The sequence below is a fragment of the Vibrio sp. 1F279 genome, from assembly GCF_041439815.1.
In the GTDB taxonomy this organism is placed as follows: Bacteria; Pseudomonadota; Gammaproteobacteria; order Enterobacterales; family Vibrionaceae; genus Vibrio; species Vibrio tasmaniensis_A.
The window spans coordinates 1-115,343 of record NZ_JBGOOU010000002.1; the positions used below are offsets into that span (position 1 = coordinate 1).

94 protein-coding genes and 4 pseudogenes (1 of these 98 running past the window's edge) are annotated in these 115,343 nt (G+C 43.6%); 44 read left to right on the forward strand and 54 right to left on the reverse strand.

Annotated features, from left to right (window positions below; all coding sequences use genetic code 11):
• Nucleotides 1-42: 42 nt before the first annotated feature.
• Nucleotides 43-771, reverse strand: coding sequence for a serine/threonine protein kinase (locus ACED60_RS01795; protein WP_371726787.1), 729 nt, complete (start codon nucleotides 769-771; stop codon nucleotides 43-45).
• Nucleotides 772-1,123: 352 nt separating this feature from the next.
• Between ACED60_RS01795 and ACED60_RS01800 the strand changes: the two genes are divergently transcribed.
• From ACED60_RS01800 to ACED60_RS01815, 4 genes are all read left to right on the forward strand, one after another.
• Nucleotides 1,124-2,080 carry an integron integrase gene (locus ACED60_RS01800; protein WP_102453917.1) on the forward strand — a complete coding sequence of 319 codons (957 nt, stop codon included), beginning with the start codon at nucleotides 1,124-1,126 and terminating at the stop codon, nucleotides 2,078-2,080.
• Between the two features lie 107 nt (nucleotides 2,081-2,187).
• A complete protein-coding gene (locus tag ACED60_RS01805) occupies nucleotides 2,188-3,087 on the forward strand; it encodes a homocysteine S-methyltransferase family protein (RefSeq protein ID WP_371726788.1) in 900 nt (299 codons plus the stop codon).
• Nucleotides 3,088-3,200: 113 nt separating this feature from the next.
• Complete coding sequence (locus ACED60_RS01810) at nucleotides 3,201-4,211, forward strand: Gfo/Idh/MocA family protein (RefSeq protein ID WP_371726789.1); 1,011 nt, start codon at nucleotides 3,201-3,203, stop codon at nucleotides 4,209-4,211.
• Nucleotides 4,212-4,221: 10 nt separating this feature from the next.
• Nucleotides 4,222-5,730: an SgrR family transcriptional regulator gene (locus tag ACED60_RS01815; RefSeq protein ID WP_371726790.1), complete on the forward strand. Its 1,509-nt coding sequence runs from the start codon at nucleotides 4,222-4,224 to the stop codon at nucleotides 5,728-5,730.
• A 189-nt stretch (nucleotides 5,731-5,919) separates the two neighbouring features.
• Here the strand turns inward: ACED60_RS01815 and ACED60_RS01820 are convergent, their stop codons facing one another.
• Complete coding sequence (locus ACED60_RS01820; protein WP_371726791.1) at nucleotides 5,920-7,371, reverse strand: glutathione synthase; 1,452 nt, start codon at nucleotides 7,369-7,371, stop codon at nucleotides 5,920-5,922.
• Between the two features lie 136 nt (nucleotides 7,372-7,507).
• Nucleotides 7,508-8,443 carry a LysR substrate-binding domain-containing protein gene (locus ACED60_RS01825; protein WP_102556068.1) on the reverse strand — a complete coding sequence of 312 codons (936 nt, stop codon included), beginning with the start codon at nucleotides 8,441-8,443 and terminating at the stop codon, nucleotides 7,508-7,510.
• A 120-nt stretch (nucleotides 8,444-8,563) separates the two neighbouring features.
• Between ACED60_RS01825 and add the strand changes: the two genes are divergently transcribed.
• Nucleotides 8,564-9,562, forward strand: a complete 999-nt coding sequence (gene add / locus ACED60_RS01830) for an adenosine deaminase (RefSeq protein ID WP_371726792.1) — start codon at nucleotides 8,564-8,566, stop codon at nucleotides 9,560-9,562.
• Nucleotides 9,563-9,729: 167 nt separating this feature from the next.
• Nucleotides 9,730-10,305, forward strand: a complete 576-nt coding sequence (locus ACED60_RS01835) for a sugar O-acetyltransferase (RefSeq protein ID WP_371726793.1) — start codon at nucleotides 9,730-9,732, stop codon at nucleotides 10,303-10,305.
• Between the two features lie 93 nt (nucleotides 10,306-10,398).
• On the opposite strand, the gene ACED60_RS01840 is transcribed toward ACED60_RS01835, so the two are convergent.
• The 22 genes from ACED60_RS01840 to ACED60_RS01945 form a co-directional block, all read right to left on the reverse strand.
• Complete coding sequence (locus tag ACED60_RS01840) at nucleotides 10,399-11,238, reverse strand: hypothetical protein (RefSeq protein WP_135442171.1); 840 nt, start codon at nucleotides 11,236-11,238, stop codon at nucleotides 10,399-10,401.
• A gap of 56 nt (nucleotides 11,239-11,294) precedes the next feature.
• Nucleotides 11,295-11,918: an HAD family hydrolase gene (locus ACED60_RS01845; protein WP_371694825.1), complete on the reverse strand. Its 624-nt coding sequence runs from the start codon at nucleotides 11,916-11,918 to the stop codon at nucleotides 11,295-11,297.
• A 229-nt stretch (nucleotides 11,919-12,147) separates the two neighbouring features.
• Nucleotides 12,148-13,572, reverse strand: coding sequence for an aspartate kinase (locus tag ACED60_RS01850; RefSeq protein ID WP_102582569.1), 1,425 nt, complete (start codon nucleotides 13,570-13,572; stop codon nucleotides 12,148-12,150).
• A gap of 79 nt (nucleotides 13,573-13,651) precedes the next feature.
• Nucleotides 13,652-14,038 (reverse strand): ectoine synthase, encoded by a 387-nt coding sequence (locus ACED60_RS01855; protein WP_009845969.1) that lies wholly within the window; start codon nucleotides 14,036-14,038, stop codon nucleotides 13,652-13,654.
• 13 nt (nucleotides 14,039-14,051) lie between these two features.
• Nucleotides 14,052-15,317: a diaminobutyrate--2-oxoglutarate transaminase gene (gene ectB / locus ACED60_RS01860; RefSeq protein ID WP_009845970.1), complete on the reverse strand. Its 1,266-nt coding sequence runs from the start codon at nucleotides 15,315-15,317 to the stop codon at nucleotides 14,052-14,054.
• 35 nt (nucleotides 15,318-15,352) lie between these two features.
• A complete protein-coding gene (ectA, locus tag ACED60_RS01865) occupies nucleotides 15,353-15,886 on the reverse strand; it encodes a diaminobutyrate acetyltransferase (protein WP_009845971.1) in 534 nt (177 codons plus the stop codon).
• A 468-nt stretch (nucleotides 15,887-16,354) separates the two neighbouring features.
• Nucleotides 16,355-16,615, reverse strand: a complete 261-nt coding sequence (locus ACED60_RS01870) for a DUF5062 family protein (protein ID WP_009845972.1) — start codon at nucleotides 16,613-16,615, stop codon at nucleotides 16,355-16,357.
• Nucleotides 16,616-16,845: 230 nt separating this feature from the next.
• The gene (locus ACED60_RS01875) at nucleotides 16,846-17,502 is read right to left on the reverse strand and encodes a Qnr family pentapeptide repeat protein (RefSeq protein ID WP_371726794.1); all 657 of its coding nucleotides are present in this window, start codon (nucleotides 17,500-17,502) and stop codon (nucleotides 16,846-16,848) included.
• Between the two features lie 441 nt (nucleotides 17,503-17,943).
• A complete protein-coding gene (locus tag ACED60_RS01880; protein ID WP_009845974.1) occupies nucleotides 17,944-18,426 on the reverse strand; it encodes a MarR family winged helix-turn-helix transcriptional regulator in 483 nt (160 codons plus the stop codon).
• A 362-nt stretch (nucleotides 18,427-18,788) separates the two neighbouring features.
• Entirely contained in the window at nucleotides 18,789-20,003 is a 1,215-nt protein-coding gene (gene choV, locus ACED60_RS01885; RefSeq protein ID WP_371726795.1) for a choline ABC transporter ATP-binding protein, read from the reverse strand.
• 2 nt (nucleotides 20,004-20,005) lie between these two features.
• Nucleotides 20,006-20,848 carry a choline ABC transporter permease subunit gene (gene choW / locus ACED60_RS01890; RefSeq protein WP_009845976.1) on the reverse strand — a complete coding sequence of 281 codons (843 nt, stop codon included), beginning with the start codon at nucleotides 20,846-20,848 and terminating at the stop codon, nucleotides 20,006-20,008.
• 107 nt (nucleotides 20,849-20,955) lie between these two features.
• Nucleotides 20,956-21,927 (reverse strand): choline ABC transporter substrate-binding protein, encoded by a 972-nt coding sequence (locus tag ACED60_RS01895; protein ID WP_371726796.1) that lies wholly within the window; start codon nucleotides 21,925-21,927, stop codon nucleotides 20,956-20,958.
• A 12-nt stretch (nucleotides 21,928-21,939) separates the two neighbouring features.
• A complete protein-coding gene (locus ACED60_RS01900; RefSeq protein ID WP_371701232.1) occupies nucleotides 21,940-22,074 on the reverse strand; it encodes a hypothetical protein in 135 nt (44 codons plus the stop codon).
• A gap of 10 nt (nucleotides 22,075-22,084) precedes the next feature.
• A complete protein-coding gene (gene betA, locus ACED60_RS01905) occupies nucleotides 22,085-23,797 on the reverse strand; it encodes a choline dehydrogenase (protein WP_371726797.1) in 1,713 nt (570 codons plus the stop codon).
• A gap of 72 nt (nucleotides 23,798-23,869) precedes the next feature.
• Nucleotides 23,870-25,330, reverse strand: coding sequence for a betaine-aldehyde dehydrogenase (gene betB, locus ACED60_RS01910; protein ID WP_371726798.1), 1,461 nt, complete (start codon nucleotides 25,328-25,330; stop codon nucleotides 23,870-23,872).
• Between the two features lie 116 nt (nucleotides 25,331-25,446).
• Nucleotides 25,447-26,049, reverse strand: a complete 603-nt coding sequence (gene betI, locus ACED60_RS01915; protein ID WP_065105898.1) for a transcriptional regulator BetI — start codon at nucleotides 26,047-26,049, stop codon at nucleotides 25,447-25,449.
• 435 nt (nucleotides 26,050-26,484) lie between these two features.
• Nucleotides 26,485-27,666 carry a M24 family metallopeptidase gene (locus ACED60_RS01920; protein ID WP_371726799.1) on the reverse strand — a complete coding sequence of 394 codons (1,182 nt, stop codon included), beginning with the start codon at nucleotides 27,664-27,666 and terminating at the stop codon, nucleotides 26,485-26,487.
• Between the two features lie 37 nt (nucleotides 27,667-27,703).
• Complete coding sequence (locus ACED60_RS01925) at nucleotides 27,704-29,047, reverse strand: TRAP transporter large permease (protein WP_017111212.1); 1,344 nt, start codon at nucleotides 29,045-29,047, stop codon at nucleotides 27,704-27,706.
• Nucleotides 29,044-29,586 carry a TRAP transporter small permease gene (locus ACED60_RS01930; RefSeq protein ID WP_371726800.1) on the reverse strand — a complete coding sequence of 181 codons (543 nt, stop codon included), beginning with the start codon at nucleotides 29,584-29,586 and terminating at the stop codon, nucleotides 29,044-29,046. The genes ACED60_RS01925 and ACED60_RS01930 overlap by 4 nt, the downstream gene beginning before the upstream one ends.
• 120 nt (nucleotides 29,587-29,706) lie before the next feature.
• A complete protein-coding gene (gene dctP / locus ACED60_RS01935; RefSeq protein WP_017105430.1) occupies nucleotides 29,707-30,750 on the reverse strand; it encodes a TRAP transporter substrate-binding protein DctP in 1,044 nt (347 codons plus the stop codon).
• 217 nt (nucleotides 30,751-30,967) lie between these two features.
• The gene (locus tag ACED60_RS01940) at nucleotides 30,968-32,179 is read right to left on the reverse strand and encodes a M20 aminoacylase family protein (protein ID WP_135383548.1); all 1,212 of its coding nucleotides are present in this window, start codon (nucleotides 32,177-32,179) and stop codon (nucleotides 30,968-30,970) included.
• Nucleotides 32,180-32,280: 101 nt separating this feature from the next.
• Nucleotides 32,281-33,075 carry an Asp/Glu racemase gene (locus tag ACED60_RS01945; protein ID WP_135383547.1) on the reverse strand — a complete coding sequence of 265 codons (795 nt, stop codon included), beginning with the start codon at nucleotides 33,073-33,075 and terminating at the stop codon, nucleotides 32,281-32,283.
• Nucleotides 33,076-33,385: 310 nt separating this feature from the next.
• Between ACED60_RS01945 and ACED60_RS01950 the strand changes: the two genes are divergently transcribed.
• The gene (locus ACED60_RS01950; protein WP_371726802.1) at nucleotides 33,386-33,877 is read left to right on the forward strand and encodes an Lrp/AsnC family transcriptional regulator; all 492 of its coding nucleotides are present in this window, start codon (nucleotides 33,386-33,388) and stop codon (nucleotides 33,875-33,877) included.
• A gap of 184 nt (nucleotides 33,878-34,061) precedes the next feature.
• Here ACED60_RS01950 and ACED60_RS01955 read toward each other — a convergent pair whose 3' ends face one another.
• Together ACED60_RS01955 and ACED60_RS01960 are read right to left on the reverse strand one after the other, a co-directional pair.
• The gene (locus ACED60_RS01955; protein WP_122046096.1) at nucleotides 34,062-35,261 is read right to left on the reverse strand and encodes a diaminopropionate ammonia-lyase; all 1,200 of its coding nucleotides are present in this window, start codon (nucleotides 35,259-35,261) and stop codon (nucleotides 34,062-34,064) included.
• A 360-nt stretch (nucleotides 35,262-35,621) separates the two neighbouring features.
• Nucleotides 35,622-36,725: an alpha/beta hydrolase gene (locus ACED60_RS01960; protein ID WP_371726803.1), complete on the reverse strand. Its 1,104-nt coding sequence runs from the start codon at nucleotides 36,723-36,725 to the stop codon at nucleotides 35,622-35,624.
• Between the two features lie 279 nt (nucleotides 36,726-37,004).
• On the opposite strand from ACED60_RS01960, the gene ACED60_RS01965 reads away from it, so the two are divergent.
• From ACED60_RS01965 to ACED60_RS01980, 4 genes are all read left to right on the forward strand, one after another.
• Nucleotides 37,005-39,200 carry an EAL domain-containing protein gene (locus tag ACED60_RS01965; protein WP_371726804.1) on the forward strand — a complete coding sequence of 732 codons (2,196 nt, stop codon included), beginning with the start codon at nucleotides 37,005-37,007 and terminating at the stop codon, nucleotides 39,198-39,200.
• A gap of 359 nt (nucleotides 39,201-39,559) precedes the next feature.
• A complete protein-coding gene (locus ACED60_RS01970) occupies nucleotides 39,560-40,264 on the forward strand; it encodes a response regulator (RefSeq protein WP_065679160.1) in 705 nt (234 codons plus the stop codon).
• Nucleotides 40,265-40,300: 36 nt separating this feature from the next.
• Nucleotides 40,301-41,620: a sensor histidine kinase gene (locus ACED60_RS01975; RefSeq protein ID WP_371726805.1), complete on the forward strand. Its 1,320-nt coding sequence runs from the start codon at nucleotides 40,301-40,303 to the stop codon at nucleotides 41,618-41,620.
• A 123-nt stretch (nucleotides 41,621-41,743) separates the two neighbouring features.
• Nucleotides 41,744-42,040: a Bor family protein gene (locus ACED60_RS01980; protein WP_017097222.1), complete on the forward strand. Its 297-nt coding sequence runs from the start codon at nucleotides 41,744-41,746 to the stop codon at nucleotides 42,038-42,040.
• Nucleotides 42,041-42,264: 224 nt separating this feature from the next.
• Here the strand turns inward: ACED60_RS01980 and ACED60_RS01985 are convergent, their stop codons facing one another.
• The 6 genes and pseudogenes from ACED60_RS01985 to ACED60_RS02010 form a co-directional block, all read right to left on the reverse strand.
• On the reverse strand, nucleotides 42,265-44,715 hold the full coding sequence (locus ACED60_RS01985) for a family 20 glycosylhydrolase (RefSeq protein WP_371726806.1): 2,451 nt from the start codon (nucleotides 44,713-44,715) through the stop codon (nucleotides 42,265-42,267).
• Between the two features lie 127 nt (nucleotides 44,716-44,842).
• The gene (locus ACED60_RS01990) at nucleotides 44,843-45,478 is read right to left on the reverse strand and encodes a bifunctional 4-hydroxy-2-oxoglutarate aldolase/2-dehydro-3-deoxy-phosphogluconate aldolase (RefSeq protein WP_017084927.1); all 636 of its coding nucleotides are present in this window, start codon (nucleotides 45,476-45,478) and stop codon (nucleotides 44,843-44,845) included.
• An 18-nt stretch (nucleotides 45,479-45,496) separates the two neighbouring features.
• Nucleotides 45,497-46,443 (reverse strand): annotated as a pseudogene (locus tag ACED60_RS01995) (sugar kinase).
• Nucleotides 46,444-46,573: 130 nt separating this feature from the next.
• Nucleotides 46,574-48,088 carry a sodium:solute symporter family protein gene (locus ACED60_RS02000; RefSeq protein WP_102447303.1) on the reverse strand — a complete coding sequence of 505 codons (1,515 nt, stop codon included), beginning with the start codon at nucleotides 48,086-48,088 and terminating at the stop codon, nucleotides 46,574-46,576.
• A 205-nt stretch (nucleotides 48,089-48,293) separates the two neighbouring features.
• On the reverse strand, nucleotides 48,294-48,686 hold the full coding sequence (locus ACED60_RS02005) for a RidA family protein (RefSeq protein WP_004732497.1): 393 nt from the start codon (nucleotides 48,684-48,686) through the stop codon (nucleotides 48,294-48,296).
• 139 nt (nucleotides 48,687-48,825) lie between these two features.
• Nucleotides 48,826-50,259 (reverse strand): amidohydrolase family protein, encoded by a 1,434-nt coding sequence (locus ACED60_RS02010; RefSeq protein ID WP_371726807.1) that lies wholly within the window; start codon nucleotides 50,257-50,259, stop codon nucleotides 48,826-48,828.
• Nucleotides 50,260-50,436: 177 nt separating this feature from the next.
• Here ACED60_RS02010 and ACED60_RS02015 point away from each other — a divergent pair, with 177 nt between their 5' ends.
• Nucleotides 50,437-51,711: an amino acid deaminase gene (locus tag ACED60_RS02015; RefSeq protein WP_371726808.1), complete on the forward strand. Its 1,275-nt coding sequence runs from the start codon at nucleotides 50,437-50,439 to the stop codon at nucleotides 51,709-51,711.
• Nucleotides 51,712-51,828: 117 nt separating this feature from the next.
• Entirely contained in the window at nucleotides 51,829-52,692 is an 864-nt protein-coding gene (locus tag ACED60_RS02020) for a MurR/RpiR family transcriptional regulator (protein WP_371726809.1), read from the forward strand.
• Here the strand turns inward: ACED60_RS02020 and ACED60_RS02025 are convergent.
• Complete coding sequence (locus ACED60_RS02025; RefSeq protein ID WP_371726810.1) at nucleotides 52,689-53,228, reverse strand: hydrolase; 540 nt, start codon at nucleotides 53,226-53,228, stop codon at nucleotides 52,689-52,691. The genes ACED60_RS02020 and ACED60_RS02025 overlap by 4 nt on opposite strands.
• Before the next feature lie 364 nt (nucleotides 53,229-53,592).
• On the opposite strand from ACED60_RS02025, the gene ACED60_RS02030 reads away from it, so the two are divergent.
• The 7 genes and pseudogenes from ACED60_RS02030 to ACED60_RS02060 all read left to right on the forward strand — a co-directional run bounded on the left by ACED60_RS02030 (nucleotide 53,593) and on the right by ACED60_RS02060 (nucleotide 59,466).
• On the forward strand, nucleotides 53,593-54,162 hold the full coding sequence (locus tag ACED60_RS02030) for a porin family protein (protein ID WP_369809720.1): 570 nt from the start codon (nucleotides 53,593-53,595) through the stop codon (nucleotides 54,160-54,162).
• A gap of 228 nt (nucleotides 54,163-54,390) precedes the next feature.
• The gene (locus ACED60_RS02035) at nucleotides 54,391-54,960 is read left to right on the forward strand and encodes a porin family protein (protein ID WP_371726811.1); all 570 of its coding nucleotides are present in this window, start codon (nucleotides 54,391-54,393) and stop codon (nucleotides 54,958-54,960) included.
• A 233-nt stretch (nucleotides 54,961-55,193) separates the two neighbouring features.
• On the forward strand, nucleotides 55,194-56,816 hold the full coding sequence (locus tag ACED60_RS02040) for a phosphoethanolamine transferase (protein ID WP_371726812.1): 1,623 nt from the start codon (nucleotides 55,194-55,196) through the stop codon (nucleotides 56,814-56,816).
• 326 nt (nucleotides 56,817-57,142) lie between these two features.
• On the forward strand, nucleotides 57,143-58,078 hold the full coding sequence (locus ACED60_RS02045) for a CorA family divalent cation transporter (protein WP_009845989.1): 936 nt from the start codon (nucleotides 57,143-57,145) through the stop codon (nucleotides 58,076-58,078).
• Entirely contained in the window at nucleotides 58,078-58,623 is a 546-nt protein-coding gene (locus ACED60_RS02050) for a mechanosensitive ion channel domain-containing protein (RefSeq protein WP_371726813.1), read from the forward strand. The genes ACED60_RS02045 and ACED60_RS02050 overlap by 1 nt, the downstream gene beginning before the upstream one ends.
• Nucleotides 58,617-58,700: pseudogene (locus ACED60_RS02055) on the forward strand (AraC family transcriptional regulator); the annotation flags it as partial. The gene ACED60_RS02050 and the pseudogene ACED60_RS02055, both read left to right, overlap by 7 nt.
• Before the next feature lie 133 nt (nucleotides 58,701-58,833).
• On the forward strand, nucleotides 58,834-59,466 hold the full coding sequence (locus ACED60_RS02060; RefSeq protein WP_009845991.1) for a triacylglycerol lipase: 633 nt from the start codon (nucleotides 58,834-58,836) through the stop codon (nucleotides 59,464-59,466).
• Between the two features lie 156 nt (nucleotides 59,467-59,622).
• Here the strand turns inward: ACED60_RS02060 and ACED60_RS02065 are convergent, their stop codons facing one another.
• Nucleotides 59,623-60,597 carry an arginine deiminase-related protein gene (locus ACED60_RS02065; RefSeq protein WP_009845992.1) on the reverse strand — a complete coding sequence of 325 codons (975 nt, stop codon included), beginning with the start codon at nucleotides 60,595-60,597 and terminating at the stop codon, nucleotides 59,623-59,625.
• 566 nt (nucleotides 60,598-61,163) lie between these two features.
• On the opposite strand from ACED60_RS02065, the gene ACED60_RS02070 reads away from it, so the two are divergent.
• On the forward strand, nucleotides 61,164-63,017 hold the full coding sequence (locus tag ACED60_RS02070) for an ABC transporter ATP-binding protein (protein ID WP_371726814.1): 1,854 nt from the start codon (nucleotides 61,164-61,166) through the stop codon (nucleotides 63,015-63,017).
• A gap of 31 nt (nucleotides 63,018-63,048) precedes the next feature.
• Here the strand turns inward: ACED60_RS02070 and ACED60_RS02075 are convergent, their stop codons facing one another.
• Together ACED60_RS02075 and ACED60_RS02080 are read right to left on the reverse strand one after the other, a co-directional pair.
• Complete coding sequence (locus tag ACED60_RS02075) at nucleotides 63,049-63,201, reverse strand: hypothetical protein (protein ID WP_157936312.1); 153 nt, start codon at nucleotides 63,199-63,201, stop codon at nucleotides 63,049-63,051.
• Nucleotides 63,202-63,311: 110 nt separating this feature from the next.
• Nucleotides 63,312-63,524: a hypothetical protein gene (locus ACED60_RS02080; RefSeq protein WP_102248741.1), complete on the reverse strand. Its 213-nt coding sequence runs from the start codon at nucleotides 63,522-63,524 to the stop codon at nucleotides 63,312-63,314.
• A 166-nt stretch (nucleotides 63,525-63,690) separates the two neighbouring features.
• Between ACED60_RS02080 and ACED60_RS02085 the strand changes: the two genes are divergently transcribed.
• From ACED60_RS02085 to ACED60_RS02100, 4 genes are all read left to right on the forward strand, one after another.
• A complete protein-coding gene (locus ACED60_RS02085) occupies nucleotides 63,691-64,350 on the forward strand; it encodes a helix-turn-helix domain-containing protein (RefSeq protein ID WP_371726815.1) in 660 nt (219 codons plus the stop codon).
• The gene (locus tag ACED60_RS02090) at nucleotides 64,350-65,900 is read left to right on the forward strand and encodes a hypothetical protein (protein WP_371726816.1); all 1,551 of its coding nucleotides are present in this window, start codon (nucleotides 64,350-64,352) and stop codon (nucleotides 65,898-65,900) included. Before ACED60_RS02085 ends, ACED60_RS02090 begins: the two co-directional genes overlap by 1 nt.
• Before the next feature lie 76 nt (nucleotides 65,901-65,976).
• Nucleotides 65,977-66,351 carry a PH domain-containing protein gene (locus ACED60_RS02095; protein ID WP_371726817.1) on the forward strand — a complete coding sequence of 125 codons (375 nt, stop codon included), beginning with the start codon at nucleotides 65,977-65,979 and terminating at the stop codon, nucleotides 66,349-66,351.
• Between the two features lie 52 nt (nucleotides 66,352-66,403).
• Nucleotides 66,404-68,476: an RNA-binding domain-containing protein gene (locus ACED60_RS02100; RefSeq protein WP_371726818.1), complete on the forward strand. Its 2,073-nt coding sequence runs from the start codon at nucleotides 66,404-66,406 to the stop codon at nucleotides 68,474-68,476.
• A 53-nt stretch (nucleotides 68,477-68,529) separates the two neighbouring features.
• On the opposite strand, the gene ACED60_RS02105 is transcribed toward ACED60_RS02100, so the two are convergent.
• Nucleotides 68,530-68,790: a hypothetical protein gene (locus ACED60_RS02105; RefSeq protein WP_371726819.1), complete on the reverse strand. Its 261-nt coding sequence runs from the start codon at nucleotides 68,788-68,790 to the stop codon at nucleotides 68,530-68,532.
• A gap of 48 nt (nucleotides 68,791-68,838) precedes the next feature.
• On the opposite strand from ACED60_RS02105, the pseudogene ACED60_RS02110 reads away from it, so the two are divergent.
• A pseudogene (locus tag ACED60_RS02110) lies at nucleotides 68,839-69,860 on the forward strand (tyrosine-type recombinase/integrase).
• A 362-nt stretch (nucleotides 69,861-70,222) separates the two neighbouring features.
• On the forward strand, nucleotides 70,223-70,927 hold the full coding sequence (locus ACED60_RS02115; protein ID WP_371726820.1) for a DUF445 domain-containing protein: 705 nt from the start codon (nucleotides 70,223-70,225) through the stop codon (nucleotides 70,925-70,927).
• Between the two features lie 109 nt (nucleotides 70,928-71,036).
• On the opposite strand, the gene ACED60_RS02120 is transcribed toward ACED60_RS02115, so the two are convergent.
• Nucleotides 71,037-71,525 (reverse strand): Lrp/AsnC family transcriptional regulator, encoded by a 489-nt coding sequence (locus ACED60_RS02120; protein ID WP_009845995.1) that lies wholly within the window; start codon nucleotides 71,523-71,525, stop codon nucleotides 71,037-71,039.
• A 279-nt stretch (nucleotides 71,526-71,804) separates the two neighbouring features.
• Between ACED60_RS02120 and ACED60_RS02125 the strand changes: the two genes are divergently transcribed.
• Nucleotides 71,805-71,975, forward strand: coding sequence for a hypothetical protein (locus ACED60_RS02125; RefSeq protein ID WP_009845996.1), 171 nt, complete (start codon nucleotides 71,805-71,807; stop codon nucleotides 71,973-71,975).
• Between the two features lie 62 nt (nucleotides 71,976-72,037).
• Here ACED60_RS02125 and ACED60_RS02130 read toward each other — a convergent pair whose 3' ends face one another.
• The 5 genes from ACED60_RS02130 to ACED60_RS02150 all read right to left on the reverse strand — a co-directional run bounded on the left by ACED60_RS02130 (nucleotide 72,038) and on the right by ACED60_RS02150 (nucleotide 79,204).
• Nucleotides 72,038-72,208, reverse strand: a complete 171-nt coding sequence (locus tag ACED60_RS02130; protein ID WP_017097212.1) for a hypothetical protein — start codon at nucleotides 72,206-72,208, stop codon at nucleotides 72,038-72,040.
• 440 nt (nucleotides 72,209-72,648) lie between these two features.
• Nucleotides 72,649-74,139, reverse strand: coding sequence for a sodium/proline symporter PutP (putP, locus tag ACED60_RS02135; protein ID WP_029222791.1), 1,491 nt, complete (start codon nucleotides 74,137-74,139; stop codon nucleotides 72,649-72,651).
• A 187-nt stretch (nucleotides 74,140-74,326) separates the two neighbouring features.
• Complete coding sequence (locus tag ACED60_RS02140) at nucleotides 74,327-75,031, reverse strand: 1-pyrroline-5-carboxylate dehydrogenase (protein ID WP_371726821.1); 705 nt, start codon at nucleotides 75,029-75,031, stop codon at nucleotides 74,327-74,329.
• Between the two features lie 11 nt (nucleotides 75,032-75,042).
• The gene (gene putA / locus ACED60_RS02145; RefSeq protein ID WP_371726822.1) at nucleotides 75,043-78,198 is read right to left on the reverse strand and encodes a bifunctional proline dehydrogenase/L-glutamate gamma-semialdehyde dehydrogenase PutA; all 3,156 of its coding nucleotides are present in this window, start codon (nucleotides 78,196-78,198) and stop codon (nucleotides 75,043-75,045) included.
• 181 nt (nucleotides 78,199-78,379) lie between these two features.
• Entirely contained in the window at nucleotides 78,380-79,204 is an 825-nt protein-coding gene (locus ACED60_RS02150) for an AraC family transcriptional regulator (protein WP_012600035.1), read from the reverse strand.
• A gap of 498 nt (nucleotides 79,205-79,702) precedes the next feature.
• On the opposite strand from ACED60_RS02150, the gene ACED60_RS02155 reads away from it, so the two are divergent.
• From ACED60_RS02155 to ACED60_RS02165, 3 genes are all read left to right on the forward strand, one after another.
• Nucleotides 79,703-80,812: a PEGA domain-containing protein gene (locus ACED60_RS02155; protein WP_009846003.1), complete on the forward strand. Its 1,110-nt coding sequence runs from the start codon at nucleotides 79,703-79,705 to the stop codon at nucleotides 80,810-80,812.
• A 157-nt stretch (nucleotides 80,813-80,969) separates the two neighbouring features.
• Entirely contained in the window at nucleotides 80,970-82,799 is a 1,830-nt protein-coding gene (locus tag ACED60_RS02160; protein ID WP_009846004.1) for a formylglycine-generating enzyme family protein, read from the forward strand.
• 376 nt (nucleotides 82,800-83,175) lie between these two features.
• Entirely contained in the window at nucleotides 83,176-83,958 is a 783-nt protein-coding gene (locus tag ACED60_RS02165; RefSeq protein ID WP_371726823.1) for a PAS domain-containing protein, read from the forward strand.
• A 94-nt stretch (nucleotides 83,959-84,052) separates the two neighbouring features.
• Here ACED60_RS02165 and pdxH read toward each other — a convergent pair whose 3' ends face one another.
• Nucleotides 84,053-84,688 carry a pyridoxamine 5'-phosphate oxidase gene (gene pdxH / locus ACED60_RS02170; RefSeq protein ID WP_009846006.1) on the reverse strand — a complete coding sequence of 212 codons (636 nt, stop codon included), beginning with the start codon at nucleotides 84,686-84,688 and terminating at the stop codon, nucleotides 84,053-84,055.
• 190 nt (nucleotides 84,689-84,878) lie between these two features.
• On the opposite strand from pdxH, the gene ACED60_RS02175 reads away from it, so the two are divergent.
• The 6 genes from ACED60_RS02175 to ACED60_RS02200 all read left to right on the forward strand — a co-directional run bounded on the left by ACED60_RS02175 (nucleotide 84,879) and on the right by ACED60_RS02200 (nucleotide 94,462).
• Entirely contained in the window at nucleotides 84,879-86,777 is a 1,899-nt protein-coding gene (locus ACED60_RS02175; protein ID WP_371726919.1) for an ATP-binding protein, read from the forward strand.
• 100 nt (nucleotides 86,778-86,877) lie between these two features.
• Nucleotides 86,878-88,182 carry a sigma-54-dependent transcriptional regulator gene (locus ACED60_RS02180; protein WP_371726920.1) on the forward strand — a complete coding sequence of 435 codons (1,305 nt, stop codon included), beginning with the start codon at nucleotides 86,878-86,880 and terminating at the stop codon, nucleotides 88,180-88,182.
• Nucleotides 88,183-88,294: 112 nt separating this feature from the next.
• Entirely contained in the window at nucleotides 88,295-89,686 is a 1,392-nt protein-coding gene (locus ACED60_RS02185; protein WP_009846009.1) for an HlyD family type I secretion periplasmic adaptor subunit, read from the forward strand.
• 59 nt (nucleotides 89,687-89,745) lie between these two features.
• Nucleotides 89,746-90,414 carry a transglutaminase-like cysteine peptidase gene (locus tag ACED60_RS02190; protein WP_012600028.1) on the forward strand — a complete coding sequence of 223 codons (669 nt, stop codon included), beginning with the start codon at nucleotides 89,746-89,748 and terminating at the stop codon, nucleotides 90,412-90,414.
• A 5-nt stretch (nucleotides 90,415-90,419) separates the two neighbouring features.
• Nucleotides 90,420-92,330, forward strand: a complete 1,911-nt coding sequence (locus ACED60_RS02195) for a LapD/MoxY N-terminal periplasmic domain-containing protein (RefSeq protein WP_371726825.1) — start codon at nucleotides 90,420-90,422, stop codon at nucleotides 92,328-92,330.
• A gap of 17 nt (nucleotides 92,331-92,347) precedes the next feature.
• Nucleotides 92,348-94,462 (forward strand): type I secretion system permease/ATPase, encoded by a 2,115-nt coding sequence (locus ACED60_RS02200; protein WP_009846012.1) that lies wholly within the window; start codon nucleotides 92,348-92,350, stop codon nucleotides 94,460-94,462.
• 148 nt (nucleotides 94,463-94,610) lie between these two features.
• On the opposite strand, the gene ACED60_RS02205 is transcribed toward ACED60_RS02200, so the two are convergent.
• From ACED60_RS02205 to ACED60_RS02220, 4 genes are all read right to left on the reverse strand, one after another.
• Nucleotides 94,611-96,281, reverse strand: a complete 1,671-nt coding sequence (locus ACED60_RS02205) for a FapA family protein (RefSeq protein WP_371726826.1) — start codon at nucleotides 96,279-96,281, stop codon at nucleotides 94,611-94,613.
• A 531-nt stretch (nucleotides 96,282-96,812) separates the two neighbouring features.
• Nucleotides 96,813-98,945: a GNAT family N-acetyltransferase gene (locus tag ACED60_RS02210; protein ID WP_371726827.1), complete on the reverse strand. Its 2,133-nt coding sequence runs from the start codon at nucleotides 98,943-98,945 to the stop codon at nucleotides 96,813-96,815.
• A gap of 92 nt (nucleotides 98,946-99,037) precedes the next feature.
• Complete coding sequence (locus ACED60_RS02215; protein WP_371726828.1) at nucleotides 99,038-100,012, reverse strand: ParB/RepB/Spo0J family partition protein; 975 nt, start codon at nucleotides 100,010-100,012, stop codon at nucleotides 99,038-99,040.
• Between the two features lie 5 nt (nucleotides 100,013-100,017).
• Entirely contained in the window at nucleotides 100,018-101,235 is a 1,218-nt protein-coding gene (locus tag ACED60_RS02220) for a ParA family protein (RefSeq protein WP_009846016.1), read from the reverse strand.
• A 1,260-nt stretch (nucleotides 101,236-102,495) separates the two neighbouring features.
• Here ACED60_RS02220 and ACED60_RS02225 point away from each other — a divergent pair.
• Nucleotides 102,496-104,475: a replication initiator protein RctB domain-containing protein gene (locus ACED60_RS02225; protein WP_009846017.1), complete on the forward strand. Its 1,980-nt coding sequence runs from the start codon at nucleotides 102,496-102,498 to the stop codon at nucleotides 104,473-104,475.
• A 464-nt stretch (nucleotides 104,476-104,939) separates the two neighbouring features.
• Nucleotides 104,940-106,496 (forward strand): alpha/beta hydrolase, encoded by a 1,557-nt coding sequence (locus ACED60_RS02230; RefSeq protein ID WP_371726829.1) that lies wholly within the window; start codon nucleotides 104,940-104,942, stop codon nucleotides 106,494-106,496.
• Nucleotides 106,497-106,564: 68 nt separating this feature from the next.
• On the opposite strand, the gene ACED60_RS02235 is transcribed toward ACED60_RS02230, so the two are convergent.
• The 3 genes from ACED60_RS02235 to ACED60_RS02245 are packed head-to-tail and all read right to left on the reverse strand — an operon-like array spanning nucleotide 106,565 to nucleotide 108,870.
• The gene (locus ACED60_RS02235; protein WP_009846019.1) at nucleotides 106,565-107,107 is read right to left on the reverse strand and encodes a hypothetical protein; all 543 of its coding nucleotides are present in this window, start codon (nucleotides 107,105-107,107) and stop codon (nucleotides 106,565-106,567) included.
• Nucleotides 107,104-108,036 (reverse strand): ATP-binding cassette domain-containing protein, encoded by a 933-nt coding sequence (locus ACED60_RS02240; RefSeq protein ID WP_371726830.1) that lies wholly within the window; start codon nucleotides 108,034-108,036, stop codon nucleotides 107,104-107,106. The genes ACED60_RS02235 and ACED60_RS02240 overlap by 4 nt, the downstream gene beginning before the upstream one ends.
• 9 nt (nucleotides 108,037-108,045) lie before the next feature.
• Entirely contained in the window at nucleotides 108,046-108,870 is an 825-nt protein-coding gene (locus tag ACED60_RS02245; protein ID WP_009846021.1) for an ABC transporter ATP-binding protein, read from the reverse strand.
• 361 nt (nucleotides 108,871-109,231) lie between these two features.
• On the opposite strand from ACED60_RS02245, the gene ACED60_RS02250 reads away from it, so the two are divergent.
• Nucleotides 109,232-109,426, forward strand: a complete 195-nt coding sequence (locus ACED60_RS02250) for a PA3496 family putative envelope integrity protein (protein ID WP_004732575.1) — start codon at nucleotides 109,232-109,234, stop codon at nucleotides 109,424-109,426.
• A gap of 190 nt (nucleotides 109,427-109,616) precedes the next feature.
• The gene (locus tag ACED60_RS02255) at nucleotides 109,617-110,177 is read left to right on the forward strand and encodes an NADAR family protein (RefSeq protein WP_371726831.1); all 561 of its coding nucleotides are present in this window, start codon (nucleotides 109,617-109,619) and stop codon (nucleotides 110,175-110,177) included.
• Between the two features lie 209 nt (nucleotides 110,178-110,386).
• On the opposite strand, the pseudogene ACED60_RS02260 reads toward ACED60_RS02255, so the two are convergent.
• Nucleotides 110,387-111,144 (reverse strand): annotated as a pseudogene (locus tag ACED60_RS02260) (substrate-binding periplasmic protein).
• Nucleotides 111,145-111,232: 88 nt separating this feature from the next.
• Between ACED60_RS02260 and ACED60_RS02265 the strand changes: the two are divergent.
• On the forward strand, nucleotides 111,233-113,659 hold the full coding sequence (locus ACED60_RS02265; RefSeq protein ID WP_371726832.1) for a response regulator: 2,427 nt from the start codon (nucleotides 111,233-111,235) through the stop codon (nucleotides 113,657-113,659).
• Nucleotides 113,660-113,984: 325 nt separating this feature from the next.
• Nucleotides 113,985-114,644 (forward strand): HAD family phosphatase, encoded by a 660-nt coding sequence (locus tag ACED60_RS02270; protein WP_009846025.1) that lies wholly within the window; start codon nucleotides 113,985-113,987, stop codon nucleotides 114,642-114,644.
• Between the two features lie 94 nt (nucleotides 114,645-114,738).
• Here the strand turns inward: ACED60_RS02270 and ACED60_RS02275 are convergent, their stop codons facing one another.
• Nucleotides 114,739-114,921 carry a hypothetical protein gene (locus ACED60_RS02275; protein ID WP_371726833.1) on the reverse strand — a complete coding sequence of 61 codons (183 nt, stop codon included), beginning with the start codon at nucleotides 114,919-114,921 and terminating at the stop codon, nucleotides 114,739-114,741.
• Between the two features lie 88 nt (nucleotides 114,922-115,009).
• Between ACED60_RS02275 and hppD the strand changes: the two genes are divergently transcribed.
• Nucleotides 115,010-115,343 carry the beginning of a 4-hydroxyphenylpyruvate dioxygenase gene (gene hppD, locus ACED60_RS02280; protein ID WP_371726834.1) on the forward strand. 740 nt of this gene lie beyond the right edge of the window, so 334 of the gene's 1,074 nt are visible here — the first part of the coding sequence; the start codon lies at nucleotides 115,010-115,012; the stop codon falls past the right edge of the window.

Below are 115,343 nucleotides of genomic sequence, written 5' to 3' on the forward strand. Positions count from 1 at the left end.
AATAAATGATAATTTTCAGGTGCTCAACTGCGCATCTTCAAGTTAACTGGGTATATAGAGATCATCGCAGTAGTTTTTTACAGATAAGATAGAAGAAGGGTTATATTGACCATCAAACCCTTTTTCTTGTTTTGTTAGTGCAATCCAAAGTGATTTGGCTAACGAAAATACATCTGCCGGCATACCATCAGCTAACGATGCTTCTCGTCTCATTTCAGGTGCCATTGTAAACTTAGCACCCACATCACGTTTTTCTGGAGTGATATTCTCTTTGCCCGGATATTTAACTAGACCAAAGTCTGCAAAACAAAGTCGATCATTATAAAAGAGAACATTTGCAGGCTTAATATCTCTGTGAGCAATACCTTTTGAATGCAAGTTTTCTAAGGTTTTACCTAATAATACAAATTGCTTTGCTAATTCCATTGATGATTTTTCTTCTGCATATTGCGCAAAAGGAATTGCTTTTGGCATTACAAACCATGGAACACCCTCTTTAAGATCCTCTGGTAAGTTTGATTCGACCAATGGGATCATACCTTCGATAGAATGAGTAGATAAAACGTGAGTTTCAGCTTTAAAACGTTCATAAGTTATTGCATCCGCGTTTTTTAAAAGCTTAATTGCATGATTTTCAAGCCCTTCTCTCGACACTTCCCAAACTTCACCGTTTCCACCATGCCCAAGGGTATCAACCAACTTCCATGGACCAATCATCATATCTTTCTGACGCTTATGATTATTTCTGCGCCTTCTTCTTTTTCCAGCCATTTACTACCTACTTAAATTTTTCGATAAGAGCCTAACATTTTAATATCGTGCAATCACGAATCCATCCGCTTAACATATCAAAAAGGTCGCTCATAACCAACTGAATGCTATGCATTTAATATAAAAGTGGGTTTAAACATTAAGTGTGAAAACGTGCAAGCACACATTGCCGCCTATATAACGCTCGTTTTCATTCTTAACCACTCACCAATCTATATATTAATCAATAACTTAAAATAAAACTCTCGTTAAATTCGTGCTCAATCAGAGTTAAAAACCACTCTTTTTTAAGTCATTAATTATTCAACAAGCAATAAACTGTCTGTATGTACAGATTTTGTGAGGGGGATATATGGCGAGTCAATTCATGCAGGCAATTTGCGAACATATGACGATGCGGGGCTATAGTCGCAGGACAATCAAAGCCTACTGTTATTGGATTAAGTACTACATTCATTTTCATAAAATGAAACACCCTGAACAGATGCATGCCGCTGAAGTTGTCTCCTTTCTTTCTCATTTAGCTAATCATCAAAAAGTCGCCATCAATACTCAGAAGGTAGCGCTCAATGCTCTAGCCTATTTATACAATCAATTTATTAAGCAACCTCTAGGAGACTTAGGGTTTAGCTATGCGACTCGGTCTCGAAAAATTCCTAGCGTACTCAATCATTCGGAAGCTATCTCGGTGATCAATGAAATAGATCCTAAATATCAACTGTTTTTTCGCTTGTTGTATGGTTCAGGTTTGAGAGTATCGGAATGCCTGAGGCTTCGAGTACAAGATATAGACCTAAAACAAGGGTCTCTCACTGTTCACGATGGGAAAGGAAATAAAGACCGAGTGACAATTTTAAGTTTTTCACTCACTGAAGCTATACAAGACAAAATTGCACAAGTTGCAGTTCTGCTTGCTAAAGATAACTTGAATGGGTTTGGGCCATCTTTACCTCACCGATTAGGCAAAAAATACCCGAGTGCCTATCGACAACTTGCTTGGATGTACCTATTCCCATCAAAATCCGTCACTCAACACCCAGAGTCGGGGATAGTATGCCGACACCACCTACATGATTCGGCACTCCGAAAAACGCTGAAGAAGGCGACTAACTCTAACAAATTGCGCCACAAGCGAATTAGTTGTCATACTTTCAGGCACAGTTTTGCTACGCAACTTCTAAAGTCAGGCTCCGATATCAGAACGGTTCAAGAGCTACTGGGGCACAGTGATGTTAAGACAACTCAGATATACACTCACGTTATTGGGCAACACTTTAGCGGCACGACTAGCCCGCTAGACCACCTATAACGAAACTCCCTCATCGATAGTTGAACCTGGCTTGATGGCTTCTGTCTGACAAGGTTGTCTGATATGGTGGCGGCAGAACTTCAGCAATTGTTTAGATAGTATTGAATATGAAAACACTAACCATACTTGATGGCGGCATGGGCCGAGAACTCAAAGAAATTGGCGCGCCATTTTCTCAACCGCTTTGGAGTGCTCAAGCGCTGATTGAAGCACCCGAATTTGTTAGCCAAGCGCATCAAAACTTTGTCAATGCAGGTGCTGAAATCTTGATCACCAACAGCTACGCCTGTGTGCCTTTTCATTTGGGTGAAGAGCTGTTCGAGCAACGAGGCTTTGAACTAGCCGCACTATCTGGCGAGCTGGCTAAAGCAGTTGCTGACAATGCTCCCCACACAGTGAAAGTAGCAGGCGCGATTCCACCACCATTTGGCAGCTACCGACCAGACTTATTTAAGGTCGAAGAAGCCGCGCCAATCATTCAAACCCTTTACGATGCTCAAGCCCCGAACATCGATCTTTGGATAGCAGAAACCATCTGTAGCCTGCAAGAATTCGATTCCATCCATTCGGTTCTTAAGCAGTCAGATAAGCCGTGTTACTACGCATTCAGTTTGGAAGATACCAAGGGCGATTCTGCCAATATTCGTTCTGGCGAGAGCGTCACAGACGCGATCAAACTTGCCTGCCAATCAAACGCGACAGGCATTATGTTTAATTGCTCAGTGCCTGAAGTGATGGATCAAGCCATTATCGATGCCAAGAAAGTAATCGATGAACTAGGCCGTAATTTAGAAATTGGTGTCTACGCCAACAATTTTGCGCCTATCAGCAACGAACATGAAGCGAATGATATGTTTCAGGAGATGCGTGAACTGGATGGCCAAGGTTACTTAACTTACGCTAAACGTTGGCACGCACTGGGCGCGAATATCGTCGGTGGCTGTTGTGGCATCGGGCCAAAGCACATTAAAGCCCTAGCCGATTGGAAACACTCAATACAGAGCTGATCCTGAGCTTCAACTAGAATAAAATAAATAGAGAACAGGTTGAGAAATCTGTTCTCTATTTGTATGTGGCGTCTCTGAGTACACTGAGACAAAACAACGATTTGGAGCAATTGATGAGCGACACGCAACGCAAAATTAAATGGGGTATCGCAGGGCTAGGCAATATCGCTAATCGATTCGCAACCGCAGTCACAGAGCACTCTCTGCATGGTGAATTGTATGCCGTTGCCGCAAGAGATCACTCACGCGCAGCCACGTTCGCCAACAAGTTTGGTTGCGACAAGGCTTATGACTCTTATGAAGAGATGGCGAATGACCCAAGTGTTGAAGCGGTTTACATCGCTACGGTTCACCCATACCACCAGCCACTCGCCGAACTGTTTCTAAAGAATAAAAAGCATGTATTGGTTGAGAAGCCGGCTTTTACCAATCTTGCTGATTGGTTTGAGATGAAAGCCCTCGCGAAACAAAATGGCGTGATGCTGTTAGAAGCGATGAAAACTGTGGTGTTTCCCGCGTATCGTGAGCTCCAATCATTCTTGGTCGATAACCACATTCAAATAGATTCAATCGAAGCTAGCTTTGGTAACCATCACGACTATGATCCCGATTTGTTTATCTTCAATCCGGATTTGTCAGGCGGAGCAACACTCGATGTTGGGGTCTATGGGCTTTGGTTCTTCTACGACCTGTGTCGAACGCTGGGTGTGAAACCTTCAAAACCTCAGGTAAAGATGTCGTGTCTTTATGAGGGGGCAAATGTTGATACCGATGCGTGCTTTACTTTCTCTGGTGATATGAACGGTAAGATATCGGCATCAACCGTGCAAAATCTTCCCCGGTCAGCACATTTGAGTGGGCCCGAAACCAAAATCACCATTCACGAAAAATGGTGGAATCCGGCCTTTATTGAAATTAAACATCAAGGCAACAAGTCGACCATCAACAAACGAGTGACGGGCAATGGGTTCGAATTTGAAATCGACCATTTTTCAGATTTGCTGCTTCAAGGCAAAACTGAGTCGGATATCCTAAGCTCAGAGATAACCTCTCGAGTTCTCGACACGATGGAAAAAGCACTGATTGACTCTGGCTATCCACACTTAACTCAACCTCGTCGTTAGGAAAAGCAAATTGGGCAACCTTAAGCGCAAGCTTGAACTGTATGAAAAGATATTTCAGGCTTTTGGGCCTGGAGTATCACATTGTCAGGTTAACCAACTGGCCACACTGCTGCACGTGAGTGAACGTCACGTTCAGACCTTACTCAAAGCAATGACAGCGCAAGGCTGGATTGAGTGGCAAGCTAGCTCTGGCCGAAGCAAGAAAGCACAACTCACGTGTCTGGTTGAGCCCATTGAGGCGTGTTACCAATACGCACAAACCCAAGCCGACGCAGGTAACATAGAACAAGTTTTTAACACCTTGAGCTTCAATGGCCGCAATGCTGGCGCTGAGTTACAAGCCTTTCTAAGCAATACCAATCCGTCGGCGCAGAATATCGCGTACATCCCCTTTCACCGAGAACTCGAAGCGCTTCACCCTCAACGAGTACTTAGACGCACCGAACGTTTCTTAGTGATGCAAATTTGCCAACGCCTAACCTCAGTTAAGCACGGTAAACTCAGCGGCGATCTAGCTTATCATTGGCAGCCTAATGAAGATGCGACACAGTGGCACTTTCAAATACGCAATGGCGTTCTCTTTCATAACGGTCGAACACTCGAACCTCAAGACATAGCGCGTAACCTTAACTCACTCTGCCAAAGCAAAATATGGCGTCGCTGTTATCAGCATATTGATGAGGTCTCTGCCTCGGCAGGTAATGTGGTTGTCGTGAAATTGAATAAACCTGATTGGCATTTACCGCGCTTACTTTCCAGAGTTGAAGCCTCCGTATTTGATCCCTCATCACCGACTGATAGGTTGATTGGTTCTGGCGCGTTCTCATTAGACATCTTCTCAAGCAAGATGTTGAGATTAAGCCGTAATAGCACGTATTCACATAGCACTCCGATTCTCAATCGAATCGAGTTGTGGGTCTATCCAGAATGGGCACAGGGTAAAGCCTGCGCTCAAAATCAGGTGTGCGTGAAACTGCCCGAAAAGACGACCACCGTGCGTGGCGATTACCATTCTTCTCAACCGGATTCTTGCTCGACGTTTTTCAAGATTCAAAACCCAGCATTAACTAAGTCACTTCGTGAATTTACTGTTGAAGACACCTCTGAATGCCAAACCCTTTTCGAGCAGTTGTCTGCGTCTGGCGACCACAAAACCAGCGTGGAATATGGAAACTACCTAACTACCAAAGACGTGGTGCTATGCAGCATTATTGATGAGAACGACACCTTTTTCTCATGGTTAAGCTTCTTCACTCGCTTCCCCTTTGAGGACTTAGCGCTGTCTACTGAGATGCTAGAGACAATCGAACAAGGCTTAGCCTCGATAAGAAGCCAGCCAAACTTTGAGTTAGCGATGAATGCACTGTTAGCACTCAAGCATTGGTTGAATGACTCTGGAGTTGTGATTGAGCTAAAGCAAAAGGCGTTCAACTTAGAGGTTTCTGAAAAGATACACGGCGCGCAAGTGAATGGTTTCGGTTGGTGCGATCTCGACCAATTATGGATCAACCATTTGTAATTTATGGCTAGACAAGTTTGCTAGCCTTACCGACTTTTACATAATGGAGCGAGTCTAGTGTCGCGTACCGTTACTTTATCTCTGAGCCACTTCCAATACGCTCTGCAGATACAGATTGTTTACTGCGGTAATATGATCTTTTCTGGAGAAAACCAGAATATGAGTTATGGATTTTTTTGAGATACTCAACTAATCAATCAACACCAACGAATCTAGAATGCCTTTGCCGCTGTGGATCCCACCTTCATTTTCGCTGGCGGGTTTGCTGCGGATCAAGTATCCCGCATAACCATCAAGTTGAGTGACTGGCTTACCTTGGTAATAGGCGGTGAACAAACCCACTTCGCTGACTAAGTCTGTCACTAGCGTTTGTTGAGTGTCACGCACCGCAATGGTTGGTACGTCACGTTCGTGTGGGTACAAGCGCTGCATCAATGCCCATGCGTCGTACTCTTCTGGCTTAAGTTGGCGCAGTTGTTCGCTGATGTCGTCACCAAAGACACAATGGCCACCGCCCTCACCTTGGTTTTTTAACACCCACTCTTGTCTAATCGCCACGTTATTGAACCACTCGATAGTATCGGTATTAATTGGCTTCATATCAGCCAGTACACTCTTAACTAGATCTGCTTCTTCTAGCGTTAAACCCCAACGTGCGTATTCAGATGCTGGCATCATGGTCAGCCGCATTTGCATGGTTTTACTGGTCGCTAATTGCTGGCTGATGGTCGCGTTCATTGCAACATGGTGTTGCTCCATAAACACGCGCGTTTGGCTTAGTGTATGACAACAAACCGATTCGTTGAGTTCTGGTGCCCAGTAGTCTGAATATTGATAGCCAGCTCTTAAATACACCACATCGACAGCGCCGACATCTTTCAATAACAAGCGTTGGTTATCACCCGATGAAAGCTGACAGCTCAATTGTTCAAAGGTACGACGAACCGTACGTACACCCTGCTTTTGCAGTTCAATTTCGAGTAGGTGTTGATCGTAAACATTGTCTTCATTCTTTTGCACTACCATCAAGAATGTTGGCTTATCTGAATCATTAAAGTCAGCTCGCACTTTTCTTGCTGAAGTCGCAATACCATAAGCCAGTTGCTTTAAGCCTTGGTTTTCAGCAGGTGTCGCAGATTTATCTTCAAGCCAGCTCTGATAAGTCTCAGGCCATTGATTTTGCATGTAATCATGGAACTCTGTGGCCTTTTGCCCAAACGGAGCCATACCTGCAGCAATGCCATTAAACTCGATCACTTTCGCGCCATGTTGGCGATCGTCCATGAAGTCAGTACGCATTAATAACAACGGTTGGCGAGCAGGATTCAAGCGTTCATCCGCACTGCCATGCGCTTGTTGATGCAACTCCATCAAACGGCCAAAAAACGGATCAGCTTTGGCCATATCACTCAGTGATGACTGCAAGAAATCATGATCTTCGGAAACATTGCTGATTAACTTGGTGATAAGCGGTGTTACCTTCAACAAGTGTTCATACACCTCACGCTCCATAGTCATAGGAGCAATGCTGAAAGGGCAATGCCTAGCGGTATTATCTGACTGGCGAAACGCAACACCGTGCATGATCGCCCACTCACACGCGTCTTCAATAATTTGTTGTGGCAACCGTGGAATTGTCATCTCTCATCTTCCAAATAAAAATAGCACCCAGAATAAGACGAAGCTTAATTCCAAAAGACGAAATAAAACTGGATTATTTATCAAACAACTACGTTTGTCTTATTTTTCAATATCTTGAATAAATTATATATCTCAACTATCGAGTCTGCTCGATGATCAGGTCGCGCAACCATTTGTGGCTAGGTTCTGAATCGAAGTATTTATGCCACAACAGGAACAAGCCTCCCGGCACCAAATCAACCGGGACAGGCTTCATCACCAACTCTCCGCTATCAATGTAATCGCGTACCGAGTTGTATGGGTAACACATAAGTAAATCACTCTGCTTACACAGCTTAATGGCACTGGTGATGTCTGAAACATTAGCGGCTTTGTTGATTTCAAGCTGCTTTGAGTTAAGCACTTCCATCAATAACCAGTCACCCGCTCCACCCGTCACCAACTGTATGTGTCGATACTTCAAGAAAGTGTCGAGGTTCCACTCTTCCAGCAAGGCCGGGTGGTCATTTCGCATCAAACACACCGAGTAATCCAAGCACAGTTCCACGTAATCCAACTCGTCAGGGATACACTGGACATGGGTAGAAGCGCGCTCATCTAGCTCAAAGATACCGATACCAAAATCCACCTCACGTTTCAGTAAGCGCTTGAAGCTGTCGCTGCTCCACGTTGAACTGTTGATGGTGATATGAGGCGCATCTGCAAGTGCTGTCGGCATAAAATGCGGGTAAATCGCCGTGTACGCCGTTTCGACAAGGTCTATAGTAAAGGTACGCTCACTGTCTTTGGGGTCGAAGACTTCGGGAACAGTCAGCTTTTCGATCTGCAGTAGAATTTGGTGGATCTTAGGCGCTAACGCGAGTGCTTTGGGTGTTGGGAATAGACCCTTTGATTCACGCTCAAACAGCGGATCATCAAACAAAGCTCTGAGCTTAGTGAGCTGTTTACTTACCGCAGACTGGCTCAAAAAGAGTCGATCAGCCGCTTTGCTCACACTTCGTTCTTCAATCAGAACGTGCAAGCAAAGCAGCAAATTCATATCGCATTTAAGTAAGCTTTTAACATCTACCATGATATTCCCTAAATTCAGGTTAATGATGATTAATTGTCACTTTAAATCATATCATTGTCTTGGTAAATTTAGCGCATGTGAGTTAAAACACTCAAAGAATAATAGAATTAAGGAATACTCATGGATTTTCTAGCACTACCAAAGATTGATTTACACTGCCACCTAGACGGAAGTGTTCGCCCAGATACGATTATTGACCTAGCAAAACAGTACAATATCGAACTACCTGAAGATCGCGACGCGGTTGTTCAATCTCTAACTGTGCCAGAAGATTGCAAAAACCTAGATGAGTACCTGGCTTGTTTCAGCCTGCCACTACAAATAATGCAGACTGAAGAAGCAATTGAACGTATCTCTTTTGAGCTTTACGAAGACGCTGCACTAGAGAACGTTAAATACCTAGAAGTTCGCTTCGCACCAATCCTGCACGTAAACAAAGGCCTGTCTCTTGATACGATCATTGCAAGTGCAGTAAAAGGCATGAAGCGTGCTGAAGAGAAATACGACATCAGAGGCAACTACATCATGTCTGTGCTTCGTATGTTCCCTAAAGATTCGATCAAAGACGTAATCGACGCAGGCCAACCCTACCTAGGTAAAGGTGTTGTGGCGTTTGATATCGCAGGCGGCGAAAAGCCAGGCTTCTGTGCTGAATTCCCTGAATACACACAATACGCTCTTGAAAAAGGCTACCGCATTACCGTGCACGCTGGCGAGCAATGGCATGGTCAAAACGTTTACGATGCAGTGACAATGCTTGACGCTGAACGCATCGGCCACGGTGTTCACATCCAAGGTAACGAAGACGCATACAACATCGTTAAAGAGAAGCAAGTTGCGCTTGAAACTTGCCCAACAAGTAACGTTCAAACTAAATGTATTCACAAATTCAGCGACCACCCAATTGCTGAATTCAAGAAAGACGGCATCGTTGTTACGATCAACACAGACAACCGTACTGTGTCGAACACAACCATGACCAACGAAGTGAAGCGTGTGTGTGAAACATTCGGCCTAACAAAAGAAGACTACGTAGAAATCTACAAATACTCAGTCGACAGCGCTTTTGCTTCAGACGAAGTGAAACAGCACCTAATGGGTTTCGTTGAGCAAATCTAATTTGGCAAAGCGCGCCTTTTGCTGAATAGCAGGGCTCACTTAGCATTAGTGCTTAAAGCACAAAACAGGAAGAGAAAGGCTGACGCTTTTCTCTTTTTTTATGTCTAAAAGTCGCTAATCTTGCAGTATTCGTCATTTAGACCGAGACTCTCGTAAAGTGGATAAGCATGAGTAATAAAAACAATAAAACTGAACTAGAAAAAATGCTATCTGGACAAGTGTATGATGGTGCAGATCAAGAAATTGATACCATGCGTGCCAATGCCAGAAAGTCGCTAATGGCTTTCAACCACCACCAAGACCCAAACCAGCAACACACATTGCAAGAGCAGCTATTTGGTAAGGTTGGTAATAGCAGCTTAATCCAGCCCCCTTTTCATTGTGAGTTTGGCAAAACCATAGAGATTGGCGACGACACCTTCATTAATATGAACGCAGTAATGCTAGATGGTGCGAACATCAAGATCGGTAACAATGTTTTAATTGGACCAAGTGCCCAATTCTATACGCCATCACACTCCCTTGATTATCGTAGCCGCCGTAAATGGGAAACCTTCTGTTTACCAATAACAATCGAAGATGATGTGTGGGTTGGCGGTAATTCAGTGATCAACCAAGGCGTGACTATTGGGGCTCGTTCAGTGATTGCAGCGAACTCTGTGGTCAACAGCGATGTACCACCAGATTGCCTATACGGCGGCACACCTGCAAAATTGATTAGATATTTGAATACTGAACAATAAAGCTAAGTAGAAGAATAGAGCTCACCAGTAGAATAAAGCTACTTAGAACAACGAATAGAAAAAGAGGCGATGTACATATCACCTCTTTTTTGATTAGTTAGACGTGTCTCTTCTATCGAATGGATTTCGTTCCATGGCCTTTTCATACTCACTTTTCGGGCTACTCAAGTACGTGGTTTTGACGAACTTTTCCCAATCAGAAAACAGCGATTCTATTGGTTGCTCTGTAAGTTGTGATGGATCACCATTGCTTTTAATGAGATCAACAAACGCCTCCTCCCCCCATGAACGTTCAATAAACTCACCGACCGTATAGCCAAGCTCATAAACAGCTGAGCTACTGTTCGGCTTATGGTATAAATCCTGAACTAGCCCATCGAAACGGCGACTGATGGCAGTCCTGTTATTGACGTGAAACCAATAATCTTCAGATTTGTAGATAGCGATAGCTTCCCACAACCAACGCGGATTATTCGCAAAGTTCGGATTCACTTGCAAAGTCAGTAAATGTACGAACTCATGCAGTGCGGTTTTATGGATCTCACCACCAAAATAGAGCAGCCTAATTTCATTGCTTTTAGGGTCAATATACCCCGTAGAGAAAGCATATCGATACCCTATGCTCCGCTCCTGCTCATCCAAATAGGCTTTTTGGTTTCGCCATACTCTCACCGTTATGACCGGTATTGAATCAAGGCCGAAGCTTTTCATCAAAGGAGCCTGTTTGAGCAATAGCTCGTTGTGAATACTTGGAATTATCGAAGGTGAGGTTCCATCGTAAAGGACATACTTAAACTGCCCTTTATCTGATTCATAGCAATTGTGACAGGGTTCTTCACCTTGCATCTGCAGCATTGCTGCCACAATAAGAACCAATCCAGATAAAGCGAGAACCAAAAAAGTGATCATTGATCTTACTGAGTATTTTTTCATCTTGTTAAACCCTTAAAAAGAAGAGTTAAATCGTTAACCCGAAATCATCAAATCCGTTAACGATTCAAATCAATACCCAGTGCAAGCAATTCTCTTTCACACTGAGACACATCACTAAACTGGATACCGGTAATACCTACAGCCTTAGCCCCTTCAACGTTATAGGGCATATCATCAATGAAGACGGTTTCTGAAGCTTCAAGCCCATTATTAGACAGCAGCGCTTGGTAAATCTCAGGCTGCGGTTTAAGCATGCCCAATTCAGCGGATACCGCCGCGCCATCAAACAGCGGCCAAAATTGGTAGGTTGATTTTAGGTATTCAACAATCTCGACTACGTTGTCGGTAAGCGCGTACACACCATAACCAGATCGCTTTACACGCTCGATGAGTTCAACTGAACCGTACAGTAAGATCTGCGTTTGCTTTACGTAGTAGAACAGGCGATCGCACTCTAATGAAGATAAATCTAACTCTTGTTGGTAGCGAAGTTTGGCTTCATTTTCGGTTAAGAACCCTTTGTTCAAATCCAACCAAATCGTACTTTGGAAAATTGAACGCGCTTGGGTTTCCAGATCATCAAGTTCCCCGAAAGTCAGGCGAGTAATTTCTAGCGGTGACCAACGTACAATCACATTGCCGACGTCAAATACCACATTTTTTATTTGATGAGTACTCATACCTTGCTCCTGAATTATTCGCGTGAAATAACAACAACACCGACATTAAATGCCGCACCTTAAAGTTCATAACCTTGTTTTACAAAATAAGGACTGAAATCACAATATGTCATCGAGCAGGTACGAAAAAGGCCATCATAAAAATGGCCTTTACACAGAATTTTTTGCAGTCTCAACCCTACAGATCAAACGTTCAGTTAGTCGATGGGATGGGCTCACCGCTCTAGATTTAAGCAGCATTCACTGATGATGTGACCTTTTGCTTTTGTTCAAAAAACTCTTCATGTAATGCACAAATGGCCTCTTGATACTTATCGTCGCTCACAACAAATTGTACATTCACGTTTCTCATCGACGAATGTAACGCAATAGGCGTAACACTATTGCTCATCAAAGCCAATACGCCATTCGCTAGCGTTTTATTGGTGTCAATTTGAGAGCCGATCGCCGAAATGATAGCGACCATACGTCCCGAAATAGATGCTTTCGGATATCGCTTCTCTGCCTTATAAAACACCTTATTTAAACTTTCTGAACTACCGCCTAGATAATACGTAATAGAGTTAGCATTCATCTCTTTTCCGATAAGATTAACTCTCGCATCCGCGATAATTTCCATTAGTTCATAACTGACGTTATCAGCCTTACCGACCATCCCCTGATCAAATACATGCAACGCATATACTTTCTGTTTTCCGGCAATAATCTCTATCTGATTGGTGTCTGGGCGGTAATCTGAAGAAATCAGTGTACCTTCATGCTCTGGCTCAAAAGTGTTCTTTATTTGTAGTTCGATTCCACTCTCGCGCAACCCTGCTGCGGCATTAGAATGAATAGCTTCCATACCAAGGTTTGCTAACTGATCGGCAACATCATAATTAGTCGCTCCAATTGGTTTAACTGAGCTAACCCCAACCACTTTTGGATCGGCCGAACTAAAGTGATACTCCTTATGAATAATAGCCAGTGATGCCTTAGTCATAGTCGCGACACGGCTAAACGTCATCTCACTGTAACCACGGTCATAAGTATGCATCAAACCTTCTTTGCAATAGGCATAACCCGTCACTATAGGTAGCTCTTCAGCCACATTTATATCTGAAAAAGCGTCTCTGATGGTATCGTCCAAACTCTGAGGAGTCTTGTTATCCCAACCCGAAAGGTCAACAAAGGTTGAATTAATACCAATATTTTTCAATTTAAGAGCCGTATTATACGCACTATGTGACTCGCCAATTGAAGAAAGAAACTCGCGGATCTGAGGCAAGTAATGCCTCAATGAAAACTGACCGTATTGACACGTTTCAAGGATATTTGTAATACAGTTCTTCGCTTCTGAAATACGCGAACGGATGAACTTATCAGCACGTGCACGATTCATCGGATCTGCAAAAATATGCTCATTGATCAACAACATACGGCTTTCAATGTAAGATAACGCTTCTTCCCAAGAATCATCACGCATTGCGATCAATTGATAAACACCTGGCTTGCCTGTTTTTTTGCACTCCAAAAGTGCATCTGTCATCCCGCTATAAGCAGACACAACAAAAATTCGATTGTACGGATTTTTCGGGCGGAGAATAATATTGTCGAGCACAGCATCAAATGCTGTCATGGATGTACCGCCGATTTTTTCTACGGTAAATGTCATAAAAGACCTTAGTTATAGAGAAGCAATAAAGACTAGATAAATGGAAATTGGGGTGAGATTTCACCCCAGAAAAAGTCGGTTAATCAACCAGAGGATAAACGCCGTTTTCATCGTGAACTTCAGCGCCAGTAATTGGCGGATTGAATACACACGCCATAACCATTTCTTTGTTTTTATACGCACGTAAATAGTGTTCATCGTGCTTATCAAGGATATAAAGCGTCCCAGGTTTGATGGGATAAGTCTCACCACCAACCACTTCAATTTCGCCTTCACCACTCATGCAATATACTGATTCTAAATGGTTTTGATAATGAATATGTGTTTCCGTCGCTTCATAAATTGTCGTGATATGAAATGAAAAACCCATGTTGTCATCTTTCAACAACATGCGAGTACTTTCCCAATTATCCGAAACAATACGTCTTTCGCTATTGCGACATTCATCAAGTGTTCTAACAATCATTTTGCTGTCCCTATTACGATACTTTTTTGAAATACTTAGTTGCTACAATTTCTACTGAATCTTCGAAGATGGTTAAACCTTGCATCAGTTCCGATTCAGATATCGTCAGTGGGCAAAAGAACTTAACTATTTCATCGTTAGGGCCAGCTGTTTCAATGACCATACCGTTTTCAAAACACGTTTTGGCAATTTCGTCAGCCGTGTTTCCATCTTTACATTCAATGCCAATCATCATTCCACGTCCCTTGCGTTGAACGAATAGCTCTGGGAAACGCTTGATATTGCGTTGAATGACATCATCGACCATGCTTGAGCTACGTTGAATATGATTTTCAAAATCATCATTTGACCAATACATTTCTAACGCTTTCGTAGCGGTAACGAACGCATGGTTATTACCACGGAAGGTGCCGTTGTGTTCTCCCGGCTGCCATTTGTCTAATTCAGGCTTTAATAAAACGACGGCCATCGGTAAGCCATAACCACTTATCGACTTAGACAGCGTGACTATATCTGGCTTGATACCTGATGGTTCAAAGCTAAAGAACGTACCCGTTCGACCACAACCCGCTTGGATATCATCGACAATGACTAAGATATCGTGAGCTTTACAAATTTTACTCAAACGCTGTAGCCACTCATTTGAAGCGACATTCAATCCACCTTCACCTTGAACCGTTTCCAATAAGACGGCTGCTGGCTTATCCATACCGGCAGAATTATCAGCTAACATCGTTTCGAACAATTTTAATCCATCAATGCCAGCGTAACCCTCAAATGGCAAACGCGTAACGTTGTTTAGGTTTGAACCCGCGCCTTGTCTATGATGTTGGTTACCCGTAGCAGCCAGTGCACCTGCAGTACAACCATGAAAACCATTGGTAAACGCTACAATGCTGCTTCGGCCTTTCACTTTTTTAGCCAATTTAATCGCGGCTTCAACGGCATTGGTTCCTGTTGGGCCTGTAAATTGAACTTTATAATTGAGATCTCTTGGTTCTAGAATTAAGCGAGTAAGCGCTTCTAAGAATTCAGCTTTGGCTTCTGAATGCATATCTAAACCGTGCGTAATCCCATCCATTTCAATGTAATCAAGCAAGGCTTGCTTAAGTATTGGATTGTTGTGACCGTAATTGAGAGATCCTGCTCCAGCAAGAAAATCGATGTAACGATCACCTTGTTTCGTTTCAAGCCAGCAACCTTTTGATTTACTAAAAGTAACTGGAAAACTATTCGAGTATGAACGTACGTTAGATTCCTGCTTTTTAAAAATATCCATGATAATGCCGTTATTTAATTCCTATAAGTGTTTGATTATTTAAGGAGGATTCGATAGAGGTATTCGGTATCGTGCTGCCCGTTAAAGTGAAGATTTTCATCTAAGAAAGTAGTCACTTTCCCGGTGTTACCGTTTTTTTCGTCCAGCTTTTTGAACAATGCCCAAGACGCTTGGTTTGATTCAGTGATAGTCGTTTCTATCGCTTCAATGCTCTTTAGGCCCTCTCGTTTAAGTAAGGTGTTCAGCATCTTGTAGGCTAAAGCATTGCCTCTAAACTTAGGCGCCACCGCCACTTGCCAAATAAAGAGAACATTGGGCTCACTGGGTTTTTGGTAACTAGAAATAAAGCCAGCAAGGTCACCTTCATGCTCCACTAAAATACAAGTTTTACTAAAGTGAGTAGACTGCAAGAAATTGCAATATGAAGAGTTAGTATCTAATGGGGGGCACTCTGAAATTAATTGATAAATGTTGTTGCCATCCGAAACTTCTGGCTCACGAAAATTCCATTTTTCAATCATCTTTTCTACAACCTCTGGATACAATATCCAAGGCGCTGACGTAATCATACCGAGACATTTCCTTTGAACTCTAATTAAATTCCTTTTAATTATGAGCATTTCCCATACACAAAGATCAACACATTAGCGCTAAAAATCAAATTTTAGCGACACAGATCACACTTGCGTAAGTATTATATGTATTAAATAATACTTTGAGTTCTAATGTATTTATTGGGTCGGTATAAATTTGAGAGTCTTGAAGGGAATAGACGAAAGGAAATCGTTAGTGCAATTCATAAAATACAGCGTTCAAGTGCCTGAGTAGGAAGGATAGGAATCAGCAAAAATATCGACGACTCCAATACTGAATAAGGTAAACAGTGACGCTCTAAAAAGAGATGACTTAGGCTCTAATATTGAAACGCAGATACCTAAAACAAAAAAACCTAGCGTGGGATAGCTAGGCTTTTCAAGTAAACATAAATTGGCAATCAATCAAAAGAAACAAATTCGAATCACTGAGTTAATCGCGAATTACTTCAGGGGATCATTATCAGGCAGAGCCTTGTGTATCCATAATGCTAAACGCTTCTTAATATTCGCGCCATCAAGCTTACTTTCAGGTAAAGGCGTGATCTGATTAACTCCAACAAGAAACAAGTACACAGCCTTAACTTTTATAGGTTGAGATGAGTGTGGCAAATCAAAGCCTTGTAACTTTGCCATTTTAGAACCGACTTCCAGAGCTTTCTTGAGCAATTTATCTTCATTAATGATCTTCGCGGTTTTCGACATATCATCTCCATCATCTTAATCGAATGAACACTGAGTATATCAAACCGAAAGACTCACAAGATTACTTCGCTCTCAGTTTGAGGAGTCGCTTTGATAAATTGCAGGTTACGGACTCCAAATACGGAAAGCCCAAAGTTATTAGCTTTGAGCTTTTCTTCTAACTGCTGTGGTTGATTACACCGAGTGATACGACAACCGAGTTTTACAGCGTGATATGCAGAATTGGAAAATCAATCAGGCATCACAACAATACCCATGGTTTCAAGCAACTGCTCTTGTTGCCAAACAACAATCTTAATCCCTGTCGTATCCACTTTGCGAGGGTCTAACCCTTCTAATTCCGCATGACACAAGTTAGCCCCTTGCATACTGAATTGCCCCCATACATCTTCGGAGAACACGCCTCGGCTGAGATCAGACTCTTTCAGTGACGCACCGCCAAGGTAAGTCCCTATCCAGCGGTTTTCAAACAACTCACACTTTTCCAAGCAGGCCTGCTCCAAGTTGGCGTATGACAGGTTACAGCCCGTAATATACGCAGAGCAAAAGTACATCCTATTACTTACTTGATTGGCAAAGTTAGCACGAGTAAAATTCGCTCCTTTTAAGTCGCATTCACGCAGCTCAATCCCATAGCAATTCGCATTACTAAAGTTCGCCATCGCCAACTGGCAATTCTGGAAACTTGCGTCTCGTAAATCGGCAATATCAAAGTGGCATCCCTCAATATCGCCTTGTTCAATAAACTTACAGTTAATAAACGTTGCATCACGTAAGTTCGAACGTCTGAAATCACAACGGATAAACGTACAGGCCGTAAATGTAAGCTCTGATAGATCTTGCTGAGCAAAACTGTGCTGATGATAAGTACTGTTATTGGTGTCCATTTAGCCCCCTAAAGAAATCAAGCTAAGACTACCATTGTGATCTTAAGAAAACATCAAATTAAAAACCAACAAAAACAGCAACTTAAAACACCCTAGTTTGGCCATTTTAAGGCACCAAACGAGCCATTTAAGGTTGTTGTTTTCGTTTTATGGCATGCGCTTATCTTGAAAAAAGTTTTGTCGTTTAGAAGTGGGGAGATTAGACACAACGAGAAGATCATCATATGTCAGCACAAACTTGATACAATAGCCTATATAGATACCTTCGCTTGATACTTAGTCTTTCGAAAACCTTAGCTTATATCGATAGGCTACAACTAAAAGATGATTTTTATTAGTAAAGTCAGAAAAATTGGGAGGCCAAGATCAAAAAATGGCCGCTTGATGCGACCATTTTATAACTCTTTAAACTTTTTCTTAGCTAGACAATTTAAAACTACGTTAACTCTTGACGACGTTTGCAATGCCTTCAAGCTGTAGAACTGGAGCTGCGTCGATGTCTTCGGCGTTCATCATTGCAGACACACGTTGCATCGAAGAAAGTAGTAGGCTTTGCTCCCATGCTTCTAAATTTTGGAATTTTTTAACGAAGTTATCTTGTAGCGGTGGTGGCGCATTGTTAAGTAGCTCTTGACCTTTTTCAGTCAGATTTGCGTGTACTTTTCGGCGATCTGACGAGCTGCGAACACGTTGTACATAGCCGTTCAATTCCAAGCGATCGATGATCGTCGTTGTCGTCGCTTGACTCACATTAGTTTGATTAGACAATTCTTTGATCGTCACATTACCCATCTCTTGGATTGCGCGCATTAAAATCAATTGAGGGCCCGTCAAACCATACTCTTTACTCAGCTTTTTCGAGTGTAAATCGATAGCGCGAATAATTTGGCGAATAGCGACCAAGATTTCGTCATGTTTATCCAAGATGCAGACCTTTGTACTAATATACTGTGAGTGACTTTACAGTGCCGTGGCGATGAGATTTCCAAACTGAACAGCTTAGGATCGCTCGAATTACACTGTAAATTGATAATTTACTTCATTGATTTTTCCGCATTGTACTGATGTTAATACTATTCTCAATCTTTTCTATACCACTAAACTTGCGTGGTACGGCACTTTTGCCTAATGAAGGGGGAATCAAAGCTTCAATGAAGACAAAAATAATGAGTCAGAGAATACAAACTCAAAGAATAATATATTTTAATAATCATAGAGGTAGAGAGATTTAACCCTCTCCACCCAATAAAAAACCAGCCTTAATAGCTAAGCTGAAAAACGAAATTTTACGCAGCGGTATTCATCTGAAAGTTACCAGTAAGCGCATTATAAAATTCACTGTTATCCAAAATACCGACCAGTTTATTGTCTTCCACCAGCAAAATCGGGTGATTACTTAGCTGTTTCAGTTTAATCGCATCGCGCATGCCAATCTCTGGACTTGCCACTACAACACTCGACGCGCTGATTGCCGTTAAATCGTCGGATTCGTTCCACTCAACAAGCGCTAAAGTCGATTCACCTTTTACAGACAAAGTACCTTCACTCTGCTCAATCCATAAGTCTTTAGAGTCACAGATCTTCCAACTTTCATCTTCTTGTTTCAAAGAATCCAGTGGCTGCATCAACGAACGACCTTTGAGTACGTTCAACGGGTTAGTATGTGCGACAAAATCTTTCACGTATTCTGTTTTTGGCGTGAGTACGATCTCTTCAGGCTTACCGTGTTGAATCAATTTACCTGATTCCATGATCGCAATGTTATTACCAATCTTCAGTGCTTCATCCAAATCATGGCTCACGAACAGAATCGTTTTGTTAAGCTTGTTTTGTAATAGGATTAGCTCATCTTGCAACTGCGCACGAATCAACGGATCAAGCGCTGAAAACGGTTCATCCATAAGAAGAATGTCAGTATCCATCGCAAATGCACGTGCCAAACCAACACGTTGCTGCATACCGCCCGATAGTTCATGCGGATACTTGGTTTCCCACTCTGCCAAACCCACCATTTCAAGCTGTTCACGCGCTTTAGCACGACGAACATCTTTTGCGACACCTTGCATTTCAAGGCCAAACGCCACGTTATCTAACACGTTTAACCAAGGCATTAGGGCAAATTTTTGGAACACCATTGAAACGCGGTGAGTGCGAAGGTGACGTAAGGTCGCTTCGTCACACTGTTCACCTAAATCAACCAGCTTATCGCCATCTTTGATTGCCAATGAACCACGGCTGATCTCATTCAAACCGTTTACTGCACGAAGCAAAGAAGATTTACCTGAACCCGATAAACCCATCAGCACACAAATCTCGCCTTCTTCAACCGTCAGCGACACATTGTCTACGCCAACGACTTGGCCAGTCTCATCAATGATCTCTTGGCGAGTTTTACCTTGGTCGAGCAGTTCAAGCGCTTGCTTCGGCTTATCACCAAACACAACATCGAGGTTTTTAATGGTAATCGCATCCATAGTCTTTGGGTCCTTAGAGATAGACATGATTAAGCTTCCTTCTGGTTTGGTGTTTTGCACAAGCGATCAAGAATGATAGCGACTAATACAATCGCTAGCCCGGCTTCAAAACCTTGTGAGATGTTCACTGTGTTCAATGCGCGAACAACAGGTTTACCAAGCCCGTCAGCACCGACAAGAGCGGCGATAACCACCATCGAAAGCGACAACATAATACATTGAGTTACACCTGCCATAATGCTTGGTAAGGCTGCCGGTAATTCCACTTTCATCAGCAATTTCATGCGGCTTGCACCAAACGCTTTACCCGCTTCAATCAACTCTTCAGGCACTTTGGTGACGCCTAAGTAGGTCAAACGAATTGGCGCGGCAATAGCGAAGATGATGGTCGATATTAAGCCAGGAACGATGCCCAAGCCGAATAAAACCAAAGTCGGAATCAGATACACAAACGTTGGAACCGTCTGCATTAGATCAAGAATGGGTCTAAGCACCGTATATAACCAAGGGCGATGCGCGGCCATAATGCCAACTGGAACGCCAATTAATACGGAAATCGTTGTCGCTGCAAATACGAGGACAAAGGTTTCCAGCATTTCTTGCCAGTAGCCAAGGTTTAAAATAGTCAGCAAAGCTGCAACCACGAAAATCACAAGCGAGGGTTTACGGTGTAAATACCATGCAATCGCCGCGGTCATCACGATTGGTAAAGCCGGTGGCATCCACTTAAATACATCGACTAAAAACATAATGACGGTTTCTAGAAAAATCGAAATAGCGTCAAAGAATCCTGCTGCATTGATTGTTAGCCAATCAACACCCGCTTCCATCCATTGACCAACAGGGATTTTGTTTTCCGTAATAAAATTCACAATATTGCCTTTTATTATGGGTGGGCTACTTCAAACCAATAGACAATTGGCAAGCCCACCTTTTTTATTTATAGAGCTTTGATAAATAGATCGATAGGTAGGTAAAACTAAGCTTTAACTTGTTTTAGGTATTCAGTAACCGCTTGAGTCGCTGATTCACCTTTATGCGTTTTTACGTTGTCTAACCAAGCTTCAACTTGTTGAGGGTTATTGTTCAACCATTGTTGAGCCGCTTTCTCAGGCTTCACTTTTTGGTTAAGAATCTCTTCCATCAACTGGTTTTCCATCTCTAGAGTGAACTCTAGGTTTTGCAGAAGTTGACCGACGTTTGCACATTCAGACAGGTAGTTTGAACGAACATTGGTGTAAACATTTGCGCCACCGTAGTTAGGGCCGAAGAAGTCGTCACCACCTGATAGGTATTCCATCTCAACATTGCTGTTCATTGGGTGCGGTGCCCAACCAAGGTAAACGATCCACTGACTACGACGAGCAGCACGAGATACTTGCGATACCATGCCCGCTTCACTTGATTCCACTAGGCTGAAATCTTTCAAGCCAAACGCGTCAGAATCAATCATTGATTGGATTAAGCGGTTGCCATCGTTACCCGGTTCAATACCGTAGATGCGGTCTTTAAATTTGTCGGCATGTTTTGCTAGGTCGGCGAAGCTTTTCACGCCAGAGTCGTACACGTATTTTGGTACGGCTAGTGTGTATTTTGCACCTTCAAGGTTGGCACGCACGGTCTCAACCGTTCCCGCTTCGCGGTACTTAGCGATGTCGCCTTCCATAGTTGGCATCCAGTTACCTAGGAATACGTCAATATCACCGTTCGCCATTGAAGAGTAAGTAACCGGTACTGAAAGTAGGTCGGTTTTGGTTTTGTAGCCTAGGCCTTTGAGTAACTCAGAAGTGATAGCCGTTGTTGCGGTAATGTCTGTCCAACCAACATCAGCGAAGCGTACGTTTTCACATTGTTGTGGTTCAACAGAAGCGTTAGCACCAAATGCAAATGAGCTGATGGCTAGTGCTGTTAACGTTTTTGTCGTCACGTTCTGAATATTTAGAGTCGTCATAATGGTTCCTTTTTATCTTTCCTTTTGCTGCTCGATATCAACACCGATAGAGAGCAGTTCTTCTGACTTTTGACTAATTAGTTTTGTTATTTTTTGCTTGTTACTTGTTGTTTTTATTCTTTGCTGCTTTTGCTGTTTTTTAGCCAATAACAGACGCTTACGCTTCTCGTACTGGCTTATTGATTCTTTGTGTTTCTTCCCATTCCGGTGCTATCCAGACCGGAACGTTTTGCTCTTTTAGAACGGGCTTGCCCAGAATCAGATCCGAGGCACGCTCAGCTACCATGATGGTCGGTGCGTTAAGGTTGCCGTTTGGAATAACAGGGAAAACAGACGAGTCGACAACGCGCAAATTATCAATGCCGCGAACACGACACTCTTCATCAAGTACCGCCATTGGGTCATCATCAGCGCCCATTTTGCAGCCACAAGAAGGGTGATAAGCACTTTCAACGTTCTGCTTAACCCATTCGTCGATCGCTTCATCAGAAGTTACGCTCAGACCTGGCTGAATCTCTTCGCCACGGTAAACATCCATCGCAGGTTGCGACAAAATTTCACGGGTTAAGCGAATGCAATCACGCCAATCTTGGCGGTCTTGCTCAGTCGAGATGTAATTGAAAATGATCTCTGGCTTGGCATGCGGATCAGCAGAAGTGATCGCTACCGTACCACGACTTTCTGGCTTATTAGGCCCAACATGAACTTGGAAACCGTGACCATCAAAGGCCGCTTGTCCGTCGTAACGCATCGCTGCTGGCAGGAAGTGGTATTGAATGTTTGGCCACTTCAATCCTTTGCGAGAGCGAATAAACGCACACGATTCAAAGTGGTTAGTAGCACCCAAACCTTTGCGAGTCAGAATCCATTCCGCGCCAATCATGCCTTTGCTGACTAAGCCCAACTTGCTGTTGAGCGTGATAGGTTCGTTACAGTGATATTGGAAGTACACTTCTAAGTGATCTTGTAGGTTTTCACCGACGCCACTGAGTTCGTGTTTAAGCTCAACACCCGCCTTTTCAAGCACCGCTTTCGGGCCGATACCAGAAAGTTGCAGCAGTTGAACCGAGCCAATAGATCCCGCAGAAGAGATCACTTCTTTGTTCGCCACGGCAACTTGGGTATTGCCTGACTTTTCAAACTCGACACCAACCGCTTTCAAGCCTGATTGACCTTCTGAGTCTTGTGCTTCAAGTAAGAAACGACGCGCCACGATGCCTTTTTTCAAGGTAAGGTTTGAACGCTTCAATGCACGACGTAGATAAGCGTTAGAGGTTGAGGCTCTAACACCCTTGTCTACCGTCATGTGCATGGTGCCGAAGCCTTCTTGCTGGTAGCCGTTATAATCTTGAGTTTCTGGGTAACCGGCATCTTTACCTGCATCGATGAATGCTTGGTAAAGTGGGTTAAGCGCCATATCGTTGCCGTTACAAGTGCCGACAGGGCCATTGTCGCCACGATATTCGTCACCACCTTTATTCCATGATTCAGCACGGCGGAAATAAGGCAAGCAAGCTTGGTAATTCCAACCGGCTGCGCCCTCTTCTTCCCATTGGTCAAAGTCACAAGCGTGGCCACGAACGTAAACCATGCCGTTGATCGATGAGCTGCCACCTAACACCTTGCCACGTGGACAATGCAGTTCACGTCCATCAAGGCCCGGTTCTTGTTGGGTCTCAAATTGCCAAGCGTACTTTTCAGTATTCATCGGGTAAGAAAGCGCAGTCGGCATTTGGATAAAAATACTCTTATCCGTACCACCCGCTTCCAATAATAAAACGCTATGTTCACCGCTTTCCGTTAGCCTATCCGCTAACACACAGCCGGCCGAACCCGCGCCGACGATAATATAATCGTAGCGTTGTTCCATGTTTTGATTTCCCTGAGATGAGTCAGTAGGGCTCGCTCTGTTAAGCTAACCCATAAAATTGAGTGTTACGCGTTAGGCATAAGGGCTGGCGTAGTCGCCAAGTTCAATAAGAATGCTCTTAGTCTGCGTATAGTGGAGTAGAGTCTCTGGCCCGTTTTCACGGCCAACCCCTGAAAGTTTGTAGCCACCAACAGGCATTTCTGCAGGTGAGTCACCCCATGTATTAACCCAACAAATACCCGCCTGCATTTGATGAATAACACGGTGAGCGCGAGAAAGGTTTTGCGTGAACACGCCAGCCGCAAGACCATATTTGGTTTCATTAGCGCGACGAATCACATCGTCTTCGTCCGTAAACTTCAACACTGACATTACAGGGCCGAAGATCTCTTGCTGAACGTGAGGCATGTCGTCATGGCAATCTGTGAATACCGTAGGAATAACAAAGTTGCCGTTTGCTAAGCCGTTGTCCGTCACTTGATAACCGCCAGTCAGCAGAGTTGCACCCGACTGTTTAGCTAGCTCAATTGCTTCAAGGACTTTTGAAAGGTGTTCTTTAGAAATCAACGCGCCGATCTGAGTCTCCATGTCCATTGGGTTACCAATGATCAGCTTCTCAGTACGTGTTTTAAGTTGGTCGATGAATGCGTCGTAGATGTTTTCGTGTACATAGACGCGAGTACCGTTAGTACACACCTCGCCTTGGGTGTAAAAGTTAGCGACCATTGAAGCCGACACCGCATCGTCCAATTTCGCATCATCAAAGATGATCATTGGTGATTTACCGCCGAGCTCCATCGTTACAGACTTGAGTGTTTTAGCACTGTCTGACATTACCGCTTTGCCTGTACCAGTTTCGCCTGTGAACGACACTTTAGCGATGTCTGGGTGCGCCGTGAGCATTTGGCCGACACGGTAATCGCCCTGAACTACGTTAAACACGCCATCAGGAAGGCCAGCTTCTGTGAAGATTTCAGCAAGCTTAAGTGCCGTTAGCGGCGTTTCTTCTGAAGGCTTGAAAATCATCGCGTTACCCGCAGCGAGTGCTGGAGCCGATTTCCACATTGCGATTTGGATAGGGTAGTTCCACGCGCCAATGCCCGCACAGATACCTAGCGGTTCACGGCGTGTGTAGAAAAATTGAGATTCACTAAGAGGTTGTTGATCGCCTTGCAGCGTAGGTGCTAGCCCTGCGAAATACTCAATAACGTCAGCGCCAGAAGCCACATCGACTTCGATCGCTTCTTGTAACGGCTTGCCCGTATCGACAACCTCAAGGTTCGCAAGGTCATTATTTCGAGCTCTAAGTATCTCTACCGCCTTTAAAAGAATACGACTGCGTTCTACGGCTGTCATTGCTGACCATACCGCAAATCCGCGCTTCGCCGATTCAATCGCATTTTCAACGTCAGCTGAAGAAGCTTGGCCAAGCGTTGCGATAGGTTCGCCGTTTGCAGGGTTAATGCTGACGAAAGTTTCGCCTGAGGTAGCGTCAACCGCTTTACCATCGATGTATAACGAGTTCATTTCCATTTGATCTTCTGACTTAATTATTGTTGTTAGACTCTATCGGTCTATGTATTTGTGAATGCATATCGTTGTTGAGAGCGAGCCTTTTGAGCTCACTCACTAGAATTTTTGATGAATCATTAATCACGCTGACACGAGTAAAACGTAAGCTGCTTGTCTAAGTAGTCATTGATGATTGCACGAGCTTTATCAGCGTTAATGCCTTCAGGATTGAGCGTCCCTCTCAGCCAGATGCCATCAATTAATGATGCGATGCCGTGTGCGACCAATTCTGCTTGATCAGGTTGAAAAATTGATTTTAATTCAATAAGTAAGTGAGAAATCAAACGCTTTTCATTCACGCGCTGAAGACGCTTGAGTTGAGCGTCATGCATCGAATAAGACCAGAATGCGAGCCATGTTTTCGACACTTTATTTTCCGCTTGATAGCCTTCGAAATTGCCGTTAATGATAGCGTTGATCCTTTGCTGGTGAGCATCAGCAGGGAGCGCTTTTAATTCTGTTGTTACGGTATTCGAAAGTTGACGCAGTATTTCTCGCATGGTCTCTTCAAGCAGGCCATGTTTCCCACCAAAATAGTGATTAATGATGCCAGTGGAGACTCCCGCCTCTTTGCTGATCAGAGCAATACTCGCAGCATGTAAACCCACTCGATCAATCACCGTCATGGTCGCTTGAACAAGCTGTGGTTTACGTATGTCAGGCATCCCAACCTTGGGCATTTTTTAGTCCTTCTATTTTATATTGAACGTTCAGTTAAGTATAAAATGACAGAAAAGTAGTTAGGGTTCAAATGATTATTTAAAACAAACTCGTAACAATGCAGCATTCAAAGTACAATAAATCATTTTAAAACAATCAGTTAAATATCATTTAGACCGCTAAATGAAATCATTAAAGATTTGAGGTGTGATGGTTACGGGTCAAAAGTTTTTAGTCAATAAGCACAAGATTTAAACAAAGGAAGAGAATCGCATAAGAAGAGTCAAACGTCATTTGAGAAAACTTAAACGTAATAATCGGAGTAGCACAATGGGGAACATAGAATGAAAAGCAGAGCATCTTGTAACGAATGGATGCTCTACTTGGTGACGGCTCAATTTCAGAGCCAGATAATAAAGCTAGGACTAGATCTAGAAACTAGGTTCAATGATTGACTAGCCAATAATCGGCATAGATTGCCATGCTCTTTGATGAAGCATCTCGCAGCCAGACTCTGTGATAACGATGTTTTCCTCGTGCACCATCATGCGGTTCTTCGCAAATGCCATACCCGGCTCAAGCGTTAACACCATACCGGGTTTTAAGATCACATCACCGTTAGGGACATGTGATGGCCACTCGGTCAGCTGCATACCCAGACCATGCCCCATGCGACCCACATCGTTGCCGAGTGCACCGTTCTTTTCGAGCACCGACCACATGGCTTGCCACACGTCTCCGGTTGTTCGGCCCGGCTCTGCAATCGCGAGCCCAGCTTCTGTCGATTGATAAACGGCGTCATAAGCCGCTATGGTATCTGGCTGCGCATGCCCAAACGCATAATTGCGGTCAAAGTCGCTGAAGTAGCCATCAAAGTTAGCCCCCGTGTCGATGATCAGTACATCTCCTTCAGAGAGCACACGATCCGTTGGCCCCATGATGATATTGTCATAGCCACCTTGGCCGGATGCCGAAATCAGATAAGGACACGCATCGGCACCCAAACGCAACATCTCCAAATGCATGGCTTTGCACGCCTGTCGCTCTGTCATCCCTATCGCGAGATGATGACGAAGATACTCAAAGCCCGCAGCCGTGACTTGGCAAGCGAAGCGTACTTTATCGATCTCCGCTTGAGATTTAACACTACGCAAATCGCGAACCATCAGCGACACATCAACCACACTGTGTTGGCTCAGCTTCTGCTGTAACAACGCATAGTTAGTGGCAGGCATGCGCAGATGTGTTTCCGGCCCAATCATCGAACCGATTCTGCGAGAACCCTTGGAGACCTCAGATAATGTAGATACTAATAAAGAGACGCCATCGTCTTCTGGTCTTGGTGACGGCCAACTGCGCACATCTTCAATCCATGTATCGTCAAAACCAGCCACACCGATCTCTGGTACAACAGCGATCGGCTTACCAACCGCTGGCACCACCAAAAACCAAGGTCGAGTTGGGCTTTCCCAAAACTGCGATTTAAAACCGCTGAAATAGCGGAATTCAGGCTCGGTCGTGAAAAACGCAGCATCGATGTTTTGCGCACGCAAACGTTGTTGCAACTCGACAGTACGTTGTTCTAGTTCTGCTGATACAAACCCTCTCTGCGGAGGTGTTAACGACAATATACTCATATCTCTATCCTTGATTGAATAAGGGTAACTCGACGGATTAATTGAATAAGATGTCTCTTGGCAACAGAGCGATGCTTGGGAAGAAAATCAACAAAGCAGACATCAATATCAAGATGAGGAAAAACGGCAATGTTCCGCGGATGACTTCCATATAAGGACGCTCGAAAATCGCAATTGCGGTAAAGATGTCACAACCGAATGGAGGCGTTGCCGACCCAATCGCCATTTGTAGCGTGACCATCACTCCGACCAAGATTGGATCGATACCTGCTGCATCAACAATCGGCATGAAGATGGGCGTCAAGATAAGCAGCACCACCAATGAATCCACGAACATGCAACCAACAAAGAAAGTCAGTGCGATAACAAACAGGATGAACTCGGGAGAAGCATCTTCTAGATTGAGAGGAGCCAACAACTCTTGAGGGATTTGTTCAAACGAGATGTACCAAGAGAACGCCTGACCAACACCCACCAGCACAAAGACAACCGCGGTAATCAAGCCGGTATTTAACGCCGCATCGCAGATGTCTTTTACGCCAAGTTTGCGATAGAAAATGCACTCAACGATGATCGCATACAACACAGCGAATGAAGCCGCTTCGGTTGGCGTGACAATGCCCGAATATATACCACCGATAATCAAAGCAGGGAAACCAAGAGGAAGAATCGCTTTCTTAATCGCTTCAATACGTTCTGCTGTGTTGGCTTTTTCAACCAAAGTGATGGTGTCGCTGTGTTTCACGCTGTAGGCATAGCTGTACAAAGAGAACAGGCTCGCGAGTACTAAACCTGGGCCAATACCAGCAATAAACAACTCCCCTACACTGGCGTTGGCTAAGGTTCCGTAAAGAATCAAACCGATACTCGGTGGGATAAGAAACGCGATATCACTGGCATTGATGATCAGCGCCATCACAAAGCTGTCTTTGTAGCCTGCTTGGAGTAGTTTCGGACGCATGATTTGGCCAACCGACACCACGGTCGCTTGGGTCGAACCGGAAACAGAACCAAATAAAGTACAGCTGATACACGTCGTAATCGGTAACCCACCACGCAGATGCCCGACAAACGCTTGGATTAAACCAAGTAAGTTATAGGCCGTGTGTCCACGCGTCATGATATCAGCCGCCAAGATAAACATGGGTACCGCAATCAATGCGTTAGGCGAGATGCCCGTAACCATCTGCTGAATCAGTACTCCCGGCTCTACCTGAGAGAAATGAATCAAGCCAATTAAAGCTCCAACCGCTAACGGAACGATCATTGGGAAGCTCAAAAACAGCAAAATCACCATCACAGAAACAAGAGTAAATGTGATGACATAAATATCTAATTCGCCGGCAATAATGTCCGAGAAAAACTGTGCAACATCGCTCATTCGAACTCACCTACTTTTGTGTTTCTGTTTTCAATCACGTCAAATGACACGTAGATATCTTTGTGCAGTAAGTTCATCAAAAAACTCATGCTGTATTGCAATCCGGCAATGAAAAAACCAATTGGAATGATCGCGTATACCCAATACACAGGGAACTGTAAGGCTGGACTTAACCGATTGATGTCTTTGAGCTCTTTGACATAGAAGAACGCATGGTAAGTGAGATAAAACATCAACATGGCGGTGAGTAGCGCAATGATGGTTGTGAGAACTTTCTGAGCTTTAGTGCTCAATGAATCGTAGACTGCGGTCATACGAATGTTTCTACCTTGGCGCACCGCATAAGCGAAACCGATAAAGGTGACTGAAACGATCAAAAACTGATTAAGTTCTTCTGAGAAAAACAGGCTTTTGTTAAAGGCATAGCGACCAATCGCATTGGCCGTGGAATTGATCATCATCGCGAGAATGGCGGTCATGATTAAAAAGCGTTCTAGCTTTTCTGTCGCGACGCTTATTTTATGTAGCAGTTCTTTCATAACAGGCAGTGCTCCATACTTCGTTCAGTGACAGGGGTCCATTGCCACAATTTGGAGAAGGTGGGGATAAGCTACCCGCTGCCAATAAACAGCGGATAGCATTCATCCTAACAACGCTTTCTATTGCGTCGCTGAAGCAGCCTTCACTTCATCTAAGATTTCTTCGAGAATAGTTTTCGCACCCTCACGCGCTTCACTTTGCTCACCAGAAGGGTACGCATTCGCTACCACGTCATAGTAAGTCGTGTGCAGCTTTTGGCTAAGTACCTTGAAGCGTTCACGCTCTTCCTCGGTTAACACCACCACTTGCATGTTTGGACGTTCTTTCAAGATCTTGTCCATGTTCTCTTTGTTGATGCGGATTTGGTAGTCATACGCAGCTTGGTCTGCCGCGGTAATCGCTTTGTCGACCATCGCTTGCTTCTCTTCCGACAGGCCGTTGTACCACTTGCTGTTGGTCGAAACCGTGCTGACATAAGGTTGCTGACCTGGGAACATTAGGTAATCTTGAACCTCATGCCACTTCGCGTTGTAGATGAAGTAGATCGGGTTAACCATGCTATCGATGGTCTTAAGTTGCAGTGAACCGTACACTTCACCCCAAGAAAGAGGAGTCGGTGTTGCACCAAACGCTTTGTAGGTTTCAACAGGGATGGTTGAGGTGAAAGTACGGATTTTCTGGTTCGCAAAATCTTCAGGTGTACGGATAGGTTTGTTACCACCCCATACCATTTCGCCTTCAGACATCATCGACAACAGTTTGAGGTTTACGCTCTCAAACTTGGGGGCCAGCTTGTTGTAGATGGTTGGGCTTTCCGTTAAGACCTTATGCGTGATCGCTTCGTTAGTACCCAGAACATACGGTAAGCTCACCGCTTGAACTTCAGGTACGTAAGACCCTAAGTGACCCGCGCCTACCGACACAAATTGAATCGTGCCTTTAGCAGCCAGTTCTACAATGTCGTTTTCTGTACCCAGTTGACCGTAGTAATAGATGCGAACACGGATGTCGCCATCAGATTCCTTCTTAATCACTTCCGCAAATTTTTGCGCATAGATGTCTTGAACGTCTGTTTTGTCCTCTTCTGAAGCAAACTTCCATGTTTCGGCATGAACGCCAAAAACCATGCTCAAACTTAGCAGTGCTACGCCTAATCGTTTCATCCTGTCTTTCCTTTTTATTATCCTAATTACACGCTGATGACCTTGGTCACTTCACGCGCTTCAGTTTTGGCTGTGTCGACAATAAACTCCGTTTAAAGTCAGCCATCTTGCAGTGCCAAATGCGTCACTGCTGAATCTGTTTCTGTACTTATTGCTTCTAATTGAGTTGTTACTTCTCAATGAGTCACTTCTAATTCATTTTTCTAAATAAGTGTTTCTAAATTGATCGTGCTAAACGGTCGTTCACCAACTGAATCCAGTAACTCGCACCGAGCTTTAAGATGCCGTCGTTAAAGTCGTATTTCGGGTTATGCAATGCGCAACCACCGACCGATTCCGTACCATTACCCAACAGCACATAACAGCCCGGTTTAACGCGCAACATGCTTGAGAAATCTTCCGAAATTGTGAGTGGATCGCATGCGTCATTAACGTTCTCAACACCAAGTACCTTCTGCGCGGCGGTAACCGAATACTGGGTTTGTTGCTCACTATTGATGGTTGGGTAGAAGGTATTGATAAACTCGAAATCATAAGTCGCGCCAGCTGCCTGACAAATGCCCGCCACGATTCGCTCCATGCTTTGTTTGATTCGATCGAGAGAGGCTTCAGTAAAGCAGCGACAATCGCCTTTAATGACCACTTGAGTCGGAATGACGTTGACCGTGCCATCGGTAATAAATTCGGTGGCAGAGACTACAGCGGTGTCGTGAATCGCACTGAGATTACGAGACACTATGGTTTGTAAACCAAGAATGACTTGCGAACCAACGACGAGAGGATCGACCCCTTGATGTGGCAGAGCAGCATGCCCACCCACACCATTGATGGTGATTTCAAAACTGCTTTCACTGGCCATTAACGAACCGGGGCGAACCATCAATTCACCTTCCGCTAAGCCGGGGAAGTTGTGAACGCCGTATACTTCATCAATCGAGAATCGCTCAAACAAGCCATCATCAATCATCGCTTGCGCGCCACAACCATGCTCTTCATCAGGTTGAAAAATGAAATACACCGTGCCATCGAAGGTTGAGTTCCCTGACAATAAGTTTTCGGCTAAATAGCTTGCTGCGCCAAGCAACATTGCAGAGTGTCCATCGTGTCCACAGGCGTGCATCTTTCCGTCGTGTTGTGAGCAATGCGCAAAGCTGTTTTGTTCATGAATGTGCAAAGCATCCATGTCAGCTCTTAGGCCAATACTCGCCTCACTTGATCCAGAACGAAGTATCCCTACTAATCCTGTTTTACCGATGTTACGCACCACTTCGATACCAAAGCTGTGTAACTTGTCGGCGATAAAATCGGAGGTCAGATTGACATCAAAACCACACTCAGGAAAGCGGTGTAAGTGTTGACGCCACTCCGTCATGTTCTGGATAAGCTGCGAAGACAGTTGGTCTGGTTTTATCGAAAAAGTAGACGGCATAGTAGTGATCCCAAAGTGTATTTCTTTGTATTAACGTTAAATGTGGAATTAGCTTGGCTGCTGAATGTAAACGCAAAGCGAGCAGCCTAAATCAAAGGTCGTTACAACGACTGCGACCTTCGGCAATTATCTGAGGATGGCTGAAGATGGTACGCTAGTAGTGCACCAAAGCCTTTAATGGGTATGGGGTAGTTCATCAACTGAAGTGAGTGCCAAGCCAACACCTGATTACTGCTAACAACGGGCTTATCTAATTCCGCTTCAATGGATTCAATCACCGATGCTGCACGCAATGCCGTGCAAGAGATAAACAGAAGATCCGCTTCAGGGTCACAGACTTGTATCGCGGCTTGTTTGATGTCCATTGGAGAAATGAACGTCATCGCGGTGTCATCTTCAAAACCAAAGCCAGCGATGCTCAACACCTCAATGCCTTGCGACTCAAAAAATGCGGCCACGTCTTGATTCACGGCTTCGGTATAAGGCGTTAATACCGAGATACGCTTCGCTTTAAAGCTGTCGAAAGCCCCTAAGGCAGCCGTTACCGGATTCGTTACCGCAGCGTTTGGGCGAGACTGATGAATAAGCTGCGTAATGCGTTCGCTACCAATCGCCACAGTGCCAGAGGTACAAGCGTAGATCACCACATCCAATTCAGTACCCGGTAGGATGGTATCGGCACAAGCAGCGATTCCCGGTTCCATTCTACGCAGGTTCTCTATCGTCAACGGGTTGTAGTTTCTTAGGCGGCTGGTGAACGATTGCACATCGTTTGGATACAGCGCGTTTAAATCACGCTCAATATTGAAATCTGTCGCTAACGCAATCACACCGACGCGTCCTGCTGGTGCCAATTTTTCTAATTCAAACTGTAAAGTAGCGGTTGCAGATTTCATACTTTCCAACTCCTTGAGCGAGAGTTAACATCGCCCAAAGGATGTTAACAACATGTTTCATATAATTTTCAAACTCTGTCGATTTGATTTTTACATTTCGTTCACAAGATTAATAATGCACCGATAACTTTAAGGATTATCATTAAATGGTGACCTTGTTGTGCAGAAATTCCGCATTTTTTCTGCGTTATAGTGTTTTTTTGTTCTCGCTCATCGAGGTCTAGATGTTAAGGCTAAATACCTTTAACTCGATCACACACTGGTTCAAAAGAAACAATTAATTTACAAACAGATATTGGGAAGTATGGGTATGACACAGCAACCTGCATTGGTGGTCGACAGTTTCGACAAGAAGATCCTCAACATCGTACAAGACTCTAACAGGGCTACCTCAGACAAGATTGCAGAACAGGTCGGGCTCTCTCCTGCTGCTGTTCAGCGCCGTTTAAAACGCATGAGAGCACAAGGTGTCATTCAAGCTGATGTCTCTGTTATCAACCCAAAAGCAGTCGGCCATGGAATGACGTTTATCGTTCAGGTAACGCTAGAGCGTGAACGTGTGGATTTGATGCACAACTTCAAAAAAGAGATGAGTTCGAACCGCTCAGTACAGCAATGCTATTACGTGACAGGCAGTTCAGATTTCATCATGATTGTCACAGCAGCAGATATGGAGGGTTACGACAACTTTACTCGTGAAGCCTTCTTTGATAATGCCAATATCAAGAGCTTTCAAACCAATGTGGTGATGGATAACGTTAAGGTAGGGCTGACAATTCCAATTGATGAGCAGCGTGATTGATGACCAGATCGATTGATGACCAGTGCGATTAGAAAGCAAGGCGTGTTGTGAAATGAAGTCAAAAAGAGAGGAAAAAAGACGGTATGAAGAAACCTTACATACCGCCAACTTTGGGGCTTACTTTATTATTCGTTGTTCGCGATTAGCTCTTAACAGCTAACTGCTAACTATGTACTTCTAGTTATTAGATTTTATTGTCGATGATCTGTTGATAGAGATCCGGGTCAGTTGCCCCTTCAGTACCAATCACTAGCACTCGGCTGTCTTGAGTCAAATTCAGTTTTTCAGCGTATTGGGAATCTTGCTTAGCGATGATCGCCGCAGCAAATCCAGGAACGGCAGATTCCCCGCCTTCAATCGCCAATTCCGTTTGTTCGCCACTCGCCAACATACGCATCGCTTGCGGGATCGCCTCTTCACTCAACGTCATAAAGTCATCAGCGCCGTTTTGTAGAATCGTCCACGCCAAGCTTGAAACCTCACCACATGCGAGTCCTGCCATCAGCGTCTCTAGGTCGCCCGTAACCACGATAGGTTTTCCCGCTTGAGCACTCTTCTGTAAGCAGTTAGCCTGCTCAGGTTCGACAATTACAAAGCGTGGGCGATCGGCGCCCCATAGATCCCAGAAATAGCCGCAAACTGCTGAAGCTAGACCACCCACTCCCCCTTGTACAAAGACATGGGTTGGGATTTCACCATCAAGTTGCTCGACAATTTCAGCCAACATCACGGTGTAACCCAAAGCAACGTCTTTAGGGATTTCCATATAACCTTCGTAAGAGGTGTCCGAAACAATCACGCGATTTTGCGCTTTAGCTTCTGAGTCGGCCAAACGAACAGATTCATCGTAGTTACCGGTAATGCGTACCACTTCTGCACCGAACGCTTCCATCGCTTGCTTGCGGCCTTCTGAGACGTCACGGTGAATGTAGATAACACAACCACAACCAAACATTTGTGCGCCCCATGCGACGGAGCGACCATGGTTTCCATCTGTCGCACAGCTGACAACGATTTCAGCAACTTCTGATTTCCACTCTCCGTTGAGCAGCTCACTGATGGTCGGGTTCTTCCCATAGCGATTGGCAATCTCAATCTGAAGCTGACGAGCAACAGCATAAGCGCCACCCAGTGCTTTAAAACTCTTCAGGCCAAAACGCTGCGATTCATCTTTGTACCAAAACTTGTTTACGCCGATCTCAGCAGAGATTGCATTCAGCTCATGCAAAGGAGTAACAGAGTAGCCAGGCCATTGAGAAATATCTTTAATCGCTTGTTGAGAGTTCGCGACACTTAAAATGTCACGCTGCTCACTCGAGTATTCCAATTCAGGGCGTGCTTGAGGGTTAGCGTAGTGTGTCAGAGTGCCTGCCAGTAACTGCATAAATGATCGTCCTTATTAGTCATTCACATGCTCCTTACATCGTTAGATTATAGAAACCTATCGGCGAGTAAGGCTGCGGATAATAAATTCTATCGACAAAAAAGTGCCGTGATTACACATTCTTATCACGCGATCTGCGGGAATTAATTGTTACATGAGTGTTAAATGAAGAATTTATTCACCATTCCGATGTGGCAACCTAACCAATGAATTCTACCGATAGAAAAAAGTCCAATTCGATCGATGGAACCACTAGCCTAACAACCCGGAACCAATGCAGAAACAACAGGCACAAAAAAAGGCCGATAATGACAGAGCCATCACCAACCTTTGCGGAGTCGTTATTGTTACTTTCTTTGACTACTCAATACGAGTAATAAAACCGTACTTATCAGAGTCTGCTTTGGTCATCCAGTGTTCACCGGAAGCCGGGGCAGAATCTAAAGTGAAGATATAGAAGTCTATCCCTTTTTCTCCCATCACCTTTTTAAAATAGGTCGCTTGCTGACGATGACTCTCATTGGTGTATGGGAATTCTTTGGCCGTTTTATTCCCTTCAGCCCAACTATGCACACCCACCTGTTTATTCAGTTCAATGACCTTGGTAGTATCAGCGCGTTGCAATATGCGTGGGTTGCCAGCAGCAAATAGATCCGTACCACCCGAAAAAACCGAACCCGTTGGAGTCACAACCGTCGTCATCTTGTTGTTATTGATCATACGCCCGGTGTACATGTTGATTTCGTCATCAGCACTACCGCCAATATGGTTGGTAAACTTCAACGTCATCTCACTGCCTCGGTATAACTTCACGATATCAAAAAGCTGAGAATAGGTTGATGCGCCTAGAGTGGAAGTAATCCGTTCAACAGCGCCAGTCTCGTTGAGTACATCGCGGTAAAAAGCGTTGAAGGCAAACGATGTGGTAATGGTGACTTTATTACCATTTTTGGATTTACTCAGAATCGTCGAACCTAGGCTCGTCACGTATTGCGACAACTCGTTTTGGTATTCAAGATTAACGGAGACTTTTTTATCCTTCGTCATTGCTTTTATTGACGTAGTATCACTAGAAGTAAAGCGTTGTGCTGCATCACAATCAAATAGATCCAAGCCCTTGCTCTCTGTATAAATACCACAACTATCAAACCCAGCTTCAGGAAAGTACAGATCAACACTTTGACCTAAGCCATCCAAAAGCCTAATCACTTTTTGCTTATCACTAATGTCTTCAGCAAACTGAATTTTTTCATACAAAATACCATCGTAAGAGAGCTTCATAGCCTCTTCTTGGAGCTCTTGCCTCTCTTGATACAATTCACCAAGTTTAGCTGAAGAAAATACGTAGTCAGCCTTCGGTTCCTTTTGCGAAATGGTGGTTGATTGTCCCGCGTTTGAACTTGAATTACAGCCAGCCAAGAGAGCCAAAGGTAACGCTAGCAACGTATTTCGATAGTACTTCATACCATTATTCCCCAAAATTTTGATTGGAGAAATTCTATTGGTTAACAATTAAATTATCTGTCGTAACTATGTAATGGAATGTATTTCATCTATATCCTCGCCCCCCCTTCCTTGCTAAAAACACTCACTTCAGAGTGCAAACCAACTCATAAGACCAGTTACACGAGCTTACATTCAGCCACTCTAAAATTATATATAATGCTAACAAATCATCAACAAGCCACATGGAAAGCCACTTCAGTAGTGTCAGGCAATTAAAAATATCAATAAAGGTAGACAATGAAGCGTTCACTATCTTGGACCATTATTTATTCAATCATAGGAATAGCACTTGCTTGTATTTTACTATTCTCTTTAATATCGACCGTTATCCTTGAAGATTTCGTTCAAAAAGTGTCGGTTGAAAATGCAAAGAACTACGTGACTACATTTCATAGTATTCGTAACTATTACTCATCAAATGTCGTACAGAAAGTTGTTGATAGTCAAGAACTCGTGGCGACAGCCCAGCACCAATCCTTAGAGAACAGTATCCCTGTTCCTGCTACCTTCTTAATCGAAATGCTTGATAAATCTGATAAAGATCTCACCATCACGACCTCGTTTACCAGCCCTTACCCTTTTAAAAACCGTCAAGGTAGGCTTTTTGACGAATTTCAACAACGGGCGTGGGTAGCGATTAACAAGAAACCAGATGAGTTCTACGTCGAGTTTGTACAAGAGCAAGACAGAACCCGAGTACGCGTCGCTCGGGCAGACCGCCTCTATGACCAAACTTGTGTAAACTGCCACAATAGCCACCCCGACTCTCCTAAACACGATTGGGAACTCAACGATGTACGAGGGATTCTCGAGGTAAATACAGTTGTAGATGAATGGTTAAAATATGGAAAGATGATCAATCAATCTTTGATGTCTATTAGCATAATCAGCTTTATGACGGTGATGTTTATTAACTTTGCCATCGCTCGTCGAGTATCGACTCCGTTAAAAAACATCACTCGCTCTCTTAGTTTATTGGCACAAGGCAAAGAAGAAAGTGCGTCTTTACCACCAGCAAAATATTACGAGATAACGGAACTACAAAGTGCTTTTTCTAGCCTTTATGATAAAGAACAGCAACGCAGAGCATTAACAAAAGAAATCGAAACACTGGCGTACTATGATTCGCTCACTAAGTTGCCGAACCGTCTTGGGTTTTTGCGATCGCTTGATGAGTTGCTCAATAAACACAAAGAAAAAAATGAACGCATCACCGTGTTAATCATTGATATTAAACGTTTTAGAGACATCAACAATACACTCGGCTATAAAGCTGGGGACACAATCTTACTTCATCTAGCCAACCGCTTATCCGCATGCACAACCATGGTTGATTTTAACCTAGCTCGATTGGATGAAAATAAGTTCTGTATCGCAGTGCCTGCGAAAGAACACAATGGCGATCAAGGTTCGGATGCTTTTTTTGCTATGTTGATTGATGTGGTTTCAAATGAAATTATCATTGATGAGAACAAGATAAAACTAGTGGCTAACCTTGGTGCAACCTGCAGTTCAAATGGCGCACAAAGCAGTTCTGAAATGCTCATTCAAGCGAACATCGCTCTATATGTATCCAAGGAAAAAGGCGATGACATTACGGTTAAGCATAAACCTGAACTGTCGAATGCTGCGTTGAGACGTATAACGTTAATCAAAGAGATAAACAATGCGATTGAAAACAGAGAATTTATTCCTTATTACCAACCTCAATTTTGCTTAAAGACCAATCGTATCATTGGTGCCGAAGCGCTCATGCGTTGGAAAAAACCAAATGGAGACCTCGTAAGGCCTGACCTTTTTATAGAACTGGCAGAGCAATCCCATTTAATCATTCCAATGGGGGCTCATATTTTCGAACAAGCTACCACTGATTGCCAACAGTGGCAGAATCACAAAGCGCTTGCTGGTGTAAAGGTTGCCGTTAATATTTCGAGCATTCAGTTTTCGGAACAGAACATTTTAGATCTGACACAATTCACCTTAGAAAAGACTGGCCTTTCTCCGAGTTTATTGGAATTAGAAATAACAGAAAGTGCCATGTTGGGTGATGTGTCGAAGGTCGTGGCCGTATTGAATGACTTAAAGAAGTTAAACATTGAAATAGCGTTAGATGATTTCGGTACTGGTTATTCATCTCTTAGCTATTTGAAGCTACTCCCTATAGATCGACTGAAAATAGATCGAGAGTTTGTAAAGGACTTACTTAGCAACACCGATGACCAAGCTATCTTGAGCATGATTTGTAAGCTAGCAACCGAACTCTCACTCAATGTACTTGCTGAAGGCATTGAAGAAAAAGAGCAACTTGAATTTTTAGGCCGCGCAGGGTGTCACGAAGTACAAGGCTTCTATTTCGCAAAACCAATGCCACTAGACGATTTTGTTCTGTTTGCCAAAAATCATAACTCGGAACTCATAAATACGCATGCTTAGGTTCAAACCGTAGGCCTTAATTTTTGAGTTAAAATCCAATTAAGTTCCAACCAGCCATGAAACCTCTTTAAAAAGATGCTTCATGGCTGGCTCTTCTGTTATTAAACTAAAAACTCGACATTAGAGCTCTCATTTCCGGCCTTCTTCGCTAACAGACTAAAACACCACCTCTAACCTACTGAAAAACCCAAGCAAAAATTACAAATCGGCATTGAACTAGCATGGAAAGTGTTTAATCATTCACATCAGGAATTTCTTCGTGACGCATTTGTGATGAATATGCAACAGTAGGAGCTGCCAAAATTAAACGCACTCACGTAATTTCAATAAATTAAACGCACAACAAGGCTGATAACGGAATGACAAAACCTAAAATGATCATCGTTGAAGACGATTTGAAACTTCAGAAAATGCTGCAAGACTACTTTGTCGCGCAAGATTTTGATGTCACCGTATTGGACGATGGCAGTGATGCCGCACAGACCATCCTCGCGGAACAACCTGATATTGTGTTGTTGGATTTAATGCTTCCTGTAACCGATGGACTGACAATTTGCCGACAGACTCGTACGCTCTTTAAGGGTAAAATTTTAATGCTCACCGCCAGCGATGATGATTTTGATCACGTTGCAGGTTTAGAGACAGGGGCTGATGACTATGTCACCAAGCCAATCAAACCAAGAGTTCTGCTGGCAAGGGTCCGCTCGCTATTACGCCGTCAAGAAACCAATACACCTCTGGTTGATGATTCAAGTAGCCTTCAGTTTGGTCAACTTATTCTGAAAAACACCTATAAAAAGTGCGAGCTTTCAGATGTGGTTTTATCACTGACAGACAGTGAATTTGATCTACTTTGGCTGTTAGCATCCAACCCTGATACTCCACTGTCACGTGATTATTTAACTCAAACGCTGCGTGGGATCGAGTACGACGGGATCGACCGAACGATTGACAACAAAGTGGTGCGTTTACGTAAGATACTTGGTGATGACAAAACACCAGCAGAAAAAATTCAGACCATTCGCGGGAAAGGCTACTTATTTGTTTCGACCGCCTGGCATTAACCGCGCTCAGTACGGGCGCAATAAAAGAGAGCGATTATGCGACGTATCTATTTGGAGTCCCTACTAGGGCTGTTAACTTGCTTTATTGTTGGTCTTCTCGCCTACGAAATTTGTGTCTATCAGCTCAATACCGACTACGAATATGTATTACAAGATTACGAAGCGACAGCCCACCAGCAACTGATAGAGAACATCGCTAAGAATCAAGGTCTTGAAGCGGCTCAACAAGCAATGAACCAGTTTGTCGAAACCACTCGCAATAAACTGGTGACGTTCAACCCAAAAGATGAAATACCAAGCCCAGTTTCAGAGTTCTTCTCTACCAACCCAAATACCTTTATCTTTCACGATGATGAACGTGACCTTTGGTTTCGCTTAGCAAGCAGCGACAATACCTATCATTATCTACCCAACAGTGAAGCGTTCATTAGGCAAAAGATAGAATTGGAAGATGACCTCATTTGGTTGTTCTTTTTAGCAAGCTTTATCTTGTACGGCTTATGCCACCTGTTAATCATCTTCCGCCGAGTTAAAAAGCTTGAATCTGCCACTCTGCGTTTTGCTGAAGGGGATCTCTCCTCACGAGCCGAGACTTCAAGCGGCATTGCGATTGGTTCACTCAACAAATCCTTTAATCTGATGGCCGACCGAATCCATAGCTTAATCGAGAGTAATCGTTCACTTACCAATGCGGTAGCTCATGAACTGCGAACTCCAATATTTAGAATTCAATGGCAGGCTGAAATGCTCAAAGACACGCCACTCAACGAGGGGCAGCAAGATACTATCGAGAGTATTGTTGAAGACACAGAAGAGATGGAAAAAATGGTCGATGAGTTACTATATTACGCAAAACTCGACAGTTGTGATCTAGAGAACTTGCAACAGCCATTAGAGATAAGAGACTTTCTCGATCATGCAATGAGCCGTTGGAACAAAGAGACTGAGTTTAGTATTGATCTATCACTACCAGAACAACCTCATTTGATATTAGCAGATGATACGCTGCTCAATCGCGCGTTAGATAACCTAGTACGTAACGCGATGAAATTCGCACGCTCACAAATTTCGATAGAAGCAAGCGTGCACCACGATATGTTACAAATCGCCGTGCATGACGACGGTGACGGCGTAGCAAAAGAGCACCGTTCTCGCCTATTCGAACCTTTTTATGTTGGAGATAAAGCGCGTAACAAAGCCAAGAGTGGCCATGGTCTAGGGCTTTCTATCGTCAAGAAGATCTGTGTTCAACACGGTGCAACAGTACAAGTCGCACAAAGCAATACTTTAAAGGGCGCCGTATTCACTATAGCCTTTCCACTGTGTAACGATTCGACTGACAAACCCATACAGTAACGACCAATCATTTCTGGAATAATGTTCAACATCAACCGAAGGAGGCTCGATATCCCCCTTCAAAACCAACAACACTCGTTCACCCTTACTAACGTGAGCTGAATTTTATCTCTGGAGAAACACATGAAAAAATTAATGATCATCGCGGCACTATCGCTAGTAGCAACAGGTTGCGCTCAACAAACTTTCGTAATGGCCCCTCAAGAGAGCGAAGCAACAGCACCAACAACTGAAAAGTCACACCACTTTTTCATCAACGGTCTAGCGCAGAAAAAGCAAATTGATGCAGCTAAAGTATGTAACGGTATCGACAACGTTGCTAAAGTTGAAGTTCAAGAGACATTCGTGAATGGTTTACTAGCAGCCGTGACTTTTGGTATTTATACACCACGAGAAGCACGCGTTTACTGCAAAGCTTAACTCGTCGTTATTTGTCCACGAACCGACTGACGACACCAAAAGTTTGGTCTTGGAAGCTTCTACCTGACATTCACGTTAACGCTACAGGGTAGTGTTAGTGAGTAGTCGCTTATATTGGGCGAGAAATTACACCCAATTGAGAAGCTAAAACTAAAAAACCGCCCACATGGGGCGGTTTTGATTCACTTATTGGCGTGTGACTTATTCGCTAATCCGTAAACGGCTTAGTCAGCTAACTGCTTCAACAAGAGCTCTGTCGGGCGAACAATCGCGATGATCGATTCGTCGTAGATCTTAGCTGATTCAGACAGTATCGCTTGGTAGGCATTCGCATCTGATGCTCGAATTTTTTCACCCGCTTGTGCTTTAGCAATCAAGGTTAACGCCAAGTCTGCGACTTCCGCCGTTTTCTCGGCAACTACCACAGTCTCTACTGAAGACACATTACCTACGAAGACAGTTTTAGCAGCGAGTGCAGCCGCTTTTGCTTGTTGATAATGCTGAGCGAGTTGCTCAAACGCTTGTTGATTACCCGTCGCGACTTCATTGACCAAATCTTGCATCTCATACACGGCGTAGCTTTCGACTGGCAGTGCATCCACGAAGCGATTTAGACGCTCGTATTGGCTGTATAAAGTGCCCTTAGGTTCAGTAGAGTTCCACTTCTCCCAGTTACGCGCGTAGTATTGTGCTGGCTCGGTGTACTTGGCAAGCACGCGCAGGTCGTGGATATCCTGCCCTTTGGCAATGCGTTTTAACAACATGTCAGCATCCGCATGGTGACGCAGTCCAACCGACACTTCAGACCATGTATCCATCGCTTTCATGCGCTTGTACATGCTGCGTTCGTCCGTCAATTCCGCATCAGACCAGAAGCGCTCTGCAATCGCATAGCTGCGCGGCCATAGGTAGTTTTCAACCGTGAGGCTGTCTTTATTCTCTAGCCACATGGTGATCTCGCCTCCCAAGATAAGCTCTTTTTCTTTGTCGGTTAATTCTGCAGGGTAACCACCATTTGGTTCAGGAATCACGCTGCCTTCAACATCACTGCTCGCAATCACTTCACCTGTGGTTGGCCAACGCACATTACCGACCAATTGGTAACTGCCTTCGGTAAAACCCTTGGGATTTAGGTTTAGGTTGAACTCGGTGTACGACATGAAGTTATCGAAGTGACCGACAAAGGTTTTACCCGGTACATAATCAAGGATGTAGATCTCTTCACGAGACTTGCCGTTATAATCACTGAATGCGCGGAAAGTGCCGTCTTTCCCTTCAATAATAGTCAGTGTTCCCTTACGTGGGCCGCCTTTTGAACGTGGCTTCTGCCATTGATACGTCACGAACTTTTCGCCACTGTGCAGCTTATCGTCAACTGTGATGCCACTTGGCATTGGGTCATTGCGATAGTGGTAGCTAGTCGGCTGAGGTTGATCTAGGTAATAACCCGTAGAAAGAATACCTGGGTAGCCCTCTTTCGCCGCACGACCAATGCTGTCATGCCCTTGCCAGCTTTGAATCACGATGGAAGTCGGCAGATCTTTATGCCAAATCTCATCCCAACCGGTCATCTTCTTACCGCGCTCTTCGAGCATCTTCTCAACTTTTACATTGAGGTAAGACTGCAGACCACGCTCGCCATCGATATTGTTCTCTTCAATGAACTGTTGGTGCTTTTCGCTGTTTTTCCATTGCGCATAGTTCGGCTCATCGCCACCGATATGAAAGTACTCATCAGGGAACAGCTCGGTCACTTCGTCAAACACGTCACCTAGCATCTCATAGACTTCTGGGTTCAGTGGATCCATGAGCGGTTCAAACACTCCCCACCCTCTTTCTTGCTCGTAGTTTTGCCCTTCACCGCCCGACATCAAACGCGGGTAAGCATGAGCCACGGCAGAAGAGTGACCCGGAAGAGAGACCTCAGGGATAACACGAATACCAAGATTACGGGCGTATTCAACTAAGTAGCGAACTTGGTCTTTGGTGTAGTAATTACCATCGGCAGTTTCAGACCACAGACGCGGCCAAGATTCCGTTTGAATTCGAATGCCTTGATCGTCCCAGAAGTGCCAATGGAACACGTTCATCTTCGCCGACGCCATCGCATCTAACTGACGAATCAGCACATCGAATTCAATGAAGTGACGTGAAGTATCGTAAGAGACACCACGCCAACGAAAACGGGGCTCATCGACAATTGTTACGGCAGGAATATGGTAGCCAGTCGCTGTGGTTTCAACGAGCTGTAAAAGGGTTTCGATGCCGTGAATAGTGCCGTATGGGCTTGGAGAGCTCAGCGTGATTTGTTCACCCTGAGTGGTAATTTTGTAGGACTCTACAGAGTCGATGTTCTGTACTTCAGACTTTGGTGCCGCATCGATATCTATGATCAGGCTCGCTTCGTCTTCACTATCAACTTGCCAATTTAGAATCGGCACACCCGTCTGACGCTCAAGGCGATCAATAAAGCGTTTCGCCGTATATTCGACACGGTCAGAGTTAAAGCCTTTGATGTAAACCTTGAAGTTACCGTCGACCTTAACTTGCCCAGCTTGCAGCTCGACCGTTTGTGGGTACGGCATTAAATTTAGATCGGTATTTGGAGCCATTGCTAACGCCATTGGGGACACTACTGAACCTGAAATCAATAGGGATAATATAGTTTTTTTCATTATTAATTTTCCTATATAAATATGGTTCTGTTTTGTTTATCGGAGGCGATTCACAAAACAGAACCATCAGCCACTGCTGTTGCTCGTTATCTCTCATTCGAAAGGTTGTTATCGCTAGTTCAAAAGCTTATTGCTCGTTAACAAGAGCGACCGCTTCACGAACCAATACTGCAATCTCATCCCATTGCTCGTTCTCGATCATTTTTGGCGACACCATCCAAGTACCACCACAGCACACCACGCGATCCACTGCTAGGTAGTCATTCACGTTGTGTTTACCGATACCGCCCGTTGGCATTAAAGACACATCAACGTATGGCGCTAGCAGAGACTTCACCATGTTGATACCACCAGACGCTTCTGCAGGAAAGAACTTCAAGAAGTTAAGACCAAGCTCTAGCGCTTGCTCAACTTGGCTTGGGTTGTTTACGCCCGGAACGATTGGCATACCGATTTCTTGGCAACGTTTTACGGTGTTTGGATTCAGGCCCGGAGCCACGATGAATTCACTGCCCGACTCTTTCGCAAGGTCGATCTGCGCTGGCGTTAATACTGTGCCGGCACCGATACACATTTCTGGATACGCATCGCGCATCGCACGAATCGCGTCTGCTGCCGCTTCAGTACGGAATGTGACTTCAGCAACTGGTAGGCCGTTTTCTACCAACACTTTTGCCAGTGGAATCGCGTGTTCAACCTTGTTGATTTGGATAACAGGGATAACTTTGAATTGTTTAAGTTTGTTGATCATTTCTTGAGACATAGTAATTCCGCTTTTTATTTATTTTTTAATCAGTTGGCTCATAGCGCTCACGGGGATGATTGCGCCAGAGTATTGAATAACGATGGAAGCTAGTTGGTGGCCAAGTTCGGCTGCGTCGGTGGCGCTCTCGCCAGTAAGACGCGCAGCTAAATAACCCGCAGCGAATGAATCGCCCGCCGCGCAGGTGTCGACCACGTTAGAAACACGAGTCGCTGAGACATAATTCTCAACAATGTTGTCCTGTTCAACTTGAACAATCTTGCATGGCTCGCAGCCACGTTTGATGACGATCTCTTGGCAACCCAAACGGATACAACGTTGTTGAACGCTCTCTGAGTTCCCCCAGACAAGCAGATCGTCGTCTTCGGTAATCAAGGCGATGTCCACCAGCGACAGTAACTTGGCATACCAATGTCGAGCTTGCTCGGTGATCCAAAGTTGCGGGCGATAGTTATTATCAAAAATCACCTTACCGCCTTGGTTTGAGAACACGCTAATCGCTTTGAATAAACGCTCGCGAGAGGCATCATCCAAGATCGCGATACTGATACCGCTGATGTAAACCGCGTCGACTTGCTTCTCTGTCAGAGCGATTCAAGCTTATTCAAGTCATTAGCATGAAAGTAAGATTTTACTGCCGCATCGTTGCGCCAGTAGTGAAAGTGTCGCTCGCCTGTCTCGTCGGTTTCGACCATGTAGAGTCCAGGAAGCTTGTTCGCAATGCGTTCAACTAAATTGGTTTGAATACCTTCGAGCTGCCAGCTATCAATCATATTTTGAGACAGCTCATCACTGCCCAGACCTGTCGCGTAATGAACAGAGAGGTTTTGATGTTGAGTTAAGCGAGAAAGGTAAAGTGCGGTATTGAGTGTGTCACCACCGAATTTTTTGGTTAATGGAGAGCCGCTGATTTCGACCATGCACTCGCCAAAGAAAGCAATATTGAAGTTAGAAGATGCAGGCATAGCAGATCCTAAAATAGAGAGATAAATGGGGAAGAAGGCCCTACCGAGAAGCAGAGCCTGAGCTAGCTAAACCACTCCACAACTTGTTGTACTGAATTTGTTGTACTAACTAGCTGTGGAGCGTTTTAGATTAGCTTGTTTGATTTGCAGGACGTTGAGAAGACGCGTCTTCTTCAAGCACACCTGAGTCTGACAATTCCATTTCCATCAGAGCACGCTCGTCATCAAGGATTGCTTTCGCCATTTCTGGTGTTACTTGATTAGCCGGAGTACATAGGCTTACCAGCACACCCGCCGTTAGAGCCACTAGACAAGAAGGAATCACAGGGTTGCCCCAGAAAGCCGTATAGTCTGCATTTAGCATTACGACAAATGAAGCCACAGATGCACCCGCTAGCGTAGCAAGCGCACCCTGCCAGTTGTAACGTTTCCAGAATCGACCCAACATACCGCACACAAACATGCCCGACATTACGGTTGAAATCATTTTCGTGATGTAGCCAATGATGTCGTTTGACGTTAGTGCGAACAACAGTGCAAAACCAATCACCACAATCAGTGCCAAGCGAGAATAGTTCACCATTGACTCTTTGTTTGGTACGCGGCCAGTAAACATCACGTAAACATCACGCAGTAGGATAGAAACACCAGCTATCGCATCTGAACTTGCGCTCGACATGGTTGCAGAAAGACCCGCGATAAGAACAATCATGCCAACGCCAACCGGAAGAACCGTTGCAGCAACATAAGGGAACGAGTAGTTCGCGTTATCCAATGATGGGTCAATGGCATGTGCTGCCATACCGATGATTGCAGGGATGATTGAGAAGAAAAGGTACAACACACCCGATGCAACAAATGAGCGGCGAACCGTTGATACGTCTTTACCCGAGTAGATACGTTGACGGAATGAAGGCGTCGCCAGTACACCTACACCAATAACCACAGCCAGAGAAACAGCAGGCAGAAGACCCAGTTTATCGATTGCTAAAAAGCTTGTAGCAGCAGGGTCCATCGCAGCGTAAAGGTTATCCATGCCGCCGATGTAATCAACTGACATTACCGCCATCAAGATGAAGCCAGCAAAAAGGATGATAGCTTGAATGGTATCGGTCCACACAACCGCAGTGTAACCACCGATCACCACGTAAATAGTGAATGCTGCAGCAATAATGATTTTCGCTAGGTTGAGATCGATGTCTGCAATCCACGCTAAGTACATGCCGCCACCTAGAATGTGAGCACCTAACCAACCAATTGAAGCGACAAAAATCAATACACCTACAACGTTTTTCACGATGCGGTTAGCGCCAACATAGTAAGCCAGCTCTTCACTCATGGTCATGAAGTTCAATTTACGAACCGGAGCAAACCAAAGTGCAAGTAATAGGATGCCTATCGCACCACCAATGCCGTACAGAGCACCTGCCCAGCCATTTGCGTAGCCGAAGCCAACCGCACCCATACTTGAACCCGTACCGACCATCGTCGCTACTGTTGTACCAAGTACTAAGAACATAGGTAGGCCACGGCCACCTAATAAGAAATCTTCGCCAGATTTTTGATTACGCGAGACAAACCAGCCTAACCAAATTAAAAATAATACGTACACGCCGAAGCCTGTAAGAAAAAGTGTGCTGTTCATTTGACACCTCTCAGTGAAATATTGAGTTCATTCTTGAACTTTATTTATGATTCATTCATTTTATATTTCATATAATTACTTTATTGATTTTATCTTTTTTAATTAAAGTAATTTTTATAAATGTAGGGTGAGAGTATTAAAGGATAATAACAGGGATGACTAACCCCTAATACTCTCTAAGTGGGTAATTGTGATTAGGTTATTACTATCCGCGATCGGCGCGGTAGCAAGTCACATCTACTTCAACCTTCACGTCTACAACTAAGTCGCAAACCATGCAGATACGAGCCGGTGGGTTAGCACCGAAGAACTCTTTGAATACCTTATTAAAAGATTGGAAGTAACGAGAATCCGTTAGCACAACCTTTACGTGCATTACGTCTTCTAGGCCGTAGCCCGCTTCAGTCATGATATCGACACAGTTTTGGATCGCTAGGCGAGACTGGTCAACAATGCCACCCTCAACCACTTCACCATCTGTCATCGGTGTCTGGCCAGAAACGTATAGGAAACCACCTGCTTCAGTTGCACGTGCAAATGGTAAATGTTGTCCGCCTGTACCTGTACCGCCTTCAACACCGTAACGTTTAATAGTCATTTTTTAACTCCACTTATTTATAGATAATATTGGGTTTATAGATAACATTGGCTTTATAGATAAAACAGTTTCTATTCCAATATATTTAAATTAATTCGCCGTTTTTATAATCATCTGAATTTAATAAATAATTTAAATTCTAGTTTCGGTAAATAAAAACGCCTGAACGATTATTTCTTACTTTTCCTTGCTGGTAAGTTAACCCACCATTTACAAATACGCTTTCTATTCCTTGAGCAACTGAAATAGGATTTTCAAATGTTGCTGTGTCTTTAATATTCTTTGGATCAAATAAAACTAAATCGGCAAAGGCACCACAGCGAACTTCGCCTCGGCCCGCTAAGTTGTAACGCTGAGCCGACATTCCGGTCATCTTGTGAATCGCTTCTGGCAACGAGAACAGTTTTTCATCTCGGCAATAGTGACCTAGCACTTTCGGGAAGGTGCCCCACAATCTTGGGTGTGGATGCGGGTCATTAGGTAAACCGTCGGAACCGACCATGGTCAGTTTGTATTTCAATACGCGCTTTACGTCGTTCTCATCCATGCAGTGATAAACAGCGCCCGCTGGTTGAAGCGCTTTTGCTGCGTCCATCAGGGGGAGATTCATTTCATCAGCAATCTGCTTAAGCGTTTTGCCTGCATGTTCTGGTTTTGCTTCAGACCAAGTGATGAAGATGTCGAAATCGTCGGTTACTTGTTTCAAATCTAATGTCGAAGAACTCGCTGAGTATGGATAACAGTCGCAAGAGACATCTTGGTGCTCAGAAACCTTGTCCATCAAATCAAGCACTTCAACGGTTCTGCCCCAATTGCCCGCTCCTGCACATTTAAGGTGAGAGATAACAACAGGCACTTTTGCGTATTGTCCTGTCTCAAACGCTTCTTCCATCGCGCTTAAGATCTCTTCAAATTCGGTACGCATATGCGTGGTATAGATGCCACCGTGACCAGAAAGCACTTTCGCTAACTGCATCACTTCGTTGGCATTCGCTTGTTTAGCGCTTGCGTAAGCCAAACCCGAGCTCAAACCTAATGCGCCTTGTTCCATCGCCAAATCAAGGTTGGTTTGCATCGCTGCGATTTCGTCTTCGCTTGCAGTGCGTTGCAGGTCGTCCATCACTTGGTTACGCAGTGTGGTGTGACCAACTAACGCTGCGACGTTTACCGCCGGTTGCGCTTGCTCTACCGCTTGTGCATACGCGGCAAAAGTTGGGTATTTAAAGTCAGCTTGTGCGCCTAAAAGATTCATTGGATCAGGTGGATCGCCAGCCAAAACGGTTGGTGATGCGCTGATACCACAGTTACCAACAATCACGGTTGTGACACCTTGGCTGATCTTAGGCAGGCAGTCTGGGTAACGAATTACATTGGTATCGTCATGTGTGTGTACATCGATAAAACCAGGAGCCAATGCTAAGCCAGCTCCCTCAACCAATTGGCCACAATCTTCATGATCGATTTGACCAATTTCGGCGATTTTTCCATCTCGGATTGCTACATCGGCACAAAACGATTGTTCGCCGGTGCCATCAAACACCTCTACATTTTTAATTATCGTATCGAACAACATTTTTCACTCTCTCAATCCACTGTGTTGATGGAGCTATCTTAAAAATTTGGTCGATTGTTTTCAGTGACAAAACACACATAATATTTTAAATTGTGTGATAGTTTCTATCACAAAAAAACAAAAATGATAGGTTTACACATAATAAAACAACGACTTACATCATGTTAGGAATCAGCAATGAAAAATAACCCTGCACTCGAAAATGTTAGAAAGTATCAAAAAGAAGGTTTTATCTTGACTGAAAAAGGCCAAAAAGGGAGAGCGGTATCACAATCTGAGAACGGTGTTTATCGACTGATTGATGAAGATGTTTCGCTCCCGGTTGCAGTTATCAAGCAATCAGCCTTAACCAATAACCTAAATTGGATGCAATCATTCGCCGATCACCATCAGGTTAAATTGTCGCCACATGGCAAAACTTCAATGACACCTGATTTCTTCCGTCAACAGCTAGAAAATGGCGCTTGGGGAATTACCGTTGCGACACCTGCACAAGCAGAGATTGCAGCAATGGCAGGTGCAAAACGCATCATCATGGCTAACCAATTGGTGGGCAAAACCAACATGGCGATCGTTGAACAGCTGATCAGTGAGTTTGATGTCGACTTTTACTGTTGTGTGGATTCTTCAGTAAACGTGCAGCAACTTAACCAATATTTCGCCAATACAAAGCAGACGCTAAAGGTACTGATCGAGTTTGGTGTACCGGGTGGTCGTTGTGGATGTCGTTCACCACAAGAAGTTCTAGAACTGGCTAAGACTATCCAAGACACACCAGCCCTTTCGCTGGCAGGTATTGAGGTGTACGAGGGTGTAATTCACGGTGACAATGCAGAACAAGACGTTCGTACCTTCTTAAATCAGGCACTCACTTCGATCGAAAGCCTTGCATCAGATGGCCTAATTGCAGGGCAACCTATCATCACTGGCGCAGGTTCTGCTTGGTACGATGTGGTGGCAGAATGCTTGGCAAACCTAACCGATTACTTGGCGATCATCCGCCCGGGCTGCTATGCCATTCACGACACAGGTATTTACCTAGACGCACAAAGCAAAGTGTTGCAACGCGCCCAAGTAAACCAAGGTTACGCGTGTGAATTGGGTGGTGATTTAGAATCGGCACTTGAGGTGTGGGCTTATGTTATCTCTCGTCCTGAACCGACCAAGTTAGTTGTTGGGCTAGGCAAGCGTGATGTGGCCTTTGATGCGGGTTTACCGATTGCCGAGCGCGGCTATCGCAATGGCGAAGCAATCTCAGTGAAAGGCTTAACCTCTACTGCGGTAATGGATCAACATACCTTTGTTGAAACTGATGGTTCTGCTGAGATTGAAGTGGGCGACATGATTGCGTTTTCAACCTCACACCCATGTTTAACCTTCGACAAATGGCGCTACATTGCCATCAGCGATGACGAACATCAGGTGACTAATTGGGTGGAAACCTGTTTCTAGGTCGATTTTTCAATAAGCTAGAATCAACGAAACAATCAGATATACTAACGGGGCTAAGCTTTAGCGACCAATGACTAGGTATTAGCAAATAGCCCCATCAACAAAGGATCAGGATTCTTGAGTTTAGAAGTAGATATCATTTCACAGATAACAGAGCGTTTTCCTGCTCTTCGTGATGCAGAAAAGAAAGTCGCCAAGCTGATCATGGATAACATTGATTTTGCTGCCAATGCCAGCATCACAGAGCTAGCCGAAGGTGCTCAAGTGAGTGAAGCCACCATCACACGCTTTGCTAAAGCGATCGGTTGCAGCAACGTACGTGATATGAAGATTAAGTTGGCTCAGACGCTAACCGTTGGCCAGCGCTTTATCCTCGAACCTGTTGACCAAACGGGCTATCAAGGTATCTACGAATCAATCAAGCAGAGCCTAGATATCAACCGAACTCTGTTCAAAGAGCAAGACGTTGAAACTGCGGTGAGCTGGCTACATAACGCCAGACAGATCATTGCTATCGGCATGGGTGGCGGTTCGACCATTGCTTCTCAAGAGCTGCAACATCGACTGTTTCGTTTAGGCTACCCAGTGGTGTCGTACAACGATGGCTTAATGTCACGCATGGTTGCTGCCACAGCAGATGCCAATGACGTGATGGTGATGATTTCAGCGACCGGCTTTACGCCAGTGATCACTGAAACTGCCGAGTTAGCGAAACAGTACGGACTTAAGATAATCGCGATTACCCCACAAGACACACCGCTAGCAAAAATTGCGGATATCTTGTTACCAATCAAGCATATGGAAACCGACTTCATCTACAAACCATCGGCTTCTCGCTACGCTATGTTGGCGTTAGTGGATGTGCTTTCTATGGGCATGGCAGTCAATCATAAAAACCGTTCGCGCGACAAACTACGTCGCTTGAAGGTAGCGCTCGATTCTTATCGAGGGGGTGGCGATAGACAGCCTCTCGGTGATTAACGAATCAAGGATAGAATGAGCTTAAATTCACGCGCGCGGCAGTCCTTTACCAGTTCGTATAAGCTCATTTCCAATCCTGTGATTTCGATACTAGCATCCGTTAGTCGACGGATTGCCAGATCCTTGTTGAGGGCCATTCTCGAACTAATACAGTCGCCAACTACCTGAACCTTGTACCCAAGAGCTAACAACCCCATTGCGGTTTGATAAACACAAATATGAGCCTCAATGCCACACACTAACCAAGTCTCCACACCCTTGTCTTGCACAGCTTCAACAAATTTGGGCTCATCACACGCATTGAAAGTGAATTTAGGTATCGGCTTTGTATCATTCAACAAGTCATTAAGTTCGTCGACTGTAGCACCTAGCCTCTCTGGATTCTGTTCCAAACGAATAATTGGCAGACCCAAAACCTGTGCTCCTTGAGCTAACTTTCCGCAATTAGCAATCAGCGTATCGCTCTCATCAACAAGGCGTGCGAGCTTGCCTTGTACGTCCACAACCACCAAACCTGTGTTTGCTCGGTTTAACATCCAACTCTCCTTGTCATGATTAGAATCAGCGTACTGCTTTGCTTTCAACAAACACCGCAACAAATACTACAATAGAATAAATACAATGTTTGTTATATTTTATTTTTCAATTAGTTAGATAAACCCGATCTCACTTCAACCTTAAAAAACATCGTTTTATTTAGCAAATTTAACCTTTTGTCAATATGTGAATTTTATTTATAAAGAATATAACCAACAAATATGACCTTACCTCTTGATAAATCAAGGGCTACAGATAGTCACTTTATCAATGAAAAAATAGGTTTCATTTGTGAGGGTTTTATAAATCATTCGTCAGCGATACCGTGACTTACATCACAGGATGAGTAAACAAGGTATTATCATGAAAAAATCAGTATTAGCACTCGGCTTAATCGGTTTAGTTTCACTTCCAACTTTTGCAGCAAGCACAGATGGTGGCGCGTATGTAGGTGGTGGACTTAGTGTCTATCAAGACTCCGATACAGATGGTCACGGGAGTTTAGATTCAGATGGTATGGGTTATAACCTATACGGTGGTTACCAATTCAACCGTATTGTTGGCGTAGAGCTTGGCTACAACGATTATGCAGATTACAAAAATGGCGCAGAAAAACTCTCGCCAACCTCTATTTCTGCATCAGCGAATATCGGTTATACGTTTGACAACACTATTCGTCCATTCGTGTTGGCTGGTTTAAGCTCTGTTGACCTACACGCGAACCAAGCGGCAAACTATGGGGACGACAGCGGTACTGGCTTCCACTTTGGCGTAGGTGTTGAATACACGCCGATTGAACACTTAACACTTCGCCTTATTTCACAAGCTGACGCGGTGAGTGTTGATGACTATTCCTATCAGGGTTCTCTCAAAAACGATGACCACACACTAGCATTCAACAGTGTTAGCTTCGGTGGTTCATACAACTTCTAATGTGCTCCTCACGGCCACGTTGTAAGTAAATAACTCAAATTCACTTTGCTACTCTGCCCTATGATAAGGCAGCACAGTAAAGTGAATTTTTGTATCTATGTAACGATTCAACTTACAAAGCCATACAGTAATAGGTACAAAACTACGGAATAATGCTCACGAACGGTCGAAAGGTCGCAAAACAAAAGTTATTGATACTGGCATGACATTAAAGAGTGAGTAACGAAGATGAATAAGATAACAAAATCAGCATTAGCACTGGGTTTAATCAGCGCAGTTTCTCTTCCCGCTTTAGCAGCAGGTACTGACGGCGGTGCTTACATTGGTGGCGGTCTTGGCGTATCCCAAGACTCTGATACTGATGGTCAAGGTAATTTAGATTCAGATGGCATGGGCTACAACCTATACGGCGGCTACCAATTCAACCGTATCGTAGGTGTTGAACTTGGCTACAACGATTACGCAGACTACAAAAAGGGGGCTGCAAAACTGTCTCCGACGTCTATTTCGTTGTCAGCAAATCTTGGTTACACATTCGACAACACAATCCGCCCATTCGTATTGGCTGGTTTAAGCTCTGTTGACCTAAACGCCAACAAGAGCACTGGTTACAATGATGATAGCGGTACAGGTTTCCACTTTGGTCTAGGTGTTGAATACACGCCAATCGAACATCTAACACTACGTCTAATTTCACAAGCAGACGCAGTGAGTGTTGAAAACGACTACGGCTTTAAGAAAGAAGACAAAACACTAGCATTCAGCAGCCTTAGCTTCGGTGGTTCTTACAACTTCTAATGTGATTGAACCACATAGAATAAGCTGAATTTACTAATTCGCTTTGCTGTTCCACCTTGTCATGAAGGTCACTCAGTAAAGTGAATTTTTTGTATCTTCACAACCTATCGCGTCATGTCACTTTTGCCAGTTTATCGCTCACGGTTACTTATTTGAGCTTTATGCGTTGATATTAGAGCTTTCTTGATAGGGAGACTAAAATAAAGAGATAAGATACGCAGGAAAAAAGACCTATGAATCTACCAAGCTTAAACATGTCGATAAACAAGCTGCCCTTTGTGTTGGCTGTGTATTATCTGCTTGTCGTCAACCTACCTCTCTCCCAAGAACTGTTTAGTATTGTTCAAGCATCAAAGTCTGAAAGTGTCGCGTTTCTTATATCCATCCCGCTCTTCTTCCTTGCTGCTTTTAATTTCATCTTCCAAGTCTTTAATTGGCCGATATTCTCCAAACCGTTTTTCATCTTATTACTGATCACCTCAACCTTAGTCAGCTACAGCATGTTCAATTACGGCATATTCGTCGACTACGGGATGATAGAGAATGTGTTTGAGACCAATAGTGGTGAAGCAGCAAGCTATGTAAGTACCCACTCCATCTTATGGTTACTTGCCATGGGCGGTATTCCATCGATCATCCTGTTGTTTACCAAACTTGAAAAAGAATCTTGGAAAGATTTCTTTGTCTGGAAATCGATTGGGCTGCTCTCTTCCTTGATCGTCATTGCCATTATTGCCGGGCTTTTCTACAAAGATTACGTATCGATTGGTCGTAATCATTCGCACATCAAAAAGATGATCATCCCGACCGAGTATGTGTCATCAACGGTTAAATATATCAATAACACCTACATAAAACAGCCCATCCCTTATCAAGAATTGGGGTTAGATGCTCAACTCAAACCACAAGAAAAAGCGGCAACCAAACCGACCTTATTGGTGTTTGTACTTGGCGAAACCGCTCGCGTGTATAACTACCAATATTATGGCTATGAGAGAGAAACCAACGCTCATACCAAGCCTTACAACCCGATATTTTTCTCTGATGTTCAGTCGTGCGGAACAGCCACCGCGGTTTCTGTGCCATGTATGTTCTCGAACATGAATCGCAGCAACTACGATCGCGACAAAGCCTACAACCAAGATAACGTGGTCGACATGATGAACCGCGCGGGCATTCACTCTATCTGGCGAGAGCATGATGGGGGAGACAAGGCGGTCGCACATCGAATCAAAGAGATGACGCTCGTCGCCAAAGACAGCGACCCGCTGTGTAATAAAGATGTGTGCTATGACACAGCCATGCTAGAGAACTTCGAACAAGATACTCAAGATCTTAAACAAGATAGCATCATTTTCTATCATATTTCGGGGTCTCACGGCCCAACGTACTTTGAGCGTTATCCAGAAGAACATAAGAAATTTACGCCTGACTGCGCTCGTGCAGACATTGAAAACTGCACCAAAGAGCAAGTGGTTAACACCTACGACAACACCATCTTGTACACGGATTTCTTTCTCTCACAGGCGATTCGGAAACTGGAGAAACTGACCGATAAGTACAATGTCGCACTGATGTATATTTCCGATCATGGTGAATCTTTAGGGGAAAACGGCGTCTACTTGCACGGCATGCCTTATTCATTGGCACCGAAAGAGCAAACCCATGTTCCTATGATCGTGTGGATGTCTGATGGTTTTGCCGAGCAGAAAGGGATAAACCAAACCTGCTTGAGAAAGGCAGGCAAAGAACAGAGCTTCTCCCAAGACAACCTGTTCGACTCTTTGCTTGGCCTAATGGATGTACAAACCAAAGAATATCGAGAGAACCAAGATATTTTTGCTTCTTGTCGCTAGTGCTTTTGCTTATGTAAACCATCGGAAAACTCAAGTTGCCTGAGCAAGCTCTCCTCAACTTCCCCTAAAAAGAAAAGACCTCGGTCTTTTCTTTTTTTCGTCGCTAACATGGAGCCAGAGTGCTAATTTATAACGACGAAACAATGAGCTACATTTAATAGAAACAATAATGGAAGAGTCCGTCGTGCTCCAAAGACCAACCTGTCTTATTAGACTTTATCTCACTCACATCGCTCATTGAACTTACCAAGATTAAGCTCAGTTCAATACCGCGCCTGAATGGCGCCTAATATCAATGTTTATGTCATATCATTAAGGACAAATGAATGGACGCTTTCATAATTTCAAGCTGGCAATTTTCTGAGGGTGTGGCACATGAACACACCACCAGCCCAGCCTCATTCGAGCAATCAACTTGGTATCACTGCCAAAGAGATGCTGACGGTTTGAGAGAATGGCTCCACAGTAATACGGTTCCAAATGCCATCATCGATTCATTACTCACCGATGACACCCGCCCTCGGTTCGAACAGTTTGGACACGACTGTTTTTTGATGATTCTGCGAGGCATTAATCTAAACGAAGGTGCTAACCCTGACGACATGCTTAGCCTACGCATCTTATGGTACAAAGGCACTTTAATATCGACACGTAAAGTTCCTTCAAAAGCGGTCAGTAATCTGGTGTCTGATCTCATTCAAAACCAAGGCCCCACATCATTGCCTGATGTGTTGTTGGGCATGATCCGTGGAATCAACCACAGTATTTCAACCTTCCTAGCACCCGTCGAACTATTAATTGACGAGTTAGAATCTAACTCCAATATCGACATAAGATCCATTAACGCTCTACATTCAAGGCTACTCAGACTAAGGCGTTATTTGAAGCCACAGAAATACGTTTTTGAAGATTTAATGAGTGACCTACCTGCACCATTGAGTAATCACAACAGTCATATAAAGAACAGCCTTGATACCATCCTGAGAATTAACGAGTCTGTTGAGTTTTACATCGAACAAATTAATGTATTTTTAGCGAGCCTAAGTCAGCAACAAGCTGAAAAAATGAATAGAAATACGTACCTATTTTCTATCATTGCAGGTATTTTCCTCCCTGCTGGGTTTTTCACCGGTTTACTGGGTGTCAATATCGCGGGGATACCCGGAACAGATAACCCAATAGCATTCCCACTATTTTGCGTTGGGCTGCTCGTAGTCATAGCGGCAGAGGTCATTATTTTGAAAAAATTGAGGTTTATTTAATGGTTGAGTTTTTGCAATCCAATATGTGGCTTAGACAAGTAGTTTTAGGTTTACTTCTTATCACTGTGTATTGGGTGATCAAACGCTTAGGTAACAACTGGATAGAAACATTAGCGGAAAATAAGCGTGTCGAATTGAAGCGAAAGCAGTTCGTGATTAAGTGTTTCAATATTGTTCTGTTTCTACTCTTCATCGCTGTGTTTACGATTGTTCTTAACTTGGGTTTTGGTGATATTTCGCTGTTCTTATCATCCATATTTGCGGTGCTGGGTGTCGCTTTATTCGCGCAATGGTCCATTCTAAGTAACCTCACAGCCAGCGTACTAATATTTTTTGTCTTCCCTTATCGCATTGGCGACAGAGTAAGAGTCGCGGAGAAAGACGAAGACATCAGCGGTGTGATCATCGATATCACCATGTTCCACGTTATTCTTCGACACAGTTCGGGTAACATTATCACCTACCCCAACAACCTGATTTTACAAAAAGGCGTGATAAAGGTTTTGGTTGAACCTGAAGCAAAAAGTGAAGCTTCAATAAGGTAACAGGCCTAACACCGAATACCTATGCCAAACAAGGTGGGTTAACGATTGATGTGTATGGAGGAGTGAGATCAGAGTAACCCACTCTTTGTCTATAACGCACATTCTTTCTATAGCGAAGGCTCTGTCTTTTGTGTCCCATTAGCCGCAAGTTTTATTGAGTTTAGATTTGCGACTAAATATACTGGGGGCATCATCAGACGGAGGACAAAAATGAATAATAAAAACAAACATATAGTTTTAATTCATGGTCTATATATGCCTGCGTTGATCATGCAATATCTGGATAGAAACTTCAAAAAACGCGGCTTTACAACGCACAAGTTTGCCTACAACTCGCTGCGTTTCCCTTCTGCAGCCAAACGTCTCAATCGTTTCGTGAATGCTCGTTTTAATGAGTATGATGAGGTCTATTTTTTCGGTCACTCACTGGGTGGCTTGCTGATTCGTCATTACTTTAAATTCTACCAACCACACTTCGCCGACACCTGCATTATTACAGCAGGCACTCCGCACAATGGGGCAACCATCGCCAAAACACTGTCTAATCATGGGCTTGGATTTATATTTGGTTCAAGCAAAATGATCTTAAGCGATGGCTTGGGTGACTACGATATTGATGTGCCGATTGGCGTAATTACGGGTACCTACGACGCCGGAGTAGGACGCATTGTTCTGGGAAGAAACCCAGGGGATGGTACAGTAACACTCGAAGACGCCAACCTGAGAGGAGCCACTGATACTTACGCCCTCAAACTCAACCACACAGCGCTTGTCTACTCCAAGGAAGTCGTAACACTGTCAGCTCAGTTCATTGAACACAGAGCTTTTAAGGACGCTTCATAGCTTTGTTCAGTAGCTGTTTTTCGTTAACTTTTGTACGTTGACTCCTGTATCGAGCTCTTGTTCTCTTATTTGTGATAGATAAAAACAAAAATACCACTCTGCGATAAGAGTGGTATTCGAAGATCCATTACTGGAAATGAGCGCTTGCTATACTTTCTATAGACGATTCACTCGGGTTGGTAAGAACACCTCGCCCAACATGCATCGCACCGAACCACCGCCGATGTCTTCGATCGTTTTCACGTTAAATGGTAGTAGCTTACCGTGCGTCGAAAGCTGAGCTAACTGAGCTGGAGAAAACGCATCGTAAGCCGATTGAGACATCGCGATCACCTTGTCGCCATTCACAGTTTCAAGCTGAAGGATGTTGCCACAGAAACGATTCATCTGATCGATTGAGATAGAGATAACTTGCTTGTCTTTGGCAAGAGACTTCACAACAAAGCGGCGCTCAAACTCTGGGATCACTTCATCACAGATCACGCAGAAGTTATCACCAATCGCCATCATCACATTGGTATGGTAAATCGGTTGACCAGACGGTAATGCCGTTTGGAACGAGACCACGCGAGAGTAGCCAATGCGCTTCGCGTAATCTTCCAATACTTCGCGATCACAACGTTGTGAAAGCGCAGCATAAATGGTCTTGTTGATATGGTCGATCACCATCACGCCTGTGCTCTCTAGATAAGAACCTTGAGCAACGTACGACTCCATAGACTCACTGTGATTAACAATGCGACCAGACGCTTCCAACGCTTCAATAAGTGCATTCGGCTTAACTTCATTTTGACGGTTTTCACACGCCATAGGGAAAGTGAATAGGCTTCCATCACTACAAGTACTGAACCAGTTGTTTGGGAACACTGCGTCAGGGGTTTCAACACCCAGTTCCGGATAATCAAACTCTACAACTTGCACACCTTCTTTACGTAGCGAAACCACCATAGCCTTAAACTCGGCCATCGTTTCTAGCTTTACCTCAGCTTCAGTCAGATCGACTCTGTGCTGAAACTCGTTATCACGGGCTGTTTCTTCGTTAAATTTAAATTCTTTTGGCGGCACCATAACAACGCAATTTGCGTTTTGAACATTAGTAATATGCAGTGATTTTTTGTGTAGGTTTAACATTTTAACCGTCCCTATCTTTTATTTACCTCAGAATTGTAAACAACTTGTTACAACAAAATTCACTGAAAATCACAATGATTTGAATATTTATCCCAAGTAATTACTGCAGATTTTAGATTAATCGGTAATTTTTACTGCAAGATAACAGCACATCAGAAAGAACCAACTGTATGCATATTCGTTAAAGAATTTTCTGGATAAATATTCTCATTTCATTTTTCAGCTCCACACGAGTTTTGATTACAATTTAATCCATTTAACGTTAGGATTATCACCGTTGCATAACTATCAATTACGTTTGAAATAAGCTTAACTTTTCCTGCCTAATTCAATCTAAAATTAGCTTCATGAAAGACACTCTTTGGAAGTGTTCTGTGTCGCTTAAACCAAGTACTTACATAAGAACTAAACAAAACTCTATCGAATGGCTTAATACTTATAAGAACGCGTTGGCACTTATATAATTTCAAACTAAAACTGAAAAATTCAAATCAAGACTATAAAAACAAAGCTGCACATCACGATGCTCTAGCATCAAAGATGCAGTAGCTTATAAAGGGAAAACTATGTACAAGAAATTTGAAGGCTTTACTGAAGCCTTTCCAAAGGGAGAGCCGATACAACCTCCTACTGGAATACTGGCATTCTGCCGCCATTACACACGAGGTTTTGAAAAGCCGTTGATCTTGCTCGGATTGATGAGCATGACCATCGCGATCATCGAAGTTGCGCTGTTCGGTTACATGGGTCAACTGGTTGACTGGCTATCAACCAGCAACCCGGACACTTTCTTGGCAGACAACGAGTCGACACTGATGGGGCTCGGCGTTCTGCTGTTGGTCGTGATGCCAATCTTGATCAGTGTTTACTCACTACTGCTTCACCAAACTTTGCTGGGCAACTACCCAATGTCGATTCGTTGGTTAGCGCACCGCTACCTTTTGAAGCAAAGCCTGTCCTTTTATCAAGATGACTTCGCCGGACGTGTCGCGACCAAAGTGATGCAAACCTCGCTCGCGGTACGTGAAACCGTGACTAAAATGGTTGATGTGTTTGTTTACGTGACGGTTTACTTTACAGCGATGCTGTTCATGCTCGCGGAATCGGATTGGCGCTTAATGGCTCCAATGTTGATTTGGTTGTTCATTTACGTTGGCATTCAACTGCACTTCGTACCAAAGCTGAAAGACGTGTCTTCAGAACAAGCGGATGCACGCTCACTGATGACAGGACGCATTGTTGATAGCTACACCAACATCGCTACGGTCAAACTTTTCTCTCATAGTAAAAGAGAAACCGAGTACGCTGAAGAAGGGATGGAAGGCTTCCTAGACACAGTCCATCGCCAAATGCGCTTGGTTACTGGCTTCAACATCTGCGTTGAATTTGCTAACTATCTATTGGTATTCAGCATTGCCGGTATTTCTATCTACCTATGGCTAGACAACGCGATCACCGTGGGTGCAATTGCGATTGCGGTCAGCTTGGCTCTGCGTATTAACGGCATGTCGAAATGGATCATGTGGGAAATCGGCGGTCTGTTTGAAAACCTAGGTACTGTAATTGATGGCATTAAAACACTGTCTAAACCTATCGCTATCGAAGACATAAAAGATGCGAAACCTTTGAATGTGCCCCAAGGCGGCATCAATTTCGATAACGTGAGCTTCAACTACGGTGAGAATAAGGGGGTGATTAACAACCTTAACCTCAACATTAAACCGGGGGAAAAAGTCGGCTTGGTTGGCCGTTCAGGGGCAGGTAAATCAACCTTAGTTAACTTGCTACTGCGTTTCCACGACGTAGAAAGCGGTCGTATCCTGATTGATGACCAAGTGATCTCAGATGTCACGCAAGATTCACTGCGCAGTAACATCGGCATGGTGACTCAAGATACCTCACTGCTGCACCGTTCGATCAAAGACAACATTCTTTACGGTCGTCCTGAGGCAACAGATGAAGAAGTGTATGCCGCAACCAAACAGGCACATGCTCATGAGTTTATCGAAACCCTAACTGACCCGTTTGGTAATGTTGGCTACGATGCTCAAGTAGGTGAACGTGGCGTCAAGCTTTCTGGTGGTCAGCGTCAACGTGTCGCTATCTCACGTGTACTTCTGAAGAATGCTCCGCTGTTGGTTCTAGATGAAGCAACATCAGCTCTCGATTCAGAGGTTGAAGCTGCGATACAAGAGAGCTTGATTGAACTAATGGAAGGCAAAACGGTTATCGCGATTGCACACCGTTTATCGACGATTGCAGCAATGGACCGTTTGATCGTACTCGACCAAGGTAATATCGTTGAAGAAGGCACGCACCAAGAGCTGATTACACAAAATGGCATCTATGCTCAATTGTGGAATCACCAGACCGGTGGGTTTATTGGAGTGGAAGAAGAACCAAACAAAACAATGATTTAAAAAAACGTAATAACCATGTGGCGGCAGGTTTTTATCTTGCTGCCATTTCTTCATCTAAAATTATAACCCTAATTTGATTAGTATTTACACGCCAAATATCAAGTATGTAAATTATCAATATATACCCCACAAACGCCTTTTGTTTGCGCTCACGTAATACGCACATAGCGACTTGTTCATCCATGTTTAACAATCTCTATAAGAAAGGGATATACAAATGACAACTTAATCAATAGCCAAAAAGTAAACAGACTTGGGTATTTGGGCAGTTATCAAGAAGGAAGAACAAAATATTTAGCCAAGCAGCTCTTTCGCTTCACGAGCCGCGAGTTCATGCATGGCAATCATGTTTACAAAGGCTCTTCCTTTGATTTTCCCTTTTTCCTTAACGAGGATTTTTCCTTGTGATACATAGTCTTTGATGATGCCCAAAGGCAAGCCTGAGATGCGGGAGTACTCTTCGTAAGTCACGAAAGGGGCGGGTATGACTGGGCTGGTGGTTAGCATAGTGGTATCCTTGATCGTTAGTTCAAACACATTCAGGTTCATGCAGCTTTGGCCGGCGGGTGAACCTGAGTACGAGAAAGATTATTAATCCATTTTCAACGAATTTCAATTACCAGAAGGTAAGACATCCACGAATGTGGATTATTTTTTACTTTTTGGTGGCATCTTGTCTAATTTAAAGAATAAAAAAATCCCTGCTTATAACTATTTGTTAGGTTCTGATTTCACAGAAAATCTAAAAATCCTAACAAAGAGTAAAAATCAAAAAGATATGGCTGACTTATTAGATTTGAAAACGTCGCTAATAAGTACTTGGAATACCCATAACCGAACTTCACATGAACTAATGGTTAGGCTTCATTTAGCCCTAGGGATACCTATTGAAGAACTTGCTCTTTCTGAAGAGGAGCGAGAAAAACTGCCATTCCGCCCATCAGCAACACCCAAAATTCCAGCACAAGAAGCTGACAGCATCTCTAGCCCACAACACGGGATTGTGATTTTGAAAAGCTACAACCTAGAGAATGGAAAGCTAATGGCTACAGGTGATATGCCCTACGCAAAGCGTATGTTTAACCGGTGGGATTTGAACGAGCTAGCGACCATTGAGGTTGAAACCAACCAAGCGCGTTACTTAGTGGATCAGTCGCAAAACGATGCGGTAAGTGGAAAGTATCTGATTAATATTGATGGCCGTTTGTCTATCAACTCTATTCAGCGCTTACCAAACAAGTTAGCAATCGCATTTTGTGATACCACCATGGAAGTGTCTGAAGAAGATATTAAAGTTGTTGGGCGTGTAGCTGTAGTGTTGGAGAAGGTGTGATGGAAATCGATGACAATTTAAGATCAGCTCTATACCCTATAGCCCCTAAAACATATGAACGACTTTCAAATTCACTACATAGGGCACGGAATATATTAAGTGAATCTGAGCACTTACGTAACGATGGGCAACTATACTCCTCTTTCAATCAGTTTTTCGAGATGTTTAATGCATTAGAAAATCAAGCCACACCATATCAACTTCATCGCCCACTAGCTAAAAGGCTGCATAGTGAAGTATATTCGTTTATCCAGAACATCGATGCTATCCCCCCTAGGATAATAGGAATACTACAAGATCTTGCATCTAAACTTATGATAGCCATCGAAGATTCAAGAACTAACGAACTAGATGAACAAACAAAAGAACAAATAAGACATCTATTAGAAAGAAATAGAAAGCTGTTGGAAGACACACAGCTCTCTGTTCAGAATAGAGTTGATGAGGGGAGTGAAGCTATACGTTCTACCCTTCAATCAGTGCGTGATGAATTAGATACTCATGCGAACCGCGCCGAAATTCAGATACAAAATTTAGTCTCTAAGGCTGATCACCAAAATAAACTCCACCGAGCCGATTTAAAAGAATCATTTAAAGCTTACGAGGAAGAAGCAGCAAACCGAATTGAAGTAAGAATTCAACGAGCTGAAGGGATTGCGGCAAGTCTATCCAAGCAAGCAACAGATGCCAAAGAATTGTATGAGAATATAATATCTGAAGAAAAAGAATCCCTACATACATTCATTACGGAGAGTCAAAGCACCGTTAATGATTCGATTCGTAAAACAGCAGCTGATGCATCTCAAAGAATTCAAAATGCTCAAACTGACGCACAAGAGTCTTTCGACGGCCACCTGAATGAGATCATAGGTACAATAAACAAACGAATTGACGATAAAATAAGTCACTATGATGAAATGAAAAAAGAAATGGAGGCTGCTTTTCAGGATAAAATTCAGACTCTTGATAGACAACTAAGTATCGTAACATCCGGTGTTATGGCTGATCAGCATTTAAAACAAGCCAATACTGAACGATACGTGTACTGGCTATTTCAAGTGGCGGGCTTCGCTTTCATGCTGGCCGCCATTTATGCAGGTTCAGTCTTCTTTAGTGAACTCACGAATATTAAAATCCCTTTCCTACCAAAGCCTGACTTAGTCATTCATGTTGATGGTTCATTAAACAACGGAGCTAGTCCTATTTCTCTTATGTTTATGCGATTGTCGATGATTATTTTACTGACGGCTCCTGCGCTTTATTTGTTGAAAGAAGCTGCTGGCCATCGACATAAAGAGAACCTTTATCGTCAACGTGGCATCCAATTAGCAACCATTTCGCCATACCTTGAAGAGCTAGAAAAAGAAGAAAGAGCAGCAATTAAGAAAGAATTAGTTAGTTCGTTCTTCAACTTCCACGATGGCAAAGCTGACACACAAAACGTACCTGATTTCCTAAGGGATATGAAAGAAGCGGTGGGTATTGCTAAGTCTTTAAATGGACAAAATAAGACGGTTTCTCAGCGCTTTGGGCGTCAACCAAAACAATAACAATATCAGTGCCACCATGTGTGGCACTTTTTGTATAAAAAACTCAAAACGATAATAAATAGCTAGGAGTACACCCATGTTAAAAGGCTTTAAAGGAATGAAACTCGTAGGGCTTACTGAAGAGAAGCTTGGCAGTGGCGAAGATCGTTACGGCTTTCTCATTCAAAAAGGTGAAACGGTCGAACTTGAATACAAAACGGTTCGTGACATGCTCATTCTCACGAATAAGCGTATTATCACCATTGATGTTCAAGGGCTACGCGGTAAAAAAGCTGAATTTTTTATTCTTCCCTACAGCAAGATCACTGCGTTCTCTGTTGAGACTGCCGGAACATTTGACCTAGATGCAGAGTTCAAACTATGGGCTTCAGGACTTGGTGAAATTGAATTTTTGTTTGGTAAAGGCACTGATGTTAAGAGAATTGCCTCACTAATTGGTTCTGGCATTTAGTTCCTCAAGTATAAAAGCGCCAATGGTTAGTACAATAATTAAAGGATGAAAGATGGGTGTTATCGACGACTGGCAAGAACTTATTGCTGAACTCCGCGAAAGCAGTGAAATTGAATGTAAGAGGGCTAAATCAGATCTTCCTAAAGACTTTTGGGAAACATATAGCGCTTTTGCAAATACCTATGGAGGTACTGTTTTTCTCGGGCTAACAGAGCTCGAAGATTGTTCATTCGAAGTTTCTGGTGTTAAAGATACAGATAAAATTAAAAAGGCTCTTTTTGCAAGGCTTGGTAACCCTCAATCAGTAAGTGTCAACTTGCTAGAGGGGGATGGTGATAAGTACGTTGAAGTACTGAATATTGAAGGTAAGAACGTTGTAAAAATTACTGTTCCTAAAGCAAACCGTCAGCAAAAACCGGTGTACATTAATAATAATCCCAAATTAGGCACTTATATTCGTCATCATGAAGGTGATAATCGGGCAACCGATAGTGCGTTACAAAGAATGTGGGCTGAACGAGGGACAGAGCCAAGAGATTCTCTGGTTCTTGTTGATTTTGGAATTGACGATCTTGATATGTCGACCTTACAGAAGTATCGACGCCATTTTCAAGTCCGAGATCCAGAACACCCATTCAACGACTTAGACGACAAAAACTTTCTCATTCGCCTAGGTGGATGGAAAAAGAATAGAACAACTAAAGAAGAAGGCCTAACCTTAGCTGGCTTACTAATGTTTGGGCAAGATATCGCCATAAAAGATCACTTAAGCCACTACCACTTAGATTACATTGAGAGAGAAGCAGCAGAAAAACACGCTCGTTACTCTGACAGGATAACACTTGATGGTACTTGGTCAGGGAATCTATACGATTTTTATCTGAAAGTTTTCAAAAAACTTACGACTGATTTAAAAGTTCCTTTCCATTTAGAAACAGACCAAAGAGCCGAAATAAGCCCGGTACATGAAGCAATACGAGAGGCTTTAGTTAATACACTAGCACATGCTGATTTTTCATGTACTAAGCCCATTACAATAGTCAAACGCCCAGATATGTTTGGCTTTAGAAACCCTGGACTCATGCGTATCCCCCCAGAAGTCGCAATCTTAGGGGGGGAGAGTGATTGCCGAAATAATGCTATTCATGATTTATTCCGAATGGTAGGCCTAAGTGAAAGATTAGGTTCTGGTGTAAATAAAATCTTCTCAAATTGGGACAACCAGCACTGGCAAAAGCCCAAGCTTTACGAAAAAACAGAACCAGAGCAGACCCTGTTAGAACTTAGAATGGTAAGTCTTGTTCCCACTGAAATTGTAAACCAATTACAAAGCCGCTTTGGGGATAAATTCAATGCTCTACCAGAATTAGATCGTATGATTTTAATTACAGCAGCGGCAGAAAGGTGGGTAAATCACGAACGCATAATGCAACTGACAGATGAACACACAAGGGTAGTAACGGTCGCACTACCACGACTTGAAAAATGTGGAATGCTTGAGTCAACAGGTGCTCATAAGGAAAAGTTCTACACATTACCTGGAGTTAAAGTTTCTACTGTAGACGAAGTATTTAAACAAGGAGCTATAAATGATGACGATATTCATCCTTTAGCTATGCCTAGCTCCGAACATTCACCTTCTAGCTCCGAACATATGGCAGGTAGCTCCAAACATTTGATGATTAGCTCCGAATGTTTAGCCACTAGCTCCGAACATTTAAGCTTAGACCCTAAGGACTTTTTACCGACTAGTAAATGTAATAAAAGGGATATATACGGTCGACTAATTATTGAAGGGCTTGATTATCCATTTATCGATGATGTGTCTCAGTTAACACCAGACTTTAGACATGACTTAGAAGAAATGGCCAGAAGTTCGAGAGAAAAAGGAAAACTACCACGCCAAACAATGATAGAGATCATCGCTGCTGTTTGTTCTGGTCATTATGTATCACTGGCTTCAATTGCGATTATTATTGACAGAAACTCGGATAGTTTAAGACAGCAGTATTTAACAAAAATGAGGAAAGAAAAGCTTTTAGAATACGCTTTTCCACAACAACCAACCCATGAGAGACAAGGCTATGTAACGACAATACAAGGTACATCTTCACCTACTTCATAGCTTGTTTGCTTGCACATAGGCCCTGAGTATTTTCAGGGCCTATTCGATTTAAATTATAGGCTCTTTGTCGGTGATACACTAAAAAAACCTTTATCGACTTCGTGACAAATATTGAGCTTCCCTTCTACCTCACCTAACTTTAAACCGATAATATTTTTAGCCTTAATAAAGCCACCGAACGGCGCGGTGAATCGATTTCCTCGCTTTAGAAGCGCATCCACCGACCCATCATTTTTTGGGTTCATCCCTAGCGGCCCATCACCGTTCATTCTGAATATGCTATAACCAGAGCTAACCTGAATTGATTGAAACATAGCGAACCTAATTAGCCTTTTCTAAAACCAGAATCTTAAAAAGTAAACATGTGCCTTAACCTCAATTTAAAAGACGGCTCTAACAAACCATGGATATGCGAATGCTACCCAAATGGCCGCGATGGTAAACGTATTCGAAAGCGGTTTGCGACTAAGGGCGAAGCGGCGGCGTTTGAACGTTTCACAATGAATGAGATCGACGACAAGCCATGGTTAGGGGAAAAGCAGATAACCGTAGGCTAAAAGATCTGCTCGATACCTGGTGGGAGGTTCATGGCCACACGATGAAAACTGGTCAGAACTCATATGATGTTATGGCCAAAACGATCGCAATGCTCAATAACCCCTTAGCGCGACTATTCACGAAAAAAGACTATTTAGCCTATCGCGCTAATCGAGTTAGTCATCATCCTAGCCGTCCAAATATTACTATCTCTGCCGCTACTCATAACATTGAGCTAAAAACCTTACGCGCTATGTTCAGTAGGCTAATAAAGTATGACTTATGGAAGCTGCCGAACCCTTTAGCGGATATTGAGCTTGTCAAAAATGCTGAGAAAGAACTTAGCTACTTAACAAAAGAACAGATACCTGCCGTTCTTAGTGCTATAGCCGCTGATGGCAGCCCTTCAGCAAAGAAAATTTACACCGCTGCTAAAATCTGTTTGGCTACTGGGTGCCGTATAGGGGAAGCTCTTTCCCTTAAACGTTCTCAAGTAACAAGGTACAAACTGACCTACACTGAAACGAAAGGTAAGAAAAATCGATCTGTTCCTATTTCTCCTGCTTTATATGAAGAGATATTAGGGAGTTCAGTAAGTGGGCACGCCATATTCGATGTTTGTTACAACTCCGCTTGGAAATGTGTAAAGCGATCATTACCAAACCATGTACCGGAAGGGCAAGCCACTCACGTTTTTCGACATACCTTTGCTAGCCACTTTATGATGAATGGTGGCGACAAAACGGCGGCAGAGCTCGCTTATGGTCGGGTTTCGTCGGTTATTCTCAATTTTTACGTTTTTGCATCATTCTCCTATTTAATAAAATCAATGATTTATGATAAGTAGCGGATGAGATAGATAAAACCGGTGGCTTTATTGGTGATGATCTTGAACAGACAACGAGCGCTTAATTTATCTTCCATTTTAAAAGTGCGGCGTAATTCACACCAAAATGTTAATTGGCGGTAAATTACACATGGCAGAATGTTATGTCGTAATCATATAATGACATTAACAACAATGACGCTTCGCTTGCGCGTTCTGGAATAAGGCTAGACTTCGGGGGGAGGCTAGCCTTTTTTATGTCTGTTATTCTTCTCCCCTTTCTCGTCTGTTTTCATTGGTTCTATAAACTTCATCGATCCTTTTGTTTTTTTCTTGGCGTTTTTTTCTTAAAATGCGCGCAGTATTCTTTTTAGAGATCAACCATGAACAAAAGTGTCTTAACTAACGTTATTGCGTTAGCACTGCTTGCTGGCGGCTATGCGACAGCAAACCAATACTTGCTTTATGCAGGCCTATTCGCATTTTCTGGTGCTATCACCAACTGGCTTGCGATTCACATGTTGTTCGAGAAAGTACCCGGCCTATATGGTTCTGGCGTTATTCCAGCACGCTTTGAAGAGTTCAAGGCAGCCATCAAACAACTGATGATGGAACAGTTCTTTACCGAAAGTAACATCGACCGTTTTCTTAGTAGTGAGATGACAGGAAAGTCACTCAACCTAGAGCCTGTGATCAAGAAGATCGACTTTAACCCTGCATTCGAATCGCTGGTGCATGTTATCGAAAACTCACAGTTTGGTGGCATGTTGGCGATGGTTGGGGGTACAGAAGCACTGCAACCAATGAAGGCGCCATTTGTTGAGAAGATGCAAGAGTCTGTGATTGAAATCAGCAAGAGTGATTCGGTAAAAAATGCCATCAAGGATGAACTTGAATCACCTGCGATGATGGATGAAATCAAAGAGAACATTGAAGCGATCATCGATCAGCGCTTGAATGAACTGACACCAAAACTGGTTAAAGAGATGGTTCAGACCATGATCAAGAAACACCTTGGTTGGTTGGTCGTTTGGGGTGGGGTATTCGGCGGTGTGATTGGTTTAACCTCTGCCGCAATTACGCTGTAAGGCGGAGAAGTTTATCCGATTGCTCTTTATCTGACGTTCAACAAAAATGGAAGCTTATTGGCTTCCATTTTTTATATCTAAATAACCTTGGTAAGGCGAAAGCAGGTCACTATTTTATGGTGGCCAACAACTCAGGGTTAACACCAAAGCCCTTCTTGTGTTCTTCAATCACCACTTCGCTGCGTGTCTGAATCACACCTGGCAGGGTACCCAATTTCGTTGCCATAAACGCTTGGTACGCCTTCATGTCTTTTACTCGAACCTTGATCATGGTGTCAAAATCCCCCGACAGCGAATAGCACTCTTCGACTTCAGGCATCGTTTCAACCGCTTGGGCAAATTTATCAAAAATTGAAAAACTGGTTTGATCGAGGCGAATATGGATAAACACTTGGACATCGAGCCCCAACTTTTCTGAACAAAGCTCAGCATGATAACCAGTGATGTAGCCCACTTTTTCCAATCGCTTCAACCTATCAGAGCAAGGTGAAGTTGTTAGGTTGACCTGTTTCGCTAGTTCAACAACGGGCAAACGGCCTTTCATATGCAGAATTCTTAGTATCTCTTTATCGATACGATCGAGTTGATGCTGAGACATAATATTCCTTAAACATTCTAGATTGCGCTCAGTATATTCCATACTAAGAGCAATCGAAGAAAACCTTGCTCACACATTTAGAAAACTAAATAGACCATTCCTATTCACGTTAAATATAAAACCGAACAGAGCGATAACAACCCTTATAAATCAAACTCCAGTTATTAACAAATTATTATAGAAATGACCCGATTAACAAATAAGTTGAGCCAGAAACGAAAGAAAGGATATAGGCCAAAGTAAATAATAGAATTCTCAAAGAGAAAGGATGACTCTATTATGAAAACGCAAGAACTCGCATATAAACCTTACGGAATCGGTTCATGGACACACGTAACGGTATCAAAAGATGTTGCCCAAGCACTCGCAAGTGAATACTCAAACTATGGCTGGGAAGTTAAGATTGATGGCAATGTCGTCGAGGCAGAACCTTCACTAAAAGCGGCATAAAAAACGAAAAAACCTCCATCAGGGAGGTTTTTAAATCTAAGTTAGTAAGCACTTACTACAATCTAAGCCAGACCAACTTGGGGAACTGCAGTTCCTGTTTCACAACGACAGTTACACGTTCGACAGAAGTGTTGAGTTTCCATGTCGTAGTACAGGTTTCCACTAAATAGCTTTGACGTCCATTGCATCATACGGCCAGAGGTTGTCTCAGGCTCAGATTCACAACGTTTCATTATAGACTTATGTAGTGTTGTTTTTTTACATCCTTTGCAATAGAGATCAGGCATACCTTTGTCCTATAGGTCTTTAGTGGTTACTGATAATTGACACATGATGTCCAATTCAGTGTAATAATTCACCGAGCTAATAACAAAAGTGAGCGCCAAGTTCAAAAAATAGCCATTTTATCGGTTATTTTTTGACATCAAGCGCTATGAAAAGCCTTTATCTTCTATTTATTTCCCTTCTATCATTTGGTTTCGATTTACATTGTAAACCTCATAACAGCCGTGCTTCTTCTGTATCCTACTGGTTTTTTATAAGACAAAGGTAGTGCCCACATAAAAAAATAGAGCCACCGAAGTGACTCTATTACTTTTATTTTTCAATTTCTTTTTACAATTGCTTTTTAGCTAATGTTCTTTGCTAATTCACATATGTTTTACAATGTAAATTAGTCTAGCTCAACTAGGTTCTTCTTGAACTCAGCGTGTTGCTTTTTCACTTCGTCTTCTGGCTCACCAGTCATTAGACTCACAATAACGATAGAAAGCGTCGATAGGATGATTCCCGGTACGATTTCGTAAACATCGAACCAACCGCCCGTGAACTGCTTCCAAAGTACAATCGTAACACCACCAACCACGATACCCGCTAGAGCGCCGTTACGGTTCATGCGAGACCAGTATAGGCTTAATACGATTGCAGGACCGAATGCAGCACCAAAACCAGCCCATGCGTAAGATACAAGGCCAAGTACTGAGCTATCTGGTGTCATCGCCAGAACAAGAGCAACAAGAGAAATTAGAATAACCGCGAAACGGCCTACACGAACAATCTCTTCTGACGTTGCGTCTTTCTTCAAAACTTGCTTATACAGGTCTTCTGCCATTGCAGATGAAGAAACAAGAAGTTGTGAATCCGCAGTACTCATGATTGCCGCTAGAATGGCAGCAAGTAGGATGCCGGCGATTACTGGGTGGAACATCGCGTTCACAAGAAGCATGAAGATCTTCTCGCCATCGTCTAGCTTAGGTGCGCCAGAGTTCGTCACATAGATTAGACCAACAAGACCCACAAGCATTGCACCAATCATAGACAGTGCAGTCCAGATAACGGCAATGCGGCGCGCTGTTGTTAGGTCTTTATTACTACGTGTTGCTTTGAAACGCGCAAGGATGTGTGGTTGACCGAAGTAACCCAAGCCCCATGCCGCTAGCGAGATGATCGCAATAGCAGACAGTGGCTCACCCTTCGCATCATTCCATAGCGTTAGCAGCTCTGGGTTGATGTTGTGCAGGTCGCTAGATAGCTGACCAAGGCCACCGTTCATTGCTGCGATTGGTACAATCAATAGCGCAGCAGACATTAGCAGGCCTTGGACTAAGTCAGTCCAAGATACCGCTAGGAAGCCACCAAACAGGGTGTACGAAACCACACATACCGTGCCGATGATTACCGCTGTTGTGTAATCTAGGCCGAATACCGTTTCAAACAATTTACCACCTGCTACCAAGCCTGAACTTGTGTAGAAAAGGAAGAATAAAAGGATAAAGAAAGCAGAAATTGTTTGGATCAGCTTAGAATTATCGTTGAAGCGACGAGATAGGAACTCAGGCAGCGTCAGTGATTCAGTCGTAATGCTGTAAGTACGTAGACGTTTTGCACTGATTAACCAGTTTGCCCAAGTACCAACAAGTAGGCCACCAGCAAGCCAAAATGCTTCAAAGCCAGCAGCGTAAGCGTAACCAGGCAGGCCAAGTAGCAACCAACCACTCATGTCTGATGCACCAGCAGAAAGTGCAGCAGGCCATGGACCTAACGAGCGACCACCTAGGAAGTAGTCAGTTGAGTTAGATGTACGTTTGTAAGCAATAACACCGATCGCTAGCATCATAATTAGATACGCAATGAACGTCGTCGTTATTGCAAAACTGTTTTCTATCATTTGATAGTCCTCATTTTGTAGAAAGCCTTCCATGCCTAATTCAATGCAAGGTACTCACCGTAAAGGCAAGCAAGTGCATTGAGTTAGGTATTGAGGCTCCAATGCACTATGAATTAAATCCAAAGATGGAGAAAACCCAACAATGGAAAAAACCAAAAGTGCTTAGAGCCAATTTTACTGAAGGTTAGTGAGCTTCGCTTCCAAGTTCGAGCAAGGTCGCGTTACCGCCCACGGCTGTTATATTTATAGTTCGCGTACGCTCGGTAATGAAGCGCAGCGATAGGTGTGGATCATTAGCAACATTCATTGTCGCCAGATCCGTTTCAGCTACTAAACCGACGATTGCACCGTCACGCTTAGCAAGCTGTAAATTGATAGCTTGTGCCGTTTGCGATTTACCTACGTAACCCACGCTACGTACATCGCAAGACAACAACTGTTGAGCAGCATCATACGAGGCAACTTGCACCAAGTTAGTTGGCAAGTTCGCCGACTTAGCTGCGTCTGCAACTAAGGTATTGAACTGCACATCATCACTGCACAATTGGACGCTGTTACCTGCCAATAGCGCGGCAGTAATCAAAGCCATTGCAGTTTGCAGCGCTGGCACTTTCACTTCGCAATCATCAACAATCACCAAAGCCACACCGCGACCAGCGGCATACAACTCATTGGTTTCGCCCGTAGGACCTGCCATTAGGTGATGTTCAGAAAGCAGCGCAGACGCTTGCTCTAGATGATAAGTCGCCACCGTCGCCAAAGGCGCAGATTGACTTTCGATCTCTGATTTAAGCGCAAGTACCTGAGCACTCTTGTAATCAAAGTCTGTAAGGTTCCATTGTTCCCACGCTAGCAAAGCATCAGAAAAACCTGTCACTTGATGAACCATGATAATGCTCCTTATGCCTTGTCTTGTGATTGAGAGAAATGAACATCAGTAAAGCGGTATAGGTAGTGAGGACCACCCGCTTTAGGGCCAGTACCTGACAAGCCTTGACCACCAAATGGTTGAACACCAACAACGGCACCCACTTGGTCACGGTTGATGTAGCAGTTACCCACACGAACGTGTTTTTCGATCCAACGGTAAGTTGTCTCGTTACGACTGTGGATACCCATGGTTAAGCCAAAGCCCGTTTGGTTGATTTGGTCTACCACTTGCGCTAGCTCACTCGCTTTGAAGCGAACAATGTGTAGCACTGGGCCAAACTGTTCTTCTTTCAAGCAGCTGATGTCATCAATTTCAAAAGCACTTGGTGGAACAAAATCACCATGTTCACAATCACTACCTAGAGAAAGTTGAGCCACCTTCTTCTGGGTATTGGTCATGTTTTCTAAGTGCGCCATTAGCTTCTGTTTTGCGTTTTGGTCGATAACAGGGCCAACATCGGTTTTATGAAGGTGTGGAATACCAACACTCAACTCGTCCATTGCTCCGTGAATCAATCCAACCACGCGGTCTGCAATGTCTTCTTGGATGTAAAGCACACGTAGTGCCGAACAACGCTGACCTGCTGAAGCGAATGCTGAACGAATCACATCACGAACTACCTGTTCAGGCAGTGCAGTACTGTCGACGATCATCGCGTTCTGGCCGCCTGTTTCCGCAATAAACGGAACTGGCTTAGCGTTACGAGTGGCTAATGACACATTGATACGCTGTGCCGTTGGCGTAGAACCAGTAAAGGCAACGCCCGCAATCGCATCATGACTGGTGAGTGCACTACCGATCTCAGCACCGCGACCCGGTAGTAACTGAATCGTTCCAGCAGGAAAGCCCGCTTCATTCATCAGTTCAACCGCGCGAGCTGCAATCAAGCTTGTTTGCTCGGCAGGCTTCGCCACAACCGTATTACCCGCCACTAGTGCTGCTGTAATTTGGCCAAGGAAGATGGCTAGAGGGAAGTTCCAAGGGCTGATACAAACGAACACACCACGACCTTGTCGTGAAGCGATTCGTGTTTGGCCATCAAAACCTTTTAGTTCGAAACCTTGTAGGTTGTCAGCTTGTTTTGCGTAGTAACGGCAGAAGTCGACCGCTTCACGTACTTCATCAACACTGTCGTGAATTGTCTTACCCGCTTCTTGGTGACAAATCGCCACCAGCTCAGCGAGGTTGTCTTCCATCAGGTCAGCCAACTTATCAAGTGCCGCTGCTTTGGTTTCAACCGAAGTTGCGTTCCAATCAGCGAATACTGCGTCTGCGCCAGTGATCGCTGCGGAAACATGATCAAGGTTAGCGAAAGCCACCTTACCCACATGAATACGACGATCATAAGGTGCAGTCACTTTCTCAACGTTCTGATCAGCCTTGATCATGCTTTCGGCAAGAGATTCACCGTTGATCACAGGGCCCGCAGTCCATTGATTGTTTAAGAAGCCTTTTACTTGCTCTTCAAACTGATGCGCTTCGCTTTCAATATCAATGTTCACACCGTAAGAGTTCTTACGCTCAGGGAATACCGCTGGAGGCAGAGGAATCTTAGTGTTGTGCAGCGTATCGAACGCCAGAAGCATATCGACAGGATGTTGCGTCAGCTCAGCGACAGGGCAACGAGCATCAACTAAACGGTGTACAAACGAGCTGTTTGCGCCGTTTTCTAACAAGCGACGTACTAGGTATGGCAGTAGATCTTTATGGCTACCAACCGGTGCGTAGATACGTACCGACTGTTGGTAAGCTTCCATCGCGTGGTTGTAAAGAGAATCACCCATGCCATGTAAGCGTTGGAATTCAAAGTCTTTATGGTCGGTCATAACGGCAATAGCAGAAACCGTATGAGCATTGTGGCTCGCAAACTGCGGGAAGATATTGCCACGAACGCTTGGGCTCAATAGGTAACGCGCACATGCAAGGTAAGCTACGTCTGTCGCTTCTTTGCGTGTGTAAACTGGGTAATCAGTAAAGCCCGCTTGTTGCGACCATTTGATTTCGCTGTCCCAGTAAGCACCTTTAACTAAGCGAAGCGGGATCAAATCACCCTGCTCTTTCGCTAGGCGGTTTAGCCATACTAGAACCGGAAGTGCACGCTTTGAGTATGCTTGAATAACCAGACCAAATTTACCCCAACCTTTTACAAGGTCAGTGCGGTACAGTTTTTCAAATAATTTAAGAGAAAGCTCTAGGCGATCCGCTTCTTCCGCATCAATCGTAATCGCAACATCGAGCTCGACTGCACGGCGCAATAGCTGCTCTAGCGTGTCGCAAAGTTCAGTCAATACGCGGTCTTCGTTCGCCACTTCATAACGTGGGTGAAGCGCAGAAAGCTTGATAGATACCGATGGCGCAGGGCTCGATTTTGAAGAGACCTTCGATTCTGGAGAAACATAGTTGTCTCGACCTACGGCTTCAATCGCCATTAGGTAATCTTTGAAGTATTTGTTTGCGTCAGCTGTAGTCAGTGCCGCTTCACCTAGCATGTCGTATGAATAGGTAAAACCTTTGTCACGCATAGGCTTACCGTTCTTCTGCGCTTCAGCAATGCTGCGGCCAAGAACAAATTGGTGACCCATCACCTTCATTGCCTGGTGCATCGCTTTGCGAATTACCGGCTCAGAAAGCTTGTTCACTAAACGGTTAACCGCTTGACCCGCACTTTGCTCTTTAGATGAAAGTCCAACCACCTTGCCTGTTAGCATTAATCCCCAAGTGGATGCGTTAACAAATACTGAGTCTGAATTCTTTAGGTGAGATTTCCAATCCGCAACGCTTAATTTGTCACGAATCAGAGCATCAGCGGTTGCTGAATCAGGAATACGCATCAAGGCTTCCGCCAGACACATTAGCAAGATGCCCTCTTGAGTATCTAAGCTGTATTCAAGCAACAATGCATCGATCATCTGGATAGAAGTCTTATCCGCACGGATAGCTTCGATCAATGATGTCGTTTTGTCTGTGATCTGCTGCTTTTCTGACTCAGAAGGGGTAGCTAGCGGCAGAAGTTGCTCTAGCCATTGGGTTTCATCCACCATATATAATGGTGAGATAAGCGACCATAGATCAGCAAGCGACTGCTCGTTGAATTCTGGCTTTAACACATCAGTAGCTGTAAACATGCGTTTTCCTTAATCTCACACCCGGAATTAGCCCGGGATCTCTACAATGGCAGCAGTGTATTTAGAGTATATAAGGATTACTTGTCAAAAACTCCGAGTTTTTTGCTAAAAACTCGCTTTATTAACAAAACAAACACAAGGTCACATATGAAACTTTAAAATAATATGCCGTTTTGTTTCACTATTTAACAGAAATTTTCTTTTTGTATTGAGATGGTGACATGCCTTGAAGGCGTGAAAAGGTGTGAGTAAAGGAAGATTGACCGGAGAAACCAGCCAGTTCAGCGACCTGACCTAGGCTGAGGTTACCTTGTTCGATTAAACGACGAGATCGGTCGATACGCTTACCTAACACGTACTGATGCGGAGTAATACCCATTTGATCTTTGAATAGCATGTGGAACTGGCTTTCACCCAAAAACACACTACCCGCAAGCTGCGCGACGGAGATCTTATTTGCTAAATGCTGTTCTATGTAGCGATCCAACGCTTCAAGATCAAAGCGTGAATCTTTGATTGAGGTTTCGAATGCCGAGATGTGTCTTTGCATCAGCGCGATCACTGTATCATTACAGGCTCGGCTTAGTAGCAGATCATTAGGACTCGCCTGCATTTCTTGCACCAACATATGGATAAGCTTTTGAATTTGCGCGTCTAATTGGAAGTAGACGTTCGATGATTCTAACTGATTGATCTTCTCTAGCATCAGAGGGTCATCATCCGTTGGCACTGGCATATTGAGTACTAGGATGTCCGACTGGCCAACCACACCACCGAAAGCATGATCAGAGCTCGCCGTTACCACACAACCTTGACCTGGGCCGACAAGATTGCCTTTACCGCTCACTTCAAATTCAGCCTGACCTTTTAAACCAATCACCACCTGCGAATAATGATGATCGTGACAGTCCATATGCGAAGGCAAAGTTATGATTTCCGCGGGTCGGGGGCCAGTAAGCCCTAGCGGAGACAAGTCTAGGTTTGGAAAGGGTAAAGGTTTTGGCATGACAGCAAAGTACTTAGGTCGACATGATAAGAATAATACTCTGAAATCTGCAGAAGATGAATTTGTAAATGATCATGAGAGTTGTTTTCTCTTCTTCAAAGAAAGATCATTATTGATAACCACGTGATCATGTCTCCGGAAGTATGATCAAGCGAGCCCAAACTACGGGCTTTGTAAAGTCAACCTTCCAATATTTAGGCCACTCTTCCTTGTTCCAAGAGCAAATAAATCTGAACACCAAAAGTCAAAGCAAGTCACAAATGGAAACCAAATGACTACACCATAACGACAATATTTTCTTATATAGCTCAATTATTTCGGTGTAAATATGTAAAAAGTGTATCCGAAGTAGCGAAACTTAGCTTTTGAGTAGATTGGAGGGCAATAAAACGGTATAAAGACGGGTACTGTGTTAATTGCTAATAACTAGTGACTGACAACTAGGAAGTAGACACTTTATTAACGAGCCAATTTTAAATATACAAGTTGCAGGGACCTATGACTAACTTTCGAATTTCAGCGCTTTTACTTGCGCTATCCCCACTTTGGGTATCTGCATCGTTATCAGCTGAAGAACTGAATCAAGTCGATCCCGTTTCAGCTATCGATGCAAAGCTAACAGAGAAAAACTCAGATATTGAGCGTATTTCAGCGACCAAAGTATCGGCAACTGAGACCTTAAAACAACTTCAAAACCAGAACAGTAAGTTGTTACGTGAAGGTGAAGAGTTAAAGGCAAAACGTAACCGAGCTAAATCTGTACTCGACAAACAATACAGTCGCTTACTTGACGATCCAGAAACGGATCTGGTTTCTTTTCAGAAAGGATACCAAGATGCTTGGGCTGCGGTTAAAGAGAATCAATCGTCTCAGCTAGATAATCAGCAAGCGATGAATGAGAACGAAATTTACCTTTCTCAAATTAAGCAAAAGCAAGCTCGTTTGAATAATGAGCTGGCTAACTTGAAAGAATCAAAAGTTGAAGCTCGCGTTAAACGTATTGCAACAGAACTTCGTGAAAGTGCCGTTCTTGAAACGAGCTACACCACCACATGTTCATCAACAATGACACTGGGTGAGTGTATTGCTCAAGGTAAACACCTGACGAAGCAGAAAGCAGTACAAAACTTCAAGAGCAAATTACTTGAACAGCTCACAGAAAGCACTCTTGCGAAGCAAAACTTACAAGGTGTTCAATTGAACATTCATGTTCAAGACAGCCAAGCAATCAAGAGCGGTTTCTCTGGAAACAACTCTTACTTTGTGCAGATGCAAGCTCAACTTCAAGCAAAACCGGAAGCGATTGCAGCATGTAACTTATTGAACGTTTCAACTCGCTACTGTTTAACGGACAGCGACGTTAAGGTTACAAAGAAGAGCGACAAGCAGTGGGCAAACGTGATGGTACGTTCTGATCAGTACAATGACTCAGTAACTATCAACGGCATTAAATACGGCAGCACACCCCTAGAGGTTTCGCTACCGAGCGGTCGTCACCAAGTAACCATTTCAAAAGAAGGTTACGAGTCATACAACCGCACAGTGACTATCAACGGCAGCGATACTATTTGGGTGAAACTCCTTCCTAGTAAAGAAAATGAAATCTAAATATATAAAGCTAAGCCTGATATAAATAGCCGTGCCTATTTCACAAAGCTGAATGAATACTCGCCATCTTGTTGTAGTTATAGAAAGTAGCTTCAAACGAAATGGCGTTTTCGTTAGAATATTCAATTAACCTAAATTACGACTGAAGTAGCCCAACATGCGCCAAGGTTTTCCTACTCTATTATTTGCACTTGCTCCATGCTTAATGACGCCTGCTGTTTTCGCTGAAGCGACATCTCCAGCAATCACGTCATCAGTCATCGACATTGAAAGCTCTCTTTTCGAAGAACATGCCAGTTTAACGGCTATCGAGAAGAAGATGGCGGACAAACAAAATCAAGTCGACAACCAAGCAGAGCAAATGGCACGTCAAGCCAAGTTATTAGCTCAATCAGAGCAAAAACTCGCAACGGCGAAAACTAGCCTAGAGCAAGATTACACTCGCATGATTGATGAGCCAGATTTCGATATCTCACCAGCTCAAAACCGCTTTCAAGATGCCTGGAAATCGGTAAAAGAGCACAAGCTTACGATTTCGGATTCAGAGCAAAAGCTTCAAAGCTTAGTGATGGAACTAGAGGCCATCAAAGCCGAAAAATCGGCTGTAGAAATGTCTATCGCCCATTTGAATCAAGACAAACTAAGAGCAAGAGCTGAGAGATTAAGAAGCGAGGTCACTCAAACACAAGAACATACTGTTAGCTTTACCAACCGCTGTAGCAGCGACATGACGTTAGCTCAATGTTCAGACCAAACGGTGGCTTTGACACTTCAAAAAGCAGTAAAACAATTTCAAAATAGCCTTGTATCCAACGCGACAGAATCAAAAATAGTAAAAGAACACCTAGCGTCTGCATCTTTGAATATTCACGTTCTACAACACAGCGTGAAATCATCTGGCTTCTCCGAAGATAACCGTTACCGAGCAGTGGTTGCTGCGAATTTAGAAACTCGTCCAGATAAGAACACTCCTTGCCGCTTACTTGGCATTCAATCCTCAAACTGTTTCGATCAGAGCGATCTGCAAGCCGATGATCAGCAGAAAGAAGTTGCTTGGGTTAACTTGGTGGTTCGCTCAAATCAATATAATGACAAGGTTTCTATCAATGGTGTGAACTATGGCAGCACACCGGTGGAAGTGATGCTACCGACAGGGCAGCACATGGTTACGATTGAGAAAGAAGGTTACCTTTCTTTCCACCAAGAGCTGAAAATAGCCCGAGATCACAACCTAAGAGCAGTATTACAAGCGAAGCAGAACTCACTGAATGTGGGGACTAAGTTTGCTGACCCAATGGGCAATGGTGCTCAAAGTCCAGAAATGATTGTGGTTGGATCTGGGACTTACCTACTCGGTGAAAATAACGCTGAGCAAGTCACGATCAAACAGCCATTTGCATTAGCGGCAACCCCAACTCGTGTTCAAGACTTTAAAGCATTTGTGAAAAATACGGGTTACCAGACCGACGCAGAGCTTATGAACACTTGTGATACCTTCGTGAATGCAGAAATCACGACTGTGTCAGACAATGACTGGAAAGCTCCTGGTTTCAAGCAAGTCGATAACTCTCCCGTTGTATGCGTCAGCCAAAGCGATGCGAAAGCGTACACACGTTGGTTATCTAAAAAAACAGGCTTTACTTACCGTCTACCAACACAACAAGAGTGGGAAGCGGCGGCAAGAGCGGGTCAAGATACCAGCTTCTGGTGGGGCAACAAATTCCGTTCAGGTAGAGCTAATACTGGTTGGTCTGGTACACAGTGGTCAAACGTCAGTACTTCTCCTGTTAAATCATTCTTGCCAACGCCAACGGGTTTCTACGACATGGTAGGTAACGTTTGGGAATGGACTGCAACCCAAAAAGGCATCGCTAAGGGGGGCGCGTGGAGCTTCTCTCCTGAAGAGGCAAAAGTGTTTGCTGAACTGTACGTTTCGCCTTCTACTGCCGCTAACTACTTAGGATTCCGAGTATTACGAGAGCTATAAGCTCTTGGTATTACTCAAAGCCCTCAAATATTTACCTTAGATTCTCCTAGTATCCGGTTGAGTCAGTGTTTATAGGGGAATTCCCTCCTTATATTCGATCTCACCTAGGAGTAAATTCGTCGATAGAGTAGTAAGTCACTCTGGGTATCTATCTGATACCTCAGCTTAATTTACATGACCCTCGTAAATTAAGCTGGAAATCTTCTACGTGTCGACAAGTTATATCTTGTCTTTGGCCAGCCCTTCTTCAGGCTGGCTTTTTTTTGCTTTTTTCTCATCCTTTTTGTTTAGCTATTGATCAATAAAGGCACACTTAAACAACATGCCGTTCAATCATTAATCACACTCCATTTTTGATGCATAACTCGACTTCTAATTGTCATTGCAGCTCTATAAGAAACTGATATCATTGCAACACTCCCTCTTACGAGATAAAACCTTGCCGGATCCCCTCAATTCCATACATCGCTCTTTATTTGAACAACTTCCAGGTTGCTGGGGGTGCAAAGATACTGACTCTGTCTTCGTGTATGCCAACCTTGCTTACAACCAATTAATTGGCTTAAAACCCAACGAAACTTGTACGGGCTTAACCGATTTCGATATGCCTAGTCAAACAACCGAATGCGCGCAGGATTTCAGGGCTCAAGACAAACATGTAATGGATACACGCAGTACTCTTAAAATCCTCGATATTCACCCTTATCCAGACGGACGCTGGCACGCCCATATTTTTACTAAAACCCCTTGGCTTGATGGGAATGGCGAAGTTCAAGGCACCATTTTTTATGGTCAAGAACTCACCGACACCGCCATCTTAGAAGTAGGCCATTGGGTGTGTCAGGCGACTTGCGAAAAAGACAATCAAGTGTCCATTGCAGGATCAAAGCCACGCATATCAAAGCTCAAAAAGCGACTCACTTCGCGAGAATCAGAAGTGCTGTTCTTGCTGCTATTCGGCAAGAAACCACAGTACATCGCGTCTACGTTGAACATTTCAATCAAAACGGTCGAAGGGCATGTCGCCAGGTTGAAACAGAAATTTGATGCGCGCAGTAAAAGCCAGTTGATTGAGTATGCGTTGGACTCGGGGCTAGGCTCTATGATCCCAGAAACCCTGCTTAAAAAGCAGATCTCCGTTGTTCTGCACAGTGACTAGATATTGGTTTGATGAGATGCAGACAAAAAAATACCGTTGATAAGTCTAATCAACGGTATTTTGGATCAGTTAAGCAGTTAAGCCATTAAGCAAATCAAGGCGCTAGGCGGTCGATATCCCAACGGCTATCTTGGCGTGAGAACAAGAAGCGATCATGCAAGCGGTGCTCGCCACCTTGCCAAAACTCAATGCTATCCACACGCACACGGAAGCCACCCCAGAAAGAAGGCACAGGAATCTCTCCTTTCGCGAACTTCTGTTTAAGCTCTAGATATTTGCCTTCTAAAATCCCACGAGCAGAGATACGGCTACTTTGCTTACTTGCAATTGCGGCCAATTGGCTCTCTTTTGGTCGTGACGAGAAGTACTTCATATTTTCCATTGCTGTCAGTTTTTCAGCCGTGCCCGTAATATGAACTTGTCGCTCAAGAGGGTGCCAAGGGAAATGCAAACTGATTTTGCTATTGTGCTCTAGCTGGTGCGCTTTACGGCTACCTAAGTTGGTGTAAAAAACGAAGCCGTCTTTATCAACATTCTTTAGCAGAACAATTCGCTGGAATGGCTGACCATTTTCATCAACCGTAGCAACTGTCATGGCAGTAGGGTCCGTCAACTTAGCTTCAATAGCTTGCTCTAGCCATAGATTGAATTGCTCAATCGGGTCTGCGGCTAAGTCTTTACGTCTCAATCCACCCTTAGCGTATTCGCGACGAATATCGGTCAGTTCCATTTGCTTGCTCCTTTCAATTTTTTTTGATTTTGCGCTGTAATCCTTTGAAACACAAGTCTAAGCCATGGTTTTGTCTCACAGAAGGTGCTCTGTGTTAACAAGATCTCGGTACTCTATCCATCATATTGATAATCTTTATACAAACCGATGACATGCTGAGATCCTAGTGACTAAGATACTGCTTAACATAATGACTCCCTTCGTTTTATACTCATTGTTATTGGGGGCTATTGGGCTGAGCGCAACTCATTTTTTGGCAGTACAATTTCAAGAAAAAGTGGTCACTCAAAAGCTCAACGAAGCAGCCAATAAAGCGAACCTACAAATCGACTCTGAACTGGATAAATTCAAACAGATCCCTGATTTGCTCAGCCATGACCCACGTCTGCTCTCTTATTTTGACTCATCACCACAAACAGACAAGATTTCCGCTGCGCAGCTCAATCAATTGCTATTTGAATGGTCGAATCAAAGCCAAGCTGACACCATCTATATTCATGACCCGAGCGGTACTGTGGTCGCTTCCAGTAATTACCAGAAGCTCGGTACTTTCGTGGGTGAGAACTTCTCATTTCGTCCTTATTTTGCGTCCGCGATTGAAGGTAACAGCACACACTATGTCGCACTGGGTGCTCGCTCCAACGTACGCGGTTACTTTTTGTCTTCGCCTCTGTATATAGAGAATGACATTGTTGGGGTTATCACCGTTAAAGTGAGTCTAGAGAACCTTGAAAACATCCTAACCAGCGATGATTTTGAGATTGTGGTACTCGACTCTAACCAAGTGGTTTTTCTCTCCAGCCAAACTCAGTGGCTTTATCACTCGTTGTTGCCATTAAGCCAGAAGCAACAAACCGATATCGCCCTGCAGCGCCAATACGGTCAAAGCGAAATTTCGATCATAGAAGCTTTTCGCTCTTCCAACTATCAACCACAAGTTAACGACGCCAATCAGCCCAACAACATTCAACCAAATCGAGTACAAAGAGAACTCACGGCAAACCGATTGTTTAAACTTGGACCGTTCAATCTTTACCCCGCAACCTTCAGTAACAATCAGTACCAAGTTGTCGCATTAAAAAAGGCCGAAGCAGAGCTTATTAAAGTGCTGCAGATCGATGTCATCTTCGTGGTGATTTACAGCTTGGTGATGCTCATCGCGTGGTCTTGGCGACAGACTTACGTCGCGAAAGTGGCGCTAACCCGGCTCAACCAAAACCTAGAACAAACCGTTGATAAACGTACTCACTATTTGAAGAAATCCAATCAACAACTTCAGCAAACCATTTTTCAATACCAAGCATCGCAGTTAAAGCTGAAGCAGACAGAACAAGAGCTGACCCAAACAGCAAAATTAGCGGTACTCGGAGAGCTGTCAGCCAGCATTAACCACGAAATCAACCAACCGCTTGCAGCGCTTCGAACTTATAGCGAGAACAGCTTAAAGCTGCTTGAAATGGAACGGACAGATTTAGTGAAGAGCAATCTTGAGAAAATGATTGGCCTCAACAACACCATTACCGACATCATAGCGCGACTCAAAGTCTTTACTCGCAAGGTCACTAAACAAGAACATCATGTCGCGAACCTGCACCAAGCGGTCAACAACGCCACCAGTATTCTCAGTGCGCTGATGATCAAGCAAGGCATTACACTAAGACTAAGCACGGTGCCAAATCACATTAATATTGCCATTCATCCAACCGAACTCGAGCAAGTACTGGTGAATCTGGTTCACAACGCGACCCAAGCGCTTCAACAACACGTTCTTGAACAGAAAATCTTGCAGGAGCAACAAAACTTGGAAAACGTTGACCAACCGGCCAGCCCACAGATAGGCATCGAATGGCAATTGCATCATAATTCTTGTCAGTTGATCATTTGGGACAACGGAATTGGCATGCCGGACGATAAGCTAGAACAGCTTTTCAACCCGTTTTTTACCACTAAACCGGAAGGCCTAGGGCTAGGGCTTTCAATATCGAAACGGATTATTGAAGCTTATCACGGCACGATCAGCGCCAACCGATTAGAGCCTTCAGGCATGGTATTCTCGCTAAACATCCCGTTATATAACGATAAGGGCTAACGTGCCGTTGTTATCGTTGATTAGAAAATGAATTTTACATACTGCTAATTTCACACATAGCTAACCTCACATACTGTTAAGGATTCGACTTTTGCACCCTCTGCCTAAACTCTATTTTGTCGATGATGAACCCGCCATTCGAGACTCCGTAGAGCAAGCCATGCTCATTGAAGGCATCGATATTGCCTGCTTCCCCAATGCCATTGAGGCACTAAAGAGAATAGATGTGACGCAAGCTGGGATTGTCATTACCGATATTCACATGCCAGTGATGGATGGCATTCAATTGACACAAAAGCTGCTGAATCAAAACCCTCATTTTCAGATCATCGTACTGACAGGCCATGGGGACGTGCAAACAGCCGTATCCGCAATGAAAGCTGGCGCTTATGATTTTTTGGAAAAACCGTTTGTGGTCGATGCCCTGCTGACCGCAGTAAAAAAAGCATCGGATAAGCTCGCTTTGGTTGAAGAGAATAATCTATTACGTAAAGAGTTGGCGGTACAGAATCAGGTGGGCCCAAAACTGATTGGTCAATCGCCATCAATGCAGGCATTACGCCGAGAACTGATCTCTCTAGATACCAAAACTAACCCACTTCTACTGTTCGTCGGTGACTTAGGAACGGGTAAAAGGGTCACGGCGCAGTACACGCACGATCTTCACAGCCATCAAGCTGCAGAGCTTTGCCCTGTTGCTGCGTTTAATTTGCCACGCAGTGACGAAGCGACATTCCATCAGTTTGTTTTGCAACTGTTCTTGAAACATCAGGGTGGGACACTTTATATCCATGAAACAGAAGCATTAACTCAAGACCAATGGCAGTGGCTAGCGAACCTAAAACCCACTCTACTTCGTGAAAACTCATGCAAGACCAGTGCAACTTGTATCATTTTAGCAACCACAATACTTCCTACTACAATGGTAAGTGAGTTCCGTCGATTTGATTTGCTACCGCTAGCGCAACGAATAGAAGATATTGGTTCTTTGTTTAAACATTTTGCTCGTGGTGCGGCAAGTCGATATCAGTTACCCCCACCGGTGATTACAGAAAAAGAGGTTCAACGATTGATCGCCACTCACTGGAGTGAAAATATTCGACAGCTTCGCCAGCATGCAGAACTCAGAGTGTTGACTAAACCCAAGCTGACATCGCTTGAATCAGAGCCTAATCATAATCAAGATCAAAGCGATAAGAGCCACATCGTTCTAAAGACTGAAGAGCAACAACTGTCATTAAGCCAACGAACCGATAGCTTTGAGCAAATCCTCTTGATAGAGGCACTACATCGTCATCAAGGGCGCTTAAAAGAGGTACAGCAAGAACTGCAAGTATCGCGAAAAACGCTTTATGACAAGCTGAGAAAACACCAACTTGATAAAACAGATTTCAAAAAACAATAAGAGTTAAAAAATATATAAATTCAAAGATTTAAAGGAGCAAAGCCTTAACATTTATCAAAAGTAAGAATACACTCACAAAGCTTGCACTTTTATTTAGCGAACAAGGACTGTTATGAGTCAGAAAAATTTCAGCAAATTGAACGAGACCGAACTTGAGTATGTCGATGACAAAACAGCGGCACTGCTCCTCAATACGCCCACCAGTGCGCGTATTATGTTGTGGGTTATCGTTCTGTTTTTTGTCGCTGCTATTGGTTGGTCTGCTTGGGCTGAAATCGACAAAGTGACTGTTGGCCAAGGCAAGGTGATCCCTTCCTCTCAGATTCAGGTGGTGCAAAACCTTGAAGGTGGTTTGGTTAAAGAAATTTTAGTCAAAGAAGGGCAACGAGTTCAAAAAGGGCAACAATTACTATTAATAGATGACACTCGATTCCGCTCTGACTTTCGTGAACGTGAGCAACAAGTTGCGAACTTAACGGCTAATGTACTCATGCTGTCCGCCTCACTGACCAGTGTGGTTATCAATGAAGAATTCTCAGTAAAAGAGTGGAAAAAAAGTGTCTTACTCGATTATGGTAAACTCGCCTTCCCACCACTATTCTACGACCTTCACCCCAAATTGGTTAATCGCCAAAAAGCAGAATATCGTCAAGATCTGAATAACCTGAAGAACCAACTTTCCGTTTTTGATCAACAGGTTGGACAGAAGCAACAAGACCTAGTTGAAATAAAAGCGCGTGTTCAGAATTTAAGACAGAGTTACAACTTTGCCCGCCAAGAGCTGGATATTACCAAGCCTCTTGCTGATGAAGGGGTGGTGCCAAAAATTGAACTGCTCAAGCTGCAAAGACAAGTTAACGACACTCGTCGAGAAATGACCTCTAGCGAACTCAAAATCCCTCTTCTACGTTCAGCAATCAAAGAAGCGATGCTCAGTCGTATCGATGCTGCACTGAACTTCCGATCAGAACAACAAGAGAAGCTAAACCAAGCACAAGATAAGCTCTCTGCAATGACGGAATCAGCGGTTGGCCTTGAAGACAGAGTTAATCGTACTGTAGTAGTTTCTCCAGTAACAGGAACCGTCAAAACGCTTGGTATTAATACCGTAGGCGGTGTTATCCAACCGGGTATGGACATTGTTGAGATTGTACCAACTGAAGATTCCCTATTAGTTGAGGCGAAAATTGCTCCACAAGATATCGCATTCCTCCGTCCAGAATTGAGCGCTGTGGTTAAATTCAGTGCCTATGACTTTACTAAATATGGTGGTTTAGTGGGTGTGTTAGAACACATCAGTGCTGACACCACTCAAGATGAAGAAGGCAATAGTTTTTACATCGTGCGTGTTCGTACCGAGAAGTACAGCTTTGGGGCTAATGAAGAGCTGCCTATCATTCCTGGTATGACCGCTTCTGTCGATATCATCACCGGCAAAAGAACCGTGCTTGAATATATGTTGAAGCCAATTTTGAGTGCTCAAAACAATGCACTAAAAGAGTAAGGACGGTTAATGCTTGATAACGTCTTCCTACGTGCAGTGAAAAAACAAGAGCAGCAGCAATGAAGTCTCGGTTTTCGTTATTGCTACTGTTCCTTACCTCTTTTACTTCCGGGGCACTGAACAAGAGTGACCAAAGGTGGATCGACGCAGTCTCTGTAACCTACGGAGAAAGAGCAGGGAAGCGAGTGTCGACATGGCGCTCAAATATGACGTCGTACGCAGGGTTAAGTGAAAAAGAGAAACTCGATTCGGTAAATCGGTTCTTCAACCAAATGTACTTTGTCGATGACAGTATACTTTGGGGAAAGAATGACTACTGGGCGACACCGCTGGAATTTTTGGGCAGTAACGCGGGTGACTGTGAAGATTTCACTATCGCAAAATACTTCTCTTTACTTGAACTCGGCGTCCCAGATAAGAAATTACGATTAGTGTATGTAAAAGCACTTGAGTTAAACCAATTCCATATGGTGTTGGCTTACTACTCTACACCCAGTGCAGAACCACTAATTTTAGACAACTTAAACCCTGAAATAAAACGCGGCTCCAAGCGCAGAGATCTACGACCGATATACAGCTTCAATGGTAAAAACCTATGGTTAATCAAGTCGGCGGCAGGCAGCGGCAAGTTATCAGGAAAATCTTCAAGATTGAGCTTATGGAACGACTTACGTTCGCGTGAGCGCTCTCTAAAATTAAACAAACCCATTATCAATTACGATGAGTAGGTACAATGACTTTATATAAACAGCTTGTGGTCGGAATGGTTGCGGTTTTCATATTACTGATGACCTCAGTTTTTATGATCGAATTCAATACCACCCGTGACTACTTAGAAGAGCAGCAACGCTCTGAAGTAAATAATACCATTAATACTGTTGGACTGGCGCTCGCCCCTTACCTCGAAGAAAAGGATCAAGTGGCTGTAGAGTCTGTTATCAACGCACTGTTTGATGGTAGTTCTTACTCTGTCGTACGATTGATTTTTTTAGACACAGGAGATGATATTCTTCGTTCATACCCTGTGAAACCAAGTGGTGTCCCACAATGGTTTACCAACCTGAATTTGTTTAAACCGATTCATGATCGCCGCGTGATTACTAGTGGTTGGATGCAACTTGCTGAAGTTGAGATAGTGAGCCACCCAGGCCCAGCCTATACTCAGCTTTGGGAGGCATTTACACGGCTAGTGACCTTCTTTGGAGCGATTTTCTTACTGGGTTTGATCTCGATTTCATGGATACTCCAACGAGCACTACGTCCGCTGTCATTAATCATAAAAAAAATGGATCAAATCGCCAAAAATCAGTTCGGTGAGCCTCTGGTTCGCCCTAAAACAAAAGACCTCATCTTAGTCGTCGACGGTATTAACCACATGTCGACTCAAGTTGAACTTGCATTTAAGAGCCAAGCACAAGAAGCGCAACGACTTCGTGAACGCGCGTATATCGATCCTGTATCTCAGTTAGGTAACCGTGCTTACTACATGTCTCAACTAACTCAGTGGTTAGAAGAGTCTAGTTTAGGTGGTCTGGCGGTGCTAAAAGCCGAATTTATTAGTGAAGAATATGATGACAAAGGCTATCAAGAAGGCGATGCCTTAGTTCACCAATTAGCTGAACAGCTACAGGCTTCTATTTCATCTCCAGATATTACTATCGCTCGTATTTCTAGTGATGAGTTTGGCTTCATTATGCCGAGCATTGATGAAAATGAACTGAAACTCGTCGCGAGCAGCATCGTAAACTGCATTCAAAATCTAGGTTCAGATCCAACAGGTATGGCAAATCCACACATAGCTCTCGGTGTGACATACAGCAAGAAACGTAAAACCAGTACTGAAATCATGTCTTTGGTCGATAACGCACTGTCTAGCGCGAAAGCTAACCGTGAGCTCGCTTACGGTTACGTAACTGCTGACGACCATGGCGCTGTAATGGGTAAACAGCAATGGCGCATGTTGGTCGAAGAAGCAATCATCAATGACCTAGTAACTTTCCGCTTCCAAGCTGCAAATAATAGTTTTGGCAAAACCTATCACCAAGAAGTGTTCTCTGCGATTGAGAAAGAGGGGGTTCGTTACGGTGCCAACCAATACTTATACGCATTAGAACAGCTTGAAATGAGCCACATCCTCGATCAATACGTTATCGAGAAGATGATTGATAAACTGAATGCAAAAGAGCTTACTAGCCCCGTTGCTATCAATATCTCGCCAAGCAGTATTTCTCAGCCAAGCTTCATCCGTTGGATCGGAAAGTCTCTTGAGAAAAATGCGTCAATCGCTCATCTGTTGCATTTTGAAATTCCAGAAAACTGTTTCGTCAATGTTCCTCACTACACGGCACTATTGTGTAACACCATTCGCAACGCTGATGCGGTGTTTGGTGTTGATAACTATGGACGCAACTTCCAATCGCTCGATTATATCAACGAGTACCGCCCTAGCTATGTGAAGCTGGATTACCTATTTACTCATAACCTTGATGACGAAAAACAGAAATTTACGTTAACGTCTATCTCAAGAACGGCTCATAACCTTGGTGTGACGACTATTGCGTCACGAATTGAAACTCAGACTCAGTTAGATATTTTGTCTGATAACTACGTAGAAGTGTTCCAAGGCTTCATTGTTGATAAATAGTTGTAAGGTTATATCGCATGCAAGATCCACTATTAAACTCACTGATCTACGTTAGTCGGTATTACGGGTTAGCTAACTCGCCCGAAGCGTTGATCAATGGGCTACCACTCTCAGATGGAAAGCTAACCCCTTTCCTATTCCCTCGCTCTGCAGAGCGTGCGGGGTTAGTGGCCAAAGAAAACCGTTCCGATCTAGAAAACATCCCTCACTTAATTCTGCCAGCCGTATTGTTACTCAAGCAAGGTGAGGCTTGCGTTCTTAATAGTATCGATATTGAGAAGCAAGAAGCCGAAATCATCACAACGGAAAGTGGGATGATGCCAATCGTCATCCCAATCGAAGAGTTGAAAGAGCAATTCATCGGCCGTTACTTCTTAGTAAAGAAACAATTCCGTTATGATGAACGCTCACCAGAAATTTTAAAAACGCGCGAAGGTCACTGGTTTTGGAGCACAATTTGGCAATCTAAAAAAATCTATCGAGATGTGCTGATCGCATCAATTCTAATCAACCTTTTCGCTATTGCAGCTCCAATGTTTACTCGTTTGGTGTACGACAAAGTGGTACCAAACCTTGCGTTTGAGACGCTATGGGTACTCGCGAGTGGTATTTTTGTCGTCTTCCTCTTTGACTTGCTTTTAAAGTTAATGCGAAGCTACTTTATTGACGTTGCGGGTAAGAAATCCGATATCCTGATTTCATCTAAGTTGTTCAGTAAGGTGCTCGGGATTCGCATGGAAGCGAAGCCTGCTTCTGTCGGTGCTTTTGCTAAAAATCTGCAAGAATTCGAGTCAATCCGTGAGTTCTTTACTTCGGCAACAATAGGCTCATTAATCGATTTGCCATTCGCTCTTATGTTCCTGGCGTTAATTTGGTTAATGGCTGGCAACCTTGTGTTTGTTCCTGTCGTTGGCGTGGTGATACTGATCATCTATGCGTTGTTAATACAAGGCCCGCTGCGTCGTACCATTGAAGAAGGCTCTCGCCTTGCTTCTCAGAAGTACGCAAACTTAATTGAGAGTTTAGCGGGGCTAGAAACCGTTAAGCTATTCAGCGCTCAAAGCCAGTTCCAATTCCGCTGGGAAGAAGCTGTTGCGCACATGGCGAACTGGAATATCAAGAGTCGTCGTATTACCGATAGCATCCAAAATACTGCTGGCTTTGTTCAACAAAGTACCAATGTGGGAATGATTATTTTTGGTGTGTACCTAATGGCAGAAGGCACTCTTACAATGGGTGGCTTGATTGCCGCTACTATGTTGAGTGGTAGAGCAATTGGTCCTCTTGTCCAGTTATCATTGCTTTCTACGCGTTATAACCAAGCGAAGTCATCAATGACCTTGATTGAACAAGTCATGTCGATGCCCAGTGAACAAGAGGAAGGTAAGCGATACATCCACCGCCCTATTATTCAAGGGCATATCGCGCTTGATAAAGTAACATTCCATTACCCTGATTCGCCAATCGCTTCTATAAGAGACCTGACTCTTAATATTAGTCCAGGTGAAAAGGTCGCGATTATTGGGCGAATTGGTTCAGGTAAAAGCACACTTGAACGCCTGATTATGGGCCTGTATAAGCCCACAGAAGGTCATGTTCGCATTGATGACACCGATATGGAACAACTTCACCATGTCGACGTACGACGCAATATAGGCTGTGTGCCGCAGGACAGTAACCTATTCTATGGCACGGTAAGAGACAACATTACCTTGGGACGCCCGTTGGTTGACGATCGTGATGTCATGGATGCTGCCAACCGTGCAGGTGTAACCGCTTTTACTCAGCAAGATCCGGCAGGCTTAGAACGCCAAGTAGGTGAAGGTGGTGGTTTACTCTCAGGAGGTCAACGTCAGTCGATAGCCATAGCTAGAGCCTTCCTAGGGCGCCCTCCTGTATTATTGATGGACGAACCTACCAGCGCTATGGATAACCGTTCAGAGATGCACATTAAGCATCAGCTGAGCCAGCTGTTACCTAGTGAGACTTTGATTCTTATCACCCACAAAACGTCGATGTTGGATATCGTGGATAGAGTGATTGTGATGGAGAAAGGCAGTATTATTGCCGACGGACCAAAATCACAAGTTCTGTCAGACTTGAAGCAAGGAAAGGTAAAAGCGGCAAGTTAAAGCGCTCATGTGACTTAAAGAATCGAACTAAGTCAATATCAGCAAAAGCAAAGGGGGAGCATCAGCTCCCCCTTTCTTATTTGTTCTAATGAACAGAAAACTGCTCGAACCGCTCTATTCAGTCTTGGGCAATTTCAGAGTCGCTCAATTACAATGAGATATCTTCTTTCTCCATTTTGAAAGAACATTGAATTTCATATTGATTGAACGAGAAAACACTGCCGCCGTGCGTTCGCTTAGTCGTCACCATCTCATCACCAAACAAAACAGATACACGGGTGTACACTTTCTCGTGCGCCTCTATTGTGCACTCGGCAAGGTTTGTTTCAAATTCAGCTTCGAGTGTATCCAACTGCGATTTAGTCTTCTCTATCGCTTGATTGTTTTTTTCTCGTTGCTGCTCAATCTCCAACGCTTGCTCTTCGCTTCTTTCCGCTTTTGGTCGCTTCTTAAATTCGAGTTCTTGACGGATGACGTCCATGGTTTGTTCTTGAGCGTGCTTATAAATCTCTTTCAATTGAGCGATCTTTTTTTGATATCCCTCGAAGCGAGCAAAGCCATGAACCTTAGTTGCTGTATCCCCTTCAACGCCTAAGAAAACACATTCGACTTTACCGCCGACTTTAGCTTCACCGCCACTAAGTGTGCCATGCTTCTTAAAGGTATCCATCACAATGAGGTTGTTGCCACAACGAATGTCGTTACTCATGCTATGTAGGTTGAGTAGAATGTCATTGGCGGTTTGCAGTTCAGTATTCTGTGCGTAGCTTGCTGTGATAGAGCCTTTACTAAGTACCTTACAACTTTTTGGCTCATCCTCTTTGGTCGTATGACCAATAATTCCTTTCGCGACTTTTATATCCCCCTGAGCCTGAACTTCTGCAGATTCAATAAAGCCACCAACAGTAATGCTTCCGGTCGCCTTCACTATCATTCCAGGTTCTATATTCCCAGAGACAAACACATTACCTTTGAATTTAACGTGCCCAGTAGATACGTCGACATTGCTAACACATAAGGCGTCATCCACTTCGATACTTCGCTCTTTAATAATGGGCAGACCAGAGGATGAAGAAAGTAATAAATTAGGGTCGTCAGGGGAAATGTGGGTGCCTTTTCCTGGCTTAATCAAACTGTCTTGGCCCGGAAGGGGTGGGATAATTCGACCTTGGACGGTAAAGCCCGCAATACCCTTGGTGGCAGGAGTTCGTTTCATTAGCGGGTCATTCTGACCAACGGTAATGGTTTCGCCGAGATCTCGCATATCGATCTTACCGGCGTCTTTACTGCGAGGCTTTAATACTTGATGAGTAATATCTTCAACCAATGCTGAAAACTTAGCATCTTTACCCTTCACAGCTGGAGAACCTTTGGCAACGGGCTGAGTAAATTTTTCACCCGGCTTTAGCTTGCTGCTCATCATCAATACTTTTCTAAGTGCTAGCTTATTAATTCCTTTCGTTATGTGAGCCTGAGCCAAGCAATGAATGATATCGCTGCCACGTAATGCCTGCCCATTATATGCCCCAGTTACAACAAGACTTGCGAGCATCTCATCATCAGACAGTTCAACCGTAACACTGGAATTACGAACTTCAGCAATCAATATTCCTTGATAAGCTTCTCCCTTACCTTCTTTAGCAAGAGTGACAAAACGCAGTATCTCTTCTTCGAAAATAAAATAGTTTGATGCGTTCAAAGCTTCTAAGGTTGTTGGTAATGTCTTATTGTCAAAGCTTGCGTTGACCACAAACCCAGACGGCAGACATGCCATCACTTGCTTCCTATCTTCCGACAATGTAACGATGCTATCCCACATTCGAATTGTGTACCCTTAATAACTCTGTTGTTATGCAGTCTATATAATTCGCTCAGTGCTTAGAATCACTACAGTAGAATAATCAGCGTCACATCACTTACTTTCGATGTTGCAAAGGGACTCATAAATAAGACTGACCGATTCTAATCTCTTCTTCACCTTTACAAAAAAGATTCTTTCACGATTTTTTCAAACTATGAGTATTGGGTACGAGCATAAGATCGCAATACAGCGACGGATCTTCATCACCAAACGATTCGGGATGAATTGATGTGAGAATACAGAATTAGACCTTCCAAACAACGGCGATAATTAGATTGGTAGAATTGAGATAGGAAATGAGCGTCATGATGGACATGTTCAACAAAGTGAGAAATTGCATAAAGATTGGATAATTGAAATTACATAGGTCATTACATACTGCTGTTCAGTTTACAGTGTAAATCCGGCATTCTAATTTACACTGTAAATCTAATTAACAGCTCGACATATGCTCTGTCGTTCCAAATTTAGTGACAATCGTTGATCTACCTATTTACAGTGTAAATTTGATAGTAGAGTACCGACATCTTTTCTAAACTGTAGCTCAGCTTGTTTTCGTCCGACTAGATTAAACTGTTCGACACAAGTCCCCCACTCTTTCTGCTGCACGACTTTCGCGATAAGTAAGTCTGAAACAACGAAACCTGTATCGATTATAGCGTCAGGTTCAGCTATGTGAGCTTGATGACCATTACTCTGGAGAATCAAATTCAGGGCACTGAAACCAATGCTGTCGTAACTATTACCACCATCGACATAATTCCTGAGGAGTTGGATTTCAGACTCTGCTATAGATTCCGCTTGCCTTGGCAATAATGCGCGCACCATATCAACCTCGAGAGAAGCCAAAGAACCAGAAGTGAGAAAACAGAAACTACGTTCAAAGTGACTTATCAGATTGTAGATCCAATTCTGTGCGTTTTCATTAAGTGGCTTAACCATCAATACCGAGTGACAGCCGCTTGCTTGATCGCGCTGGTGGCCAATGTGCATAGGTACAAAATCGTTATCACGCCAGAATGAAATTAATTCACTGGTCGCGCCAAAGCTCGTTGCTAAGTAATCCGCCTGATTAGTTTGCTTTGACAACTGCCCCAACATCCAACGACCAATCCCCGAACCTTGATGACGTGTTGAAACGGCAATACGCATAACTCGAAGGCAACGACTGCTCGCCGCTTGCGTACAACCCAGTTGGTTTGCGAGTAATACTGGAGCTAGGTGACCTTGAGGTCTTCGTTTTCCAAGTTGAATCTGAGCAATCAGATCGCTATCCAACCCACCTTCTTCAGTTACCAACATACAACCTAAACATTCGTTTTTCTGCCAAGCAGCGTACAAACGGATTTCTGGATTGTTGAGAAACTGCATTAGATCGTTTGGTGACGTTTGATAATGAGCGTCAACAAGAAGAGAAAAGCATTGCTGTAGCGGCTCCGGATTCGCCAAGCATTCTGCCTTTGATAACTCGACCAAGCTCAGTTGGTTGATTGCCAGATCAGAAAAGCTATCTAACTCATGAATCACCGAGTCACTTAGCGACGCGTCGTTACCAAGCAGGAAGCAATCAAACAACCAGCGCTCTAGTGGATCATTGCGATTCCAACGAATGGGCTGATCGAGCTTAAAACCTTTCCACCCTGGGCGATGATCTGAAAGCCAAGACTCGAACTTAAGTCCAAACCCTCTCCCACTCCCCTCGTATCCGTGAACGGTGGTTGAAAAAACCATACGATGATAAATGCCAACCATAGATTTGAGCATCGGGATTGGAATTGCAGCCGCTTCATCGACTAATAGCAAATCACAATCAGGCTTAGACTTAAGTAATTCATCTGGTGCTACGAATCTTAAACTTCCGCTTTGATAGCAAATGTAAGTAGCGTTGACCACTTCACAGTCTTCTAGGCGTTGACTCGCGTGGGAAAATACAGGCTCGATTGCTTTCACTGAAGGCGCTGTCACGATGATATTTAATCCATGACGCTCAACTAAAAGCTGAGCAGCGGCAATACCCAATGTAGAGCTTTTACCACGCCCTCTATCTGCCGTGAGAACTAAAGGACGTTTACGATGCCCAGACACCACTTTTTTAACCAACTCAACGGCCAGATTTTGCTGTTCAAATTTGTCCAAACTGTTTTCAAAGTCTTGCTTCAGAGGAAGTGCTTTAGTCGCTTGAACAACATCGTCTGTTTCGTTATGTTGTGAAACCGAAATGAGCTTATTGAAATTCCTCTTTAACCAACGTTGGCCAAAGCTCTCATTTTCTTCAGAGTCATCAACTTTTGGCGGCAACACCAACAACAGCCCACCACCGATTAACGAACCTAGTGCAGCGCTAAAACCATTCGCATCAAACTGATCTCTAAAATCACAAACAAGAACTTGGCACTCACGACCAAGCAATTGTTGGCCTTTTTTGACTGGAGCATAAATCACACCTTCAAACGGAGTTCCACCAATCTGGAAGATGCTCGGTGTGTACGAATTTTCAAGGAAGGTAAAAACAGCAGAGTTTTGCCAATCAAAGTCGCCATCAAAGACCACACCGTAACGGTGACCATTGTGTTGGGCAATATTAGAAAGTGTATGCAGAAAAGTATTGGTTGGGTTTGTCATAGTTAGCGTCCAGATTCATCTAAACACAGTTTATCACAGCCAAATAAAAAGCCGCATAAAGCGGCTTTAGAGGAGTAATCAAAAGTCGTGACTTAGTCTAACTTAGATTGTACGAATGCTAGGATTTCTTCCATTGTTGCATCATCAACTTTCTTAAGATTTAACGCCAAGTTTGAACCCTTACGGCTATATGACGCTCGACCTTTAATAAGTTCAACTTTTGGATAAGCTTTCTTCGCGGGTGCTGGTGCTAGTTCGAGCACCCAACCTTCTAAAGTCTCTGTCACATCTTTTGTTAAACGAGTTACGCCTTGAGCTTCGCTGCGCTGCCACACAAAACCTTCAGAAGCATCACACTTGGTCAGTAATGTTTGTTGCTGCTCACTAGTAAGACCGCTAAATTGTTTGTGTAACTTAACAATAGTCGGGCGGCCAAGATCGCTCACATTTGGGTAAGCTTGTAATAATTCAAGTGGTAAAGCCGCCGCTTTCAACGCGCCACTCACCAAAGCTTCACTACACTGGAACATTTTAGCGAGTGCTTTCTGATCTTCAGCTTCGCCTTTATCAAGCTTCGCTTGCATCTCCTTCCCCTTCTCATAGAGAGAAAGTGGTTTATGAGCGTTAGCTACATCTGATAGAAACTTAGCATGTTCGCCGTTAATGTTTTCAGCGACATAGATCAAGAACTCTTTGTCAGCCAAAATACATGACATACGACGACGGCTACCATCAAGAACTTCAATCTTGCCGTCTTTGTTCTTACGACCAACCGCTGGATATTGCTGGCCGCGCTCTTTAAGCGTAGTTAGTACGTCAGAAAGCGCGTGCTCATTTAAGAAAGACTGCTCACGAGCATTCTCTTCAAAAACAACCGTTCGTGTTGCTACATCAGCGGCTGGAATTCGAACCAATTCAAATGAAACTAAATCTTCACCCGCAACAGAAAGCTCAATTACTTGAGCTTGCTCTTTTAGCGCAGCTTGAGCTTCTTGTGGCGTAGCTACGCGACGTTTATTTGCTTTACCAAATAGCTTTGCATTTAAGTCAGATGTTTTAATTGCCATTCTTGTTATCCCTGATTAAGTGAAGGCCAGTTGCTATGTAATACACGCTCTAATTCTAGAGCACTTTTTTGTACTGCGTCTTGAGCGACAGCCAGAGTTTTCTTACCGCCCTCAAAGTCGCTTACCGTCAGATCGAAAACCGTGCTGTAAGTGTCAGCACAAGTTTCAAAGGCGCGGCTTCTTGGAATCGTGGCCATCATTACTTGGTCATTCAACAGGTAGTTCATCTCGGTCAGAACTGATACCTGTTTTTTGTTGTCGTCTTCAAACATCGTTGGCATTAGACGAACGAACTCAAGCCCTTTCCAATCGTCCGGGAACATTTCATAAACCGTTGGCAAGTGCTGGAAGAAGTTAACCGTTGAAGCCCAGTCCAAACGCTTGGCTGCACATGGAATTAAAAGTGCGTTCGACGCGTACATTGCATTCCACACTAACGGGTCCACGTGTGGCCCAGTATCAATCATGATCACATCAAAATCATCGGCGATTTTGTCGATAAGCTTTTCTTTCAAAAGACGAACAATATCAAGTGACTGATCTCTAGACAGGCTTTGCCATGCTTCAGCATTAAACATCGCATCTTCTGGGAAGGCTGAAATAGTCTTCAAGTTAGGATACTGAGTTGGCAACAGCACGTTCTTACGCAAGAATTCTAGGTCAACATCCTGCTCTTCTGGCACATTATCCAACATGATATCGACTGCAGAATAAATGCTGTCATGCTCTGCACCACTAATTTGTGGGTTTAAGAACAGACGCAAAGAGCCTTGTGGATCCAAGTCAATCAGACAGATACGGTAGCGCTTATCCAAATTTAGAGATAAGCACGCAGCTAAGTGAACTGCCGTCATTGATTTACCCGTACCACCCTTTTGGTTTTGTACGTTGATAATCCATGGTTTATTGTCAGCATGCTGCTTACGTTGATGGAACTTTGGCACTTCTGCCGCGTCCATCAACATGTGAGCTTCTGTCAATGAAATCGAGTAGTGATTGGCGTTGTTCTTTGTAAACTGATGGCCATCAGCTTCAAGTTTAGTGATCGCTTCATCGAGTTTACGACGCGTTAAACCAGAACGAGTCTCCATCATAGCTTTAGACATTGGAGGGAAATGTTCATCACTTCGCTCTTCCAAAATAATCTCAATTCGGTCAGCCTGAACTTGTTGAGTTTGTTCGGCTAGCTGATAGAGCTTATCAATCGTTTGTTCTCTTTTCATTGCCAGTTTCCGTAATGATTAACTAAGTACAAATTGTACAGCGATTAACAACAAACACAACAAAAACATGAACATGCATTTATGAGTAAACTCACATAAAATAGACAGTGTTTTTACAATTTGATGAAACATCACCTCAGAGTAATACTAAAAGTCATCATTTTCACCATGCACAACCATGTTATTTCTAGTGCACATTTAAAATGTTACAGCATCACTTATTTACAATGTAAATGATATTATCGCTAAAAAGCTGCGGAACGATTGAAACACAACCATAGATTACGGTTGGTGTGATTTGCATTCGAATTTCTAGATTTTCAATTCAATAAAAATTAAACAAACCTCAATGAACAAAAAATTCAAAACATAAGAGAAGAGGAGGTGCAAAAAAACAACAGAGGATTCTAACCTGAGCGGAAGAATGATCATGGAACACATCTAATGTAAGAGAATTAATAACACCAAATTATGAAGCATGATCAAGGCGCAAACTTAGCAATATTGATCCGAGTAACTGCACATTACAAATGATCAAATTACGGAAAAATGATCAAGTAAATATCGTTCCGGAAGCATGTAATTTAAGAGCTAAGTTACGGACAAATGCTTTTGCAATGGGGATTCAACGCCTATAAGGGCTCAATGATTGAAAATTCAATCTACACTGACCGAGAATACGCAAACATGACAATTTCATGATCATGCTTCCAAGTTAACTCCCACCTGCGCTAAATACATCAAAGCTATCCATTTTCAACAGATACAGATTAAACTTTATCCTAAATAGGGCGGGAAGGATAAAAAGTACCATCACTTGATCATTGTTCCTATAGATTGGCCATCATAAATATCCACATTGATGTGTATGAAGTGACTTAGAAGATGATGTTGACTTCCGAACTGTGGATAAGCTGTATAAGTATAATGATCATGCTTTCAAGCCAATAATGATCATGCTTACAATGACTTAATGATCATACTTCTGACGCTCTGTGATCATGCTTTCTTTGATTTAATGATCATAGTTTCGGGGTTTTTATGATCATGCTTTCCAAGGGGTTTTATTTTAAACTTTTAAATTCAGCAACTTAAAAGCAAAGAAACAGCCAGATCATTAGATCACTTAATCATTTAAGATCATATTAATCAAAAAGATCAGTTATTTAAAAGCTAATAAATTCTCTTTATTTATGATCATTCTTTCTTTATCATTCAGGAACTATAGTGAAATTACGGTTAGTGTGATACGGATCAAAAATGAAACCAGAAGAGAAATTGTTAATTAAGGCACGAAGCCACAAAGATGGTCATTTATTTGAGGTATCTGAAACAGCCGTTGAATGGATAGAACAATATCAACACTTCAAAGGTGTCACCAAAAGCATTGTTGAGCTTCTTAACCTAATTTCACTTCGTGGGTTTAGCAGCAAAGACGGTTACGTTTCCACTACCGAGATTATTGAATCAACCGATGGCCAAGTTACTCGTGCAGCCTTACAGCAAAGGTTAAGAGCTGCGGTTAGTATCGGTCTTTTCAAACAAATTCCGGTTCGCTTTGAAGAAGGTCTTGCTGGCAAAACTATGCTGCATCGCTTTGTGAACCCAAACCAATTGATATCGGTACTGGGTGCTACTAGCTTAGTGACAGAAAGCGTGAAGCAAAATGAGAAGCAAAAGCGATCTAAAGCTCTAGCTCAAACCAAGGTCAACAAGCGCTTATTGAATGAACACGGACTCAATACCCCACCAACGATGAAAGACGAAGCCGATCAATTTATTGTGTCGCCAACTAATTGGGCAGGTATTATTGATCAAGCCTTAGCGCCCCCTAGAACGCGCAAGAGCTACCAAAAATCAATGGTTTCGATCTCTGGCACTCGAGCGGTGATCGAGACACGATCTTCAAAAAACATTATGACGGTTGATGATCTGATGACGCTATTCGCGTTATTCACGCTTACTGTTCAATATCATGATCATCACCAAGATGATTACCATCTAGACGCTAAACACACACCGAACAAAACACCACTTTACATCACGGATATTTTGTCCTTGCGTGGCAAGAAAGACAGCGGGCCGGCACGTGATTCGATCCGTGACAGTATTGATCGTATCGAATTTACCGACTTCCAATTGCATGAGCTCACAGGCCGTTGGCTTAGTGAGAACATGCCAGAAGGCTTTAAGAGTGATCGTTTCCGATTCCTAGCTAGAACCATTACCGCATCGGAAGAAGCGCCTACAGAAGGCTCTGACGGCGAAATTCGCATTAAACCGAACCTGTACATCCTGGTTTGGGAACCGTCGTTCTACGAAGAGCTGCTCACTCGTGATTATTTCTTCCTATTTCCGCCAGAAATCCTGAAGCAACATACCTTGGTCTTCCAAATGTATTCGTACTTTAGAAGCCGTATGGCACGCCGCCATACAGATTGCATGTTGCTCAGCGAGCTGAATCAGAAATTGGCGCGTAACATCGATTGGCGTCGTTTTTCTATGGATCTGATCCGCGAGCTCAGAAAGTTAGGTGAAGTAGGGGATCAAGAAGATACCTTCCTGGTTAACCTTTGGGGGTATCACTTAACGATCACCGCGTTGATCGAAAAAGGCAAAACGACTGATTATCAGGTTGATATCAAATGTAATGTGGAAGAAGTCTTACGTTACTCAAGAGCACGCACCACCAATGCAGGCAAGCGTAATATGGCACCAACGTTACCGAACCCACTGCGTAATGAAATGGTGTCTAAGCAGAAATTGGAAGAGTTGTCTGAGATTATTGATGGTGAGTTTGAGCCAATTCAGCGCAAAGCACCGTCGCCAAGAGGCAAATTGGGACGTCGAGTTAAGCAGCGTAAACACTCTGTTGAGATCAACGCTGACGAAATCATGATTACTCTCTCTAAATATACCTCTGCAGAGGCTCTAGAACGCAGCATAACGGCTTTATCTGCTATGACAGGGCATTCACATGCTTCAATCAAAGAAGAGTGTTCTGAGCTCATTGAGAAGCTTGATTGGTTGAGAGTAGGGGAGGACGTTATCCCATACGAAACACTGAGTCGTTTGATTGAGCTTTACAACGACCGTGACAGCACTAGCAATCGACACTTGTCTATTGAGCGCTTGATCTCTGGTTTAGCTGTGCGTCGTAAAGTGTGTAAACAAGTTCACGAAGGTCATTTAGACGAAAACGTGTTCCTAGCGCTCGACGAAATGGCGATTGGCCACTAACCACCAATCACTGTCACTGCTCAGTTGTAAGAAGCCCATATTTACGGTCGACGAATGGATAGTTTTAACACATTAGGTGCTGATTAAAACCGCACCTAACGCTGACAAAGTGATGACAAAGTAACGCATCTAGTTGATTATTATTTATCCCGAATAGACAACCTTTGTCCTTTCTTATGATTAATAGATTGGCTCATATTTTGTTACATCATACTGAATAGATTTTTGCGAGTTCCTTAGGGACTCGCTTTTTTTTGCCCAAAATTCAGAGTATTACATACTCATTCCGCAAAGATGATCAAGGCCGTATAACTTGATCATCTTTACGTATTTATTGCCAATATTCCTTTTATAGCTTCTTCAAATATAAAAAGACGCAATTATCAAGACCATTCTTTTCATGTTTAATTTTGAAAATCAATAATACCCTTCCCTAATTATATTTTGGTAGGGACGTTTTGTAGATGAATAGAAAATTAGCAGTATTAGTGATTGCAACAGCGATCGCTGGATGTGGAGGAGGGGATGAAGGCAGTACTCCATCAGTAACCGGTACTAGCCTAGTAAACTTATCAACGCTATCAAATGTGTCGGTTCAACTGCAGACGGTGCAATGTAATCAACTACAATTGGTTGGCAAGAACTATGTAAAGCCTAGGACGGTTGATAGTTGTTGGCTTCTAGAGGTGCCAGAAGACTACACGCAGCCAGAGGGGAAAAAAATTAAAGTTGCGGTTGCTAAAACTCTTTCGCAGGGACCCAAAAAAGGCGCCTTCTTACACCTTAATGGTGGTCCGGGCGGCATGTCTATTGATTGGGCCCAAGAAATTGAAAATGATCTTTCTGTTTTATCGGCTAATCATGACATCTATTTTGTTGATCAACGTGGTACCGGGTATTCTACTCCCTCTTTGAGCTGCGAATTTGAAGACTCTGGTACTGCTCAGCAGATTAAAGGTTGCAAGGATAAATATGTCAACGATGGCGTGGACTTGAATCAACATACTAATATAAACAATGCATTAGACTTACTGTTGCTAGAGAAGAAACTCTCTGAAGTTAAAGAAATAGACGGTGGGTGGAAGCTTTATGGTGTGTCATATGGAACACGTCTAGCTATGACAATGGCTCGTGAAGAGCAAAAGCAGATTAAAGCTGGGTATCAGGCATCCAATACAATTCAAATGATGGTATTAGACGGTGTCTTTCCCATCGAAATGAATGGCATTAAGGATATGCCTTGGTCAAACTATGAAGCGCTAGATAGAGTTCTAGAGGTGTGCGCGCGCAGTACCGGCTACTGCGATGAAACGAAATTTAAATCAGATTTAAATATTAAACTTGCTCAGATTGATGAGAAGTACCATGATTTTTTTGTCAGCTACTTGACCACAAGAAGCATCCGTCGCGATGACAGTATACCTACCGCTGGTAAATTTAACCCAGTTGAATTGGTTAAATTAACCAAAGAAGAAACAGAAACTGTGTTAGACGCATTAATTGCTTTTGAGGGCAATGCTTATAACCCTTCTAATCCAAGTCATTTTGCTGCAATGGGGTTAGCAAATATTTGTTCTGAGGAACCAGTTAAACAGCCCTACTACACAAGTCATCATGAGAGTCGAGCAAAGTGGGGAGCGGATGTACAAAATGTAGTAGATAATAGTACTAATTTGGGATTGACGCTTGAAGCATGTCAAGCCATGGATGTTGAGCCTGTAAGCAGCAGCTCTTATGCTTCTATGGAGAAGGTTGATTATCCTGTGCTCATTCTCAACGGCGCGAATGACGGTATTACACCACCTGCGCTGGCTGAAGTTTCTGCTAAGAAATTCTCGAATATGCTCAGCTTGACCTACGATCAAGGTTCTCATGGTATATTGACTGATGCCCAAGATAGTGTTCCTTGCCTGAAAAATTTGATTCTTAGTTCGATCAATGAGCCTGAGAATATGCGTAGCTTAGATACTACATGCTTAAATGTTTCTGACTTTAAGTATGTGGCGGACATTGATATCTGATGTAAGGCTCAAGCTTGTGCCCTCATATTTTAAACTGGTGTGAGGGCACATTGGGTAACTGGCCGATCTTAATGTGGAGCAATCGAAGCTCTTTGATCATCGTTCTGGTATTGACTTGCCATAAAGCGTACATGCGATTCGATCAATTTTTCTGATTCTTCTTTCCAGCGCGGTTCTTGTTGTTGGTTGGTAAACTCCAAAGCCAATACACACAAGTGCTGTAGCCGCTGTGTACACCACTCTTGTAAGTCAGGTTCTGATTTTGGATTACAAGACACAGCTTGAAGCTTGCTATAGGCAAACATCAGGTATTGGAAAGCTTTTTCCTGATGGTGCGAGCCACTAAGTTCGTTTGAGATAGATGGTGGGCTTGGTGGTGGAAGCTTTGTCGATGCCGTCAGAATTTCATCTTTATATCGATAAAACGTAAAGATTCTCAAGCATCCGTCTAACCAGCATGCGATGCCTTTGCTCTGTTCATCCGTGATCAAAGGCCCCCAGAGTGCATCTGGAGGCGTTAAGATCAAAGGCTCTAACTTCTCCACTTGATCATGCTTTCGGTCTTTGTACCAATTTCCGATCCGCTCTAACCAAGTGTCTAGTTCATTCATGCAACGTTATCCCACTGTTTAACATAGTGATTATCTGAAACTTGCTTGATCTCATGCTGTATTTCACTGCTTTGTTCACGAATACGATCAGCGTCTATTGAATAGTTTGGCTCATTTTTCACGAGTTCGCCAAATGGTAGATCAGGATCGGGCACAGCAGAGATCAATAACTTAGTGTATGGGTGTTGTGGGTTGGTTAAGATCGACTGGGTTGATCCCCACTCAACGATCTGTCCCTTGTACATCACAGCTGTCTCTTCTGCGATGTAGTGTGCTGTTGCGAGATCATGCGTAATGTACAAAAAACCTATCCCTAACTCTTTCTTCATCCTCTGCATTAGGTTCAAAACACCGAGTCGTATTGAAACATCCAACATCGAGGTGGGTTCATCGGCAAGGATAACCTCAGCACCGACTGCGAGTGCTCTGGCTAAGTTTATGCGCTGTCTTTGGCCTCCACTGAGCTCATGAGGGTATTTGGTGAGAGTTTCGATGGGCAACTCCACCAGCGTTAATAACTCGTTGAGACGCTCTGCGAGAGCTTGTTTCGTAGCAACTTGCTTGTGGATCTTAAGGGGCCGTGTTAAGTGGTGTTCAATGGTGTGGGTTGGATTGAGTGAGCCAAATGGGTCTTGAAATATCATTTGCACGCGGCTTCGGTAATCCAAGATATCTTTACGACTTTTTAAGGTAGAAATATCTCTGCCATTGAACAGTATTTCTCCCTCTGTTGGCGGATACACTTTGGTCATCAGTCGAGCGCAGGTGCTTTTCCCGCAGCCTGATTCGCCAACTAGTGCCAATGTTTTACCTGCATGTAAATCAAAACTCACCCCATGCAGTGCTCTAAAGATCTCTTCTTTGCCAAATCCACCACCAACAGTGAATTCTTTAACGAGGTTTTTTACTTGAAAAATAGGTTGTGACATGGAGCTCTCCTAGCACGCAGTTGCGTGAGCGTGTTCGTGAATATTGGGGAAGGAACTCCATAGCTTTTGGGTGTAGGAGTGCTGAGGGTTATTGCGAATCTCATGGGCTTGGTTGACTTCAACTATCTGTCCATGACGCATGATGGCAATTCGATCGCACAGTTGGCTCATTAGTGCGAGGTCGTGGGTGATAAACAATATTGAGAAACCAAACTCTTCTCTGAGTTGGTGTATTTGCTGCAGAATTTCACGCTGTACAACCACATCCAGTGCTGTGGTCGGTTCATCCATGATAATCAACTTAGGGTTGAGCGCGAGAGCTATCGCAATCACCAAACGTTGACGCATCCCACCGCTAAACTGGTGCGGGTACTCGGTTAGACGGTGGCGAGGGATATTGACTAGGTCGAGTAACTTTTCGGCGCGATCTTTTGCTTGCTCGTTGTTCATGCCCTTGTGGTGGCGCAATACATCGGCAAACTGTTCTTCAATGGTCAGTACAGGGTTAAGCGAGTTCATCGCGCTCTGGAACACCATTGCGATCTCACTCCAACGTAAGGTGTTCAAGTGGCTGTCCGATAAGCTCAGCAAATCTTGCCCGCCAAACAGTATTTGCCCGCCAGAGATGAAAGCCGGTGGCTTATGCAGACGGTTAATGGCAAATGCGATGGTACTTTTGCCACACCCTGACTCTCCCGCTAAACCAAAAATCTCGCCCTGGCCTATGTTAAAGCTTACGGATTTTACGGCATTAAAATCGCCGTCATCGGTAATGTAATCGACACATAGATTCTTCACTTCGAGAAGAGGTGTCTCTGAATTTTCCCTAGACATGATAAACACTCAGTTATGATATTGATAACTATTATCATTAACATGTGTTGAATTTAGTGAAAGAGAAGAGCACAAAAAGAATGAAGTGACTCGAATTATTTTTTGATTATTTCATGAAGTTTCAGCGGGAAATAGGAAATGAGAACGAGGAAAATGAGAGGTGGATCAAACCACATTTCTTATGGGGAATCTTTTAAATGTAATGGCAGAAAATGGCTTTGGCAAAGTTTAAATGAGGCATTTATTAATTAGCTTTGTGAAGCGTCGGAATCATCACATTTCAGTACAGAATTGCTTAACAAGCGAAATAGCATTTGCTACAGATTACCTGTCCATTACATGGTGCTTTTCGGAGGAAAACATGTCCATTAATTCTATCAACCATGATGAAATGACAAATATTGCAAATAAGTGGGATGCTGAAGAAGAAGTATCTTTCAAACCAGAAAAGAAAATGAAATCTGCTGAAGCTCGTCGTCGTATTGAAGCTCTAAGAGAAATTAGAGAAAGCGGTTTTAGTCTGGAAGAAGCGAGGGAGCTAGGTCTAATTCATTAACAATCCCCATTGCATTTAGAAGGGTGGCGCACCGCCACCCTTTGATTTATATGCCTTTTTTAAAGAAGTTTGTGCTTTTTATAAGTAAACCATGCGCCTTGCCTCTCACCATTTAAATCTATTGTCCTTCCTCTACATTACTTGTTCTCGACTAAAAACATGCCCTTGGCATACTCTTTAACTAAGTTGTTTGACAGTTATATGCAACGCCACTAATTTTAAAGTTAAAGCAAAAATATGCGATGTTGCTGGTAAGGAGAAGGCTATGTCTAATTCGGTGGCTAAAGCCAAAGAAGTGCTGTTCTATGAACCTGAAGATCCAAACGGGTACCTGTCAAATTTTGCCGCTTGTCCTATCAAAATCGACGATCAAGTTTGGGCAACCAGCGAGCATTATTATCAAGCGATGAAGTTTGCCTCTCAAGCGCTGCGCAACACCATTCTCGAAGCCTCGACTCCTGCTGAAGCATTCTCTTTAAGCCGTGATTATGAAGACCAAGTTCGGGAAGATTGGTATGACATTCGTGTCGAAGTGATGCAGTTCATTGTCACAGAGAAGTTCAAGCAGAACCCACAGTTTGCGTTGTTTCTTACTAATACCGGAGATTCGGTGATCAAAGAGCATTCGCACAAAGACCACTTCTGGGGGGATGGGGGCGATGGAACCGGCGAGAACCATTTAGGCAAGATTCTGATGGCAGTACGACAAGAGCTTCGTACTCAGCAACTGCATTTGATTGCTGCACACTAATTCATTTACCTTCGTGGTTCCAAATTAAGTAGGTCGATTGCAGGTAAACTCTTTTAGCCCTTAAAGATGAATTAAAAAAGGCCGCCCTGTTTAGCTTCTGTGCTAATCAGGGCGGCCTTTTAGGCTTAAGAGCGAGTTAGTCATCGAAGAGAGCTAAATTACGTTACTTAAGCTATACCTTTATGCGAAGGTTACAACTGATGCTGTTGCTATAAGTAACTCTGTACGATGTCGTTGAGCTGACCATCGTCTTTCATTTGGTCGAGGCGCTGGTCGATGAAGTTTTGCAGTTTAGGATCCATCTCTGGGTCAAATGCTAAATGGATGGGGTAGTTATTGATTACTGAGCCAAACTCTTGCATTTGGTAGTCATCAATACTGAGTTTCTGTTCATTTAGGTTGTATTTGATTCGAGATTCCATTTCAACAAAAACGGTATCACCCGGAGTTCGGTTTAATACACGAAAAGCCGCGCTGTAATCTTTAACTCGAATCTCGTTAAGCTTACCTTGTTGGATATAAGGCTCTAGATTTGGATATTCAAACCCCACCAGTAATACTACCGCTTTTCCGTTTAAATCATCGATAGTGTTGAACTCAAATGGCTTCTTGCCGCTGCTAAGTAACACATGTTTTACATTGTAAATCGGATCTTTAGACAGGTTTACAGATTGGATATTTCCCCAACTTGGGCTGCCATAGGTGACCCAGTTTGGATTCTCTCTAGCGTCGAGCTTATCGACCATTCTGTTGAAAGGGTAGGTGTGGTAATCGACTCGTATTGGCTGTCGTCAAATACGGCTTCAACAATATCCGAAACCATTCCTCTGTGAGATGACCCGTCAGTTTCGATCTGAAAAGGTTGCGCTTGGCTTGCAATGATGTAGTAGTGAACAGGTTCGCTTGCAAAAGCATAACTGCTTGAAAACAAACTGACTATGGATATAACTATTAGATGTTTTTTCATAACCTTCCCTAGTTATTTGATGAATGACTACTATTATACTAGTTGAGTAATTGTAGTTTGCTAGGATAACAATAATGGTAATTTTTGTATGGTGAATAAAGGAAAACGCTATATTGGACTCTCCCGACAGTTGATCGGGGTAATCATCGCAATCAGTACCTTATTCACAGTCATAGTGACAGGTCTAGGTTTGTATGTGGAGTACCAAAATCGAGTTTCTTTTATCAGTTCTCAGATCGAACAGGTTAAGGATGGTTATCTTTCCGGCTTAACCGCCAGTTTGTGGGTTGAAGACCGAGAGCAACTGTTTGTGCAAGCTGAAGGTATCTCGCGCTTACCCTCGGTCAGTTATCTGTTAATAGAAAGTCCCGATGAAAAAATTTTAGAATTAGGTCAACAGACGTCCGGTCAGTCTTATTCTCAATCTTGGGATGTGGTGCATCAGATGGGAGGCTCAGAGTTCCAACTGGCGACGCTCACGGTGCAGTCTGATCTGAGTATGATTCTCAACGACTTTGAAGATCGGGTCTTATTATTGCTCGCTTTCGAAGCAGTTAAAATCTTTTTATTGTCTCTGGTGTGTTTAACCATCGTCTATCGCCTTGTAGTCAAGCGCTTAATGACCATGTCTTCTCAGATCAACCATCAACAGGTTGAAGACAACAAACCGCGATTTTTAACACCCACTAACTCTACATACAGTGATGAGATCTCGACACTAGAGAGTAGCTACAATCAGTCGATTGAACGTATTCGCCAACAATACCAAGAATTGGAAAAAGCCAAAGATACTGCAGAGGTAGCGAACCGCAACAAGAGTGAATTTCTGGCCAACATGAGCCACGAAATCCGCACTCCAATGAACGGGATTATTGGGCTTTCATCACTGCTTTCTGAAATGGATATGCCGAAAGAGCAAAAAGAGTATGTCGACATGCTCAACACCTCTTCGCTTACTCTACTCGATTTAATCAATGACATTCTCGACTACTCGAAGATTGAAGCGGGTCGTTTAGAGCTTCAGCAAGAGCCGATGAAAATGATGGGTATTGCTGCCGATGTAGAGTCGACCTTCAGAGTTAAAGCCGAGCAAAAAGGGCTCAAATTCCAACTGGCGATTGATCCTAAGATCCCAACCATGGTGATTGGTGATGGCACTCAGTTAAGACAAGTGCTGAATAACCTAGTCGGGAATGCCATCAAATTTACCGAACATGGTCATGTCATGCTCTCACTTCGTTTAGAAGAAGTCATAGAGCCGGAACAGAAGCTCAGAGTGAAATTTGAGGTGACCGATAGTGGTATTGGTATCGCAGAAGACAAGCAACAATCGGTATTCGATAAGTTTCAACAAGCCGACGGCAGCACCACCCGCATCTACGGAGGCACGGGGCTTGGTCTTACGATATGCGATAAGATCGTGACCTTAATGGGCAGTAAGCTTGAGCTAACCAGTATCGTAGGTAAGGGAAGTACATTCTACTTTACCGCTGACTTTGACCCGAGCTTAGACGTTGACGAGAGCAACATAGATTTTAATAAAGTCTCGGTACTTCTGGTTGATGACAGCCAGTTGAATATGCGTATTACCTCAACACAACTTCAATCATTCGGCGTTAAGTCTGAGTGCTGTGAAACCGCCACTCAAGCGTTAGAGCTTGTTTCAGAGTCTGTGGCGAAGTCGTTGCCTTATGATCTGGTGCTGATTGATAAAGTGATGCCGTCTATTGATGGATTCCAATTAGCAAGAAGTTTGATTGAGCGTTTTGACAAAGCTTGTCCGAAGCTAGTGATGATTTCTGCCGACCCTCGAAAACAGGATGAAGCACGCGCCAAACAAGTGGGTTTTGTTGCCTACATTGCTCGCCCTTATCAAGATAATCAGCTTAAATGGACGCTGAGTGAAGTCCTGGCGAGATCGGCTGATACCTCAATCTTTACCTATCCAAATCGAGGTGAGGTAGCGTTTAAAGATAATCAACCCGTGCCATTAACCAAACCATCGGGTTCTGTTGAAGCTACGACATCTGCTTCTGTTAGAACGACACAAATAGACAAACAAGCTCCAATCAAAGAAGAGCCAAAACCAGTGGCTGCTCCGTTTAGTGGTAAGGTTTTGGTCGTTGAAGATTCTAGAGTGAATCAACAAGTCGCCAAAATGATGCTTAAGAAGCTGGGGTTTGAGGTGGATATTGCAGACAACGGTGAAATTGGTGTCGAGAAATTCCAGGCCAACGAATACGAGATGATTTTTATGGATTGCCAGATGCCAGTTCTTGATGGTTTCGAAGCGACCAAGCAGATCCGAGCGCTCGAAGAAGGAACCTCTAAACACATTCCGATCGTTGCGCTGACGGCCAACGTCGTGCAACGAGATAAGCATTTGTGCTTCGATGTGGGTATGGATGAATTTTTACCAAAACCCGTCAATCAAGGGAAACTGAGAGAGATCGTTGCCAGTTTCTTGTCGAAAGGAACTGAGTCGAGCAAGGAACATGAGCAGAAAATCGTTTAAGTTCAATTAGCTGATGTCTCGCTAAAGCATATCCAACTCTATAAGAAACTCCGACAGAATCAGTCGGAGTTTCTTTTTTTTGCTAATGAGCACTTGGTTAGCTAATACATCTAGTTAGCTAAATACACATAGTTAAATACGTCGCGTATCAATACTGATTGAATCCATAAGCTGTTGTATTTAAAAACAAGCATGTGTTGATTGTCATAGCCGTGAAATACAACTGCCACTAAAATATGCTCTTAATGTCACAATCCCGTTATAGCATGCAGCCAACTAGAACTCCTTTTTAACCTTAACGAAACTCAACCTGTGAGAGCCTAAGATGTTCAAACCTTTGTATGTATTTGATATGGATGAAACGCTGATCAATGCCGATGCAGCGATGCTTTGGAATGAGTTCTTGGTTGAAAAGGGCATTGCCACTGCGCCCAACTTTATTGATGAAGATAAGCGTTTAATGGGCCTGTATTCGGAAGGCAAATTGAACATGGAAGATTACCTAACATTTTCCATGCAGCCACTCGCGAACATGCCAACAGAGCAAGTTACTACTTTGGTGGAAGAGTGTGTCGAGAAGCATATTTTACCTAAGCAATTCAAGCAGTCGAAACCTTTGATTGAGCAGCTTGAGAATGATGATATCGACATGTTGATCATCTCTGCCAGCGTGACTTTCTTAGTGGAAGCGGTCGGTTGTAAGATTGGTATTGAGAACGCACTCGGTATCGATTTGGTAGAAAACCAAGGCCGCTTCACGTCTCAAATATCAGGTGTGCCAAGCTACCGTGAAGGTAAAGTCACCCGTTTAAAAGAGTGGTTAGACAATCAAGAAACCAACTACTCAGACATTCACTTTTATACCGATTCAATCAACGACTTACCTTTGTGTGAACACGCTGACTTTGCCTATCTGGTAAATCCATGCCCGCGTTTGAAAGCTTTAGCCGATCAACCGAATTGGTCGATTCTCAACTGGGATTAACACGAATCTTATAGTCGAATTAGGTTCGCTCTAGAACTCATCAAGCCGCTGACTACAGCGGCTTTTTTGCATCATCAGCCTAATGTTCGATTTATTACCTTAGCTGATAAAAGGATGCGCGTAACAATTCAATAACATCTCTTGCTCTGCTGTAAATCAAACCACCATCTTTCAATCCCTTGATAGCACTCACTTTCTTGTCTTGATAGTTTGTGTGTAACAAATATTTTACAAACTGACAAGGTTTCATCGAAATTGCCCATTTTCCTCCACCCATTCCATTATCTCGGCTTGTGGGCCAAATTTAATTAAGGACAAAAAATACACAACACAACACAAAACCGATAGGTACAAGGAGAAAGTTCATGGTGGAGTCATACAACCCGCTTGGCACGGATGGATTCGAGTTTGTTGAATACACGGCCGTTGACCACAAGGGAATTGAGCAACTTAAAGCGCTGTTTGTGTCACTTGGTTTTGCTGAGATCGCCAAGCACCGCTCAAAAGAGGCTTGGCTGTATCGACAAGGTGACATCAACTTTATCGTCAATGAACAGCCTCACAGCCAAGCGGAAGCGTTCGCTAAAGTGCATGGGCCATCGGTCTGTGGCATGGCTTTTCGTGTCAATGAAGCAACCGCTGCAATGGAGCAAGCGTTTAAGGGCGGCGGTGAAGAGTACAAGACAGAAATAGGGCCGA

What these genes read in the sequence shown, in the direction of transcription:
- ACED60_RS02035 (WP_371726811.1), top strand. Translation starts at nt 54,391, where the DNA reads ATGAATAAGATAACAAAATCAGCATTAGCACTGGGTTTAATCAGCGCA.
- betB (WP_371726798.1), bottom strand. Translation starts at nt 25,330, where the DNA reads ATGGAAATGAACTCGTTATACATCGATGGTAAAGCGGTTGACGCTACC.
- ACED60_RS01875 (WP_371726794.1), bottom strand. Translation starts at nt 17,502, where the DNA reads ATGGACACCAATAACAGTACTTATCATCAGCACAGTTTTGCTCAGCAA.
- ectB (WP_009845970.1), bottom strand. Translation starts at nt 15,317, where the DNA reads ATGGATATTTTTAAAAAGCAGGAATCTAACGTACGTTCATACTCGAAT.
- ACED60_RS02130 (WP_017097212.1), bottom strand. Translation starts at nt 72,208, where the DNA reads ATGAAACGTTGTGAATCTGAGCCTGAGACAACCTCTGGCCGTATGATG.
- ACED60_RS02115 (WP_371726820.1), top strand. Translation starts at nt 70,223, where the DNA reads ATGAACAAAAGTGTCTTAACTAACGTTATTGCGTTAGCACTGCTTGCT.
- ACED60_RS02040 (WP_371726812.1), top strand. Translation starts at nt 55,194, where the DNA reads ATGAATCTACCAAGCTTAAACATGTCGATAAACAAGCTGCCCTTTGTG.
- ACED60_RS02050 (WP_371726813.1), top strand. Translation starts at nt 58,078, where the DNA reads ATGGTTGAGTTTTTGCAATCCAATATGTGGCTTAGACAAGTAGTTTTA.
- betA (WP_371726797.1), bottom strand. Translation starts at nt 23,797, where the DNA reads ATGGAACAACGCTACGATTATATTATCGTCGGCGCGGGTTCGGCCGGC.
- ACED60_RS02000 (WP_102447303.1), bottom strand. Translation starts at nt 48,088, where the DNA reads ATGAACAGCACACTTTTTCTTACAGGCTTCGGCGTGTACGTATTATTT.
- ACED60_RS01895 (WP_371726796.1), bottom strand. Translation starts at nt 21,927, where the DNA reads ATGACGACTCTAAATATTCAGAACGTGACGACAAAAACGTTAACAGCA.
- ACED60_RS02225 (WP_009846017.1), top strand. Translation starts at nt 102,496, where the DNA reads ATGAAACCAGAAGAGAAATTGTTAATTAAGGCACGAAGCCACAAAGAT.
- ACED60_RS01975 (WP_371726805.1), top strand. Translation starts at nt 40,301, where the DNA reads ATGCGACGTATCTATTTGGAGTCCCTACTAGGGCTGTTAACTTGCTTT.
- ACED60_RS01855 (WP_009845969.1), bottom strand. Translation starts at nt 14,038, where the DNA reads ATGATTGTTAGAACACTTGATGAATGTCGCAATAGCGAAAGACGTATT.
- ACED60_RS02030 (WP_369809720.1), top strand. Translation starts at nt 53,593, where the DNA reads ATGAAAAAATCAGTATTAGCACTCGGCTTAATCGGTTTAGTTTCACTT.
- ACED60_RS01985 (WP_371726806.1), bottom strand. Translation starts at nt 44,715, where the DNA reads ATGAAAAAAACTATATTATCCCTATTGATTTCAGGTTCAGTAGTGTCC.
- ectA (WP_009845971.1), bottom strand. Translation starts at nt 15,886, where the DNA reads ATGATTACGTCAGCGCCTTGGATATTGTATCCAGAGGTTGTAGAAAAG.
- ACED60_RS01980 (WP_017097222.1), top strand. Translation starts at nt 41,744, where the DNA reads ATGAAAAAATTAATGATCATCGCGGCACTATCGCTAGTAGCAACAGGT.
- ACED60_RS02250 (WP_004732575.1), top strand. Translation starts at nt 109,232, where the DNA reads ATGTCCATTAATTCTATCAACCATGATGAAATGACAAATATTGCAAAT.
- ACED60_RS02120 (WP_009845995.1), bottom strand. Translation starts at nt 71,525, where the DNA reads ATGTCTCAGCATCAACTCGATCGTATCGATAAAGAGATACTAAGAATT.
- ACED60_RS02235 (WP_009846019.1), bottom strand. Translation starts at nt 107,107, where the DNA reads ATGAATGAACTAGACACTTGGTTAGAGCGGATCGGAAATTGGTACAAA.
- ACED60_RS02150 (WP_012600035.1), bottom strand. Translation starts at nt 79,204, where the DNA reads ATGCCAAAACCTTTACCCTTTCCAAACCTAGACTTGTCTCCGCTAGGG.
- add (WP_371726792.1), top strand. Translation starts at nt 8,564, where the DNA reads ATGGATTTTCTAGCACTACCAAAGATTGATTTACACTGCCACCTAGAC.
- ACED60_RS02195 (WP_371726825.1), top strand. Translation starts at nt 90,420, where the DNA reads ATGACTTTATATAAACAGCTTGTGGTCGGAATGGTTGCGGTTTTCATA.
- betI (WP_065105898.1), bottom strand. Translation starts at nt 26,049, where the DNA reads ATGCCCAAGGTTGGGATGCCTGACATACGTAAACCACAGCTTGTTCAA.
- ACED60_RS02095 (WP_371726817.1), top strand. Translation starts at nt 65,977, where the DNA reads ATGTTAAAAGGCTTTAAAGGAATGAAACTCGTAGGGCTTACTGAAGAG.
- ACED60_RS01960 (WP_371726803.1), bottom strand. Translation starts at nt 36,725, where the DNA reads ATGAAGTACTATCGAAATACGTTGCTAGCGTTACCTTTGGCTCTCTTG.
- ACED60_RS02160 (WP_009846004.1), top strand. Translation starts at nt 80,970, where the DNA reads ATGCGCCAAGGTTTTCCTACTCTATTATTTGCACTTGCTCCATGCTTA.
- ACED60_RS02175 (WP_371726919.1), top strand. Translation starts at nt 84,879, where the DNA reads ATGACTCCCTTCGTTTTATACTCATTGTTATTGGGGGCTATTGGGCTG.
- ACED60_RS01955 (WP_122046096.1), bottom strand. Translation starts at nt 35,261, where the DNA reads ATGCAGTTACTGGCAGGCACTCTGACACACTACGCTAACCCTCAAGCA.
- ACED60_RS02245 (WP_009846021.1), bottom strand. Translation starts at nt 108,870, where the DNA reads ATGTCTAGGGAAAATTCAGAGACACCTCTTCTCGAAGTGAAGAATCTA.
- ACED60_RS02205 (WP_371726826.1), bottom strand. Translation starts at nt 96,281, where the DNA reads ATGTGGGATAGCATCGTTACATTGTCGGAAGATAGGAAGCAAGTGATG.
- ACED60_RS01945 (WP_135383547.1), bottom strand. Translation starts at nt 33,075, where the DNA reads ATGAAATCTGCAACCGCTACTTTACAGTTTGAATTAGAAAAATTGGCA.
- ACED60_RS01805 (WP_371726788.1), top strand. Translation starts at nt 2,188, where the DNA reads ATGAAAACACTAACCATACTTGATGGCGGCATGGGCCGAGAACTCAAA.
- ACED60_RS01925 (WP_017111212.1), bottom strand. Translation starts at nt 29,047, where the DNA reads ATGAGCGATGTTGCACAGTTTTTCTCGGACATTATTGCCGGCGAATTA.
- ACED60_RS02200 (WP_009846012.1), top strand. Translation starts at nt 92,348, where the DNA reads ATGCAAGATCCACTATTAAACTCACTGATCTACGTTAGTCGGTATTAC.
- ACED60_RS02060 (WP_009845991.1), top strand. Translation starts at nt 58,834, where the DNA reads ATGAATAATAAAAACAAACATATAGTTTTAATTCATGGTCTATATATG.
- ACED60_RS02025 (WP_371726810.1), bottom strand. Translation starts at nt 53,228, where the DNA reads ATGTTAAACCGAGCAAACACAGGTTTGGTGGTTGTGGACGTACAAGGC.
- ACED60_RS01920 (WP_371726799.1), bottom strand. Translation starts at nt 27,666, where the DNA reads ATGAGTATATTGTCGTTAACACCTCCGCAGAGAGGGTTTGTATCAGCA.
- ACED60_RS02220 (WP_009846016.1), bottom strand. Translation starts at nt 101,235, where the DNA reads ATGAAAAGAGAACAAACGATTGATAAGCTCTATCAGCTAGCCGAACAA.
- ACED60_RS02090 (WP_371726816.1), top strand. Translation starts at nt 64,350, where the DNA reads ATGGAAATCGATGACAATTTAAGATCAGCTCTATACCCTATAGCCCCT.
- ACED60_RS01835 (WP_371726793.1), top strand. Translation starts at nt 9,730, where the DNA reads ATGAGTAATAAAAACAATAAAACTGAACTAGAAAAAATGCTATCTGGA.
- ACED60_RS01930 (WP_371726800.1), bottom strand. Translation starts at nt 29,586, where the DNA reads ATGAAAGAACTGCTACATAAAATAAGCGTCGCGACAGAAAAGCTAGAA.
- ACED60_RS01940 (WP_135383548.1), bottom strand. Translation starts at nt 32,179, where the DNA reads ATGCCGTCTACTTTTTCGATAAAACCAGACCAACTGTCTTCGCAGCTT.
- ACED60_RS02010 (WP_371726807.1), bottom strand. Translation starts at nt 50,259, where the DNA reads ATGTTGTTCGATACGATAATTAAAAATGTAGAGGTGTTTGATGGCACC.
- ACED60_RS02230 (WP_371726829.1), top strand. Translation starts at nt 104,940, where the DNA reads ATGAATAGAAAATTAGCAGTATTAGTGATTGCAACAGCGATCGCTGGA.
- ACED60_RS01800 (WP_102453917.1), top strand. Translation starts at nt 1,124, where the DNA reads ATGGCGAGTCAATTCATGCAGGCAATTTGCGAACATATGACGATGCGG.
- ACED60_RS02105 (WP_371726819.1), bottom strand. Translation starts at nt 68,790, where the DNA reads ATGTTTCAATCAATTCAGGTTAGCTCTGGTTATAGCATATTCAGAATG.
- ACED60_RS02140 (WP_371726821.1), bottom strand. Translation starts at nt 75,031, where the DNA reads ATGGTTCATCAAGTGACAGGTTTTTCTGATGCTTTGCTAGCGTGGGAA.
- ACED60_RS02080 (WP_102248741.1), bottom strand. Translation starts at nt 63,524, where the DNA reads ATGCTAACCACCAGCCCAGTCATACCCGCCCCTTTCGTGACTTACGAA.
- ACED60_RS01810 (WP_371726789.1), top strand. Translation starts at nt 3,201, where the DNA reads ATGAGCGACACGCAACGCAAAATTAAATGGGGTATCGCAGGGCTAGGC.
- ACED60_RS02015 (WP_371726808.1), top strand. Translation starts at nt 50,437, where the DNA reads ATGAAAAATAACCCTGCACTCGAAAATGTTAGAAAGTATCAAAAAGAA.
- ACED60_RS02265 (WP_371726832.1), top strand. Translation starts at nt 111,233, where the DNA reads ATGGTGAATAAAGGAAAACGCTATATTGGACTCTCCCGACAGTTGATC.
- ACED60_RS02100 (WP_371726818.1), top strand. Translation starts at nt 66,404, where the DNA reads ATGGGTGTTATCGACGACTGGCAAGAACTTATTGCTGAACTCCGCGAA.
- ACED60_RS01840 (WP_135442171.1), bottom strand. Translation starts at nt 11,238, where the DNA reads ATGAAAAAATACTCAGTAAGATCAATGATCACTTTTTTGGTTCTCGCT.
- ACED60_RS01845 (WP_371694825.1), bottom strand. Translation starts at nt 11,918, where the DNA reads ATGAGTACTCATCAAATAAAAAATGTGGTATTTGACGTCGGCAATGTG.
- ACED60_RS01970 (WP_065679160.1), top strand. Translation starts at nt 39,560, where the DNA reads ATGACAAAACCTAAAATGATCATCGTTGAAGACGATTTGAAACTTCAG.
- ACED60_RS02045 (WP_009845989.1), top strand. Translation starts at nt 57,143, where the DNA reads ATGGACGCTTTCATAATTTCAAGCTGGCAATTTTCTGAGGGTGTGGCA.
- ACED60_RS01850 (WP_102582569.1), bottom strand. Translation starts at nt 13,572, where the DNA reads ATGACATTTACCGTAGAAAAAATCGGCGGTACATCCATGACAGCATTT.
- ACED60_RS02190 (WP_012600028.1), top strand. Translation starts at nt 89,746, where the DNA reads ATGAAGTCTCGGTTTTCGTTATTGCTACTGTTCCTTACCTCTTTTACT.
- ACED60_RS01965 (WP_371726804.1), top strand. Translation starts at nt 37,005, where the DNA reads ATGAAGCGTTCACTATCTTGGACCATTATTTATTCAATCATAGGAATA.
- ACED60_RS02275 (WP_371726833.1), bottom strand. Translation starts at nt 114,921, where the DNA reads ATGGGTGGAGGAAAATGGGCAATTTCGATGAAACCTTGTCAGTTTGTA.
- choV (WP_371726795.1), bottom strand. Translation starts at nt 20,003, where the DNA reads ATGTCTATCTCTAAGGACCCAAAGACTATGGATGCGATTACCATTAAA.
- ACED60_RS01825 (WP_102556068.1), bottom strand. Translation starts at nt 8,443, where the DNA reads ATGGTAGATGTTAAAAGCTTACTTAAATGCGATATGAATTTGCTGCTT.
- ACED60_RS02210 (WP_371726827.1), bottom strand. Translation starts at nt 98,945, where the DNA reads ATGACAAACCCAACCAATACTTTTCTGCATACACTTTCTAATATTGCC.
- ACED60_RS02185 (WP_009846009.1), top strand. Translation starts at nt 88,295, where the DNA reads ATGAGTCAGAAAAATTTCAGCAAATTGAACGAGACCGAACTTGAGTAT.
- ACED60_RS02215 (WP_371726828.1), bottom strand. Translation starts at nt 100,012, where the DNA reads ATGGCAATTAAAACATCTGACTTAAATGCAAAGCTATTTGGTAAAGCA.
- ACED60_RS02075 (WP_157936312.1), bottom strand. Translation starts at nt 63,201, where the DNA reads ATGGATGAACAAGTCGCTATGTGCGTATTACGTGAGCGCAAACAAAAG.
- ACED60_RS02005 (WP_004732497.1), bottom strand. Translation starts at nt 48,686, where the DNA reads ATGACTATTAAACGTTACGGTGTTGAAGGCGGTACAGGTACAGGCGGA.
- dctP (WP_017105430.1), bottom strand. Translation starts at nt 30,750, where the DNA reads ATGAAACGATTAGGCGTAGCACTGCTAAGTTTGAGCATGGTTTTTGGC.
- ACED60_RS02155 (WP_009846003.1), top strand. Translation starts at nt 79,703, where the DNA reads ATGACTAACTTTCGAATTTCAGCGCTTTTACTTGCGCTATCCCCACTT.
- ACED60_RS02270 (WP_009846025.1), top strand. Translation starts at nt 113,985, where the DNA reads ATGTTCAAACCTTTGTATGTATTTGATATGGATGAAACGCTGATCAAT.
- putA (WP_371726822.1), bottom strand. Translation starts at nt 78,198, where the DNA reads ATGTTTACAGCTACTGATGTGTTAAAGCCAGAATTCAACGAGCAGTCG.
- ACED60_RS02240 (WP_371726830.1), bottom strand. Translation starts at nt 108,036, where the DNA reads ATGTCACAACCTATTTTTCAAGTAAAAAACCTCGTTAAAGAATTCACT.
- pdxH (WP_009846006.1), bottom strand. Translation starts at nt 84,688, where the DNA reads ATGGAACTGACCGATATTCGTCGCGAATACGCTAAGGGTGGATTGAGA.
- ACED60_RS01820 (WP_371726791.1), bottom strand. Translation starts at nt 7,371, where the DNA reads ATGACAATTCCACGGTTGCCACAACAAATTATTGAAGACGCGTGTGAG.
- ACED60_RS01990 (WP_017084927.1), bottom strand. Translation starts at nt 45,478, where the DNA reads ATGTCTCAAGAAATGATCAACAAACTTAAACAATTCAAAGTTATCCCT.
- ACED60_RS02070 (WP_371726814.1), top strand. Translation starts at nt 61,164, where the DNA reads ATGTACAAGAAATTTGAAGGCTTTACTGAAGCCTTTCCAAAGGGAGAG.
- ACED60_RS02065 (WP_009845992.1), bottom strand. Translation starts at nt 60,597, where the DNA reads ATGTTAAACCTACACAAAAAATCACTGCATATTACTAATGTTCAAAAC.
- ACED60_RS01870 (WP_009845972.1), bottom strand. Translation starts at nt 16,615, where the DNA reads ATGTCGAAAACCGCGAAGATCATTAATGAAGATAAATTGCTCAAGAAA.
- ACED60_RS01950 (WP_371726802.1), top strand. Translation starts at nt 33,386, where the DNA reads ATGACACAGCAACCTGCATTGGTGGTCGACAGTTTCGACAAGAAGATC.
- ACED60_RS02125 (WP_009845996.1), top strand. Translation starts at nt 71,805, where the DNA reads ATGAAAACGCAAGAACTCGCATATAAACCTTACGGAATCGGTTCATGG.
- ACED60_RS01795 (WP_371726787.1), bottom strand. Translation starts at nt 771, where the DNA reads ATGGCTGGAAAAAGAAGAAGGCGCAGAAATAATCATAAGCGTCAGAAA.